Genomic DNA, 115,343 nt, shown 5'->3' with positions numbered 1-115,343 from the left:
CACGGCATCCCGGCGGCGGTCTACGAGGCCGAGCCCTCCCCCACCGCCCGCGCGCAGGGCGGGATGCTCGACATCCACGAGGAGGACGGGCAGCGCGCCCTCAAGGCCGCCGGACTGTTCGACGAGTTCCGCGGCCTCGTCCTCGATGGCCGCGAAGCGACACGCGTCCTCGACCGGGACGGCACCGTCCTGTTCGAACAGGCCGACGACGGTACGGGGGGCCGCCCCGAAGTGCAGCGCGGCGAGCTGCGGCAGCTGCTGCTCGACTCGCTCCCGGCCGGCACCGTCCGCTGGGGGCACAAGGTCAGCCGTACCCGCACCCTCGGCGACGGCCGCCATGAGGTCACGTTCGCCGACGGCACGACCCTCACCACGGGCCTGCTCGTCGGCGCGGACGGCGCGTGGTCCCGCGTACGGCCGCTGCTGTCCGACGCGACGCCCGCGTACGTCGGGATGTCCTTCGTCGAGACCTATCTGTTCGACAGCGACACCCGTCACCCGGCCGCCGCGAAGACGGTCGGCGGCGGGGCGCTGTACGCGCTCTCGCCGGGCAAGGCCATCGCCGCCCACCGGGAGCGCGGCGGCACCCTGCACACGTACCTGATGCTCGCCAAGCCGCAGGAGTGGTTCGCGGACATCGACTTCACCGACTCCGCCGAGGCCAGGGCGCGCGTCGCGCTGGAGTACGCCGGCTGGGCGCCGGAACTCACCGCGCTGATCACCGACGGCGAGACCACACCGGTGCTGCGCCCCCTCAACGCCCTTCCCGTAGACCACCGTTGGGATCGCGTACCGGGCGTCACCCTCATCGGCGACGCCGCCCACCTCGCCCTTCCGAACGGCGAAGGCGCCAACCTGGCCATGTACGACGGCGCCGAACTCGCCGAGGCCATCGCCGCCCACCCCGCCGACATCGAGACCGCCCTCACCACGTACGAGCAGGCCATGTTCCCGCGCAGCACCAAAGCCGCCGCAGACGGCAACGAACTCCACGAGATGCTCTACGGCGAGGACACACCCCACGGCCTGATCAACATGTTCACAGGCCAGGCGTGACCGCAACCGCGACCGCCCACCTAGCGACAATCCGGCCGCGCGGCACGGGTTCAGCCCTCCGCAGGAGTTCCAGGGCCGCCCCCTGGCTAACCTTCACGCATGCCCACCGACCTGACCCTCCTCCCCCGCGTCGCCTATCGCGGCCAGGAGGTCACCGCTCCCCGCCTACGTGCCCTTCTCGCGCTGCTCGCCGGCGATCTGCGTACCGGATGCAGTGCCGAGCGGCTGGTGGCGGGGCTGTGGCCGGAGGAGTTGCCGGAGCGGCCGGGGAAGGCGTTGCAGGTGCTGGTGTCGCGGGCGCGGGCGCAGCTGGAGGGTGATGTCATCGCCAGCACGCCTACCGGGTACCGGCTCGCCCTCGCCGAGGAACAGGTCGACAGTTCGGCTCTGTTGGTGCACGCCGGCGTGAGCGGGGAGCGTGCCCGGGCCGGTGATCACGCCGGTGCGCTGGCCGCCGCCGAGGCCGGGCTCGCGCTGTGGGAGGGGGTCAGCGGCGGCGGGGACGCTCCAGGTGACACCGGCGACCCCGTGGACGCGCTGCGCGCCGAGCGGGCCCCCGTACACGGCACCCTCGTCCGCGCGCGGGCGCTCGCGCTCGCCCGGCTGGGGCGGCACGCGGAGGCCGCCGGGCCGTTGGCCGTCGTCGCGGCCGGGCATCCGCGCGACGAGGAGGTGCTCGCCGAGCTGCTGCGCGCCGAGGCGGCGACAGCGGGCCCGTCCGCCGCGCTGACCCGGTACGAGGCGTACCGGAGGGGGTTGCGGGAGACGCTCGGGACGGATCCTGGCGCTCAACTCCAATCCGTACAGCAGGAGTTGCTGTCCGGGGAGGCGCCCGTGGTCCGGCACGGTGTGCCGCACGAGCCCAACCCGCTGCTCGGGCGGGAGGAAGACATCGGGGAGGTCGAGCGGCTGCTGCGCGCCTCCCGTGCCGTCACCGTCGTCGGCCCCGGCGGTCTCGGCAAGACCCGGCTCGCGCACGCCGTCAGCCGCCGCGCCGAGCAACGCGTCGTGTACTTCGTGCCGTTGGCCGGTGTCACCGCCGACGAGGACGTGGCCGCCGAGGTCGCCTCCGCGCTCGGCGCGGGCGAGAAGCGGCCCGGCGCCCTGGGCGGCCACGACCCGGTGTCCGGCATCCTCGGCGTGTTCGGCGCCGGGCCCGCCCTGCTGGTCCTGGACAACTGCGAACAGGTCGTCGCCGGTGCCGCCGCCCTCGTACGGGCGCTGGTGTCGTCCGCGAAGGACCTGCGGGTGCTCGCCACCAGCCGCTCCCCTCTCGGCCTCACGTCGGAGGCGGTGTACGCGCTGCCGGAACTCCAACTTGCCACGTCTGTTGAGCTGTTCACGCAGCGGGCGCGGGCCGCCCGGCCCGGGGTGGAGCTCCCGCCGGACGCGGTGGCCGGGCTGTGCCGCCACCTCGACGGGCTGCCGCTCGCCGTGGAACTGGCCGCCGCCCGGGTACGGGTGCTGTCGGTGCCGGAGATCGCCCGCCGCCTCGGCGACCGGTTCGCGCTGCTGCGCGGCGGGGCGCGGGACGTGCCCGAGCGGCACCGCACGCTGCACGCGGTCGTCGACTGGAGCTGGAACCTCCTGGAGGAGGAGGCGAGGGCCGCGCTGCGCACACTGTCCGTGTTCCCCGGCGGCTTCTCCGGCGAGGCGGCCGAGCAAGTCCTCGGCGAGGACGCGCTGTTCCTGCTGGAGCAGCTGGCCGACCAGTCGCTGCTCACCGTCGCAGACACGCCGGTCGGCGTACGGTTCCGCATGCTGGAGACCGTACGGGAGTTCAGCGCGGCCCGGCGTGCGGAGGCCGGCGAGGACGAGGTGGCCGTCGACCAACTCCTCCTCTGGGCGCGGGACTTCGGAGTCGCTTACCACGACTGGTACTTCGGCCCGGAGCCGCTGGCCGCCGGGGAGCGGATCAGGGCCGAGCAGGACAACCTCGTACTGGCCCTGCGGCACGCCCTGGCCCGTACGGACGGCCCAACCATCGCCGCCCTCACCGCCGTTCTGACCGCGCTGTGGTCCACCGGCTCCAACTACCTGCGCCTGGCCGCCCTCGCCGCGGACACCGGCCCACCGCTGTCGCACTATTACCCCGAGCCCGAGTACGTCGAAGTCGCCCGCGCCGCCGCCGTGTTGTGCACGGCGAGCCTGTTCATGGGCTACGGACCCGTCGCCGTACGGCAGTTGGTCACCCTGCGGCGGCTGCCGCCGGCCCCGCCGGACACGCTGGTGCGGGCCATCGCGGTGGTGCTGCGGGCGATGCCCGAGATTCAGCCCCCGGACTACGACGTACTGCGCGAGCTGTGCGACAGCGAGCAGCCGCTGCTCGCCGGTATCGCCGAGTGGGTCGCCACCTACGTCTGGGAGCACGAGCACGACATCGACCGCGCGCTCGCCTCGGCCCACCGGATCGTCACCGCGCTCGCGCCGGTCGACAACCCGTTCGTACAGGTCCTCGGCCATGCCCGGCTGAGCGAGCTGTGCCTGCAGACGGGCCAGGGCGAGACGGCGTACACGCATCTCAGGGCGGCGCTCGAGGCGCTGCCGCGGCTCGGCGACGAGCGGGACTCCATCGGGGTCCGCGGGGGTCTCGTCCTCGCCTGTCTCCAGCGGGGCGAGCCCGACGAGGCCGAGTACTGGCTGCGGCAGGCGGAGGCCGTGAACGCCTCGCAGAAGGACGACTCCGACAGTGCCGACCTCGGCGGACGCGCCGAGATCGCCCTTGCGCGCGGGCTGACGGAGGTCGGGCTCGGGCTGTGGCGCGGCGCCATGGAGGGGGTGACGGGCGCGGGCGCGATGTACGACGGCGATCCGTTCCTCGACCGGTGGGTGCTGCAGATCCAGTCGACGGCGGTGACGGCGCACGCGCACGCCGGCCGGCTCGAACTCGTCGCGGAGCCGGTCGCCCGACTGCGGCGGGGCCTGCGCACGCTGCTCTCCGGTCCGCCCAGGCCCATGGAGCTGGCGCTGCTCGGCACGGCACTGCACGCCCTGGGCATGGTGGGCCTGGCGGCAGCCGCAGGCAGCGTCGATGCCGGTGCCGTCGAACCCTCCGACGCCGCCCTGAACACGGGTGCCGTCGACGCCGTTCGGATGATCGCGTTGGCCGAGCGGCTGCGCGTGCTGCGCGACTACCAGCCGACGATGTCGGCGGACCGCGCGCGGCGGGCGGTCGAGGCCGCCGGGAACGCGGCCAGGGCGGCGTACGCCGACGCGGTGTCGGAGTACGCCGCCCTGGGGCGCGACGAGTTGCGGGAGGCGGCCCGCGCGGTCATGACCGTTTCCGTTACTTCGGGTCACGGTTGAACTGGGCCATGGACCAGCGGTAGCCGAGCAGGCTCAGGCCGACGCACCAGGCGATGGCGATCCAGCCGTTGTTGCCGATCTCGGTGCCGAGGAGCAGTCCACGCAGAGTCTCGATGGCCGGGGTGAAGGGCTGGTAGTCGGCGATGGGCTGGAACCAGCCCGGCATCGTGTCGGCCGGGATGAAGGCGCTGGAGATGAGCGGGAGCAGGATCAGCGGCATGGCCATGTTGCTGGCCGCCTCGGGGTTCGGGCTGGCCATGCCCATGCCGACCGCGATCCAGGTGAGCGCCAGGGAGAACAGTACGAGCAGTCCGAGCGCCGCCAGCCACTCCAGGGCGGTGGCGTCCGTGGACCGGAAGCCCATGGCCACGGCGACCGCGCCGACGAGGATCAGGCTGGCCATCACCTGGAGCACGCTGCCCACGACGTGCCCGATGAGCAGCGAGCCCCGGTAGATCGCCATCGTGCGGAAGCGGGCGATGAGCCCTTCGGTCATGTCCATGGATACGGAGATCGCGGCCCCGATCACGGTGGAGCCGATGGTCATCATCAGCAGGCCGGGGACGATGTAGGCGATGTAGTCGGAGCGGTCGGCGCCGCTGCCGCCGATGCCCGCGCTCATCACGTCACCGAAGATGTAGACGAAGAGCAGGAGCAGGATGATCGGCGTGAGCAGCAGGTTCAGCGTCATCGACGGGTAGCGGCGGGCGTGGAGCAGGTTGCGGCGCAGCATGGTGGACGAGTCGCGGACGGCGAGGGCGAGAGAGCTCATCGGACGTTCTCCTTGGTCTGGTTGGGCACGGTGGTGGCGCCGCCGGTGAGGGCGAAGAAGACGTCGTCGAGGTCGGGGGTGTGGACGGTGAGTTCGTCCGCCTCGACGCCTGCCGAGTCCAACCAGTCGAGGATGGAACGGAGTTCGCGCTGGCTGCCGTCGCTGGGGATCTGCAGGGCGAGTGCCTCGTCGTCGGGGGTGGCCTCGCGCAGGGCGGTCGCGGCCGACTGGTAGGCGGAGGGGTCGGTGAAGCGGAGCCGGACGTGTCCGCCGGGGACGATCCGCTTGAGCTCGTCGGCGGTGCCCTCGGCGGCGATCCTGCCGTCGTTCAACACCGCGATACGGTCGGCGAGTTCGTCGGCCTCTTCCAGGTACTGCGTGGTGAGGAAGACGGTCACGCCGTCGGCGACGAGCCCGCGGATGATGCCCCACATGTTGTGGCGGCTGCGCGGGTCGAGGCCGGTGGTGGGTTCGTCGAGGAAGATGATCCGCGGGTTGCCGACGAGGGTCATGGCGAGGTCGAGGCGGCGCTTCATGCCGCCGGAGTAGGTGGAGGCGGGCTTCTTCGCGGCGTCGGTGAGGTCGAAGCGCTCGAGGAGCTCGGCGGCCGTGCGTCGCCCCTCCGCTCGGGAGAGGTGGTGGAGGTCCGCCATGAGGAGCATGTTCTCCTCGCCGGTGATCAGACCGTCGACGGCGGAGAACTGTCCGGTGACACCGATCGAGGCCCGCACGGCCTGCGCGTCGGTGGCCAGGTCGTGACCGCCCACGCGCAGCTCGCCGGCGTCGGCGCCGATGAGGGTGGAGAGGATCTTGACGGCGGTGGTCTTCCCGGCACCGTTCGGCCCGAGGAGGGAGAACACGGTACCGGCCGGCACCGCCAGGTCGATCCCGTCGAGAACCGTCTTGTCCCCGTAGGCCTTCCGCAGCCCGTCGGCCGCGATGGCAAGTGGTGAGTGCGATGTCGTCGAGTTCATGCCACAGAGCGTGCGGCACCCCACATTCAGCGCGGTTTCACACCGGTTTCAGTGCCCTGGAACCGACGGATGCGGGCGCCCCGCAGGGGCAGCCCGTAGGGGCGCGGGGAACTGCGCGACAAGCCCCCACCGCCCCGCACCCACCACCACAACCCCCAACACCCCCGGGAACGGCGCGGAGCGGGCCTCACCCGTTCCGAGCCGTCCCCGTCCCCTTCTCCGCATCCAAGGCGTACACGCACCGATCCTTGCTGCACGCATACACCACGCCATCCTTGACCACCGGCGCCCCGGTGATCTCCCCACCCGTCGCCAGCTTCCATCTCAGGCGACCGTCGTCGGCCTTCAGCGTGTACAGGAGATGGTCCGTGGACCCGAAGTGAATGCGCCCCTCGGCCACCGCCGGCGCGCCCACGATGTCCCCGCCCGCCTGGAACCGCCATTTGGGGGTACCGGTGACCGCGTCGAGCGTGTAAAGACCCTTGCCGCTGCCGACGTGCACATGCCCGGCCGCGACCAGCACCGGCTCGATCGAGGCCCGCGACTCCGTCGCGATCCGCCATCTGTCGCGGCCGTCCGCCGCGTCGAGGGCGTACACCGTGCCGAGGTAGTCGGCGAGGTAGATCCCGCCGCCGGTGACCGCCGGGCCGGGCGCGAAGGTGGGCGGGGAGAGGAAGACCGCCGGGGCCTCGAAGTGCCAGCGGACATGGCCCCCGGCGACGTCGATCGCCAGGACGCGGGTGCCCGCCGAGACGTACACCTGGCCGTCGGGACCCGGCGTCAGCCGTACCGGGACGCCGCCGCAGGAGGTGGCGTCGCCGATCGGGTAGGACCAGCGCTCGTCACCCGTACGGGCGTCCAGGGCGCGCAGGCGGGCGTCCTGCCACAGGAAGACCGTGCCCTCGTGGACGTGGGGGCCGGCCTCCGGGGACTCGAAGTCGGTCTGGGCGCCGGTGTGCTCCCACAGCTTCTGGCCGGTGGCCGCGTCCCAGCCCTGGACGCCGCCGCCGCGCGTGCCGGTGACGACGATGCCCCGGTCGGCCTTCAGGGAGTACACCCAGGCGTCGGTGGACAGGCGCCACAGGTCGGTGCCCTCGCGGGCGTCGAGGGCGAAGAGGGTCGGGCCGTCGGAGGCGTGGATACGGCCGTCCGCGACCGCCATCGACCAGGCGACGTCCCTCGTCTTGAAGCGGCGGCGGCCCGTCATCACGTCCAGCGCGTGCACCTCGAAGGAGGTGACGTACACGAGGTCACCGGCGACGGCCGGTTTGCCCCAGACGTCGTTCGACATGCGGAAACGCCAGGGTCGCCAACCCGCCGGGGACTCCGGGGGCAGCGGCGGGGCGACCGGCAGGGGGTTCGGGTCGGCGCCGTTGACACCGGGCCGGGGCCGCGACCAGGAGGCCACGAGGCCGGCCTCGGGCGGCGGCGCCTGTACGGCGGCGGCGCGGGCGTCGGCGACGCGCGGACCGGGGCCGATGGGCACGGGCGCGCCGGCCAGCCGTACGGGGCCGGTGTCGGGCGCTCCGGTCGGCAGGGCGGACGGCATGGGGCCGGGCGGGAGACCGGGCACCCCCGACACCGGACCGCGGCCGAAGCCCGGCGCCGGGTCGTGGGACGGGGGCGGCGGGATCGCCGGCCGTCCGCCGCCACCTCCACCGCGTCCGCCGGACGACTGCGGCGCCGGACGGCCGCCCCGGCGCTGCTCGATGAGGGTCACCGCCCGCTCGGGCAGCCACGCGGACGCCGTACCGCTGTCGTCGGAGCCGGAGCCGAACAGATGGGGGGCCAGCTGCGCCTGGAGGTCGGCTGGGTTGGGGCGGTTGGTCGGCTCCATCTGCATACAGGATTCGATGAGCGGCCGGAGTTCGTCCGGGAGCCCTTCGAGGTCCGGGCCCTCCCGCAGGAGCATGAAGACCGTCTCCACCGGGTTCGCGCCGTGGAAGGGGGCGTGTCCGGTGGCGGCGAAGACCAGCATGGAGCCGAGCGAGAACACGTCGCTGGCGCCGGTGACGCTGCGCGAGTCCTTCGCCTGCTCGGGGGACATGTAGGCGGGCGTACCGACGGCGACGTTCGTCATCGTCAAACGCGTGTTCGAGACGCCGGACGCGATACCGAAGTCGATGACCCGGGGGCCGTCCTCGACCACCAGCACGTTGGACGGCTTGAGGTCGCGGTGGACGAGCCCCGCGCCGTGGATGGACTGCAGCGCCTCCGCGACCCCCGCCGCGAACCAGCGCACCGCCTGCGCCGGCATCGGCCCGCACTCGTTGACGATCTCCTCGAGGGAGGGCGCGGGCACATACGCGGTGGCCAGCCACGGTACGGCGGCACGCGGATCGGCGTCGACGACGGCGGCCGTGTAGAACCCGGAGACGGCCCGCGCCGCCTCGACCTCACGGGTGAAGCGGACCCGGAACAGCTGGTCCTCGGCGAGCTCCGTACGGACCGTCTTGATCGCCACGCGACGGCCCGAGGCCGAGCGCGCGAGATAGACCAGCCCCATGCCGCCGGCACCCAGCCGTCCCAGCACCTCGAACGGCCCGATCCGCCGCGGATCGTGCTGCGTCAGCTGATCCACCACTTGCCTGCCACCTCCCCGTACGAGCCGCGTCACCCACATATGTACGCGACCTCGTGCAGCGTCTCACCACCGCCACCGCGTTGGCGGCACGCACCCCGATTGTTCCTGGCCGGAGCACAGGTTGCGAACTCGGGTCCGGAACGGGGTGTCTCCCCATAACCCCGGGCAAACCACACCTCACGCCGGGCCTCTGACACCGGCGTACGCCTGCCCGCACCCGCTCCCAGCGGCTCATTTTCGGAGGAGTGCGAAGGACGCTCCCTGATTGTCCGTGACGACCGCCACATTCCCGTACGAAGTGTCGAAGGGCGGTACCTGGACACGGCCGCCGATCCGGTTCACCGTTCCGAGCGCCGTGTCCATGTCCGTCACGGCGAAATGGACCAGGAAATGCGGCGGCATCTCGGCCGGGAAAACCTCCTCGACGGCGGCCCGCCCGAAGTCGGGGACCGCGTCCGGGCCGAAGAGCGCCTCGTGGAAGAGGTTGCCGTAGAAGGCGTTGGCGACGGCCGTGTCCCGGGCGTACAGCTCGGCCCAGGCGAAGGTGCCGGGCACGTGACGGCGGCCGAATCCGGGATGCTCACCGGCCTGCCAGAGGCCGAACACGGCCCCCTCGGGGTCGGTGGCCAGCGCCATCGTGCCCAGTTCGCCGACCGGAACCGGCGCGGTGATCACCTGCCCCCCGGCCTCGTGGATCCGGGCGACGAGGGCATGGACGTGGGGCGTGGCGAAGTACACCGTCCAGACGGTGGGCATACGGCCGTCGGCCTTGTGGGCGAGAGAGGCGACGGGTTCGCCGTCGCACAGGGCCTGGGTCAGGCCGTCCTTCTCCTGGAAGGACCACCCGAAGAGCTCACCGTAGAAGCGCTTGCCCGCGTCGACGTCAGGCAGCTGGGCGTCCAGCCAGCACGGGACGCCCTCTGTGCGGGCGGATGCCCTGTTTTCGGCCATACCGTCAAGCTAACGGTCCTTCACGCATCCCGCAGAGCAGCCGCCCGATCCGGACACGCGACAAGCCACAGGCTCCCCTCACCGCCCTCCTGTACGCCTCTCACCTCCCCGTCTTCTCCCCCGCACCCCATTTGCAGTCGGCCGAATCGCGCTCCGATCACCCCTCGGTAAGCTGACGGCATGACAGGACAAGTGCGTACCGTCGACGGCCGCGTGGCCGGTCGGCGTGGGCAGGCGACCCGGCAGAAGCTCCTCGACTGCCTCAGCGAGATGCTCAGCTCCTCCCCTTACCGGGACGTCAAAGTCATCGATGTCGCCCGGAAGGCGGGGACTTCGCCCGCCACCTTCTACCAGTACTTCCCGGACGTCGAAGGCGCCGTCCTGGAGATCGCCGAGCAAATGGCCACCGAGGGCGCGGGGTTGACCCAGTTGCTCGCGGACCGGTCATGGGTCGGCAAGGCCGGCTGGCAGACCGCCCAGGAACTCGTCGACGGGTTCCTGGAGTTCTGGCGCAGGAACGACGCGATCCTCCGGGTCGTCGATCTGGGCGCCGCCGAGGGCGACAAGCGGTTCTACAAGATCCGCATGAAGATCCTCAACTCCGTGAACAACTCCCTTACGGACACGGTCACCGAGCTACAGGCCAAGGGCAAGGTCGACAAGGACGTCAACCCCGCCGCGATGGCCGGCTCCCTCGTCGCGATGCTCGCGGCGGTGGCCTCCCACCAGCGGGGCTTCCAGACCTGGGGCGTCAAACAGGCCGAACTGAAGCCGAACCTGGCCCTGTTGGTCCACCTGGGCGTGACCGGCAGGAAGCCGACGAAATAGCCCGAGCCCCTTTTATCCCAGGTCCGGTGGGCCCACCCAGGCCCAAGTCCTGTCACACAGGCGGTGGTTCACCAAGGTGAGCCACCGCCTGTCGCGCATCGGCGACCGGTTCGGCACGCGCTCATCGCCGTACGATCCGGAAGATCCGTATCTCCCGCTCGACCCGCGCCTGATACGTCGCGTACGGCGGCCAGAACGCGAGCAGTGCCTTCCAGGCGGCCTCCCGCTCCTCGCCCGCCAGCAGCCGGGCCCTGACCGGGATGTCCTCCCCTTTCCAGCTGACCTCGGCGTCCGGATGGGCGAGGAGGTTGGCGGTCCAGGCGGGATGGCCGGTACGCCCGAAGTTGGACCCGATGAGCAGCCAACTGCCCCCGCTCCCGCTGCCCTCGCTCCCGCTGCCCGCGCCCTCCGCCCCTTCCGCACCCTCCGGCATACAGGCGAGCGGAGTATGCCTCGGCTGCCCGCTCTTCGCCCCGCGCACCGTCAGTACGACCCCGGGCAGCAGTTGGGCGCTGAGCAGCACCTTTCCCCTGGTCAGCCGGTGTACGGCCCGGTCGAGCGCGGGCACGACGTGCGGGGCGATCCGCGCGAAGGCCGGGGCCGAGGACACCTTCTGGACCGCCTTCACGACTCTCGCCGCTGTCACGGGCATCAGACCGCCACCTCTCCGGTGTCGAAGAGCCGCGCGGCCTCGGCTGCGTGCGCACGAAGCCGGTGCACCGGCCCGAACAGCAGCTCGTCGCCGGCGGCGCGCTTGAAGTACAACTGCGCCTCGTGCTCCCAGGTGAAACCGATGCCACCGTGCAGCTGGATGCCCTCGGCGGCGGCGGTACGCAGGGACTCGAGGGCCTGGGCGAGAGCAAGCCCGCCAACTCGCTCCCCCTCGAGGCCGGTTGGTTGCCCGGAGGCCGCCCACGCCGCGTAGTAGGCGGCCGAACGGGCGGCCTGGACCTGGACGTACACATCGGCGAGCCGGTGCTTGACGGCCTGGAAGGAGCCGATCGCCCGCCCGAACTGCTCACGCCGCTGGGCGTGTTCGACGGTCAGCTCCAGTATCCGGTCGGCGGCCCCGACGGCCTCGGCGGCGAGCACGGCGGCGACGGCGTCTCCGGCGCGGACGAGGGCGCCGCCGACATCGGCCTCCTCGTCGCCCAGCAACTCGGCAGACACGTCCCGGAGTTCGAGCCGTGCCTGCGAGCGGGTGGCGTCCAGCGAGGTCTGCCGGGTGCGGACCAGGCCGGGGGCGTCGCCGGGGACGAGGAAGAGGAGGGTGCGCGAGCGGGCGTAGCCACCGGCGTGCGCGGCGACGAGCAGGAGCCCGGCGCTGTGTCCGTCGAGGACCTGCCCGACCTGCCCGTACAGCCGCCAGCCGTCCGCCCGTCGAGCCGCCTGCACACCGCCGGCCCGGCCTCCCCCGGCCCAGTCGCGGCGGGGTTCGCCGGTGAGGGAGAGGACGGTGGCCAGGTCGGTGCCGGGGACGGCGAGGGCGGCGGTCAGGGCGCCGGAGGCGATGCGCGGGAGGAGGTCGGCGCGCTGGGTGCCGGTGCCGAGGACGGTGACGAGAGGGGCGACCAGTACGGCGGTCGCGAGCAGCGGGGAGGGTGCCAGGGCCCGGCCCAACTCCTCTGCGGCAAGGGCGAGTTCGGTGGCCGACGTGTCGCCGACCCCGCCGTACGCCTCGGGCAGGGCGAGCCCCGGCAGGCCGAGGTCCGCGGCGAGGGCCGCCCAGAGCGCGGGGTCGTACCCGGCCGGGGTGTCGACGGCGGCCCGTACGTCACCGGGCGAGCACCGCTTGCGGAGCAGTTCGCGGAGGGTACGGCGGATGTGGTCCTGCTCGGGGGTGAAACGGGTGTCCATGGCCTGCCCCTCCTGGGCGTCCGCGGCGCCCGTCCAGCGGGATCTGACGGTTCGTCATATTAGGGCGGACGCACCCTGCCGCACAGGGCTCCAACTGATATACCGTCAGATTCATGGTGAGCCGGAAGGTCGCGATCGTCGGAGTGTCCCTGTCGGACTGCGGCCGGGTGGACGACGTCACCCCGTACGCGCTGCACGCGCAGGCCGCCCGGCGGGCGCTCGCGGACGCGGGGCTCGGCCGGGAGGTGGTGGACGGTTTCGCGTCCGCGGGTCTCGGCACGCTGGCCCCCGCCGAGGTGGCCGAATACCTGGGCCTGCGCCCCACCTGGGTCGACTCCACCTCGGTCGGTGGTTCGACCTGGGAGGTCATGGCCGCGCACGCGGCGGACGCGATAGCGGCGGGCCACGCCAACGCCGTACTCCTCGTCTACGGCTCCACGGCCCGCGCCGACGTCAAGGCGGGCCGTCGGACCGGGAACCTCTCCTTCGGCGCGCGCGGCCCCTTGCAGTTCGAGGTCCCGTACGGCCACACGCTCATCGCCAAGTACGCGATGGCCGCCCGCCGCCACATGCATCAATACGGCACGACGATCGAGCAGTTGGCGTCGGTGGCGGTCCAGGCGAGGGCGAACGCGGCACTGAACCCGGAGGCGATGTTCCGCACGCCGATCACCGTCGACGAGGTGCTCGACGGTCCGATGATCGCGGACCCCTTCACCAAGCTCCACTGCTGTCTGCGCTCCGACGGGGGCGCGGCGGTACTGCTGGCGGCCGAGGAGTACGTACGGGACTGCCGTACGCGCCCGGTGTGGATCCTCGGGACGGGCGAGCACGTCTCGCACGTGAGCATGTCGGAGTGGGCCGACTTCACGGTCTCCCCGGCGGCGGTGAGCGGACGGATCGCCTTCGAGCGGGCGGGAGTCCGGCCCGACGAGATCGACTTCGCGGAGATCTACGACGCGTTCACCTATATGACCCTGGTGACGCTGGAGGACCTCGGCTTCTGCGCGAAGGGCGAGGGCGGGGAGTTCGTGGACGCCGCGAAGGGCCGCCTGCAGGTGGCGGGCGGCGAGCTGCCGGTGAACACGGACGGGGGCGGGCTGTCCGCCCAACACCCGGGAATGCGGGGGCTGTTCCTGCTGGTGGAGGCGGTACGGCAGTTGCGCGGGGACGGGGGTGCGCGGCAGGTCCGTACGGCCGCGGGAGGGCTGCCGGAGCTGGCGGTGGCGTCGGGCACCGGGGGCTGGTTCTGCTCCTCCGGGACGGTGGTGCTGGGCCGGGGGTGAGCCGGCGCCCGTGGGAAGCCGTCAGCGGTTCATCTCATGAGCCGAAGCTGGTCCCGGGCTGTTCAGAAGGCGATCACGGGCCTGCGGGGACGATGCCGAGGTGTTGGGTCAGGAAGGACGAGAGCGCCTGCTGGAAGGCCCGCTTGCCGGGGCCGCTGCGCACGGCGTGGCCGTCGTTCGGCAGCACCAGTTCGTCCACCTCGCCGCCGACGGCACGCCGTAGCCGTACGAAGTCCTCGATGCCCGCCGCGTCGATGCGGGGGTCGTTCGCACCCCGGACGACGAGGGCCGGGCCGGTCATCGTGTCGACGCGGTGGAGCGGGGAACGTCGTCGGAGCTCGTCCCGGGACAGACGGGACCAGCCGATCTGCTTGTCCCACAGAGGGCGCATGCGCCGCCAGTACGGGGAGTCGGCCCAGGTGTCGGAGGCGAGGTCGACGAGGGGGTTCACGGCGACCGCACAACGGAAGCGGGGGTCCGTGAGGGCGAGGAGAGCGGCGTAACCGCCGTAGGAGCCTCCGTAGGCGGCGATGCGATCGGGGTCCCCGAGGCCTCGGGCGACCATGTCGTCCACCGCGTCGTAGAGGTCCTGCTGCATACGGCCGCCCCACTCGGCGTCACCGAGGTCGCGGAAGTGACGGCCGTAACCGCTGGAGCCGCGGTAGTTGAGGCGGAGGACCGCGATGCCTTCGGCGGCGAACCGACGGGCCTCGGGGTCGTGGCGCCACACGTCGTGGCTCCAGGGGCCGCCGTGGATACGGAGGAGCAGGGGAGGAGGGGTGAGGGCGTCCGGCGGCTGAACGGGGAACGTGAGGTACGCGGTGAGGGGGAGGCCGTCGGAGGCGGTGAGAGGAAGGTGTTCGGACCGGATGCCGCCGGTCCGCGCGGAGGTGGTCCGCGCGGAGGTGGGGTCCAGTGGGGTGTGCCGGGTCAGCGGGGTGGCTGTGGCGCGCCGGCGGTCGTAGACGTGGTGGCGGGGCGGGCGGTCGGGGTGGTGGAAGGCGAGCAGCCAGTGGCGGTCGGCGAGGTCGCGGCCGAGGAGTTCGAGGTCGCCGGTGTCGAGGGCGGCAGCGGTGTCCAGGTCGCGACGGTAGGCGGGATCGGCGCAGGTGTAGTGGCGGCGGGCAGCGTGGTGGAGGGTGGCCTGGGCGGTGCCGTCGGGGGCGAGCCATGCCGTGGCGACGTCGTACGGGGGCGCGGCGAGCAGGGTGCGCAGACGACCGTCGCCGGGGTGGACGGCGGCGACCCGGACCGCGTCGGCCCGGTACGCGGTGAGCAGCAGCACCTCGCCGGACGACGGGTGGACGCCGAGCAGTCGGGTGTCCGGCGCGTCCTCGAGAGGGAACGTGGTCAGCGGTCGCCAGTCGTGGCCGTCGTCCGTGGCGAGCAGGCTCAGGGTGCCGTCAGGGTGTCCCACCAGGCAGGCCCGACAGGCCAGTTCGCTGTCGAAGGCCCAGTCGCGGGTGCCGTCGGGGCAGACGGCGACGCGCCGTCCGGCGCCGTGCGGGTCCTCCGCTTCGTCCGGGCCGCCCAGTGGGACGTACCACGGGTGCAGCCCCCGCTCTCCACGCCGTCGAACGGCCGTGACCACACCGTGCGGGCGGGCCGGTGCGGTCCACAGGCCACGCACCTGCACGGTGCCGTCCGGGGAGAGCGGGCGCGGCGGGAGCGGCGTGCCGGAGAGACGGAGGCCGTGCAGTGTGAAGTGCTCGCGGCCGGAGGTCTCTGTGATCAGGAGCAGATGGGTGCCGTTGGGGGACCAGGCCAGGGAGTGGACGGCACCCGGCGGAACACCCAGGACGGGGCGGACAGTGCGGGTGGCCGTGTGCGTCACCGTCACCAGACCGTCCGCGTCGGCGTACGCCACCGACGTGCCGTCCGGGGACAGTACGGGGGCGCTCACGCGGCGGCCGCCAGGGCGCGACGGGCCGCGCGTTCGGTGAGAGCGGCCCGGACCAGCCAGTAGCCGGCCACGCCCGTGAACGCTCCGGTCAGTCCCCAGCCGGCGCGCACAGCCAGCCAGGCGAGCGGCAGTTGGACGGCCCAGGAGGCGACGGTGTTGGCCACCATGTCGGAGCGGGTGTCGCGCAGCGCGCGCAGGGCCGCCGTGTTGCTCACGGTCAGCGCGACCAGCGGCAGGCTCACCGCGACCAGCAGGGTGCCGCCCACGGCGGCGGAGACGACGGCCGGGTCGCCCGTGAACAGCCACAGCACGGGGCGGGCGGTGACGGCCAGGACGCAACCGGCGAGGGTGAGCGCCCCGGCGACCAGAATCCGGTTGGCACGCCAGGGGTCACGGATCGCCGCTGACCGAGGCACGCCTGCCGCCTCTTCGCCACCCGCCGCCCGGGACATCAGCACTCCCGCCGCGGCCGAGAAGGAGTTGGACAGCATGAAGATCAGCAGGACGAGCTGGAACACCACCCGGGAGGCGGCCAGGTCGGTGACCGACAGGAGGCCGATCGCGGCGAAGAAGGCGAAGGAGGCAAGGTAGTCGACGGTCATGGACACCATCGCGGGCCAGGCCAACTGCCAGGAGCCGCGTGCCTCGACCGGGTCCCAGCGGGTCGTACGCAGGGTGCCGAGCCAGTCCCACAGCCCGGCGCGGCGGAGCAGGACGAGCTGGAGGACGTTGGCGCAGAGGAGGGCGAGGGTGATGCCGAGGCCGTTTCCGGCGGCGCCCAGGCGGGGGAACGGGCCGATGCCGTAGGTCAGCAGCCAGCTCGCGAGCAGGTTGACGGGTACGGTGACGCAGTTGGTGAGGAGGGTGAGGCGGGTCCGCTTGGCGGACTGGAGGGTGATGGTGTTCAGCGCGGACAGTACGGCGAGGGGAAGGCTGAGGGCCCGCGCGCGCAGATAGGCGACACCCGCCGTGACGGCCACCGGGTCGTGGAGGGTGAGGGAAACCAGCGGCCGAGCGGTGAGGATCAGAGCGCAGGCCACGACCACGGCGGCGACTCCGACCGGCCGCAGGGCCGCGTGCAGGGCCCGTACGGCCGCGGCCCGGTCGCCGCCGCCGAGGTGGTGGGCACAGCTCACCTGATAGCCCGTCACCCCGGCCAGCAGTACGCCGAGGGCCAGCTCCACGACGACGATCGCCCCGGCGACACCGGCCAGCGCGGCCGAGTCGTAGTGACCGGTCAGCGCGAGGCTGATGACGTCACCGGCCCGCGCGACGGACGCGGCCAGCACGGCGGGCAGCGCCAGCTCCAGCAGGGGGCGGGCCTGCTCGCGTACCCAGGAGGAGCGGGGGGCGGTGGGCAGGGCGGTCATGTGACTCTCCGTCAGTCGCCGGAGCCGGAGCCCGGGCGCCCGGAGCCGCGGCGCGGATCGGGGCCCATGGTCAGGGTGTACACGGTGGCCTGGCGCACCGGGTCGAGGCAGAGCAGGTCCTGGATCAGGCCGTCCCGTACGGCCGGTGTGACCAGGGTGCCCAGGCCGTGCGTGTCGGCGAGCAGCAGCAGCTTCTGGGCCAGGTGCCCCGCCTCGATGTACAGGTTGCGCAGGGCGCGTTCGTGCCGGTAGCGGAACTGGTACTGCTCGAAGTCAGCCACCATGACCAGCGTCCAGGCGGCGGTGAGCGGCCAGGGCGAGCCGTAGAAGACGTCCCGCATCGCCGGCCGGTGGTCGCCCGGCCGGATCTCGATCAGCTGCGCGTCGGCGTCGGCCCCGGGCGCGTCGAGGGCTTCGAGGTCCAGCAGCCAGGCGGCCTGGTCCAGCCCCTCCACGTTGTACGTCAGGACGTAGAAGTCGAAGGCCGTGCCGAAGGAGCGCAGCAGGTCCCGCGGGTCCTCCTCGCCGCGCCGCCGCTGGTTCTCGGCGACCTTCGCCAGGCTGGTGCGCAGAATGTGGGAGAGGGCGCCGGCCGGGGTGGGGCGGGGCAGGTAGCTGCGTACCGAGCGGCGGGACAGCAGCGCCGCGCCGAGGGCCCGGTCGGTGTCGCCCGGGACCGGTTCCGGCAGCGGCACGCGACGGCCGCCGTCCGGGCGGATCCGGGGCGGGAGGGCGGCCGCACCGCCGTATTCGGTGAGCAGTCGTCGGCGGGCGGCCATGGCGTCGGGCCCGGAGTCGGAGTACGGCAGATCGCGCGAGACGAGGTGGTACTCGAGGGAGGGCCGCCACTTACGGCTGTGCCAGAACTCGACCAGCCGGCCATCGGGCTGGTCGGCGGCCGCGCAGTCGGTCATCCAGGATGCCAGGGCCCCGGCCTCGTCCGGTGGGGCTCCTTCGGCGACCGTACGGGCCAGGGTGCGCCGGTCGACGTAGGAGCGCCGTCTGCTCGCGAGCTCCTGGACATGCAGGCCGTCACGAGGGCTGAGCCCGCCGCCGATACGGAGGAGCGGGGGGATGGCGGGTTTGGCGGACTCGGCCGACTCGGCGGACTCGGCTGACTCGGCGGACGAAGGGGTGGGGGCGGCAGGCGTGGTGGTCACGACGCGGATTTCCTTTCGGGGTGGTGTCGGCCTCGGTGACGAGGGGGCGTCAGCCCAGGGCGACCGTGGCGATCACGCCCTCTTCCAGCCCGTCGATCCCGAGCATGGCCTCCACCCCTGACTCCAGGTCGCCGTACGCGGGGAACACGGGCACCCCGAAACCCTCGGCCAGCTGCGTGACGGTGGACGCGATGTGGCCGACGTCCATGTGGATGCTGCGGAAGGTGCGGGGCTCGCGGTAGCGCCACATGTTGCGGCGGAAGACCGAGGTCAGAACCAGCAGGCAGCGCACGTCGAACGCGGTCCGGGTGGTGCTGGCCCGGAAGACCTCGCGGAACCGGGGGGAGTCCGGATCGGGCGCGGGCACGGGCAGTTTGACGAGGGCGTGCAGACCGCCGTGCACGTGGTACCAGCCGGGTTCCACGCCGGCGACGTCGAGGACCGCGAGGTAGCCCTCGGTGGGGTGACGCCGGCCACCGGACGGGCTGGTGCGGGTGAGGTAGTCGGCGGACGCGCGGCTCTCGACCGTGTCCACGACCCCCAGCGCGAGGGCGGCGAGGGCCAGCAGTTCCTCTTTGCCGAGGGCATGCGTCCGGCCGACGTCCGTACCGACCGCCATGGGCGCCAATTCCGGGGTGAGCGGCGGCAGCGGTATCAGTTCGTCCGAAGCCTGCGGTTTAAAACGGTCGTCGTCCGGCATCTCGGACCGGTACCGGTGAATTCGCTCGCGGTCGACTCCGTAGCCCTTGCTGTAGTCGACCCCGGGGAAGTCGTGCGCGGCGACATGATATTCCGCCGCCATGCGCCAGCCTTTGCTTTCCCAGCGCCGGAAGGTCTCCGCAGCCCATTGATAACGAGAATCCGCACGGGATTCCTCGGTGATGATGAGACCGGTCTTCTCCATGGCCGAGACGACCGCTTCGGCGCGCTCGGGCGACAATCCGAGTTCGGCGGACGCCTCCTTGACCAACAGCGCCCGCTCCTGCGGCCGGCTCGCCAGTACGAGCACCGACGCCTCCATCGCACCCAGGCCGAAGGACCGTCTGTTCAGCAGGTCGTCGGCGATCCACCGGCCGGTCGCGCCAGGCCGGGGCATCAGCCGCATGAACTCACTCGCTTGCACAGACATGATCACCCCTGAAGGAAATTCCGGCGAATAAAGTGCGTCCGGGCGCCGGGGAAAGAATCCCCGGCGCCCGGCACGGGACCCTGATTAGTCGTACGCGGGGCCCTGGAGGAGCATCGGCTCGTACGACTCGATCTCCTCGACCTCGACCAGAGCGTCCTGCTCGACGGTGATGACGTTCTCCATTTTGGTTACCTCCTTCAATTGGAATAGTTCTGTATTTTGCAAACAGCCTACGAAAGGACGCACAAAAACCGCTCGCGGAACTTTTTACGCCCCCCGTCGGTGGCTGCCGACAGTTATGAGCTTGGCACGGGTGATCAGCTGTTTCCGGTGCGCGGACGCCTCGCCGGCTAAGCACAGGGAAAACTGACGCGAGCCGGTCCGGGTGTCAGAGGGCGCGGGTGAGGACGGCGGTGACCACGTCGGTGCGCGAGCGCAGGCCGGTCCGGGCGAACAGGCGCGACAGCCGCTGGGCGACGGCGTCCGCGTTGACCCGGAGAACGTCCGCGATCTGTTGGTTGGTGAATCCTTCGGCGATGAGGGTGGCCAGCAGGCGGTCGTTCTCGGCGGTGGTCTGCGCGCGGCCGGGGACGGGGAGCCGGGCCGCGCGCAGGGCGGTTCTGGTGTGGTGGCGCCAGAGGGTGGCGTCGGTGGTGCCGAACAGTTCGTACGCCTCGTGCAGCAGCGTGGCCGGGACGGCCTCCGCGGTGGCGGCCGTGAGCAGGGTGGTCGCCGTTTCAAAAGGCAGGCCGCGGGCGCGGGCGAGCCTCACCGCCTCGCGCAGGTTGTCGCGGGCGGTGTCGGGGGCGTCCGCCCGCAGGACACGGGCCGAGGCCAGCAGCCGCAGCAGCTGGGCCCGGTCGGTGCTCGTCCGGGTCGCGATCCGTGTCAGGTGGTCCAGGGCCGCCGTCGCCTCGCCGATGTGTCCCGCCCGGCTCGTCACCTCTGCCAGCAAGGCCCACAGCTCTTCCGTGCCGTGGACCTGCTCGTGCTTCCGCGCCGTGGCGAGCCCGCCGCGCAGCGTCCTCTCGGCCTCGTCCAAGTCGCCCAGGGTCATGCGCAGTTCGGCTTCCGCCGCGTCCAGGGCGCACTGCGGCGGGCCACCCGCGGGACCACGCATGTCCGCGACCAGCTGGAGGGCGGTGGCGAGGCGGCCCCGGGCGGCGAGGATGCCCGCCGTCCGCGCGGGGAGCAGAGAGCTGTCCAGTACCGGGGTGGACCGGAACTCGGCGTTGGCCAGCAGCCGACGGGCGACTTCCAGTGCCTGGTCCCACCGGCCCGCGCAGTGGTCGAAGAGGAACCGGGCGAGCGGCGGGAGCGTGTGCGCGGTCAGGCCCAGGGTCTCCAGCAGGGTGCCGGCCGCGCGAAGGTCGTAGGTGGTGAGCAGTGCGTCGAACCTGTCGCCCTCCGGCGAGTACACCTTGCACCGGGGAAACTCGGGGGCGTCAGGCATGGCCGGTTCGTGCCGGTGGGGTTCTGGCCGGCCCCTTGCCAGATCGGCCGTGGCCTTGAACCGGGCGGGCGCCGAGCGGGCGCCCGGGCCGGTGTTCCACACCGGCTCGGTCTCCTGGAGCAGTTCCGCCGCCTCCCGCCAACGCGAGAGATGCAACAGAGCCAGGGCCCGTCCGGTGACCTTGGCCAGGACGGGCACCGGCAGTCCGTCCCACCAGTAGGCGGTGGCGAGCCGTGACATCGTTGTCCAGTCACGCTGGTTGGCGGTGACCACCACGACCAGGCAGGCCGCCTCCTGCAGGTCGAGGTCGCTCAGCCCCGGGCCGGGATCGCGCAGCAGGGATTCCCCGGCGCCCCTCCCTGCGGAGTGGTCACAGGCCAGGTAGGCGGTCGCCCCGTACTGCTGGAGGACAAGATCACGGACATCGGCGCGCTCGGCCAGGTCACGGGCGACCCGCAGCCACCGCAAAGCTCTCCCGACGTCGGGGCCGGGCCTCATCCGATGGGCGACAGAGGTCAGTTCGGCCACCGCACGCTCCCGGTCCACCAGGCTGCCCGCGTCCGCGATCCGGTCCGCCCGGTAGGCCAGAGCGCCCGTCTCGTCAGGATGATCCGGCGTCGAGGGAAGCACGGATACCGCACGCTCCGAGTTCGCGTCCTCCCAGAGGACCTCCACCGCCATGGCGGACAGCCGGGCGCGGTCCACCGGGCTCAGCCGCTCCCGTACCGTGTGCGCGGTCAGCGGGAGACGGAACGGGCAACCCCGCACCGCGGCCGCTGCGGACAGCACCTCGCTGAAGCCCGCGTCGATGACGCCTGCCTCGGCCAGGCAGCGCACACCGTCGGACACGGCGTCGGTGGACAGGCCGGACCAGGCGGCGGCCAGGCGAAGGGCCGGCCGGCCGAGCGGTCCCAGGACACTCAGGGCGGCGGCCACCGCGCGCGCGGGCTCGCCGAGCCGGTCCACAACCCTGACGAACCGGTCGTCCCCGGGCAGCACCGGTATCACCGTTCGCGCGGGTACGAAGGCATGACCGTCGGCGACGCGGATCGCGCCCCGATCGGTCCAGCCAGTGAGCAGGGCCTCGATCGCCGCCGGGACGCCGCGCGTCAACTCGGCCACCCGCCCGGCCAGGTCGGAGTCCGCTTTCGCCCCCAACCGCCGCTCCACCAGCGTGGCGATGTCCCGCGCCTCCAGCGGACGCAGGACGACCGTGCGCGCCGCCTCGACACCGGTGGCCGCTTCCGCGCCGCCCGCGTAGGACACCACCAGCCCGATCCCTGGGACGTCGATACGGCCGAGTACGGCCAGGGAGTCGGGGTCGGCGTTCTGGGCATCGTCGACCAGGACGGTCATCGGTGCGCAGCGGGCGAGCGTCGCGCGCAGAAGTGTCTCCATGGCCGCGCGGTCACCCCGGTCGACGGCCGCCAGAGCCCGGGCGACCGGACCTGAGGCCGGCTGGTGTTCCGCGTGCGGCCGGCGTTTCTCCACCGCCATGACCAGTCGCAGCACCAGCAGCAGGGGCCGGTCGCTGTCGCCGTGCACGCAGTCCACCGCGTGCACGGGGGTTCCCTGTGCACGCAGCCGCTCACCGGTGGCGTGCAGGAACGCGCTGCGGCCGACGCCGGGTTCGCCGCGTAAGAGGACCGGTCGCGGAGCGCCGGGGACGCTCAGGAGGTCGAGGATCTGCTCCGACTCGCGCGCACGGCCGAGCAGACGGCGGTCGGTGCGGTCCATTCGGGCCGGTACACCCCAGCGGACCAGATCATCGGTTTCCGTCCACGCGACCACTGTGCGATCCATCCCTTGCTTCGGAGACTGGCGAAGGACGTCCGTCCACCGTGGGTACAGCCGTCCTCAACTACGCCCCGACACACCTGACTTCGTCTGAGCGCGGGACATTATGAGCGGCCGGGCCACCCCCACTCGAGCCGACCAGGGCGCTTTCGCCCGATCTGCCGGTAGCGGAATTTCTCACTCCAGGCAGAGGGAACGAAGAGGCGTCGGACGCTGTCCGGCGCGCGTCCTCCCGGTCACCTCCGTGGCCGGGACGGCAGGACAGCCGTACGGGAGCAGGCGCGGCGCACGGCGCCGGACGACGGTGCCGCGGTGGTGCGGCTCGGTTGGAAGGACAAAGACGCCGAGGAGGACGACGAGGAGGAGGACGAGGACACCGCCGACGCGATCGCCGTCGCCGGGTGCGGCCTGATGCTCACTGACCCCGACGGCTGTCTGCTCCCTCTGCCCACACGGCCCACCGGGCGCGGCTGCGGGGCGCGGCGCGGGCGGGCGGCGGCGCCGAGCTGTCCGCGTTCTCCCACGCGCTGCCTGCGGCGGCCGGCCGGATGCCGCTCGCGCTGGTCGCCGACGGCATCGAGCACATGCCAGAGAACAACGCCGACGCACTGGGCCTGTTCCTGAGGGTCCACGCCCGCACGGTGTGCACCGGCACACGGTCCCGGGCAGAACTCACCGCGGCCTGGCTCAGCGAGGCCGTGTCAGCACCCGGCGCCCCCAGCGGAGCGTTACGCGCAGGCCCCGCACAGCCCCCGATAAGTGACCTCCACCTGGCTCACCGTGAACCCGAAGCGCTCCTCCGCCGGGAGGTCCGCCATCGGGTCGCCCGTGGGGTGGACGTCCCTGATCGTGCCGCAGTTCGAGCAGACCAGGTGGTGGTGGGGGTGGTGCGCGTTCGGGTCGTAGCGCTTCGCCCGCCCGTCCGTGGCGACCTCTATGACCTCGCCGAGCGAGACCAGCTCACCCAGGGTGTTGTAGACCGTCGCCCGGGAGATCTCCGGGAGCCGCTGCGCCGCACGCGCGTGCACTTCGTCCGCCGTGTAGTGCACGTGTTCGCCGTCGAGGACCTCCGCAACGACACGCCGCTGGGAAGTCATCCGCCAGCCGCGTCCACGCAGTCGCTCCAGCAGGTCGCTCATGTTGTTCACCTATTCAGGTTCGGTGGAATACACGGATTTTACCAGTGGACGTCCGGGTTCCGATAGGATATGGAATTGTCACACTTCTTGACTTGGACCTTGTCCATTGTAGGATCGCTTACGGCGATGGCCAAGGGAGCCAAGGGACAGGAAGCGACTCCAGTGCGGCAGGAGACAGAAGAGACGTGACGGCGTGTGTGACCTCCTCCACAGGCCCGAGCGTCCCCCCACCCCCCAGTTCCTGAGAACGCAGTTTGTGAGCAGCACCGAGATCTGCCCGTCCGGAAGGATTCCCATGTCTGAGAACCACGACGCGATCGTCACCGACGCGAAAACCGAGGGCACGGGAGGCTGCCCGGTCGCGCACACGCGCGCCCCGCACCCGACCCAGGGCGGCGGCAACCGCCAGTGGTGGCCCGAGCAGCTGAACCTGAAGATCCTCGCGAAGAACCCCGCCGTCTCGAACCCGCTCGGCGAGGAGTTCGACTACGCCGCCGCGTTCCAGACCCTCGGCCTCCCTGCCGTCAAGCAGGACATCGCCGCGGTGCTGACCGACTCGCAGGACTGGTGGCCGGCCGACTTCGGGCACTACGGCCCGTTCATGATCCGCATGGCCTGGCACAGCGCCGGCACCTACCGCATCAGCGACGGCCGCGGTGGCGGCGGCGCCGGTCAGCAGCGCTTCGCCCCCCTGAACAGCTGGCCGGACAACGGCAACCTCGACAAGGCCCGCCGTCTGCTGTGGCCGGTCAAGAAGAAGTACGGCCAGAGCCTGTCCTGGGCCGACCTCATGATCCTCGCGGGCAACGTGGCCCTGGAGTCGATGGGCTTCGAGACCTTCGGCTTCGGCGGCGGCCGCGCCGACGTGTGGGAGCCCGACGAGGACGTGTACTGGGGTCCCGAGACCACCTGGCTCGACGACCAGCGCTACACCGGCGACCGTGACCTGGAGAGCCCCCTCGGCGCCGTCCAGATGGGTCTCATCTACGTCAACCCGGAGGGCCCCAACGGCAACCCGGACCCGATCGCCGCGGCCCGCGACATCCGTGAGACGTTCCGCCGCATGGCGATGAACGACGAGGAGACCGTCGCCCTCATCGCCGGTGGCCACACCTTCGGCAAGACCCACGGCGCCGGCCCGGCGGACGCGGTCGGCCCCGACCCCGAGGCCGCCCCGATCGAGCAGCAGGGCTTCGGCTGGAAGAGCACCTACGGCTCCGGCAAGGCCGGCGACGCGATCACCAGTGGCCTCGAGGTCACCTGGACCGCGACCCCGACCCAGTGGAGCAACGGGTTCTTCAAGAACCTGTTCGAGTACGAGTACGAGCTGACGCAGAGCCCGGCCGGCGCCAACCAGTGGGTCGCCAAGAACGCCGAGGCGATCATCCCCGACGCGCACGACCCGTCGAAGTCGAAGCTCCCGACGATGCTCACGACCGACCTGTCGCTGCGCTTCGACCCGGCGTACGCGGAGATCTCCCGTCGCTTCTACGAGCACCCGGACCAGTTCGCGGACGCCTTCGCCCGCGCCTGGTTCAAGCTGACCCACCGCGACCTCGGCCCGGTCGTCCGCTACCTCGGCCCCGAGGTCCCGACCGAGACGCTGCTGTGGCAGGACCCGCTCCCCGCGGTCACGCACGAGCTCGTCGACGCCGCCGACGTCTCCGCCCTCAAGGCGCAGATCCTCGCCTCCGGCCTCACGGTCTCCCAGCTGGTCTCCACCACCTGGGCGGCCACGTCGTCCTTCCGCAGCAGCGACAAGCGCGGCGGTGCCAACGGTGCCCGTATCCGCCTCCAGCCGCAGGCCGGCTGGGAGGTCAACAGCCCGGACGAGCTCGCCACGGTGCTGCGCACCCTGGAGGGCGTGCAGTCGTCCTTCAACGCCGCGCAGTCCGGCGGCAAGCAGATCTCGATCGCCGACGTGATCGTCCTCGCGGGCGCCACGGGCATCGAGAAGGCGGCCAAGGACGCCGGCTTCGACATCGAGGTCCCCTTCACGCCGGGCCGCGTGGACGCGACGCAGGAGCAGACGGACGTCGAGTCCTTCGCCGCCCTGGAGCCCACCGCCGACGGGTTCCGCAACTACCTCGGCAAGGGCAACCGCCTCCCCGCCGAGTACCTGCTGCTCGACAAGGCGAACCTGCTGGGCCTGAGCGCCCCCGAGCTGACCGTCCTCGTCGGCGGCCTGCGCGTACTCGGCGCCAACCACGGCGGCTCCACGCACGGCGTCTTCACCGACACCCCGGGCGTGCTGACGAACGACTTCTTCGTCAACCTGCTGGAGCTGGGTACGGAGTGGACGGCCACGTCCGAGGACCAGAACACCTTCGAGGGCCGCGACGCCTCGGGCCAGGTCAAGTGGACCGGCACCCGCGCCGACCTGGTCTTCGGCTCCAACTCCGAGCTGCGCGCGGTCGCGGAGGTCTACGCGAGCGACGACGCCAAGGAGAAGTTCGTCAAGGACTTCGTCAAGGCGTGGGTGAAGGTGTCGAACGCGGACCGCTTCGACCTCGTCTGATCCCCTGATCCACCTGATCGACCGCTCAACCCGGTAGTGACGTCCAGGCCGGCCCGTACGGGTCGGCCTGGACGTTTTTCCTGGGCCCGTCGTCACCGATACTCGTCCCCATGCCAACTTCTGCGCGACCGGAACCGGAATCGGACCCGGATCTCCACGATCTGCTGCGAACCCTGCGGGTGTGGTCCCCCGAGATCACCACTCTCCCCGGCTTCGACCCGGAGAAGGCACCGCCCACCCCCCTCCCCCTCTTCACCACCTGGTTCGCGGAGGCGGTGGCCGCCGGGCAGCCCGAGCCGCACACCATGTCCCTGGCCACCTCGGACGCGGACGGCCTGCCCGACGTACGCACCGTGATGCTGCACGGCGCGGACACCGACGGCTGGTCCTTCGCCTCCCACTCGGGAAGCGCCAAGGGCCGGCAACTGGCGGCACGCCCCTACGCGGCGCTCCACTTCTACTGGCCCGCCCTCGGGCGCCAGATCCGGCTCCGGGGCCCGGTCGAGTCCGCCCCCTCCCCCGAGGCACAGGCCGACCTGCACGCCCGCTCGACGGGAGCACTCGCCGCCGCGCTGACCGGCCGCCAGAGTGAAGTACTGGGCTCACTGGCCGAGTTGGAGCGCACCTCGCGGGAGGCCTGGGAACGGGCGCAGCGCGACCCGGCCGCCCCCGCCCCGACCTGGACCCTGTACCGACTGCGCCCCGACGAGGCCGAGTTCTTCCAGGGAGACGCCGAGCGCCGCCACGTACGGCTCAAGTACCGCCGTACGGAGGGGAGTTCGGGTGTCACTGGGGGTTGGCTCAGGGAGTTGCTGTGGCCGTAGGCGGGCCCGGTTACTGGTCCAGCTCCTGAACCGGGTCCGGGTCCTGGGCGATCCGCCCGTGCAGGTGGACGTCCCGGAACAGATCCTGGCGTTCCGCCTCGAACATCGCGCCCCGCAGGGTCCCCTCGTACCGGAATCCGCAGTGTTCGGCGACGCGGCAGGAAGCCTCGTGGCCGATGGCGTGGCCCAGTTCCAGGCGGTTGAGGCCGAGGCTGTCGAAGGCCCAGCGGGTGCCGAGGGCGAGCGCGCGGGTGGCGACGCGCTTGCCGCGCGCCTCGGGGAGGACCCAGTAGCCGATACGGGCGAGCCGGGTGAAGGGGTCGATGTCGTTGACGCCCAGGTGTCCGAGTATCGCGCCGGAAACGATGTCGGTGACACAGAAGGACACCCGGCTGCCGTCCGCCGCGGTCCCGGAGCGGGTGCCCAGGGAGTCACGGGCGCTGTCGAGATCGGTGACCGGCTTCATGGGGGTGTTCCAGCGCCTGAAGTCCGGGTCGGTCAGCCCGCGCAGCCACGCGTCGACGTCGGTGTCCAGGTCCGCGCGCCACTGCCGCAGCCGCAGTCCGTGACCGAGCAGCTCGGGAAACTCGGGGACGGGGTGAGTGAGGGAGCGCTCATGGATAGGGGCCATCAGCCCATTGAAACCCGTACGGCTGTACGACTCCCACCTCGGGGACGGAAAATCGGCACACCTTCCCGAAAAGCAACCTCCAGCCCCATCCCGACCCGCAACTCCCCCTCCGCACCACCCCCCACCACACTCCCCTCCACCCCGGTCACCACCTCGGTCATCATCCGGGGCCCCTCGTCGAGATCGACGACAGCGGCGACGTACGGTGTGCGCTCCCCGAAGGGCGGCAGGTCGTTGCGGTGGACGACGGACCAGGTGTAGAGCGTGGCCAGCCCACTGGCGGTCTCCCACACGACGTCCTCGCTCCAGCAGTACGGGCAGAACTCGCGGGGATAGTGGTGAGCCCGCCCACATGCCCCACAGCGCCGCAGAAGCAGCCGCCCGCCGGCCGCCGCGTCCCAGTACGGCCGCGTGAAAGCGTCCACCTCAGGTATGTCGAACCGGTCCCTGCCCGTGCTCATGTCCACGGCCCCTCTGCCGACTGCCCGAATCTGACGATGCGTCAGGTATCTTCGTCAGCCCAGTATGCCCTCACCGCACCCCCGCAACCAGGCCTCCTGCCCCACCGGCCCCACCCATCTCCCCCACGGCCGTGATCAATCCGCAACCAATTCCGGTCTTGGCCGAGACCCAACAGGTGAGGGCGTGAATACGCTCGGCACATGGCCGACTCACCGACACCGCCCCTGTCCTCCGCCGCCCCCGTGTACGTCATCGGCGGCGGGCCAGGCGGTCTCGCCGTCGCGTACGCGCTGCGGGCCCAGGGGGTTCGGGCCGTCGTGCTGGAGCGGGGCGAGGGGGTCGGGTCGTCCTGGCGGCGGCACTACGACCGGCTGCATCTGCACACCACCCGACGGCTGTCCTCGCTGCCGGGGCTGGCGATGCCGCGCTCGTTCGGGCGATGGGTGGCCCGGGACAACGTGGTGCGCTACCTCGAGAAGTACGCCGAGTACCACGAGCTCGAAGTCGTCACCGGCGTCGAGGTGTCCCGGGTCGAGCGGACCGCCGACGGCACCGGCTGGCTGCTGCACGCCACCGGTGGGCGCGAGCTGACCGGCAGCGCGGTCGTCGTCGCCACCGGCACCAACCACACACCCCGGATACCCGACTGGCCCGGACGCGACGCCTACCGCGGCGAGCTGCTGCACGCCGCCCAGTACCGCAACCCCGCGCCCTACGCCGGTCGTGACGTCCTCGTCGTCGGGATCGGCAACACCGGTGCCGAGATCGCCGTCGACCTGGTGGAGGGCGGGGCCTCGCGGGTGCGGCTGGCGGTCCGTACGACTCCGCACATCGTGCGGCGGTCCACGGCCGGCTGGGCGGCCCAGTTCACGGGCATCGCCGTACGACGGCTGCCGGTGCGCCTCGTCGACAAGCTCGCCGGGCCGGTCGCCAAGGTCAGCGTGCCCGACCTGTCCGCCCACGGGCTGCCCCGCCCCGACACCGGGCTGTACTCCCGGGTGACCGAAGGCTCCCTCCCCGTCCAGGACGTCGGCCTCATCGACGCCGTACGCGAGGGCCGCGTCGAGATCGTGGCCTCCGTCGAGAAGTTCGAGGACGGAAAGGTGGTCCTCGCCGACGGCGAGCACCTCGAGCCCGATGCGGTCATCGCCGCCACGGGATACCTCCGCGGCCTGGAAGGCCTCGTCGGGCACCTCGACGTACTCGACGCGCAAGGCAAGCCGGTCGTCCACGGCCCCCGCTCCCCGAAGAACGCACCGGGCCTCTTCTTCACCGGCTACACCAACCCCATCAGCGGCATGTTCCGCGAACTGGCGATCGACGCGGTACGCATCGCGAAGACGATCGCCCGACAGCAGTCCGCCACCCGGAAGTAAGAAGTTCCTCGCACAGCGGTTCCTGACGCAGTGTCAGTTCAGTAACCTGACACTGCGTCAGTTTATTGGCTGTCACACAGGATCGGGTGGACCGATGCTTGGATCAACCCACGGCACCCTCACCACCACCACCTCCCGCCGGGCCCGGGTCATCGCCTGCGGCGAGCAGCCCTCGCCGGTCGTGCACGGCAGGCCCGCCGACGTCGACGACCTCGACGTCAGTGGCCGGCCGCTGTACGCCGGCGTACCTGATCTCGACCGCTTCTTCCGGCCCGAGTCCCTCGCGGTGGTCGGTGCCTCGGACGCCGAGGGGCGGCCGAACACCGGTATCACCAGGCAGTTGCTGGCGTGGGCCGAGCGGGTCGGTGCCCGGCTGCACCCGGTGCACCCGACCCGCGAGGCCGTCTTCGGCCTCCCCTGCTCCCCTTCCGTCGCGGACCTGCCCGAGCCGGTCGATCTCGCCGTGCTGCTGGTCGCCGACCCCCTTCCCGTGGTCGAGCAACTCGCCGAGGCCAAGGTGAAGTTCGCCGTCGCCTTCGCCTCCGGGTTCGCGGAGACCGGCGACGCGGGCGCCGAGGCACAGGCCCGGCTGTCCGCCGCCGTCCGCCGCTCCGGCCTGCGGCTGCTCGGCCCGAACACCAACCTCAACGCCTTCGAGAACTTCCGCGAGGACCTCGACGGCCCGGCGATCGCCCTGATCACCCAGTCCGGCCACCAGGGCCGCCCCCTCTTCGCCCTCCAGGAACTCGGCATCCGCCTCTCCCACTGGGCCCCCACCGGCAACGAGGCCGATCTGGAGACCGCCGACTTCATCTCCTACTTCTCCGAGCGCCCCGAGGTGGGCGCCATCGCCTGCTACGTCGAGGGCCTCAAGGACGGCCGCTCCTTTCTCCTCGCGGCCGACCGCGCCGCCCGGCGCGGAGTACCCGTCGTCGCCGTCAAGGTGGGCCGCACCGAGACCGGCGCCCGCACGGCCGCCTCCCACACCGGCAAACTGACCGGCGCCGACAAGGTCGTGGACGCGGCGATGCGGCAGTACGGAGTGATCCGCGTCGACGGACTCGACCAACTCCAGGACACCTCAGCCCTGTTGGCGCGGGCCCGCCGTCCGCTCGCCGACGGGGTCGCCGTCTATTCGATCTCGGGCGGCACGGGCGCGCACTTCGCGGACCTGGCGACCGAGGCCGGACTGCACCTGCCGCAGCTGTCCGCCGGCAAGCAAGCCGAGCTGCATGAGTGGATACCCGACTACCTGAACGTGGCCAACCCGATCGACAGCGGCGGGCATCCGGTCGGCGACTGGCGCGGCCGGAAGATCATCGACTCGATCCTCGCCGACCCGGCCGTAGGCGTCCTGATCTGCCCCATCACCGGCCCCTTCCCCCCGATGAGCGACAAGCTCGCCCAGGACCTCGTGGACGCCGCCGAGCAGACGGACAAGCTGGTGTGCGTGATCTGGGGATCGCCGGTCGGCACGGAGTCCGCCTACCGCGAGACGCTGCTCGGGTCGTCCCGGGTGGCGACCTTCCGTACCTTCGCGAACTGCGTGACGGCGGTCCGGGCCCACCTCGACCACGCCCGCTTCACGGCGTCCTACCGCTCCCCCTTCGACGAGGCACCGCGCACCCCCTCGCCCAGTTTCCGCAAGGCGCGCGCGCTGATGCGGCCGGGCCAGGCGCTGAGCGAGCACGCCGCGAAGCTGCTGCTGCGCGCGTACGGAATCCGGGTGCCGCGCGAGCAGTTGGTGACCAGCGCGGCGGCGGCCGTCCGGGCGGCGGGGCTGGTGGGCTACCCGGTGGTGATGAAGGCGTCGGGCGGCCAGATCGCGCACAAGACGGAACTCGGGCTGGTGAAGATCGGGCTGACCTCGGCCAGCCAGGTCCGGGACGCCTATCGCGAACTGACCGACATCGCCCGCTACGAGGGCGTGGACCTGGACGGCGTACTCGTGTGCCAGATGGTCGAGCGGGGAGTCGAGATGGTCGTCGGCGTCACCCACGACGACCTGTTCGGGCCGACGGTGACGGTCGGGCTCGGCGGCGTCCTCGTGGAGGTGCTGCGGGACACCGCCGTACGCGTGCCGCCCTTCGGCGAGGACCAGGCGCGGGACATGCTGACCGAGCTGCGCGGGCGGGCCCTGCTCGACGGGGTCCGGGGGCGCCCCCCGGCCGACCTGGACGCGCTCGTCGAAGTCGTCCTGCGGGTGCAGCGCATGGCGCTGGAACTCGGGGACGAGCTGGCGGAGCTCGACATCAACCCGCTGATGGTGCTGCCCAGGGGGCAGGGGGCGGTGGCGCTGGACGCGCTGGCGGTGTGCGGCCCCGGCCCGGGCCCGGACACCGACCAGCCACTGAACTGACCGTCCTGGCCACCGTAGAAAACGGAGCGGTCCCCACATGACTTCCTCCCCCGAAGAGTCCCGTACGCCGGAAAAATCCGTTGAGTCATTGGTACTGCACGCCACTGACAATCACGTCTCGTGGATCACCCTCAACCGCCCCGAAGCACTCAACGCCATCACCCCTGACCAGCGAGAACGCCTGATCCAACTTTTTTCCGACGCCTCCGCGGACCCCGCCGTACGAGCCGTCGTCCTCACCGGAACGGGCCGCGGCTTCTGCACCGGCGCGGACCTGCGGGGCGGAGGGCAGAACACCGCCGGGGAACGGGTCGCCGGTGACGTGGCCCGGGTCATCCGGCTCGGCGCCCAGCGCCTGATCGGCGCCGTCCTCGACTGCGAGAAGCCGGTCGTCGCCGCCGTCAACGGCACGGCGGCCGGCCTCGGCGCCCATCTGGCCCTCGCCTGCGACCTGGTCCTGGCGGCGGAGTCGGCCCGGTTCATCGAGGTGTTCGTACGCCGGGCCCTGGTCCCCGACGGCGGCGGGGCCTACCTCCTCCCCCGGCTGATCGGCCCGCAGCGCGCGAAGGAGCTGATGTTCTTCGGCGACGCGCTGACCGCGCCGGACGCCGAACGCATGGGCCTGGCCAACCGGGTCGTACCGGACGCGGACCTCCACAAGACTGCCCGCGAATGGGCGGAACGCCTGGCCGCCGGCCCGACCCGCACCCTCGCCCTGACCAAGCAGCTGGTCAACGCCTCCCTCGACTCCGACCGCACCACCGCCTTCGCCGCCGAGGCCACCGCCCAGGAGATCAACATGACGACGGCGGACGCGAGGGAAGGGGTGGCGAGCTTCGTGGAGCGCAGAAACCCTCGTTACAGCGGGAGCTGACGACCCTCCAGGGCTTCACTTCTGACGAGCCGTCAGTTCCAATGGACACATGTTGGGACAAGCGGGAATGGCGGCGGCTGCCGTCCGTTATCTCAGGTCGGTCGGGTCGCCCACGACGGCGCCCGCGGTCATGGTCACGCCCCCCGTCGAAGCGCTGCCCCGGCCGGCCTTACGGGCGGTCGGCGAGGACGAGCGGGCCCCGGTCTCCCCGGCCGAATTCCGGCGCGTACTGGGCAACTTCGCAACCGGCGTCACCGTCATCACGGCACCGGCGGGCGAAGCCGGGACCGCCCCCGCCGGCTTCGCCTGCCAGTCCTTCTCCGCCCTCTCCCTCGAGCCACCCCTCGTCGTCTTCATGGTCGGCCGTACGTCGAGAACATGGCCGCTCATCGCCCGCGCGGGGGTGTTCTGCGTCAACGTACTGAGCGCGGGACAGGGCGAGTTGTGCCGGAGCTTCGCAAGGAGCGGGGCGGACAAGTTCGCGGGGGTCGCATACGACGAGTCCCCGGTCTCCGGCTCCCCACGCCTCGCGGGCGCCTCCGCCTGGGTCGACTGCACGATCCAGGCGGTGCACACGGGCGGTGACCACTTGATCGTCGTAGGGCGGGTGGACGCGTTGGGGGCGGGCGAAGACGAAGGCGCTCCGCTGCTGTTCCATCGCGGGCGGTTCACCCGCCCAGAGGGCGAACAGGACGCCGTCAGGCGGCCGCCAACCTCCACAACGACGTGACTTCGGCGGCGCGGGCCGCGTGCAGGGGGTCGGTGCGGTCCCTCGCCCGGGGATGACGTGGTCGGGCGCCGAGCCTGTCCACGACTCTCAGCCCTGCCGCCCCAACGGCGTCCAGCAAATCCTTCCTGGTCCGCAGCCCCAGATGTTCCGCCAGGTCGGACAGGACAAGCCAACCCTCACCGCCCGGCTCCAGGCGATCTGCCAGACCTGTCAGAAAGCCGTGCAGCATGCCGCCGTCCGCGTCGTAGACGCCCAACTCCAGGTCGGAGGCAGGCCGCGCGGGAATCCAGGGCGGGTTGCATACGACGAGCCCAGCGCGGCATTCCGGAGAGAACGCGGGATCGAGTCCACCGGCACAACCCGCCGGAAAGAGCGTGGGGCCGACGACACGAACACGGTCGCCGAGGCCCAGCCGAGCGAGGTTGTCGCGCGCGCAGGCGAGAGCACGTGGCCCGATGTCGGTCGCGACGACCCGCTCGACACCCCGGCCGGCCAGGACTGCGGCGAGCACCCCCGTCCCCGTCCCCAGATCGAAGGCGTTGAAGGCTGTGCGGAACGTGGGCAGGGGTGCCCGCGCGACCAGATCGACGTATTCGCCCCGCACCGGGGAGAACACCCCGTAGTGGGGATGGATGCGGGCGCCGAGGGCCGGTACCGCCACCCCCTTCTCCCGCCACTGCCGCGCCCCGAGGACGCCCAGCAGTTCCCGGAGGGGAACCGTCGAAGCGCCTCGCGGCGGACCGTACGCGTCCACGCAGGCCTGGCGTACGTCGGGTGCTCGGCGCAGCCCCAGCGAGTAGTCCTCTCCCAAACGGATCAGGAGCCGTCCGAGCACCCGGGCGCGGTGGGCCCGGGACCGGCGGTACGACCAGAACGTATCCGCCGGGGTGGGCCCTGTTCGCAGCGGTTTCCGATCGGCGCGGCGTCCCATCGCCGCCAGCAGCTGACGTCCGTTGTGGAAGTCGCCCTGCCACAGCAGGGCGGTGCCGTCACAGGCCAGCCGGTAGGCGGTGTCGGCACGCGTGCGGTCGTCAATGACGACGGTGTTCTCGGTCCGGCGATTCGTGGACACGATGCAGTACTCCTCGTGATCGAACGTGCGGGGGCACGAAGAGCGCTTCGACGAGGAGAGGAGCGGACAGCTGAGTTACCCAGGCGTACGGGTGAAAAGGCAGGCCGGTACGGCCGGTTACCGCTCCCGCGTCGAAGCGCGAGAGGAGACGTCACCAAGAACCGCACCGAGTACGCCGATTGCGCCGAGGGTCACGGGGAGCCTTTCCGGGCAGGTGAGTGGGGATTCAGGTTACCGGGATGGGCCTCGCCCCTCGGCGTGCCCGGCGACACCGACGGCCGGCCCGAAGCGGGGCAGCTCGGGTTCAGCTCCCGCTCGGGCCATTGGCCAGCGCGTCCATGAGGAGGCCGACGAGCCGGCTGGCCTGCTCTTTGGTGCCGTGCTGCACGGCATAGGCGATGCCGCCCATGAGGAGCAGGACATCGTCGGAGGTGACGTCGGTTCGCAGGCTGCCGTCTCGGGCGCCGGCCTCGAGGAGGGTGGCGACGGCGGCGGTAAGGAGTGCGCGGCTGTCGGCGTACGGGTCGACTCCGGAGGCGATGACCGCGTTGAGTGCTGCGGACATGCCGCTCTTGGCCGTGGCGTAGTTGACGAAGTGTTCCATCCACATCCGGGTGGCCTCGGCGGCCGGATGCCGGGCGAGGAGGTCTGGCGCCTTCTCGCAAACGCGGATGAGCTGGTGTCGGTAAGCGGCGTCGATGAGGGCTTCTCGAGTCGGGAAGTGCCGGTAGAGCGTGCCGACACCGACGCCCGCCTGCTTGGCGATGGCGGCCGGCGCGGTGTCCAGCCCCTGATCGGCGAAGGCCTGGGCCGCGACCTCCAGCAGACGCTCCCGATTGTGCAGCGCATCGCTCCTGGTCCGGCGGGGGGTGGCGGGCATGTGGGTTCCTCCGGCGCCTGGCTCCTGTTGCAATCCGGAATGCGTTCCGCTTAACTCCTAACCGGAATACATTCCGTTAGCACTCTACTTCAGGAGACTTCATGCCCACTCTCTCCGACAAGGCAGTACGTCACTGGTTCATCACCGGAGCCTCCGGCGGTCTGGGCCGCCACCTCACCGAGCATGCCCTCCAGCGCGGCGACCGCGTCACGGCCACGGTCCGCCGCCCCGCAGCCTTGCAAGACCTGCGCGAGACGTTCGGCGACCGGCTGACCGTGGAGACCCTCGACGTCACCCGGTCGACCGACATCGACAAGGTGATCGCCAAGACTCTCCGATCCGCACCGGTGGACATCGTCGTCAACAACGCCGGATACGCAGTCGTGGGCGCCGCCGAGGAGATGACCGTCGAGCAGATCCGCGACCAGATCGAGGTCCTCCTGCTCGCTCCGATGCTGATCACCCGGGCCTTCCTGCAGCCGATGCGCGAGCAGGGCGGAGGCCGGATCATCCAGATCTCCAGCATGGGCGGCCAGATCGGCACCCCCACGCACAGCTCCTATCACGCGGGCAAATGGGGACTGGAAGGCTTCACCGAGAGCGTCAGCCGCGAAGTCGCGGACTTCGACATTCATCTCACCCTGGTCGAGCCCGGCGCCACCCGCACCGGCTTCGCCTCGGCCCTGCGCTACACCACCGAATCGACCCCCTACCGCGACAACGCCGTGGGCCGGACGAGGCGCTACCTGGAGACCGCCGACGAGAGCGTCTTCACCGGCGACCCGGCCAAGCTCGCCGCCGCCATCCATGACACCACCCGCCACCCGAACCCGCCCCTGCGCCTGGCTCTCGGTTCCGACACCTACAACGCCGTCCACACCGCACTCACCGAACGTCTCACCGCACTCGAGACCCAGAAGGAACTCGCTGCATCCGTCGCCTTCGCTCACTGATCCGCCCACCGACACGCGGCGTCAGACACAGCGGCCATCCGCCTCTACGAGCGCCACGGCCGACTCGGAACCGGCCGGGCAACCCACCAGCCTGCGTCGTCCGACCGCACCGCCCGCCCGGCGCCCAGTTCTCAGGCCGCCGCCACCCTCGTCATCCCAACGACAGGCCGCCGCCTGCGGATGACCAGCGCCATCAGCGCCGCCGCCGCGCACAGCGCGCCCGACGCGTACCAGACCACGTCGTACGAGCCGAAGACGTCCCGGGCCAGGCCGCCGAGGAAGGCGACGAGGGCCGCGCCGACCTGGTGGGAGGCGAGGACCCAGCCGAAGACGATCGCGCTGTCGTCGCCGTAGTGCTCGCGGCACAGGGCGACGGTGGGCGGGACGGTGGCGACCCAGTCGAGGCCGTAGAAGACGATGAAGAAGACCATCGGCGGGTGGACGGACGGGCCCAGCAGCACGGGCAGGAAGAGGAGCGAGACGCCGCGCAGCGCGTAGTACACCGCCAGAAGGCGGCGCGGGTCGTAGCGGTCGGTGAACCAGCCGGAGCCGATCGTGCCGACCACGTCGAAGACGCCGATGACGGCGAGCAGTGAGGCGGCGGCCGTGATGGGCATGCCGTGGTCGTGGGCCGCGGGCACGAAGTGGGTCTGGATCAGGCCGTTGGTGGAGGCTCCGCAGATCGCGAAGGTGCCGGCGAGCAGCCAGAACGGGCCGGTGCGCACCGCCGAGAGCAGCACCTGGACCGTGCGGCGCGCCGCACCCTGCACGGGGGCCGGCTTCGGTACGAACTCCGCGGCCCCGTACGGCTTCAGACCCACGTCGGCCGGGTGGTCGCGCAGCAGCAGCCAGACGAAGGGGACGACCGTCAGGGCGGCCAGGGAAACCGTCACGGCCGCGGGGCGCCAGTCGTACGTCTCGATGATCCACGACAGCAGCGGCAGGAAGATCAGCTGGCCGGAGGCGGACGCGGCGGTCAGGATGCCCGTCACCAGACCCCGCCGCTCGGTGAACCAGCGGTTGGTGACGGTCGCCGCGAAGGCGAGCGCCATCGAGCCGGTGCCCAGCCCGACCAACAGGCCCCAGCACAGCATCAGTTGCCAGGCGGCCGTCATCCACACGGTCAGGCCGGAGCCGAGCGCGATGATCCCGAGGGCGACCGCGACGACCCGCCGGATACCGAAGCGGTCCATCAGCGCGGCGGCGAAGGGTGCCGTCAGCCCGTAGAGCGCGAGGTTGACGGAGACGGCGGCGCCGATCGTGCCCCGCGACCAGTCGAACTCGTCGTGGAGAGGGTCGATGAGCAGCCCGGGCAGCGAACGGAAGGCTGCGGCACCGATGATCGTCACAAAGGTGACAGCGGCGACGAACCAGGCCCGGTGGATACGCGGGCGCGGGGCCGGGCCGGGCTTGCGGAGATCGTCGGGGGAATCGGCGGCATCGGCGGCCTGTCTTGAAGTCGTCGTCACGCCGTCAAGCGTCCGACCTGCGCACTCCACGGACGAGTGGCCCGAAGGACAGTATTCACTAGGATCGGGCCATGGGCCACGGTCAGATTGCCCCACCGCTCCCGCGCGACGACCGGGTCTGTCCAGAGTCCGAGTCTGTGATCCAGCGCCCTTCGGCGGAGTCGTGCACGTACGTCGGCCTCCCCCTGGTCCCGCTCGTGCGGAACGGCTTCCCGCCGTCCGTGATCCGCACCGTCCCCGTACGGCCCCCGGCGCTCCACTCCAGCTCCAGGTACCAGCGGCAGTCGCAGCCCGCCGTCCGCGCGGAGACCAGCAGCTCCTCGGGGTCGGAGGAGGTGACCTTGTACGGGAAGGAGACGGCCGGGATCTTCCGGACCTCGGCGCCGGAGGCGTCAAGGCCGTCGACGGGCCTCGCGAGCGGGCGCGGCCGGTCGAGGTCCACGGCGAAGTGGCGCGGGGTGACGGCGCCGCCACAGCCGTTGTCCATCCGGTACGCGTTCCACGGCAGCGGCGCGGCGCGGTCGACCACGCGCACGTGCAGGGCGTGGAGGACGACGGCGTCGGACGGCGACCGGCCCTGGACCGTGATCCGCACCAGCGCCTCCCCGCCGTGCACGGCACCGTGCGTCCCGGCCCACGCCCCGGAGTCGGCCGCGACCGGCGGCGAGGCGACCGCGCGGGGGGCCCGGTCCACGAGGTAGGTGTGCCCGCAGCCGCCCTCCCAGAGCTGGGAACCGATGCTCCAGGTGAAGGGGAGGGGGGCCGCGGTCCGCCCCGGAGCGGTGGAAGCCGGAGCGGGGGCGGATGCCGTACGGGTGGGGTGGCCGAGCAGTGCGGCGGCGAGGGCGAGCACGACGAGGGCGACGGCGGCGGCGACGAGGAGGGGAGCGGGGGCGCCACGACGGGGGCGGGCACGGGGCGCCTCCGGCGCGGACGGATCCGCGGCGGACGGTTCCGGCGCGGACGGTTCCGGCGTGGACGGATCCGGCGCAGACGGATCCGGCGCAGACGGATCCGGCCCGGACGGTTCCGGCGCAGACGGTTCCGGCGCAGACGGTTCCGGCGCCGACGGATCCGGCGCAGACGGTTCCGGCGCAGACGGTTCCGGCGCCGACGGATCCGGCGCAGACGGTTCCGGCGCGGACGGTTCCGGCGCGGACGGTTCCGGCGCAGACGGTTCCGGCGCAGACGGATCCGGGTTCGATTCCGGCTCGGCCGACACGGCCGGCACAGGTGTGGGCGCGGGCGAGGTCGCTCGGCGGCGGGCGCGGTCCGCCTCCGTCCAGGCCGCCTCCAGGGCCCGCCGTTCCTCCTCGTCCGCCCCGCACAGCAGGGCGAGGCGGTCGACCACGGCGAACTCCTCCGGGACGGTCGCGCCCGAGCAGTAGCGGTGGAGGGTGGACGCGCTGACGCTCAGCCGCCGGCCCAGCGCCTCGTAACTTCTCCCGTCCCGCGCCTTCAGCGCGCGCACGAGCCCCGCGAACTCCTCCACGGCGGCGTCCTTCGGCATTCCATCCCCCTCGCCCCTGCGTCCCATCCTCACGTCCTTGCACGTCAACGGGGGTGGAATGGTTCCGGGACGGCTGGTGGGCGCGTGATCGTTGCAGTCGGCGGGCGCCGGCCCCACGCTGGTTGAGCACTGACCGAACGAACGACCCGACGGGGGATCCACCACCATGAACAAGCTCCGCACCGCACTCGCCACCGCAGCCGCTGCCGCACTGGGCCTCGCGGCCCTCGCCACAGCCCCGGCGCAGGCGCAGGCCGCTGCCCAGCCCGCCTTCCTCGCCGCCTCCCAGATGCCGCCGTCGTCGACGCCGTGGACCGCCACCCAGGTCTTCACCGGCGTCCCGGAGAACGGCGGCGTTCTCTGCGCCCCGTACAAGATCCCGGCGCAGAACACCCGCTACCGCGAGTTCAGCACCGAGCTCGACACCAACGGCGTCCAGGTCACCACCGTCGCCCGTACCGAGGCCGACGCCGTGAAGCTGGTCGACACCCTCCGCGGGGCCCTCGCCGGCTGCGGCCCCCGGCTGGAGCAGCAGAACCCGGGCCTGCAGGCCGTCAGCGCCTCCCACGGCAAGCTCGCCGTCGAGGAGGGCGCCTGGGTCTACAGCCTGGACACCGCCGACCCGCAGATCGGCATCTCCGACATCCACCTGTTCTCCGTCGGCCGCGACGGCCGCACCGTCACCCTCGTCCGCTGGGGCCAGATGGGCGACCTCAAGGACGCCCCGCTGACCGCCTTCCGCACCACGACGAAGACCGCCGTCAACAAGCTCCACTGACCCGGGGGGCTCCCCCGAGGGCTAACGAGAACTCGGCGACCAACCGATGACTTGACGGATCAGCCCCATTAGGTCTCTTTTGTGTGCCTGGAGGCTGCTCGTGACACTGATCGAGATCGACCCTCAGGACCTCCTGACGGCCGCTCAGGCCGCAGCGCTCATGGGCGTCACCGCCTGTGCCGTACGCCTGTGGGCGAGCAAGGGCCTCATGGCCCATGTGGACCTCGGCGACAAGGGCCCGAAGCTCTACCGCATCCAGGACGTCACCAAGGCCGAGTTGGCCTCCAGCCGCCGCGCGGCCCAGAGCCGCTTCCAGAACGCTGCCTGACTTTAAAAGCGACACGGCCGTCTGACGCCCGCCAGCGCCGGACGGCCGGCTCGCTCAGCTCTCGTCCTCGGCCCCACTGGCTGTGCCCTACCCGAGGGCGAACATCAACAATGCTTGGAGCGAGGCCACTGGACTCGCCGATCCTTCTGACCTGCGGAATCCCTCGCCTGTAGCCGGACGCATCACGCCGACCGGCAACAATCGGCAACCAACCGGCGATCGGCCACCACAGCTGGCCCGAAGGGCAGCATTCGCTAGGATCAGGCCATGCCTGTCCCGTCCTCGACCGACTTCCGCCCCCACCGCGTCGTCGTGCTCGCCCTCGACGGCCTGCTGCCCTTCGAGTTGGGCATCCCGCACCGTATCTTCGGCCGGCCCCGGGATGCCCTGCGCCGGCCGCTGTACGACGTCGTGACCTGCTCGATCCGGCCGCCGGGTCCCGTCGAGACCGACGCCGACTTCTCCATCCAGGTCGCCCACGGGCCGGAGGCCCTGGCCACCGCCGACACGGTGATCGTCCCGGCTTCGTACGAGCTCGGGCCGGTCTTCGAGCTCGGGGTGCTGACCGACGAGCTGGCCGCCGCCCTCGCCCACATCCGGCCCGGCACCCGGCTCGCCGCCATCTGCACCGGCGGGTACGTCCTCGCCGCCGCCGGCTTTCTGGACGGCCGCCCGGCGGCCACGCACTGGGCCGACGCCGAGCACTTCCAGCGGATCTTCCCGCAGGTGAAGGTCGACGCGGACGTTCTCTTCATCGACGACGGCGACGTCCTGACCTCTGCGGGCGTCGCGGCCGGGCTCGACCTGTGCCTGCACATGGTCCGCCGCGACCACGGCGCCGCCGTCGCCAACGAGGTGGCCCGCCGTACGGTCGTACCGCCGCACCGGGACGGCGGGCAGGCGCAGTACATCCAACGCCCGCTCCCCGAAACCCAGTTGGCGACCACGACCACCGCCCGCGCCTGGGCACTCGGCCACCTTCACGAGCCACTCCAGCTGCGCGACCTGGCGGAGCAGGAGTCCATGTCGGTACGTACGTTCACGCGCCGGTTCCGTGAGGAGGTCGGCGTCAGCCCGGGCCAGTGGCTCACCCAGCAGCGCGTGGAACGGGCCCGGCACCTGCTGGAGTCCACCGACCTGTCCGTCGACCAGGTGGCCCGCGACGCCGGCTTCGGCACGGCCCAGTCGATGCGGCAGCACCTACAGGCGGTGCTCGGGGTCACACCGACCGCGTATCGCCGTACCTTCCGGGCCGGGGCCGTCGAGGCGGCCGGGAGCGGGACCGGCAGGATCGCCGGCTGAGACACCTGGGACACCTGAGGCGGCAGGACCAACAAGACCGGCAGGACCGGCCGTTACGACGGTGTCGGCGCCCCGCGCCGAACCGTCCCCCGTGCGGGTCTCGCCCCACCACCCGACGCCCGTCAGCACCAGCGTCAGGGCCACGCCGGCCAGGACCGCGGTCGACGGTGCGGTCACCTGGAGCAGGGCGCCCGCGAGGGAGCCGGCCGCCGCGTAACCGGCCCCGGCAGCCGCGTACATGACCGAGTAACCCGCGGCCAGGGCACCGGGCGGCAGCGCCTCACGCAGGGACAGGTTGCGGGTGACCAGCGCTCCCGACTGGAGCATGCCGCTCACGGCCAGCGCGGCGGCGATCCCGGCCATCCCCGGTATCAGCGCGGCGCCGGTCACGCAGACGGACATCCCGACGATCAGGACCACGCTGCGGGTGCGCAGCCGCCCCGGCCAGGCTCTCAGCCCGTAGAGGAAGGCACCCAGGCCGGCGCCGACCGCCATTCCCGCCAGGATCGGGCCGGACCAGCCGACACCGATCCCGCGCTGTTCGAGCAGCGCGGGCAGCACGAGTTCGGCCAGACCGAGCAGGGTGAGGCTGGCGGCACCGGTGACGTACACCGGCCAGGCGCCGACCAGCAGACCGAGCAGTGACGGCCCCGCCCCCTCCTGCCCCTGACCCTTCCCTTGGCCCTTTCCTTGGCCCTTCCCGCGTCCCTGCCCCTCTCCTCGCGCGTCGGCCGTCCCCCAGTCGGCCGGAAGCAGCCACAGGCCCACGAGCGACGACGCCATGAGTAGGGCGGCGAGGAGCAGGGGGAGGCGCGGGGCCAGTCCCAGCGCGAGGCTCGTCACGGCGGCCGGGGAGACGGCCCACACACCCGACATCAGCATCGACTCGGCGGACATCGCCTGCGCCACGGCCCGCGCCGGAACCAGGTCGGTGAGCAGCGCGCGCAACCCACCGGCGCTGGCAGCCGGAGCACCGCCCGCCACGAACGCGAACCCCGCGAGAACCCCGGGATGCGCACCCGGGAAAACCCCGAGCGCCACGAAACCCGCAGCCCCCACGACGAGCCCCGCGGCCAGTTGCGGACGGGCCCGTTCGGGACGTAGCCGCAGACCGAGAGCCGGAGCGCCGACGATCTCCCCGAGTACGTACGCGGCGGCGAGAGCCGCGCCCAGGGCATAGCCGCCCGGCCGTTCCCGCACCAGGAACACCAGGGCCAGCGGGGCCATGGCGACCGGCATACGGGCACCGACGGAGGTGCAGGACCAGATCAGGACCTGCTTCGTGGCGACGTCGCGATAGCTCATGGGCCGAAGGTAGAGGCCGGGACCGACAATGCCCCAGGGGATTTCCAGCACCTGTGGACAACTCCTGGCATGCCCAACTCAGACACACCGGACTCCCAGCTCCCCGCTCCCAGGCCTCAGCTCTCAGAAAGTCAGCACCCCTCGCGCGACCCGCCCCGCCTCCGCGTCCCCCATCGCCTTCTCGAAGTCCTCGACCCGGTACGTCTGTGTCACCAACTCGTCGAGCAGCAGCCGTCCTTCGCGGTACAGCTCGGCGTACAGCGCGATGTCCCGCTGCGGCCGCGAGGAGCCGTAGCGGCAGCCGAGGATCGACTTGTCCAGGTACATCGAAGAGACGAGGAAGGACGCCTCGGCGGTCGCCGGTGGTACGCCGAGCAGGATCGCCTGACCGTGCCGGTCGAGCAGGTCGACGGCCTGACGTACGAGTTCGACGCGCCCCACGCACTCGAAGACATGGTCCGCGCCCGTCGGGAGGAGGTCCCGCACGCCCTCCGTCGAGGTCAGGAAGTGGGTCGCGCCGAACCGTCGCGCGACCGTCTCCTTCGCCGGGTTCGCGTCCACGGCGACGATCCGCAGGGCGCCCGCGATCCGCGCACCCTGAAGGACGTTCAGCCCGACCCCGCCCGTACCGATCACCACGACGGTGTCGCCCCGGTCGACCCGGGCCCGGTTGAGCACGGCGCCCACCCCGGTCAGGACCCCGCACCCGATGAGCGCGGCGGAGGACAGGGAGATGTCCGCGGGTATCCGCACCGCCTGTACGGCCTTCACCACCGTCCGCTCCGCGAACGCCGAGTTGGACGCGAACTGGAACACCGGCCGCCCGCCCCGGGTGAACGGCCGTCCCGGCCGCCCGATGGCCTGCCGACACATGGTCGGGCGCCCCCGGTCGCACTCCGCGCACGCACCGCAGTTGGCGAGCGTCGACAGCGCCACGTGATCCCCGGGCGCGACATGGGTGACACCGGCCCCGACCGCCTCCACCACCCCCGCGCCCTCGTGCCCGAGCACCACGGGAACGGGGAAGGGGATGGTCCCGTCCACGACGGAGAGATCGCTGTGGCACAACCCCGCCGCCGAGATCGCGACGAGCACCTCCCCCGCGCCCGGATCCCGTACCTCCAGATCGTCGACGACCTCGATCTGCTTTCCGTCGAAGAGCACACCTCGCATCACGCAGCCCCTTGTCAGCTGTCAGCCCTTGGGTTCTCTCGGCAGTCCGAGCACGCGCTCGGCGATGATCGTTCGCTGGATCTGGTCGGAGCCGCCGTAGATCGTGTCGGCCCGGGAGAACATGAACAGGTGCTGTGCGGCGTCGAGTTCGTACGGTGTCGCCTCGGACCACGGAACCGGCCCCACGGCCGCCCCCGCCCCACGCACCGACACGGCCAGCTCACCGAGCCGCTGATGCCAGCCACCCCAGAGCAGCTTGGCCACGCTCGGGGCGCCGAAGTCACCCGAACTCCCCAACGTACGCAGGGCGTTCCACCGCATCACCCGCAACTCGGCCCACTGCCGCACGAGTCGCTCCCGCAGGACGGGATCCCCCACAGCCGCCCCGCTGTCGACGGCGGCCCGCACGACCCGCTCCAACTCCCCGGCGAAACCGATCTGTTGAGCCAGGGTCGACACCCCCCGCTCGAACCCGAGGAGGCTCATCGCGACGTTCCAGCCGTTACCCTCACCTCCGACGAGGTGTTCCGCGCGCGCGTGTGCCCCGTCGAAGAAGACCTCGTTGAACTCGCTGGTCCCGGTCATCTGCCGGATGGGCCGGACCTCGATCCGCCCCGGCTGGTCCATGGGAACGAGCAGAAAACTGAGCCCCCGGTGCCGGACCGAGCCCGCTTCCGTGCGGGCCAGCACGAAGCACCAGTCGGCCTCATGGGCGAGGGACGTCCAGATCTTCTGCCCGGTGATCCGGTACGAGCCGTCGGCGGCCCGCTCCGCTCGCGTACTCACCCCGGCGAGGTCGGACCCCGCCCCTGGCTCGCTGTACCCCTGGCACCAGAGTTCCTCACCGGCGGCGATGGGCGGCAGAAACCGCGCCCGCTGCTCCTCGGTACCGTGCGCGAGCAGCGTCGGAGCGAGCAGGTTCTCTCCGATGTGCCCGGACCGCGCCGGCGCCCCCGACCGCGCGTACTCCTCGGCCCACACAACCTGCTGCGTAAGACCGGCAACCCGATTCCCGTACCCACCCTCCCCCCAGGAAAGCCCGATCCACCCCCCTTTACCAAGCATCCGCTCCCAGGCACGCCGCTCAAGCCCCCCCTCGACATGCCCACAAAGCCAAGCCCGAACTTCCACCCGAAACTCGTCATCCCCGCCACCGAACGCAAAGTCCACAGCCCTCTCCTCTCAACGCAGGACACGACCGACTCCCCAGGGGCGCGGGGAACTGCGCGACCAGCCACGGACGGCCCGCAGCCTCAAAAGCAACCAGCACCCCCACCCACCCAGGGGCGCGGGGAACTGCGCGACAAGCCACACCCAGCCCGCACGAGGCCAAACAACCAGCACACCCACCCACCCAGGGGCGCGGGGAACTGCGCGACAAGCCACACCCAGCCCGCACGAGGCCAAACAACCAGCACACCCACCCACCCAGGGGCGCGGGGAACTGCGCGACAAGCCACAACGCACCCACACCCGCCAAACCACCCCGGCCCCCGACCTACTGGGCGTTCGGCCGCCCCCCACCCCGCGCCGCCTCCTCCATCCGCTCCACCTGCGAAAGCATCGGCATCGGATCCACCCCCACAGTCCCCGGCAAAAACTCCGCGATCCCCTCCACCGTCCACCCGCCGGAGGCATACGCCGCCCGCAACTCCCTCGGCTGCGCCCACACCGCGATCTTCGGCCCCGCCACCGTGTACACCTGCCCGGTGATCCCCTGCTCCTTCGCACGGTCGGACAGCAGATACACGACCAGCGCCGCCACATCCTCCGGCTCCCCGATCTCCGCCAACTCCATCGGCACGTTCGCCGACATCCGCGTACGGGCGACCGGCGCCACCGCGTTCGCAGTCACCCCGTACTTGTGCAGCCCCAGCGCCGCGCTCCGTACGAGCGAGATGATCCCGCCCTTCGCCGCGCTGTAGTTGGCCTGCGACACCGACCCCTGGTGGTTGCCGCTGGTGAACCCGATGAGCGTCCCCGACCGCTGCTGCCGCATCACCGCCGAGGCCGCCCTGAACAGCGTGAAGGTGCCCTTGAGGTGGGTCGCCACGACGGGGTCCCACTCCTCCTCGGACATGTTGAACAGCATTCGCTCGCGCAGGATCCCGGCGACGCACACAACACCGTCGAGGCGCCCGTACGACGACAGGGCCGTGTCGACGATGCGCCGGCCGCCGGCCATGGTGGACACGTCGTCGGCCACGGCGACCGCGTCCCCACCCGCCGCCACGATCTCCTTGACGACGCCCTCGGCGATCTCGCTCGTCGGTGAGGCGCCGTCGATGGAGACGCCGTAGTCGTTGACGACGACGCGGGCGCCCTCGGCCGCCGCGCCCAGCGCCACCGCCCGGCCGATGCCCCGCCCCGCGCCCGTCACGGCGATCACCTTGCCTGCCAAGAAGTTCCCCATGTCCGGCCCCTTCCCGCGGTTTCTGACGGACCGTTAGATTTTATGACCCGTCAGATATGCGGAGGCAAGCCCCGGGAGGGGACCGGTCTCCAGGAAGGACCGGACTCATGCCGCTGCCGGCCGAGTTCCACGCCATCGCCAAACGCGTGAACAACTGGGGGCGTTGGGGGGAGGCCGACGAACTCGGCACCCTCAACCTCATCACCGACGCCGTCGTACGCGACGCCGCCGCGACCGTCCGTACGGGGCAACGAGTCCCCCTCGCCCTCCCGTTGCAGCAGGACGGCGTCCAGACCGGGGCGATTCCGGGCCGGCTGAACCCCGTACACGCCATGGTCCAGATCAACCAGGAGCTGTTCGGACCGCCGGGCGGCGGAACCGTGGCGACGAGCGACGACATCGTGACCCTGGGACTCCAGTGCGCGACCCACTGGGACGCCCTCGCCCACGCCTCCCACTCCGGGAAGCTCTACAACGGGCGCCCGGCGGACACCATCACGGCCCACTCCGGCGCCGAGTTCGCCGGCGTCGACAAGGCACGGCATGTCGTCTCGCGCGGGGTGCTCCTCGACGTGGCCCGCGCCCGGGGTGTCGACCGGCTCGACGGGGGGCACGCGGTGACCCCGGAGGACCTGGAGGCGGCCGAGGAACTGGCGGGCACGCGCGTGCGTGCCGGTGACATCGTGCTCGTACGGACGGGCCAGATCCAGGTGTATCTGGCCGGTGACAAGCACGGGTACACGTATCCCTCGCCCGGGCTGTCGATCCGTACGCCGGAGTGGTTCCACGCGCGGGATGTCGCGGCGGTCGCGAACGACACGCTGACCTTTGAGATTTTCCCGCCGGAGTCGGAGGATCTCTGGATGCCCGTACACGCGCTCGACCTGGTGGAGATGGGGATGCCCCAGGGACAGAACTGGAATCTCGAAAAGTTGTCCACAGTCTGTGGACAAGATCACCGGTATGAGTTCCTGCTGTCGGCGACACCCGAACCGTTCACGGGTGCCACCGGCAGTCCGGTGGCACCCGTGGCGATCTTCTGACTCGTAACGGCCGGCCGGCGGCGCGCCATTGCCCACCCCAAGTACGGCATCGCGCGCCGCCACCCGCCTTCGGCGTTCCCACCCCCGCCTCCCTTGGCCCCGAGGAGGCTTACGCCGAATCACGACTCGCACTCGTCGAGGGCCCCCGTCACCGAACCCTCGCCGTCCCCTCCGGCGAATCGCGCTGCACACCAGCGTGTTCACACGGTCACGTCACGTCAACACCCGTTCGGCGATTCACCCCTTACGCACCTTTTGCGACGACCGCGCACAGGGGCACACCCCGGCGCACCGCACCGCGACCGCCCGAAGACCCCCGGCGTTTCTGCAACCGTGCCCCGCCACGCGCCGCGCGGGGCACCACCGAGGAACGCGGCACCGCCAGGACGTGCCGTCAGACGGCTTCGTACGCCGCCATGCCCCCGTACGCGGAGGCGGTGGAGGTGGAGGTGGAGGCGGTGGAGGTGGCAGTGGACGGGCCGGTGGCAGTGGCAGTGGCGGTAGATGTGGCCGCGGCGGTCGACGTGGGGGCGCCCGTGGCGGTGACCGCGGCGCCGTCGGCGCCATCACCCCCGTCCCCGCAGGACGTTGCGGCCGGGCAGCGGTCCAGTTCGCACCAGATGCGCTTGCCGACCCCTTCCGGGTTCCACCCCCAGCGGTCGGCGAGCCCGTCGACCAGCTCGAGCCCGCGCCCGTTGGTGTCGTCACCCTCGGCGTGCCGGGGCGCGGGCGGCCGGGCGCTCAGGTCGGCGACCTCCAGCCGGACGACCCCGCCGGCCACCACCCGGGCGCGGGACGGTCCACCGGACTGCGCGCCGAACACCTTGCGGAACGACAGCCGCAGCACGGCCGGACAGCCGGTGTGCACCACCGCGTTGGTGACGAGTTCGGAGACGAGGAGGATCAGCGTCTCGGCCAGGGGATCGTCGTCCGCGACCCCCGACCCGGCGAGCCACGACCGCGCCCATCTCCGGGCCCGCCCCACCTCAGCAGGGTCGGGCCGGATCTCCAGCTGCACTTGAAGCACCTGCACCGCTCACACCATCCGAACCGGCGGACACATCGCCTCGCGCCGCACGAGGGCCACGATCGTAGCCATTTTCTGCATGCCCAGAACAACGGTTGGGCCATCGGCCAGATCAGGGATCACGGAACGTGCATCCCTTACGCGAAAGCATGGTTGACGTACAGTCACGCCAACAAGCGCTTCAGGCATATTCCAACGCGAAGGAGTACGCCTGAGGCATACTGTGCGACGCTCGCCGCGAGTAGTCGAACAGGCGGGCGCAGAACCGCGACCCGCCCCGCGAGCGGCGCGCACTGCCGAATCCGGGGCCGCCTCAGGGGCAACACCGGGATGGCTCGACCTCGGAACCACTCGCATTCCACAGAAGGTACCGGAGCGAACACGCGACTCCGGGCCGTGACAAGTCACGCGTAGGACACAACCCGATATCAACGCTGAGTAATCTCAAATTGGCTGGATCACATTTCCATCGCGCCACAATCGTCGACATTATTCGGCCATTCCCGGCTCCGACCCTTGTCACCCCCTTATCGCTCCCTTGTCACCGCGCCTCGGCCAGTAACTCGGCGGCGAGCAATTCCTCACACTCCGTCACCGAACCGGGCCGCCGGGCCCGCACCCAGGCCCGCTTCAGATACAGATGGACGTCCGACTCCCAGGTGAATCCCATCCCGCCGTACACCTGAAGGCAGTCCCGCGCCCCGCGCACGGCGGCCTCGTCGGCGAGCAGCCGGGCCGCCGCGACGTCCGCCGGATCGACGGTGACGGCGGCCGCGTACACCGCCGCGCGGGCCACCTCGACCCGCACCAGGATCCCGGCGCACAGATGCTGCACCGCCTGAAAGGCCCCGATGGGCCGCCCGAACTGCTCACGGGTGCGCGCATGTTGCACGGCCAGCTCACACACGCGCCCGGCGGTACCGAGCTGCTCGGCGGCGGTGAGCAGAGAGGTCAGGAGTGCATCCGTACGGCCGCTGTCGGAGTCCGGAGCGGCCGCGGTCCCGTCGGCCGCGACGTCGGCCACCCGGTGCAGTGGCGTGAGCGGATCCACCGACCGCATCGGCACCGCCGTCCCGGCCCCCCCCCGTACGACATCCGCCGCCGCCAGCCACTCCACCACCCCCTCCCCGTCCACGACGGTCACCACCGCCTCCCCCGTCGCCGCCCCCGGCACCTCGCCCGCCGCGAGGTGGGTGGCGATCAGCGGTCCCGGCAGCAGTACGCGCCCCGCCTCCTCGAACGCCAACACCGCCTCGGGCAGCCCGAGTCCGACCCCGCCCGCCTCCTCCGGCAGCCGCAGCGAGAAGAACCCGGCGTCCCCCAGCTCCCGCCACAGCCCCCGGTCCAGCTCGGGGCCCTCGGCGACCTCCCGCAACCGCTCGCGCCCGAACCGCGCCGCCAGCAGCTCCCGTACGCCCTGCCTCAACGCCCGCTGATCCTCGGTGAGTTGGAAACGCATGGGCGAGTGTCACCGTCCTTTCGGCAGCCCGAGAACGCGTTCGGCCACGATGTTGTGCTGGATCTGGGAGGTGCCGGCGGCGATGGTGTACGACAGCGAGGACAACCGGTCGAGCACCCAGGGCTGTTCGAGGTCCAGGGCCGCGCCACCCGCCCCCAGGACCTCCGCCGCCGCCTCGTACAGCTCCTGGCGGGCGTGCGAGTACCGCAGCTTGAAGACGGACCCGCCGACCCCGGGAACCCCCTTGGCCGTCTCGCCCGCCTCGCTCACGTTCCACTGGGTCAGCCGCCAGAGCGCCCGGAACTCGGCGTTCAGCCGCCCGAGTCGGCGGCGCAGTACGGGGTCGTCCCACCGCCCGTTCTCCCGTGCCGCCAGGGCGAGTTCGCCCAGTACGCGCCGACAGGCCACCACCTCACCCACGAACGCCGTACCGCGCTCGAAGGACAGCGTCACCATCGTCACGCGCCAGCCGTCGTTCTCCTCGCCGACCCGGTTGGCGACGGGCACCCTGACCTCGTCGAGGAAGACCTCGGCGAACTCGTTGGACCCGGCGAGCGTGCGCAGCGGCCGTACGGTGATGCCCGGCGCGTCCATGGGCATGGCCAGCCAGGTGATCCCGCGGTGCTTGGGGGCGTCGGGGTCGGTTCGCACCAACAGCTCGCACCAGTCGGCGACTTCGGCGTGCGAGGTCCAGATCTTGGAGCCGCTGACCACGTACTCGTCACCGTCGCGCCACGCGCGCGTGCGCAGCGCCGCGAGGTCCGAACCGGCGTCCGGCTCACTGAACCCCTGGCACCACACCTCCTCGCCGCGCAGTACGGGCGGCAGCCAGCGCGCCCGCTGTTCGTCGGTCCCCTCGGCGGCGATGGTCGGCCCGGCGTGCAGCAGCCCGACGAAGTTGGCGCCCACATAGGGCGCGCCGGCCTTCTCCGTCTCCTCCAGGAAGATCATCCGTACGGCGGGGTCGGCGCCCCAGTGGACGTCGCCGTACCCGGCGTCGTACAGCGCCCGCTGCCAGCCGAGGTCGTAAGCGCGCCGCCCGGGCCAGTCGTCGGGCGAGGGCGCGGCCGGCAGCGAGGGGAGCGTCTTCGCCAGCCACTCCCTCAACCCGGCCCGGAATTCCGCCTCTTGGGGCGTGTCGGCGAGGTCCACTAACGGTCCCGGTCCAGGTCGAGGCCGAGCATGCGGATGGCGTTGCCGCGCATCAGCTTGTAGACGGTCTCGTCGTCGAGGCCCTTCACATGCTCGAGGGCGACCTCCTTGGTGTGCGGGAAGGTCGAGTCGACGTGCGGGTAGTCGGTCTCGAAGGTGGCGTTGTCCCGGCCGACGACATCCAGCGAGGCGACCCCGTGCTTGTCGCGGAAGAAGCAGCAGAAGATCTGCCGGTAGTAGTACGTGGACGGGGGTTCGGGGATCAGATCCCGCACCCCGCCCCACGCGCGGTGCTCCTCCCACACGTCGTCGGCGCGTTCCAGGGCGTACGGGATCCAGCCCATCTGCCCTTCGCTGTAGGCGAGTTTGAGCGCCGGAAACTTCACCAGCACGCCGCTGAACAGGAAGTCCATCATCGACGCCATCGCGTTGTTGAAGCTCAGCGAGGCCTGTACGGCGGGCGGGGCGTCCGGGGAGGCGGCGGGCATCTGGCTGCTGCTGCCGATGTGCATGTTGACGACCGTGCCGGTCTCCTGGCACACCGCGAAGAACGGGTCCCAGTAGCCGGAGTGGATCGACGGCAGTCCGAGGTAGGTCGGGATCTCCGAGAACGTCACCGCCCGCACCCCGCGTTCGGCGTTGCGCCGGATCTCCGCGACCGCCAACTCGACGTCCCACAAGGGGATCAGGCACAGCGGGATGAGTCGGCCGCCGCTGTCGCCGCACCACTCCTCCACCATCCAGTCGTTGTAGGCGCGCACGCACGCCAGCGCGACCTCCTTGTCCTGCGCCTCGGCGAAGGTCTGCCCGCAGAACCGCGGAAAGGTCGGGAAGCAGAGGGAGCCCTCGACATGGTTGAGGTCCATGTCCGCGAGCCGGGCCTTCGGGTCCCAGCAACCGCGCCGCATCTGCTCGCGCGTGATGCCGTCGAGGGTCATCTCGTCCCGGGAGAACCCGACGGCGGCGATGATCCGCTTGTACGGGAACTGCAGGTCCTCGTACTGCCACCAGTCGGTGACCGGGCCCTCGGGGTCGGTCGTGATCCGGTATTTGCCGCCCACGTAGGCGAGTTCGCCGATTCCGGCGGTGAAGGGCTTGGGTCCCCTGTCCCGGTACTTGGCCGGCAGCCAGGTCTCGAAGAGGTGCGCGGGTTCGATCACGTGGTCGTCGACGCTAATGATGCGGGGCAGTTCGGTCATGGGGTCCCCTCCGCCTGGCCGGGTGATGGGTGTTGGGTGACGGGTGCCGGGTGACGGGTGCCGGGTGACAGGTGGTGATTGATCATCTGACGGTCCGTCAGTTATAGCCCCCTAGAAGGTTAGACCCGCGCCTATGGACCGACAAGGCATCAAGGCCTACGCTCCCCGCACGATCTGACTGTCCGTCAGGCCATTTCTTCTTCGCATCCTTCCGGTCAACCGGCCTCAGGGGGCAACGTGAACGCCGTCGACACCGCACACGCCCTGGGCTCGGCCCGTACCCTCTGGGAACTGGTCGCCCGCCGCGCCGAACTCACCCCCGACCGGCCCGTCTTCCTCCAGGACGACCGCTCGCTCACCTTCGGCGAACTCCGCACCCGTGCCGAGCGGGTGGCGGCCGGCCTGTACGGCATGGGCGTACGCCCCGGCACGGTCGTCGCCTGGCAGCTGCCCACCCGTATCGAGACCGCTCTGCTGTCCTTCGCACTGGCCCGGCTCGGCGCCGTGCAGTCGCCGGTCATCCCCTTCTACCGGGACCGCGAAGTCGGCTTCGCGCTACGGGAGTCGAAGGCGGAGTTCTTCGCCGTGCCTGGGGTGTGGCGCGGCTTCGACCACACGGAGATGGCACGGCGGCTCGGTGCGAAGGGGATCTTCCCGGCGTACGACAGCGACGAACTCCCGGACGACGACCCGTCGTTGCTGCCGCCCCCGCCCGCCGACGGCACCTCCGTCCGCTGGATCTACTGGACCTCCGGCACGACCTCCGACCCCAAGGGCGTGCTCCACACGGACCGTTCGCTCATCGCGGGCGGTTCGTGCCTCGCCCACGCCCTGCGCCTCAGCGAGTCCGACGTGGGCTCGATGGCCTTCCCGTACGCCCATATCGCGGGCCCCGACTACACGGTGATGCTCCTGCTCTACGGCTTCCCTGCCGTCATGTTCGAGCAGTTCGCGCTGCCGGACGCGCTGGAGGGGTACCGCAAGCACGGGGTCACGGTGGCGGGCGGGTCGACGGCCTTCTACTCCATGTTCCTCGCCGAGCAGCGCAAACAGCCGGGCGTTCCGGTGATCCCCACCCTGCGGCTGCTCGCGGGCGGCGGGGCCCCGAAGCCGCCGGAGGTCTACCACTCCGTCGTACGCGAGATGGGCGTGCAGCTCACGCACGGGTACGGGATGACCGAGGTGCCGATGATCACCATGGGGGCCCCGGACGACACCGTCGACAACCTGGCGACGACGGAGGGGCGGCCACCGGAGGGGATGGAGATACGGGTGGTGGACGGTGAGGTACGGCTGAAGGGGGAGGCCGTCTGCCAGGGCTATCTGGACCCCGCGCAGACCGCCGAGGCCTTCGACGAGGACGGGTTCCTGCGCACCGGGGACCTCGGATTCGTCACCGGGAGCGGGCACTTGGTGCTCACCGGGCGGCTCAAGGACGTCATCATCCGCAAGGGCGAGAACATCTCGGCGAAGGAGATCGAGGACCTGCTGCACACGTACCCGGGGGTGGGAGAGGTGGCGGTGGTGGGACTGCCGGACGCGGAACGCGGGGAGTTGGTCTGCGCGGTGGTGGAACCGGCGCCGGACGGAGGCGAGTTGACCCTGCCCGCGCTGACCTCGTACCTGCGGGCGGAAGGGCTGTCCGTGCACAAGCTGCCGGAGCGGCTGGAGCTGGTGGACGCCCTTCCGCGCAACGACGCCCTGCGGAAGGTGCTCAAGTACAAGCTGCGCGAGCGCTACTCGGAGCCGGTGCCTGTGCCCGTGCCCTCGTCGGAGTCTGACACGTCGAAGTAGCGGGCGAACGCGTCGACGATCTCCGTCTCGCCCACCCGGCCGTCGGCGTCGGTGTCGAGCGTCGCGGCGGCCATGGCGGCGATGTCCTCGGGCACGCCGAGCGCCTTCAGTACGCGCTCGGTGTCAGCGAGGGTCGCCGTGCCGTCGTCGTCCTGGTCCGCGACGGCGAGGGCCGCGTGCAGGAAGGGGCGGGCGATCTCGGCGAACCGGCCGGGGTTGTCGTGCAGCCGCTTCACGGCGCCGTTGACGAACTCGTCGCGGGTGATCCGCTGGTCACCGTCCCGGTCCGCTATCCCGGCCATGCCCTGCCAGAAGGCCTCGGCGCCGCCGTAGAGGGCCTGGCCCTTGTCGGACCGGGCGGGAGTGCCGAACTCGGCGAGCAGCGCCTTGGCCGCCACGTTGAAGTCCTCCCGGTCGATGTAGCCGTTGCCGTCCTGGTCGAAGGTGGCGAACCGGGCGGCGATCTTCCGCCCGTACTCGGAGCTGACCATGTCTGTCGGGCCCGCCTTACGTCTGTGTCAGGGTCTTTCTGGCAGGGAGCGTACGACGTGCGGAGGCCGATGGGGACGGGAAAACGACGCCTGTGCCAAGACTGGGGGAATTCCACGACGACCGCGTCACGAAGTACGTCACCACGCGCATGACGAACCGCGTCACTCGGGCTTCACGCGGGCGTGGCGGCCTGGAGCGGTGCCGCCGACTCGTCGGCCGCCGTGGTGAGGTCCGCGTAGACGTCGAAGAGACGGCGGACTCCCAGGGCGTTGAGGACCCGGTTGACGTGGTGGGCGTGGGCGCTGTCCGCGGCGCCCTGCGCGGGCAGGATCAGGCGCAGACTGCCCTGGCAGGAGCGCATCAGCCGGCGGGTGGCGATGAGGACGCCGACACCGCTGGAGTCGCAGAACACGACCTCGGACAGATCGAGGACGACACGATGGCGCCCCTCGGCCACCGCACTGTGGACCCGTTGTCGCAACTCCGGTGAGGTGACCAGGTCCATCTCTCCGGACACCTGGATCACGATCCAACCGCCGCGCTCGCCGTCGGTCACCTTGAACGCCACCATCACGCCTCTCGTCCGACTCGCCCGACTCGTCCAACACAAACGGAAGCCCGACCTACGCTTCCTGTTGACGCGGCTGCCCAACAGCCGTGTCACCAAACACCGCACATCGACTCGGCCGAGAGTGCAAGAGACTTGCAAGCGGTTTACAGGGGGCTTGTTTCGGTCACTCACGATCGTATTCGATCGAAAGCAACGCAGAAGAGGTCACAATCAGTCACTCTTCGTCGGTTCTCTACCATCTTTGGCGCCTGGAAGGGCGCACAATGCCGCAAAGCGGAGTGGGCTGTCGGAGGGGCCGACTACATTCGAGGAGAAGGTGGGCGACCGCCGGACCTGGACAGCGGTACAGGGGGTGAGGGAGCAGCATGGCGAAGCAGGACACACCGCCCCGCTGGGACCGCAAGATGCAGCAGCGGCTCGCGCGCGGGGAGGCAGCCGCGCTCGGCGAGCTGTACGACCGCTTCGCCTCACTCGTGCACGGCCTCGCCCACCGTGTCCTGGGCGACGAGCAGGCGGCCGACCGCATCACCCGCGAGGTCTTCGCCCACGTCTGGCAGCACCCCGACACCTATGAGCCCAAAGAGGGCCCGCTGCGTTCCTGGCTGGCCACTCTGACCCACCGCCTGGCGGTCCAGCGCCTGCGCCAGACGGAGACGGCAGCGCTGGCCAACAACGACCCCGACAGCACCAGTACCAGTACCGACGAGGCCTCGGGTTCCTCTACGGCCTCCACGGCCTCCACGAGTTCCACGGGCTCCCTGGAGGAACTGGAACGCCGGGTCCGCCGCGCCTCGGTCGCCGCCCGGGCGGACTACATCGTCACGTCGATGCCGGCCCCGCTGCGCGCGGCCCTGGAACTGGCGTACTTCCAACGACGTGACTACCGCCAGACCGCCGCCGACCTGGGCGTCACGGAGGCGGAGGCCCGCCGCCGCCTGCGCCTCGGCCTCCAACTCCTGTCCACGGCCCACGACACGGGCACACCGGGGGCACCCCCCGAATACGGGGGCGCGGTATGAGCGGCGCGGGCCAGGAGGACGGGGCCTGGGAGGGGTACGAGGAGCACGAGGGGCATGGCCCCCGGCACCCCGGAGACGACGCGGGCGACGATGCCGGCGGCGGCAAGGGACCGGGAGGCCCGGAAGGCAAACCCGAACCCGGCCCCGGCGACGGCCCACCTCGCATACCGATGCCGCGCTCCTCGGTCGAGGACACGGGCCACGCCCTCCCCGACGCGGCCCCCGTACCGGTCGTCGCCCCTCTCGCCCCTCTCGTCCTGGAACATGACGTGCTGAGGTCGCTGCTCGGGGCGTGGGCGCTGGCCGCGTGCGCGCCGGAGGAGACGCTGGCCGTCGAGGAGCATCTCGGGGAGTGCGGAGCGTGCGCGGACGAGGCGCGGCGCCTGCGCGAGGCGGTGGAGCTGCTCCAGCGGCCGGAACCCCTGGACCTGGACCCGACCCTGCGCACCCGCGTCCTGCAGGGCTGCCTGGACCGGCGTCCGCCGCGCATCCCGGTACCGGAGTGGGCGGCCCCGTACGACGCGGAGACGGCCCGACTCGACGCCCTGCTCCAGGACTTCGGGGACGCCGAGTGGCACGCGCCCGTGCGGCTGCGCTGGTTCGAGGCCGACGAGCAGACGTCCAGGCGTACGACGGTCGCCGGTGTCATCGCGCATCTGCTGAGCGTGGACGGCCTGGTCGCGGTCGCGCTGGGCCTCGACGACCCGCTCACCGGCGAGCACAAGACGCCGGTCGCGCCGACACCGGCGGGCCGTACGGAGGCGTACTGGCGAGCCTCGTACTTCCCGCCGACCCGCTCCGTGAGGGTGCCGTGGCGGGAGCAGAGCCACGACATCGTACGGACGGTGGCCTTCGCGGGCGGAGGCTCGGGAAAGCTGCCCGTACCGTACGGCGACTTCCAACTGCCGTTGAACGAGGCGATGTTGGACCGCGCCTTCGAGTGCTGGGTGCACGCCGGTGACATCGCGGAGGCGGTCGACTACCCCTACGACCCGCCCGCACCGCGCCACCTCCACGGCATGATCGACCTCGCGGCCCGCATGCTCCCCCAGGCCCTGGCCGCCCGCCGCCGGGCAGGCCTGGCCTCCCCGAGCCGGACGACCCGCCACCTGGTCCCGGCCGGCGAACCGGGCCGCAGCCTCCGCCTGGAGATCGAGGGCTGCGGCGGCGGCGAATGGCTGATCCCCCTGGACTCCCCGGCCGCCCTGCCCTCGGCGGCCCACGAGGTGGCCCATGTCGCCCTGGACGGCACGGAGTTCTGCCAACTCGCGGCAGGCCACGTACCCCCGGAGGAAGCGGCGGCAGGCCAGGACGGCGACCGGGAGGCCATCAGGGATGTGCTGTTCGCGGCGGCTTCACTGAGCCGGATGTAGGGACGGACACGGCGGGGCATAGTCCAGCCGAGGGAAGTGGTGGGACCACTGGGCCCGGGTGATGGTGGTGTCGACGGGGTCGCACGCGGCGGTCAGGACTCGGGTGAGGTCCGTGTACCAGACCTGGACGCTGCGGTGGGCGGTCACGGTGAGGATCGTGCCGTCGGACGCGAGGTGGCGGACCTCCTTGACCGAGCCGCCGGGGTTGGTGAGGACGGCCAGTGGGGCGGGGTGCCTGCGGTCGGTCACGTCCCAGGTGTTCACCGTGCCGTCCACGCCGACCGTCACCGCCGTACGGCCGTGTGGAGCGAAAGCCACTCCGGCGACGATGTCGGCGTGCCTCCCCAGTTCGCCCAGGTCACGGTGGTGGGGAAGGGCGCCGATGTCCCACAGTTTCGCCGTGCGGTCGTCGCTTCCGCTCAGCAGCGTCCGGCCGTCGGGGCTGTAGGCGAGGGCGTCGACGAAGTTCTGGTGTCCCTCGAGGACGGCGAGGGTGGCGTGGGCCCGGTGGGTCATGTCCCAGATGCGGACGGTGCGGTCGTCGGAGCCGGAGGCCAGGGTCGTTCCGTCGGCGCTGAAGGCCACGGGTTTCACGTTGCCCCGGTGCCCGGTCAGCGTGTCGAGGCTGCGTGGGCGTGCCGGGTCCCTGATGTCCCAGAGGCGGACGGTGTCGTCGTAACTGCTGGTGGCGGCCATTCGGCCGTCCCCGCGCACGGCGACGGCGTAGACGGCCTCCGTGTGCCCGGTGGGCCGCTTCGACAACAGCCTCGGCCGCATCGGGTCGGACACGTCCCACAGCCGGAGCGTGTGGTCGCCGCCCGCTCCGATCAGGGTGTCGCCGTGTGGGGTGAACTCGATGAAGTTCAGGCCGGCTCCGTCGCCGTCGATGGTGCCGAGCCGGCGGGGCCGCCGTGGGTCCGCCATGTCCCAAAGGACGGTGTACGGGCCGTCGGCCATGGCGAGCGTGCGGCCGTCGACTGTCACGGCCGGTGTGTGCCCGGCCGGTGTGCGCCCGATCAGCCGCGGGCCCGCCGACGCGACGGAGAGGGTGCTGAGCAGGGCGTCCCGGGTGCGTTTCTGCGGGGCGTGGCGGTAGGCGGCCAGCGCGATCTGGGCGGCCAGTGACGGATCGTGCGGGCTCAGCCGTACGGACTCGTCGGCGGCACGCAGGACCACGGCCTCGTTGCGCTGCCGGGTGATGGTGTCCTGCGCGCGAACGGCGAAGCCGACGGCGGCCACCGCGCACACAAGGAGCACGGCCAGGGCGGCGACCATGCGGCGCAGCCTGCTCAGTCGGCGGCGGTCGCGCCGTTGCTGCTCGAGCGCCGCCGACTCGCAGGCGTCGAGGAAGGCCCTTTCCCGGGCGGTCAGTTCCTCGGGCGGAAGATCCTTCGCGGCGGCGAGGCGCACTCCGCGGTACAGGGTGTCGGGGTCGTGGTCCAGGGACTCCCAGAGGGTGGTGGCCTCGGTGAGCGCGCGGTGCAGACGCTCCTGTTCGCGGTCCTCGTCCAGCCAGCCGCCGAGCCGGGGCCAGCAGCGGATCAGTACCTCGTGGGCGATCTCCACGTGGTCGCCGTCGGCGGTCAGCAGCCTGGCCCGGGTGGCCTGTTCGAGGACGAATTCGGTGTCGGGGCCGCCGTCGAGTTCCTGACGCGGCACCCGGCGTTTGGTGTCCTCGGTGCCCTCGCCCAGTGCGACGAGCCGCAGGAACAGCCGCCGGGCGGCCCGCTGCCGGCTGTCGCTCAGGGCGTTGTGGAACTCCTCGGCGGTCTGGGTGAGCGCGCCCTCGAAGCCGCCCGCCGCGCGGTGGCCGGCCAGCGTGAGGGCGTTGCCCCGGCGGCGCTTCCAGGTCTCCAGCAGGGCGTGCGAGAGCAGGGGGAGCGCGCCTGGCCTGCCATGGGCGTCCGCCATGAGGGTGGTCAGCAGGGCGTTCTCGACGGTGAGCCGGGAGCGGGCGGCGGGCTGCACGATCGCCGACCTCAACTCCTCGGCGGTCATCGGGCCGACGGGATGGTGGGCGTGGGGCAGTGCCTCGACGAGGCCGGGCAGCCGCGTGCAGTGCGTGTAGAAGTCGGAGCGTACGGCGATGGCGATGCGCGTGCGGCTGTCGGGTGCGAGTGCCGCGTGCAGGAGCGCGGCGACGAACCGCTCCCGTTCCCGCGCGTCGCGGCAGACGGTGAACACCTCTTCGAACTGGTCCACGACGACGAGCAGTTCGTCCGCCGCGTCGCCCCGCTCCTGTCGCTCGGCGAGGATCTGCCGCACCAGCCGGTGGAAGGCGTGCGGATCGGCCGTGAGCGCGGCGTGGACCTGGTCGTGAGAGGTATGGGCGCGGGCCGCCAGTCGTACGGCGCATTCCTCGAGCGGATGCGGGCCGGGGGTGAGGACGAGGGGGGAGGCACCGGGAAAGGCGGGAAGCACACCCGCGCGCAATACCGACGACTTACCGGATCCCGACGCCCCGAACAGGACCAGCAACCGCTTTTCCTTCAAATGTTCGACGAGGGTACTGGTGAGTTTCTCGCGGCCGAAGAAAACACCGGCGTCGTCCTTTCCGAACGCGGCCAGACCCACATAGGGCGGCTTGGCACCGTTCGTTTCCCTTCCGCCGGTCTCGGTCGACGTGGTCGTGTCGCCGCCGCACGCGTCTGCCGTCCGTCGCCAGATCAGCTTCCACTCCCGCTCGTCACCGCCGCAGGCACGGACATAGGCGAGGGTGACGGCCAGGCTGGGCAGCTGGCGTCCAGCCGCGGCCGAGGACAGCGTCGCGATCGAGTAGTGGGCGTCGCGGGCGAGGTCCCGGTAGGTGGGACGGCCCGCCTGGTCCCGCAGTTTCCGTAAACGCGCCGCGAATTCGGACAGCGGACCGCCGTCCGGGTCCAGCGGACGTTCTCCCCGTGGCACGCGCGCGCCCTTTCCCCCGGTCACTCGGATTGTTCGGCATGCGTTTGTTCGGCATCGGCCGACCGGACTTGAACAACAGATTAGCGGCTACAAACGGTGCATCGGGTCCCGCTCCGAGGACCGGACAACGAACGGAAAAACGAACGAAAAGAGGAATCCCGTGAACAAGCGAATCCTGGCCACGGCCGTCCTGATCACCGGGCTCACGCTGGCCGCCGGCCCCCTCGCACAGACCGGGCAGGCCGCGGAGGCCACCCTCGCAGCGTCGCAGGCGGTGCGGCAGGACCTCGTCTGCGTCGTCAACGACGACGGGGTCAACCTGCGCGGCGGCCCCGGCACCAACTTCCCCGTCCTGGGCAAGGTGAACAGGGGGCAGCAGTTCGTCTACCGCGACAGTGACGGCCGCTGGGTCATGGGCGACGTGGTGGGCGGCCCCACCGGCGTCTGGATCTACGACTCGTACCTGGACTGCTGACGTAGGGTCCCCGTCAGCACAGACGGGTCCCGTCGGCACAGCGAGGTGCCGTCACCCGACACCGGTGTGACGGCACCCCGCCCCGCCCCGCCCACGGCTGTGATGCGTACGAAGACGCGTACGCAATCGGCGCCCGCCGCACCGATGAGTTCGCCGGCGTCGGCAGGTCTACCCCCCGACCGAGACAGCCGGCCAGCCCACTCACCGGGAGCAAGCCATGGGCCTCATTCACATCGAGATGTTCACCTCGCTCGACCTCGTCGGGCAGGCGCCCGGCGGGCCCGAGGAGGACCCGGCGGGGTTTCCGTTCGGCGGGTGGCAGGTGCCCCTGCTGGACGAGTTCACCGGGGAGCAGATCCTCGCCGCGTACAAGGGCACGGACGCCCTGCTGCTCGGCCGGCGGACGTACGACCTCTTCGCCGACTACTGGCCGCACCAGAGCGGCGAGGACAACGAGATCGCCGCTCTCTTCAACAGCGTCCCGAAGTACGTGGCGTCCCGCGGTACGCCCGACCTCTCCTGGGCCGGGTCCACGCACCTCGGCCCTGATCTGGCCGCCGCTGTGCGCGAGATCCGTGACCGGCACGAGAACGTGAAGGTCGTCGGCAGCCTGGACCTGGTCCAGACGCTCCTGCGCGAGAAGCTGTTCGACCGCCTCGACCTCCTGGTGCACCCGATCGTCCTCGGCGTCGGAAAGAAGCTGTTCGACGGCGGCGAGGTCCCCACGAACCTGACACTCGTCGACCCCCCGGCAGCCGGCCCCAAGGGCACCGTGTACCTGCGCTACGGGCTCGCCGACGGCATTCCGGCTACCGGTGACATGAGCGCGCCCGATCGCGGCATCGGGCACGAGGCCTGAAGCGCCCCGGGAAGACCACCCGCCGCCCCACCCAGGCGCCCACGCCCCCAGCGTCGGTCCCAGCCCCTAAGCGAACACGACCGTCCGGCGCCCGTTCAGCAGGATTCGCCTCTCCGCGTGCCACTTCACCGCCCGTGCCAGTGCCTGGCACTCCACGTCGCGGCCGATGGCCACCAGCTGGTCCGGGGTCACGTCGTGGGCGACGCGCTCGACCTCCTGCTCGATGATCGGGCCCTCGTCGAGGTCTGCCGTGACGTAGTGGGCCGTGGCCCCGATCAGCTTCACGCCCCGGGCGTGCGCCTGGTGGTACGGCTTCGCGCCCTTGAAGCTCGGGAGGAAGGAGTGGTGGATGTTGATGATCCGCCCGCTGAGCGCCTTGCACAGGTCGTCGGACAGCACCTGCATGTAGCGGGCCAGAACGACCAGTTCCACGTTCTTCTCGCGCACCAGCTCCAGCAGCTGCGCCTCCGCCTGTGCCTTCGTGTCCTTCGTCACCGGGATGTGGACGAAGGGGACGTCGTACGAGTCGACCAGCTCGGCGAAGTCGGTGTGGTTGGAGACGACCGCCGCGATGTCCACGGGCAACGCGCCGATACGGGCGCGGAAGAGGAGGTCGTTGAGGCAGTGGCCGAACTTGCTGACCATCAGGACGACCCGCATACGGTCCTCGGCCCGGTGGATCTGCCAGTCCATGTGGAAGGCGTCACCGATCGCCGCGAAGCTCGCCCGCAGTTTCTCCACCGTCACGGGCGACTCGCCCGAGAAGTGGACGCGCATGAAGAACAGTCCCGTGTCCCGGTCGCCGAACTGCTGGCTGTCCTCGATGTTGCAGCCGGTCATGAAGAGATAGCTCGACACGGCGTGCACGATGCCCTGCTTGTCGGGGCAGGAGAGGGTGAGGACGTACTGCTCGGCGGGGGCCGCGCCGGTGTCGACGGCCTGGCTGGACTGCTCGTTCATGCCGGACAGGGTCCCATATCCGCCCCGGGCGGCCGACTCCCGTCCGCCAACCGGAACGGGCCGACCGGAACGGGCCGACCGGCAGGGCCACCCGGACCGGGCCATCCGGGATTGGCCGACCGGACCGGGCCCCCCGGGATTGGCCGACCGGACCGGGCCCCCCGGACTGGGCCGACCGGAATGGACCACCCGGAACGGGCCGGCCATGGCGGGCCACCCGGAACGGGCCGGCCACGGCGGGCCACCCTGGCCCGGCCTACGCCGAGCGCGTCAGTATCCGCAGGACTTCCAGCGTGCGCGGCGGGACGTCCGGTTCCTCCCCGTCGCTCGACGCGAGGCGCACGTGTGCGTCCCGGGCCGCCCGGACCGCCTCCGGCCAGCCCGCGTGGTCGAGGTACGCCGAGACGGGGGCGTCCGGGCCGACCTGGTGCATGATCCGCAGGACGCGGAGCACGGCGGTGTCGACGAGGGCGGCTTCCTGGGAGTCCCGGAAGATCGTGCCGACGTACTTCTCGGCGGACCAGCTGTCCAGCCAGGTGTCCTCGACCAGGCGGTACACGGCGTCGGTGACGTCCCCGTACCCGTCGACGCCGGCCAGCCAGACGTCCCGCTGGAACGCCGGGTCGGAGAGCATGTGCAGCGCGGAGCGCACATTGCTGCGCCAGCGCCACCACGGCATGTCGTTGAGTGGCATGCCGCCCATGGTGGAGGAGCGACGGCCGCGACGGGAAGAGTCTTCCGAACCTTGCACGGTCATCGATCGTACGTTCCCCTCGAAAACGAGACCCACACCCCCCGTAATTCACCTCACCGCCACCGGCTGTCGACCGACAGTCACACGTGGGTTGGCTGTGTGACGGAATCGTGCGTGCCCATGACCGGCAGGCGACGCATCCGCAGCACCTTCCGCAACAACCTCCCCGGAGCCCGGGGTGTCCGGCGTGTCCGGGCCGCCGGCGCGCTCGCCGTGTGCGCGGCGCTCGCCGCCGGCTGCGGGGTCGTCCCCGGCACCTCGGACGGTACGGGAAGCGACATCACCGTCATGACCTGGGCGCCGGAGAACACCGACGCGACCAACAAGCCCGGCATGCCGGCCATGGCCCAGGCGTACGCCCGCTGGATCAACGCGACCGGCGGTCTGAACGGGCGCAAGCTCAAGGTCCTGACCTGCAACGACCACAACGAGCGGGTGGCAGCGGCGAAGTGCGCCCGCCGCGCCGCGGACGAGGACGTCGTCGCGGTCGTCGGCTCCTACAGCCAGTTCGGCGACGACTTCCTGGGCCCGCTGGCCTCCGCCGGAATCCCGTACATCGGCGGCTACGGCGTCACCAACGACGAGTTCACCAACCCGATGTCCTACCCGGTCAACGGCGGCTCGCCCGCCCTCCTCGCCGGCCTCGGCAAGGAACTCGCCGAGGTCTGCGGCCCCGTCGCCCTGGTCCGCCCCGACTCCATCGCCGGCGACCAGCTGCCCCAGCTCCTCGACTCCGGCCTGCGGGCGGGCGGGCACGATCCGGCGCTCGACCAGCTGGCCGCCGAGAACGCCACCGAGTACGGCACGCAGACCAAGGTCGCGCTGGAACACACGACGGACCCGGAGTCCCGGCGCAAGGGGTGCGTGGTGCCGGCGCTCGGGGACCGCACCAACACCTTCATGGACTCCTTCCGGCGCGACCGCCAGGACTACCCGGCCGTACGCACCGCCGCCATGCTCGGCAGCGTCGACCAGACGGTGATCAACGCGAACGGCGGCAGGTCGGGCCCGTACGAGGACTCGTACATCACCGGCTGGTACCCAGCCGCCGGTGACGTCCGCTGGGCACAGATGAAGAAGGTCATCAGCGAAGAGGCCTTCGGCGACAACCGCATCGACCCGCAGGACGCGGGTGTGCAGACCACCTGGATCGCGTACACCGTCCTGAAGGCGGTCGTGGAGTCGCTGGAAGGCGGCGAAGTCTCCTCGATCACCGTCCGGCGGGCCCTCGACGACGGCCTGCGAGTCACCACCGGGGGCCTCACCCCGACGCTGCGCTGGCGCCTGGAGGACCTGCTCGCCGTGGCGGGCTTCCCGCGCCTGGTCAACGCGCGGGTGACCCTCCAGGTCGTCCGCGAGGGCCGGCTCGTCGCAGCCCGCAGGGGCTTCGTCAACACGTCGAAGCTGCTGGAGAGCGTCGAGGACTGAGCAGGCCGGGAGAGTTCGACGAGCCGAGCGGTCAGAGCTGGGTGGACTGGCGCTCCGTCAGGCCGTACGGCTGGGCGATCGCGTTCCACAGCTCGGCCGCCTTCGCCTTCTGGGCGGTGGCGATGCCGCTCTGCTGGTTGCCCTTCTGCGTCTGGCCGGTCGTACGGGCCTGGCCCTTCTTGCAGCCGTTCTTGCCCGCCACCTGGTCCGCCCAGGCCGCGTAGTGGTCGTCGGCCGACTGGGACGCGTGCCAGGCCTTGGTGAGGGCATCGGTCAGCTGGTCGTGCTCGGGGAGCTTGTCGACGTCCAGTGCGGAGAGCCGGGTGACCAGCTCACCGCGCTGCTGGGCCGCGCCACGCAGGTCGGAGGCGGCCTGGCCGAGATTCCGGCAGGCCTTGACGTCCGCCACGGCCTTGATCACCGCGTCGCGGCTGTTGTTGCTGTCGGCGAGCAGCTTGTCCAGTTCGACGGCCTGCGCCTTCGCCGGGTCGGCGGCCGGGGCCTTGGACTCCTCCGGCGCGCCCGAGGTCGCCGCGACCGTCTTGTTGCCCGCCTCGGTGTCGCTGTCGCCGCCCCCGCCGCTCAGCAGGGCGCCGGCGCCGATCCCGAGCACGATGATCCCGATCCCGAGGGCCGCGATGACGGGCACGCGCGAACGCTTGCCACCCCTCCCGTCGTCCCCGTCGTACCGGTCGTCCATGTCGTGGGTCTGACCCGGGAAGCCGTACGAGGGCTGCTGGGCGCCGTACGGAGCCTGCTGGCCGTAGGACGGAGCGGGGGCGGACTGCTGCTGGTACTGGTGCGGCTGCTGGGGCTGCTGGGGCTGGATGCGGGGCAGCTGCTGGGTGGAGCCGGCCGGGGCGTCGGAGCCGGGGCCGGTGCGGAAGAGGTTGTCGAAGTCGGAGGGCGGCTGCCGGCCGTCGGCGCCGCCGGCGGGTATGCCGTACGACCCTCCGGGCACCGGCGGGATGTACTGGGTGGCGTCGGCGTCGGACCCCGCGGGGGCCGCCTGCGGCACCCGGCCCAGGTACGTGGTCGCCTCGGCCTGCGCCTCGGGCGGCAGCGCGCCGGGGCCCACGGGCGGCAGGAACTGCGTCGCCGCCTCGTTGACGTGCGGCGCGGCGGGACCGGGCGCGGGGGCGTGCGCGGCGACCGGCGGGAGGTACTGCGTGGCCGGGTCGCCCACCGGGCCCGCGTTGCCGGGAACCGGCGGGATGAACTGCGTCGCCGCCTCGTTGACATGCGGCGCGTAGTACTGGTTGGCCGGGTCCGCGACCGGGCCTGCGCTGCCGGGAACCGGGGGGATGTACTGGGTCGCGCCCTCGTCGGCGGGCGGCAGCGGGGCGCCGGGGGCGGCGGCGTACGGGACGGCCGCGCCGCCCTCGGGGGGCAGCGGGGCGCCGCCGCCGTACTGCCGGCCGTACGGCTGCTGGTACTGCGGCATGGGCGCACCTCCGGCCGCGGGCGGCAGCGGCGCGGACCCGGCGCCGTAACCGGGCTGCTGGGACCAACCCCCGGACACACGCGGGTCGTTGTCCCACGCCGGTGCCGACGGGGCCTGCTGCTCGGGCTGTTGCTGCGCCTGGGGCTGGGGGGCGGAGTACGGGTTGGTGTGAGGGTTGGACTGTGGGTGGAACTGGCCCTCGGGGCCCCACTGTTGCTGGTGCTGCTGCTGGTGCTGCTGGGCGTCGGGCGGCGTCGGCCAGCCCTCGGCCGACTGAGCCTGGCCGGGGTGCCCGCCCTGGTGCTGAGCCCCGTCGGCGTCCGGGCCCCACGGCTGTCCCCAGGTCTGGCCGCCGGCCGGGTTCGGGGCCGGGGGCGGAGGCGCGGCCGGGGTGGGGGCCGGTCTGCCGCCGCTGCTCCCCGTCATACCCGGCAGCAGCGGTTCGCCACCGTCGGAGGGCAGCACGATGCCTTCGCGCGCCACGCGCGGCGAGGGCTCCTCGCCCTGTCCACTCTGCGTCACCGGGACTCCTACTAATGGGGGACCTTCGGAATCTTCGGTTAACGCTACCGGGTTCCCGGAATCCGTTTTGCCGCAGCACAGGGCCGGACCGCTCCCCCACCAGCCCCTCAGCGTCCCGGTGTGTCTCCCGTCACGCCGCCGCCCGCAGGTCGAGGCGCGCCCCGAACTCCCTGACCACCGCTTCCTCGCGGTACGGCTCCAGGCGCGCGTGGAGGTCGTCCAGGTACTCGGCGCCCCGGTTGGAGCGCAGGGTGCCCAGGAGTTCCACCGCGCGCAGACCCGTGTGGCAGGCCTCCTCCACCTCGCGCTGCTGGACCTGTGCCGTGGCCAGCAGCACCAGCCCGATGGCCCGGCGCCGCGCCCGTGTCTCCGGGTGCCCGTCCAGCGACTCCTGGGCGCATCGCGCCGCCGCCTCGGCCTGGCCGAGGTCCCGGTGGCAGTGCGCCAACTCGTCGGCCAGGTAGGCCCCGTCGAAGTGCGCGATCCACGCCGGGTCGTCCCCCGACTCCGGATCGGCCGCGTCCAGCGCGTCGATCGCGCGCCCCGACGCCAGCTGGGCCGCCCGCGCGTCCCCCATCAACGCGTGGCCCCGGGCCTCCGCCGCGTAGAACATCGCCTCCGCGCGCGGGGTGACCCTGCCACGCGCCCCCTCCTGCGCGGCCCTCGCCAGCTGGGCGATCTCCCGCGGGTTCCCGAGCTGCGCGGCGAGGTGGCTCATGGAGGCGGCGAGTACGTACCCTCCATACCCCCGGTCCCCCGCCGCCTGGGCGAGCCGGAGCGCCTGGATGTAGTAGCGCTGGGCGAGACCGGGCTGGCCGGTGTCGACGGCCATGTACCCGGCGAGTTCGGTCAGCCGTGCGACGGCGGCGAACAGATCACGCCCGACCGCCTCCCGGTACGAGCCCGCCAGCAGACCGGAGACGACGCTGTTGAGGTAGTGCACGATGACCGGACGCACATGGCCGCTGCCGAACTGGTGGTCCAGGTCGGTCAGCGCCTGTGTCATCGCGCGCACCGCCGCCACGTCCGACGGCCCCACGCGCGGCCCCGCCTGGCGCGCCACCTGGGAGTCGGGGGACGAGATCAACCAGTCGCGGCTGGGCTCCACGAGCGCGGACGCGGCGACGGACGAACCGGACAGGAAGTCCCGCCGGCCCACGTCGCTGCGCCACAGCTCACACACCTGCTCGATGGCGCCGAGGACGGTCGGGGAGAACTGGAGCCCGACGCCCGAGGCGAGGTTCTTGCCGTTGGCCATGCCGATCTCGTCGATCGTGACCGTACGGCCGAGTTTGCGGCCGAGGGCCTCGGCGATGATCGCGGGCGCCCGGCCCCGGGGCTGCTGTCCGCGCAGCCAGCGGGCCACGGACGTCTTGTCGTACCGCAGATCGTGGCCGTGCTCCGCGCCGCACATGTTGACCCGGCGGGCCAGCCCGGCGTTCGAGCAGCCCGCTTCCTGGATGAGCGCCTGCAGCCGTTCGTTCGGCTGCCGCGCGACGAGAGGCCTTGCGGCCATGGCGTACCCCCTGTGGCTGCGGTGGCGTGCCCACGCACCGAGTTGACGTGTCTTCCGTGCCCGGAGCCCCTTCCGTACGCGGCCCGTGAAGCGGACGAGTACGGCGAAAAGATCCGGCCTCGAAGATCAATGCCCCGCAGCCATGCCGACAATGCGAAGCATGTGAGGATTGCCGGGGTAAAGGCGGATCCCCGGCCCTCCCCTGCCTACCCAGCCCCGTCCGGGATCCTCCTGCGCGCCCCCGCACATGCATCCATGCGCCCCAGATGCGGAATCGATGCTCCTCCCCCGCGCATGTGACATGCGTAACTCATGAATCCCACTAGAGTTGTCCTCATCGTGGAAGAGACCATCGCGGGCCCTGATGCTGCCCAAATCCCCAAGCAACGCGGCGAATCCCTCTTGGAAACCGCCGTCCGGTACGCCGAAGAGCGCCACTGGGACGTGTTTCCCGGTACGTGGCTGGAAGCAGTCGACGGGGTGCAGCGCTGCTCCTGCGGCGACACCGCGTGCGCCCTGCCCGGCGCACACCCGTCGCGGCCCGACTGGGCGACGCAGGCCACAGGCAGTGCGACCGTCGCGCGCCGGCTGTGGACCGAGCAGCCGACGGCGTCGATCCTGCTGCCGACCGGGCATACGTTCGATGCGATTGACGTGCCTGAGACCGCGGGGTTTCTCGCGCTGGCGCGCATGGAGCGGATGGAACTGACACTGGGGCCGGTGACGTTGACGCCGGATCGGCGGATGCGGTTCTTTGTGCTGCCGGGGGCTTCGGCGAAGGTGCCGGATCTTGTGCGCAAGTTGGGGTGGTCGCCGGCGTCGCTGGATCTGGTGGCGTTGGGGGAGGGGGCGTATGTGGCTGCGCCGCCTACTCGGTATGGGTCTCGGGGGGCTGTGCAGTGGGCCTGCCGGCCTACGCCTGCGAATCGGTGGTTGCCGGATGCGGAGGAGTTGATCTCGCCGCTTGCGTATGCGTGCGGCAGGGATCGCTAGTTCGCCTAATGGGGTGCCTGGTTTCGGTTGAGTGGCGGGTGCGGGGGCGTTGTGGCTTGTCGCGCAGTTCCCCGCGCCCCTAAAAGCGTCCTGTTGCCGCCGATCGGATGTAGCCCCGCGTCAACTGAAAAGCGTTCCGTTGCCGCCAATCGGATGCAGCCGCGCGTCAACTGAAAAGCCTGCCGTTGCTGCCGATCGGATGCAGCCCCGCGTCTCTGAAGACAATCAGGTCCAGCCCCGTGTCCATGGACAGCCTGACGCTTAGGGTCGGGGCATGGTTGATGGGGTTGCCGTGTGTGTGCGGGGGCTTTGGAAGCGGTTTGGGGAGCAGGTTGCTGTTGCCGGGATCGATCTGGAGTTGCCCGCGGGGAAGTTCGTCGGGCTTGTCGGGCCCAACGGGGCCGGAAAGACTACCACTCTGTCGATGGTGACCGGGCTGCTGCGGCCCGACCAGGGCACCGTCGAGGTCGTGGGGCACGACGTGTGGCGGGACCCGGTCGAGGTCAAGGCGCGGATCGGGGTGCTGCCCGAAGGGCTTCGGCTCTTCGAGCGGCTGTCCGGGCGTGAACTCCTCGCCTACTCGGGGCGGTTGCGCGGACTGCCCGGCGCCGAGGTCGACAAGCGGGCCGCCCAGCTGCTCGACGTCCTCGATCTGGCCGGCGCGCAGCACAAGCTCGTCGTCGACTACTCGACCGGCATGCGCAAGAAGATCGGCCTCGCCGCCGCCCTCCTCCACAATCCCGAAGTCCTCTTCCTCGACGAGCCGTTCGAGGGCGTGGACCCGGTGTCGGCGCAGATCATCCGGGGTGTGCTGGAGCGGTACACCGCCTCCGGCGCCACCGTCGTCTTCTCCTCGCACGTCATGGAGCTGGTCGAGTCGCTGTGCGACTGGGTCGCGGTGATGGCGGCGGGACGTATCCGGGCGCACGGCCCGCTGGCCGAGGTGCGCGGCGAGGCCTCCTCGCTGCAGCAGGCGTTCCTCGAACTCGTCGGCGCGAGCGGGCGCGACCACGGGTCCGACCTGGACTGGCTGGGCGGCGGCGCCCGATGAGGGCAGCGGCAAAGGGCGCCGGCCCTTCGATCACTCCCGTCGTCGTGCGGCTGAAGTTGTCGTTGCTCACCAACGGGCTGCGGCAGTCGGCTGGGCGGCGGGCCGTGTACATCTCCTCCCTTGTCGTCGTGGTGCTGCTCGCCGCGCTCCAGTTCCTCGGGCTGGTCGCTCTGCGGGGCAACTCGCACGCCGCGTCCGTCGCCGTCCTGCTCCTCGCGGTGATGGCGTTGGGCTGGGCGGTCATGCCGCTGTTCTTTCCCAGCGGGGACGAGACTCTCGACCCGACCCGGCTGGTGATGCTCCCGTTGCGGCCCCGGCCGCTGGTCAGGGCGCTGCTCGTGGCCTCGCTCGTCGGTATAGGGCCGCTGTTCACGCTGTCCCTGCTCGTCGGGTCGGTGATCGCCGTGGCGCGGGGTGCGGCGGCGTTCGTCGTGGCGCTCGTGGCTGTCCCGCTCGCGCTGCTGGTGTGCGTGGCGCTCGCGCGGGCCGTCGCCGCGGCCAACGTGCGGCTGCTCAGCAGTCGCAAGGGCCGCGATCTCGCCCTACTCAGCGGGCTGGTCATCGCGGTCGGGGCGCAGCTCGTCAACTTCGGTGTGCAGCGGCTCGGTTCGGCCGGGCTCGGTCAACTCGACCCGGTCGCCGAGGTGTTGGCGTGGGTGCCGCCCGCCTCCGCGATCGGGGCGGTGGACGCGGTGAGCGACGGGTCGTACGGGGTCGCCGTCGCTCAACTCGCGCTCAGCGCGGGCACGTTGGTGCTGGCGGTGCGAGTCTGGTCGCGGACGCTCACTCGGCTGATGACTGCTCCCGACGGGTCCACTCTTCAGGCCGCCGAGCCTTCCGTGGCCCGGGAGCGGGGCGTCGGCGGGCTCGCGGGGCTGCTGCCGGGCGGGCGTACCGGGACCGTGATGGAACGGAGTCTGCGGTATGCGTGGCGCGACCCCAAGACCAAGGCCGCGTGGGTGACTTCGCTGGCGATCGGGCTGATCGTGCCGGTGTTCAACGCGATGCAGGGCACCGGTTCGATCTACATCGCCTGCTTCGCGGCCGGGATGCTCGGCATCCAGATGTACAACCAGTTCGGCCAGGACACCTCCGCCTTCTGGATGGTCGCGATGACGATCTCGTCCACTCGGGACGCGTACGTCGAACTGCGCGGCCGGGCGCTGGCGTTGGCGCTGATCTGCCTGCCGTACGCCACCCTCGTGGTCGTCGTCACCACCGCGCTGCTCGGTGAGTGGGCGAAGCTGCCGGAGGCGCTCGGGCTGTCGCTCGCGCTGCTGGGGGCGATGCTGGCGTCCGGGGCCTGGGCGTCGGCGAGGTTCCCGTACTCGATCCCGCAGGAGGGGTACAAGAACGTGGCCCCCGGGCAGTCCGGGCTGGCGACGGTCGCGATTCTCGGCGGCATGGTCGGGGCCGCCCTGCTGTGCGCCCCGGTCATCGCCCTCACCGTCTGGCTGAACGTCTCCTCGGGCGGCGACCGGTGGGGCTGGCTGCTGCTGCCCGTGGGCGCCGCATACGGGGTCCTGCTGACCGTGCTGGGACTGCGCCTCGCCGCCCCGCGCACGGCACGTCGGCTGCCGGAGATCCTCGCGGCGGTCAGCAAGGGCTGAACGGCCGTCGACCGCCCGTACATCAACTCCTTTTTGGGTCGAACTTGCCTACGGCATAGGGTGTTTGGCTCTTGATTCGCGGGGAGGAGGGGGTGACGGAAGCTTTTCAGGGGGGAGCCCGCGCATGGCCAGATGGTTCGGCAGATCCAGGTCCAGGAGCTACGACAAGGCCGGCGCCGCCGCCGAGTCCGAGAACCTCGAACCCCTCGGCGTCTCCGACGACCTGCGGCTGGCGTACGGCCGCACCGGCGACCCGAAGCTGCTGCGCGGCTCGCTGCAGGCCGCCGAACTCGCCCTGCAGGTCTACCCGGTGGACGATGTCCGGCACGCCGCCGCACTGTCCTCACTGTGCATGCTGCACCGGCTGAGCTGGGAACGGGACCGGGGAGCGCCCGACCTGATCAAGGCCGTCGACTACGGGCGCCAGGCCGTCGACAAGTCCCCGCCCGGCGACTCGGAACTCCCCCGGCACATGTCGTCACTGGCCACCGCCCTCCAGGAGGTCTACGACAGCACGCAGGACGAGGAGTCGATAGACGAGGCCATCGCCCTGTACCGGGGCTGTCTGGAGCTCATGCCGGCGGGCGGCGGCTCGCTGGGCGAGCAGCGCGCCGGGCAGGAGTCCAACCTCGCCAACTCCCTTCTCCGCAAGGGCGGGAAGAGCGGCGACAGCAACCTCCTCAACGAGGCCGCCGAGCACGCCCGGGCCGCACTGCGTGACACCCCGGCGGACCACCCGATGCACGGGGTGCGGCTGGTCAACCTCGGCGGTGTGCTCTTCGGGCTCGTCAAGAACGGCGAGCTGAGACACCTCGTCGAGGCGGAGGAGTCGTACGCGCGCGGCTTGCGTGAACTCCCCGCCCGCCACCCCGCGCGGCCCGGGGTGGAACAGACGGTCGCGATGCTCAGGGGTCTGCGCGGGCAGTTGGGGATCTGACCGCGATGCCGGAGCGACCGGTCGCCGAACTGACCCTGTTCGTCGAGGACTTCGCCGGCCCCGACCGCTGGCGGTGGGTGCTGGTGGCGCCGGACGGCGAGGTCGTCACCCGGCACGAGGTCCGCCTGGACCCGGCCGGCCCCCAGTACGAGGCCTTCCTCGATCTGCCCGGTTATCTGCGCCGGCACGCCGCCCCGGACGTACGGGCCGTGCGGGAGCGGGAGATCGTCCGGGAGGTGGGCGCCTGGATCGGCGCGGAGGTCCTCGGGCCCGTGGCGCCCGCCCTGCTCGCGTGGGCCCCTGCGGTGGTACGGGTCGTCGTACCGGCGGACGTGCCCGCGGCTCGGCGCCTGATGTTCGTGCCTCTGGAGCTGGCCCATGCGCGGGGGCTGCCTCTCGCCGTCCAGGACGTCACCCTGGTGACGCAGCTCGGGGCGGGCGGAGCGCCCCCGGGAGGCGGTCGGGAAGGGCGTGAGGGCGGCGGGCCGGTGCGGGTGCTGGCGCTGTTCAGTCTGCCCGAGGGCAGCCGGGCGCTGAACCTGCGGCGCGAACGGCTGGCGCTGACCCGGCTGTTCACGGACGCGGCCCATGCCGGGCGCGCGGTGGAGCTGCACACGCTGCAGTACGGGGTGACGCGGGAGCGGCTGCGTACCGTGCTGGCGCGGCCGGCCGGCTGGGACCTCGTCCATGTGTCGGGGCACGGCGCCCCCGGTGAACTGCTCCTGGAGACCGACGCCGGGCGCCCCGACCGGATCCGCGGGCCCGAACTCGTCGATCTCCTCGGTACGGCCCATGGGGTCGGTCTTGTCACCCTGTCGGCGTGCTGGTCGGCGGCGGCCGGGGCCGCGTCGCGAGCCGAGGAGGTCGCCGGGGAGGCGGTCGTCGGGGCCGTCGCCGGGGACCTCGTCGAGCGGCTGGGGTGCGCGGTGCTGGCCATGCGGTACCCGGTGGAGGACGGGTTCGCCACCGCCCTCGCCGAGCGGCTGTACCGGCAACTGGTCGTCGAGGGACGGGCGTTGCCGCGGGCCCTGGCGGAGGTGCTGGGCGAGTTGTCGCAGGAGGACGCCGGGGCGGGTTCCGCTCTCCGGGCGGGGACCCCGGCGTTGTTCGGTGCGCGGGCGGTGGGGCTGAGGATGGGCGCGCCGGTGCGTGAGGTGGTCGGTGAGGCGGTGGGTGAGGCGCCGCCCGCCGAGACGGGTTTGTCCGCCCAACTCCCGCCCGTACCGGAGCACTTCGTCGGCCGCGTCGCCCTTCTGGCCCGCGCGAGCGCCGTACTGGCTCCCCGCAGCGGGCTGTGCGGGATGCTGCTGCAAGGGATGCCGGGCGCCGGAAAGACGGCGTGCGCACGGGAGTTGGTGGCGACGCACGCCCATGCCTTCGACCGGGTCGTCTGGTTCACGGCACCCCAGGAGCAGGAACAGGAACGTGGGCGACCGCACCGGGGGCCGCAGTACGCGGACGGAGCGCTCGCCGCCTTCGCGTTGACCCTGGAACAGGCGGTGCCCGGGCTGCGCTGCCTGCATCTGCTGGACGGCGACCCGAGCGGGTCCGACCGGTCGGCGGCGGAGTTCGCCGGTGCCGTCTCCTCGTGGCTGGAGCGGGAGCGGGCGCTGCTGGTCATCGACGGCATCGACGTACTGCTGACCCCCGACAGGGCCTGGCGGGAGCGGAGTTGGGGCGAGCTGGTCGGTGCGCTCGCCACGCACGGCGGGGCTGGGCGGCTGATCCTGTGCGGACGGGTACGGCCGGCCGGGCTGGGGGCGGGCGTACGGACCGAGCCGGTCGATCTGCTGAACCCGGACGAGGCCATGCTGCTCGCCCGCGAACTCCCCCATCTGGCCCGGCTGATCGACGGCCGCCTCCCCGGCACGACCCCCGCCGCCGCCCGCAAGCTCGCCACCGGGCTTCTCCAACTCGCCCAGGGTCACCCGAAGTTGCTGGAGCTGGCCGACGCCCAGGCCGCCGATCCGGAGCGCCTGACCCGGCTGCTGGCCGCCGGGAACCGGGCCTCGACGGCAACCGGGGGCGGGAGCGGCGAAGACGACAAGGACGGCGGCGACGCCGAGCTGCTTCGCGTACTGCGCGCCTGGTCCGACGGTGTCGCCGCCGAACTCGCCCCCGTGGACCGGGACTTGTTCCACTTCCTGTGCTGCCTCGAGGAGACCGACCGCACCCGTCCCGCCGTGGACCACAACTGGCCCGACCTGCGCGCCCGGCTCGGTCACCCGGACACACCGGTGGAGCCGGCGCTGCGCACACTCGTCGCCCAGGGCCTGCTCACCCCGCGGCCGGGACAGTCGTACGAGATCCAGGCCGCCGTCGCCGCCGAGGGGCGGGCGCGGGCCGGTGAGCGGGTCCGGGAAATGGTCGACACCCGGCTGTCGGGATACTGGCTGCGGGTGTTCGAGCTGTCGTGGTCCCGCGAGGGCACCGATGCCGAGGGCGCCCAGCTGGCCGGGCGGCTCCTCACGCACGCCGCGCTGGCCGCCGCGCCCTATCTGATCCGGCTGCGGCAGGAGTCGTCCGCCGCGACGCTGCTGGAAGCCGTACTGCGCCGGGACATCTCGGCCCCGACCAGGGCCCGCGTACTGCCCCTGCTGCGCCGGATCGCGGCCCGCGCCGCGTCCGCCCCGGACAGCGGAGTCGCGGCGCCGACGAGCGCCCTGGCCCGGGTGATCAACGAGACCGACCCGGCCCTCGCCGAACGCCAGGAGCGCCACAACCTCGACTCCGCGCTCGCCCGCGGCGACCACGCCACCGCCGCCTCCGCGACCAGCGGCCTGGTCGACATCTGCGTACGCACCGGACGCCTCACCGAGGCGCTCGCCTTCGCCGAACAGGGCGCCGACCACGCGCGACGGGCCGGCCTCGGCACCTGGACGACGCTCCTGTACGAGGTCCAGCGGCTGCACGTCCTGTCCCAGACCGCCCGGGCCGGCGAAGTACTCGCCGAGGCCGACGCCCTGCGCCTGCGGATGCGTGACGTGCCCCGGGAACGCGGGCCGCGCGAGGGCGTCGACTGGTGGCAGGTCTGGGAGGAGCTGTGCGACACCGGGCAGCGCGCCGCGATCGAGGCCCACGAGTGGCAGCGCGCGCTGGAGTACGCCGACGACCTGGGCAGCTCCAAACGGGCGCGCGGCGCGCCGGTCACCGACTTCGCGCAGGCCCGGCTGCCCGCGTACATGCCGTTGCTGCGTCTGGGCCGGATCCAGGACGCGCTGCGGCTGCTGGAGGAGTGCCGGGAGGTGTTCGAGGACGCCGGGGACTTCGCTTACCTGGGTGAGGTGTTCGGGGCGCTCGCCAATGTGGCGGACGTGCGCGGGCACGGCGAGGTGGCGATCGCCCGGGAGCGGGACAGTCTGCGGTACGCGTACCGCGCGGGGCTTCCGGCGTTCGTCGCGGTCGGTCACGCCAACCTGGGCACCTACCTCCACACGTACGCGCGGGACGCGGCGGGCGCGGTCGCCCACCATCTGACGGGCGCGCTGCTCGCCACACTCACCGGGGGTGGCCGGACGATGGACGCCGCGCTGTCCCTCGCGGGCGACCTTCAGGAGTTCGGGGCCACGGCAGATGCTCAACTGCCCGGGACTGTCGAGGAGTTGTGTACGCGGGTGGCCGAGGTGCCCGGCGTGGCCCTGGACCGGCTGCTGGCCGGCCTGGACCCCGGGCTCGCACGCAGCCGGGAGGCGCTCGCCGAACTGGTCAGGGAGGCGCGAACGAGCGCGGCGGAGCAGAGAGCGGCGGCGGACCGGCTCGCCCCCGTACAGGCGGCGGCGTGGGGCATCACCTGGGAGCCGGTGCTGGCGGCGCTGGTGGCCGCCGAGCGGCGCAACACGGCGGCGAAGGTGAAGCTGCGCCAGCATCTCGCCCATGTCGCCACGGTGGACCCGATGTTCGGCCCGCTGGCCGACGTACTGGGCCGTATCCAGGCCGGTGAGCGCGGCCCGGGTGTTCTCGCCGGGCTGACGCCCCTCGACGCCGGGGTGGCCGTGCGGGCGCTCGAAGCCCTCGCCGGCCGGGGCACCGTGGCCGTCGAGCTGTGGACGGTGATGTACCTCGGCATCGCCCTCGGCAGCTTCATCGCCGACGCCCTCGACCCGACCGGGGAGCACGAGGTGACCCGGGAGAACCTGGACGGGTTCGCCGCCGACCCCGCCCTCGCGCCGATGGCGCCGGTCCTGGAGCGGATCCTCGCCGGCGAACGCGACCCCGGGCTCGGCAGCGCGCTGGAGCAGCCGACCCACCGTGCCGTCGTCGCCGCGCTGCTGCGCCACCTCGGCGACGCGGAGACGGGGCTCCGTTGACCTGCCGGCGGAGGCTGCCGGTAGTCGGCCGCCGACTGGGATACTGCGCGTATGGCGGACGCCCCGAAGATCAACGACGTACGGCTCGGCGACAACGGTGTGCTGGAGTTCTACGACGGCACGGCGTGGATCCTGTACCCCGATGTGCCCGACGACGACGGGCCGCCCCAGGCACTGACCAAGGACTCCGCGACCACCACGACCACCACGTCCACGACGGAAGACCGGCCGCAGTGACCACCGAACCGCCGCCGTCGTCGCCGTCCGAACCCGGCGTCGTCACCCCCTTCGACGCCCTGCCCTCGCCTCTGGACGCCGTGCCCGAGCTGCGGGCCGCCGCGCGGTGGATGATCGCCGCGTTCGGTGCCGTCGGGGCCGCGCTGGTCGGCGGTGGGCCGCTGGTGGCCGTCGGGAAGGTGCACGGCACGGGCGAGGCGCTGGTCGCCGGTGGTGCGCTGGCCGTCGCGCTCGCCGGGGTCTGCCTCGCCGTCTGGCAGGTCAGCCGGGTGCTCGTACCGCCGATCACCACCACCGCCACCCTCAACTCCCCGGCGGCGCGCGGCCTGCGCGAGCTGATCGACGCCTCCCCGGCCGACTTCTTCGGCTCCGCCGCCACCGGCGTCGACGACCTGCTGCGCCACCGCACGGTCGCCGCGAACATCCACCGCGCACTCGCCGCCGAGACCGACCCGCGCCGCCGCGAACTGCTACGGGGTCACCTGGACCGCGCGAAGACCAACATCGCCCGCACCGACCCCTTCGTACGCTGGCTGCTGGCCATGGCCCACGTCTGGCAGATTCGAACAACCTTCCACGAGGCCCGCCGCTGGTGCGTACTGGCGGTAACCCTGGTAGCGACAGGCGCGATCACTTTCCTGACAGTGACAGGAAACGGCTTTTAGGAGCTTTGGGGGGGTTGGGAGCGCGGGGAACTGCGCGACAAGCCCCCACCGACCGGCAGCCAAGGACCGGCCCCTCGACGCCGCACTATCGAGCCAGCACCCCGTCCAGAAACGGCTCCACAGCCCCCCGCCAAGCCGCAGGCTGGTCATAGTGAACGAGATGACCGGCGTCAGCCACCTCCGCGTACTCCCCCCGAGGCAGCACCCGAACCATCTCCATCGCCTCCGCCCGCCCCAGCTCCCCGTCCAGCCCACGCACGACAAGCGCAGGGCACTGAACCTGCGTCAGCTCCTCCCAGTGCGCGTCGTACACCCACGTCTCCCGGGACTTGAGCATCTGCTCCGGTTCGAAGACGGGCCGCCAGCCGTCCGGGGACTCCTGCATCACCTCGGCGTAGAACTCACCGCGCGCCGGGTTGGGCCGCTCCACCCAGGGATCGTCCTCGCCGAACCACTTGCGCACGTCGGCCAGGGTGGCGAAGGGGGCGGGCCAGGCCTTGAACCAGTCCTCCCACTCGCGCTGGGAGGCCGCGCCGAGCGCGGAGGCCCGCATGTCACAGATGATCAGGGCGTGCACCAGGTCGGGGCGTTTCGCCGCGAGCTGCCAGGCCGTCAGGGCGCCCATGGCGTGGCCGATGAGGACGACCGGGCCGAGGTCCAGCTGTTCGATCGCCGCCTCGGCGTCCTCGACGTACGCCTCGCGGGTGTAGATGCCGTCGGCCGGACGGTCGCTCTGGCCGTGGCCCCGCTGGTCGAGTGCGACGGCCCGGTGCCGCTCACCCAGCCACCGGGCGGCGGACGCCCAGTGCGAGGCACGGCCCATGAGCCCGTGCAGTAACAGCACGCCGGGGGCCCGGTCGGGTGCTCCTACCGGGGCCTGGCCCTCGCCCGTCTTGGGAGGGTCGGCGAACTCCCAGGCGGCAAGTCGTACGCCGCCCGCTCCGGTCACATCGATACGCCGCGCCACAGGTCCTGGCACCCCCCTAGCCATCGAAGTTTCCTGTCGAAGGTTTCTGTCGAAGTTTCCTCGCCGGAGTCCAGATTATCGAATGGACATTCGAGAATGCGGTATCCGGCCGCAACACCCCTCGTTCGAGTGACACCGCTCAGGGAATGATCCGCGTGGCCGAGGGGAGACCTTCTGCGGGAGGCGGACCGCTCGGGGAAAACGGTCCGAAGGGGATGACCCTGGGAGCTCGGGGCTCCGGGTCAGCACAGGGGAGGACAGGCCCCGGCGCCACTTGGCGCCGGGGCCCTCTTCACGTCTGCGGCACATCCTCACGCTCCCCCTCCCCGCCGGGCGACGCCTCCGCCGCACCCGGCCAAGAGCCCCTCACGTCAGATGCCTCTCGCGACAGCGTGGCATGCGCGGCGGCCGAGCGCTGCGATTCGGCGCACTGAATCTTGGATTGCCACCCCGGAACGGCACGAACCCCGAAACGGGCTCCGGGACGGGGCAACTCCCCCCTCGGTCACAGGTTTTGACGGTTCAGGATCAGGGTCAGCGCTTGGCCACGAACACATGCGAGGCGACATCCGCCTCCAGCTCGGCCGCCTCGCCGCCGCTGCCGACCAGCACCCCGCCGGCCGCCTCCGTCACGCTCACCACCGAACCGGGCTGCACACCCGCGCGACGCAGCGTGTACATGAGCTGCGCGTCCGTCTGGATGGGCTCGCCGATGCGGCGTACGACGACGGTCTTGCCGTCGGTTCCGGGGTCGAGGTCGGCCAGCGAGACCATGCCCTCGTCCAGGAACGGGTCCGCGCCGTCCTTCTCGCCCAGCTCCTCCAGGCCCGGGATCGGGTTGCCGTACGGCGACTCGGTGGGGTGGCGCAGGAGTTCGAGGACCCGGCGCTCCACCGCCTCGCTCATCACGTGCTCCCAGCGACACGCCTCCGCGTGGACCTGCTCCCACTCCAGGCCGATCACATCGACGAGCAGACACTCCGCGAGGCGGTGCTTGCGCATGACGCGGGTGGCGAGGCGACGGCCCTCGTCCGTGAGTTCCAGGTGCCGGTCGGTGGCGACCGCCACCAGACCGTCGCGCTCCATCCGGGCCACGGTCTGGCTGACCGTCGGACCGCTCTGGTCCAGCCGCTCGGCGATCCGGGCGCGCATGGGGACCACACCTTCCTCCTCCAGCTCGAGGATGGTGCGGAGATACATCTCCGTCGTATCGATCAGTCCGGACATTCGTGCCCCTTGATGAGATGTGCCGGAGGCTCGACGGCTCCGGCGCGTGCGCTGGCCCTGGCTTCAATTCTGACGCATACCACTGACAACCGTGCCGCCGCGTTGCGACCACACGGTTACGGATCCCCGCGGCCGGGTACACAGCACGTTTCATCGAGGGTACGGCGAGGGCCGCGGTAACGGCTCGCGGCGCTGTTGACAGGGCAGTGGTCCAGACCTCACCGTGATCGGCGACACGGACGGATGCGCCGATCTCCCGAAGGGCTTAGCAATGAGCGACAGCGAGTTGGCCGGGCAGTTCCTCGACGCCGCGATCGGGCTGCTGCAGCGCGTGCGCGACGAGGAGGCGGAGGCCGTGAGGGCCGCCGGCACGCTCATCGCCGACACCGTGGCCGCCGGGGGCCGGCTGTTCGCCTTCGGCGCCGGGCACTCCTCGCTCGCCGCGCAGGACGTCGTCTACCGCGCGGGCGGCCTCGCTCTGATGAACCTGCTGACCGTCCCCGGCGTCGTCGGCGTCGATGTCATGCCGGCCACCCTGGGCTCCGCCCTCGAGCGCGTCGAGGGCCTGGCGACGGCCGTCCTGGACACGTCACCGCTGCGCGCGGGGGACGTACTCGTGGTCGTCTCCCTGTCCGGCCGCAACGCCCTCCCGGTGGAAATGGCGCTGCACGCGCGTGCCCTGGGCGTGAAGGTCATCGGCGTGACCTCGGTGGCGTACACGACGGAGACGACGCCCCGGAATCCCTCGGGCACGTTCCTCAGGGACCACTGCGACGTCGTACTGGACTCGAAGATCGCCCCCGGGGACGCCGTACTCACCCTCGACACCGTCCCGGCGCCCTTCGCCCCCGCCTCCACGGTCGTCACGTCGGCGCTGCTCCAGTCCGTCATGGCGACGGCGGCGGGCATCCTGGCGGAACGGGGCATCGAGCCCCCGCTGCTGCGCTCGGGCAACGTGGACGGCGGCCATGAGTGGAACGCGCGCATCATGAAGCAGTACGGCGACCGGATCTTCTACGAGCGCTGAGCCCCTCCCCCGTCGGGCGCGGCCAGGTCCAGGGCCGTCGCGATCCGGGCGGCCACGTCCTCGGCGTACATGGCGTCCGATCGCTCGAACTGGCTTCGGCCGGCACCGCGCAGAAACGTTACGACACCCAGGGTGCGGCCCCGGCTGCGCAGCACCGCGCACAGGGCGTGGACCGACTCCGGCGGCCACTGGCGCTGCACGGCCCACGCGCGTGCCTGCTCGACGGCGTACGACCCGGCGCTGGCCCGTACGGATCCGGACCGCTCCACGCACTGCACGGCAGGGTGGCCGTCGCCGTACCTCACCGGCAGTCCGGCCTGGCCGGCGAGGACGCTGGGCCCGGGCGCCCCGGAGGGCGTCGCGGCGGCGCGGACCAGGCGTACCGGCCCGTCACCGCCGTTCGCCGTGCCGTCGGCCGCCGTACCGCCGATGACGGCGATCCGGTCGATGAGCGCGTGGTCGGCGAAGCCGGCGAGGGCGAAGTCCAGGTGCGTGGTCGCGGCCTCGGCGGCGTCCTCGCACTCGGCGGCGGCACGCGCGGCACGGTGCAGCTGGTTGGTGCGGAACCGCAGCTGGGCGGCTTCCTGTTCGATCTGCTTGTTCTCGGTGATGTCCTGGAACAGCCACCCCACGCCGAGCGGCACTGGTTCCTCGGTGAGCGGCGAGGCCAGCCGCAGGAAGCCGCTGCGCCAGCAGCGCCGCTTGTCGCCCTCGGGCGTCCGTACGCTCACCCACATCTCGGCGGGCGCGGGCGGCGCGCCCTCGGCGAGTACGTGCGTCAGCGCGCTCTCCAGCTCCTCGACGCCCTGCGCGAGCAGCTCACCGAGGGGCCGTCCGAGTACGGCGGTACGCCCGATGCCGAACGAGCGTGCGGCGTGCGCGTTGACGACGGCGGGCCGCAGATCGGCGTCGACGAGCACGACACCCCAGCTCGCGTCCTCGAACAGAGCCTCGCTCAGGGCGATCGACCGCTCGAGGTCTATCTGCGCGTGCACCTCGCTGAAGGCGCAGTACAGCCCGGCGGGCTTGCCGTCGGGCCCGCGCACGGCGGCCGACTGCGTCCGTACGAGCACGCGCCCGCCGTCCTTGGTCAGCAGCGCGAACTCGTGCACCTGGCGGCCCGGGGCGTGCATCGCGGAGAGCAGCCGCCCCTCGATCTCCTCGGCGTCGGCGCTGCGCACCGCCCACCCGGCGAACCCGTGCCGTCCGACGGCCTCGGTGGCACTCCAGCCGAGGATCCGCTCGGCCTCCCGGTTCCAGTGGGTGACCACGCCGTCCGCGTCGAAGGCGCACAGGGCGGCATCCATGCCGTCGAGAAGGGCTGCGAGCAGGTCGAACCCACCGCCGTCCGAACCTTCCGGGCCGTCCCTCTCTGGCTCGTCCGGCCCCAGCTCGTCGGTGGTCCCACTACGCCGGGAAGCACTCACCTGGACCCCCTGCAGGCTGCGTCCGCGTACTGCGCGACGGTTCGCTCACTCACCATCATTCAACTCGAACGTGACGCAGCACACATCGAGTTCCCCCAAGTTCGAAGGAAATCGTTGTACGGCGGAAATCCGCCGTACTCCGGGAACAAGCCCCTTCTGCCCTGCACCCCGCCGGACCAAACCGACCATCCGGAATGCGAGAAGCCTCGGCACGGAACGTCCGGGGCCTTCATGATCCCGCGCCCGTGCCCCCGCCCGCCAGCCGGAGGTCGATCCAAAGGTCGCTCTCGCCGTCCAGCACATACCGCTCGACCTCGACGAACCCGTGTTTGAGCGCGAAGGAGAGCCCGTCGTCGTTGGCGGCCAGGACGACGGTCTCGATCCGGTCGGCTCCCAGCTCCCGGGCGAGCGTGAGCCCGCGCGCGTAGATCTCCGCCCCGAACCCGCGCCGCCGGAAACCGGGCAGCACGCGCGCGATGACGGTGGCCACGGCCGTTCCACCGTCCCCGGCGGGCGGTCGAACGGTGGAGCACCCCACGAGGGTGTCGCCGAGATAGGCGACTTCCAGCCGGTTGCGGACACTACGCGCGCGTACCGCGTCCAGGGACATGGCGGCAGGCGGAACGATCAGGTTGTGGACGAGCCGCCAGTCCTCGAGGGCGGCCTCGTCGATGTCGCTCACGGGCACGATACGAAGATCAGACACGGCGCCAGGAAATAGCACTCGGCAGGACATCGTCAACGGAGTAGTACCGTGCCGATCATGGCGGACTGGGACATACGACCGGCGACGACAGCGGACATGGAGCCGCTGGCCGAGATACGAGCCGCGGCGATGCGGGCGGATCTGGAACGACTCGGGCGCTACGACGAACACCGCGTCCGCCAGCGCTTCCGGGACGCGTTCGACCCGGCCCACACCTGGGTGATCGAGGTGGGCGGCGAGTTCGCGGGCTGCGTGGCTCTGCGCCCCGCCGAGGACGCCCACTGGATCGAACACTTCTACCTGGACCAGCGCCACCAGGGCGTCGGCGTCGGCGCGGGCGTACTGAGCGCCCTGCTGGCACGATGCGACGCCGAGGGCACCCTCGTCCGCCTGGACGTGCTCCAGGGCAGCCCGGCACGCCGGCTGTACGAGCGGCACGGGTTCCGGGTGGAGAGCGAGGACGCGGTGGACGTGTTCATGGTGCGCGAGTGCCGTGAGGGGTGACGGGGGCCGCCTCGGCGGGATCGGGCGCGAGGACGCGGTGCGGATCGTGGAGGAGGAACTGGACCGCGAGTACCGGAAGTCGTCGGGGCCGGGCGTGGATCCGGTGACGCGCGTGGTGGTCGCGCGTGTCGAGGCGCACGAGTTGGTGTGGCTGGTCTTCTGCCAGTCCGAGGAGTTCGTACGCACCGGGGACCACCGCTTGATGTTGATCGGCAACGGCCCCTACCTCGTCGACCGTGTCGACGGAGGGCTGCATGTGATCGGGGCCGCCTCCATGGCGGACGGGGAGTGGGAGACCGACTACCGGGTGCGCGTCCGGGGCCTGGCCGTCCGCACCGCCGTGGACGACCTGCACGACGAGATACGCGAACTCGCCGCCGCGCAGGGGCGGATACGTGCGGTACGGGGCCTGCGGCAGAGGCTGCCCGTCCTGTCTCCGGCCCAGGCCCTCCAGTACGTGCACGGACTCCTGGACGACGACCTGCCGGCCCACCTCGTGGCCGTCGCCGTCGAGCGACTCGGCGTACCGGTCGACCCGGTGCTCGCCGTACGGACGATCCGCCCGGGAGGGTCGGTCAGTCGATGACCGCGGTGGCCTCGATCTCGACCAGGTGTTCGGGGATGTCCAGTGCCGCGACGCCGATCATCGTCACCGGCGGCGCCGAGGTCACGCCCAGTTTCTCGGTCGCCCGGGAGATGCCCTCCAGGAGCAGGGGCATCTTGTCGGGCGTCCAGTCGACGACGTAGACGGTCAGCTTCGCCACGTCGTCGAAGGTCGCGCCGGCCTCCGTAAGTGCGGTGCCGACGTTGAGATAGGCCCGCTCGGCCTGCGCCGCGAGGTCGCCTTCGCCGACGGTGACGCCGTCGGCGTCCCAGGCGACCTGCCCGGCGAGGAAGACCAGCTTCGAGCCGGTGGCTACGGACACCTGCCGGTAGACGTCGATCTTGGGCAGTCCTTCGGGGTTCAGCAGGGTGATGGCCATGGTGGGTCCGCCTGTTCGTGGGTCTCTGTTGGTTACTGGGAAACCGTAGGAGAGTGGCGGCTGACGTGGAAGAACGCACTTTTCGGTGACTCGGGAACCAGATGGTGACCATGCAGCTCACGGGCTCACCCGACGAAAAAAACCTGGGTCGCGCGGACTCGCATGGCGGATAGGCTCGATCACCTGCACGAGAACGAGACGATCACTTACCGAAGCCCTGGTTCGGGGCACCGAGGAGTCGTGAATGCATCCCCCGAACCCGCGGTATGCCGCGCGGCTCGCCACTTACGGGACTGTGGCCACGCACTTGTCCTTGCTGAGCGACCGTCGGCTCGGCGAGGTCGTGGCCGCCGCCGAGCCGCTCGGGTCCGGCATCGGCGGCAGATCGGCGGAGCTGGACATCGACGGCACGCGGGTGTTCGTCAAGCGGATCCCGCTGACGGAGACCGAGTTGCGGCCGGAGAACGCGCGGTCGACGGCGAACCTGTTCGGGCTGCCGATGTTCTACCAGTACGGAGTGGGGTCAGCCGGTTTCGGGGCCTGGCGGGAGCTGGCCGTGCATGCCATGACCACCAACTGGGTCCTCGGGAACGAATACGAGGGCTTTCCGCTGATGTACCACTGGCGCATCCTGCCCGACTCCCCTCCCGAAGGGTTCGCCGACGCTTTCGGGGGTATCGACGGGGCGGTCGCGCACTGGGAGGGTTCAGCGGCCGTACGCGAACGCCTCGAGGCAATCGGCCGGTCTTCGTCCAGCCTCGTGCTCTTCCTGGAACATGTGCCACAGACGCTCGCCGACTGGCTGAACGACTACCGGACGCCCGCACCGGAGGGCGGGGAGGATTCGCCGTACCCATGGGTGGAGGAGGCCCTCGCACGCGGGAGCGCCTTCATGAGCTCGCGCGGACTGGTCCACTTCGACGCCCACTTCGCCAATGTCCTGACCGACGGACAGCTGCTCTACTTCGCGGACTTCGGACTCGCCCTGAGTTCCCACTTCGAACTGTCGGCGGCCGAGGCGGAGTTCCTCTCCGACCACCTCGTCTATGACCGCCACTACACGGCGAGCCATCTGCTCCACCACCACCTGCCCGACGGCCTGCTCGGCGGCATGGAACACGAGGCGTTCCTGCGCGAGTGGATCAACGGCCACCAGCCCGCCGGCGTCCCGCGCGAGATCGCCGCGATCATCGACCGGCATGCGCGAGCCGCCGCGATCATGGGCGAGTTCACCCGCCGTCTGCTCAACGAGAGCAAGCTGACGCCGTTCCCGGCTGCTGAGATCGGGCGGGCCTGGGGGACTGCGGCGGCGGCGCCCCGCTGAGAGGCGTTGCCGCCAGCCGCGCCCAACCGCACCCCGCCGCCCAGTTCACTCGGGGGTTCGTACGGGCGACGGGGCTCGAGCACATGCCCGGCTCCGAGTCAGCCGAGTGGAACGCTCGCGAACGTCTCCCACTCGTACATCTTGTGATCCCGGTTGATCACGATCAGTTCCACCGCGGAGACACGTGATCCAGCGGGCGTGATGTCAAGCCCGGCAAGTGCTCGGGCGATCGGTTCAGCGGGGCCTTCACTGTTGCTGTAGGCGACAGACACATGCGGTGTGAAGCCTTCGGCTTTCTCGGGGACATCGCCGAGGACGTCACCGATCGCGTCCCGAATCGCGTCCCGCACGGTGCGGACCGGAGCATCAGGGTTGACGTGCAGAAGGACCGCCTCCGGATCGAGTACGGCCGGCCCGATCCGGAGGTCGAAGGCGGGGACGGCTGCCAGTCGATCCCGAGCCAGGTCGGCGATGGCCTGCACGTCTCTTTCCTTCGCCTCCCCCACGAAGCCGATGCCCTGCATGGTCAGGTGCAGCCATCGGTCGGGGATGGGGGTCAGGACGTCTCCGAGCGGAGCAAGGGCCGACCGGTACTCGGCGGCAAGCCGGTGCACATCCGCCTCGCCCTCGAAGGTGAGGTGCCAGGTGTAGAAGCGGCGGCCCACACTCCAACCGGGCCGCCACCACCAGTGGTTCCGCATGGTCTCGGTTCGAGAGGTCATGCCGGAGATGAAATCAGGAGGCACCTTCTCCTGACGAGAGCGCAAGGTGGCGCGGAGCGGAGTCCAGGCAGAACTCTTCGATGGCTGCGCGCAGACCCACGGATGCCGTGCCGCTCGCGTGCGGGCCACCGGCATCGACGGGCAACTCGCCCAGACGCCGGGTGACGGGCGCGAGTCGGTGGTCGGGTGGGAGCGCGAGCACCGGCGCGAGCGCTTCGAAGGCGCCCTCTGCTTCGCCGGCGCTCAGGTGCGCTGCGGCCTTGCTGATGTGGATCTGTGCCTCGGTGCCGTAAGCACGTACGGGCTGTGCGGCAAGGAGAGTGATGGCACTGTCCGCCGCGCGGAGGGCGTCAGCCGGGCGCCCGACACGGAGGTGGACCGCTGCGGCGTAGTTCTCCTGGCGTGCGGGTCGGCAAGCGAAGATGCCCCCGATGTCGTCTTCGCCGGTCACGGATCCGCGGGCGTCGGCGGCGCGACTCAGTGCTTCCAGAGCCTCGTTCTCAGCTCCGAGTTGTGACCAGGCATCGGCCTCCTGACAGGCGAGCAGCACGGCGACCGTGCCCGAGGAGCGGTACGCCATCCCGCGCCGGGCGTAGGTGATGGCGTCCCGTAGGCGCCCGTCCCAGAACGCGACTTTGGAGCGGGTGGACAGCACCCAGGCGCGGAGGTCGTTGTGCCCGGCCAGTTCGGCACAGAGCCACGCCGTACGGCCTTGCGTGTCAGCGTCTCTGAGCTGCCCGAGGTCGGACGACATCCATGCGAGCAGTCCACACAGGTAGCCGGCCGCCGCGTAGAGGTCGGCGGACTGGCGCGGGTATTGGTGGCCTTCGAGGAGAGCGAAGACGCGGTCCCGCAGGGCCCGCGTGCGCGCGAGGAGAGGCAGCGGGTCGGAGGTGAGGTAGTCGGAAGCCAGCGCCCGGGTGTCGGCCATGAGCTGTTCCAGCGCCAAGTCCCCGACGTTGGATGCCTCTGCCCATTGCGCCCAGGCCGCGGACTCGTCTGCGGCAAGGCGCACCAGGTCGCTGCCGCTCGACTCCGTCTGCTGACTTGATGCTCGCAGTGCTGGAGGGGGCGCCTCGGGGGAAGGGACCGGGCCGCTCAGCAGGCGCAGGTCGCCTTCGGGCAGGGCCCGCCGGTCGTCCAGGTCAAGCAGGTTCTCCACGCTGCAGGCGAAGGCGTCAGCCATGGCAAGGAAGACGGCGGGGGTCGGTCGACGGGCAGACGGTCCCGGCCACTTCTCCCATTTGGCGACGAGCGATGCGTCGGCAGCCACGGCCTCGCCGGGACGGCGGCTGCTGACCTGAGTAACGCGGTCCGCCGCCTCCTGCAGGGTCCACCCCTGGGCGTGCCTCCACGCCTCACGAGGGCGCATGCGAAAGCGGATGCGCATCTCGATGGCGATGTCCGCGACCGTGCATCCGGCGCCGGTCATGTCGTGGCGGAGGGCGTCCCGGTCAGCCTTGGAACCGAGCTTGGGACGAGCGGTCATGGGCGGACTCCCCTGCGCGACGTTGTGAACTCACGGTATCCGTGCAGTCACCCAGAGGATGTCGGTGCGGGGAGAATTCGCCGGGCGTGCAGCCCAACGCACTGCCCAAGAAGAGGCGTTGCCGCAGGTCAAGGCTGTGCTGTCGGTCCAGGAAAGTTGGACATGGCCGCCCGTGACGGTGCCCCCTGCTTTTGGAACGGTAGTGGGACGAGAAACGGCAATACGGGGCAACGGCTCCGATGAAGCCCCGGCGACCGCTGACACGGTCCCGAGGCGTGGCCGACTGCGAAGGAGTCGACGTGAACCTTGTACCACGATTGCTCGAACGGGTGAGAACACTCCTGTTCCGGCTGCCTGAATCCAGCCACCACGCGCTTGGTTCGGACCGGCAGGAGGACTCGAACATGATCGTGCGCGATCCGTCGCCGGAGATGTGGGGTGCCATCCTCGTCCACGCCCGACGGCGCAGGGCCCAGCGCAAAGGGTTTATGTCGACATCTGCTCGTTGCCTCGAACAGGGCACTACTTCTCCGATGCGCGCGTACGCCTTTCCACCACACGGGCCGGCGTACGCGCTGACTGTGTCGGCCCAGGAGGCCCGTTGCAGGTGACTGCGTACAAGCCGAACCTCGGCGACACCGTCGAGGACACCGGCACCAGGAAGGTCGGCAAGGTCATGGGCTACGAGGGGCCGTACGTCCAACTGCGGCCGATCGGCGGTGGCCGGGAATGGGACGCACGGCCGGACGACCTCCGGCCCGTCACCGAGGCGCAGGCCCTGCGCACCGCCGTCGCGATGGCCAACGCCCGCTCACGGGGAGAGTGGCTGTGACCGCGAACGCCTCGCTCCCCGTCGACATCGAGATCATGCGCGCCAGCGCGGGCCGCCTGCTAGCGCCCGACGCCACAGTGCCCTCCGCGCAGGAACTGGAGACACTCATGCTCATGCTGAAGGGACACCTGGCGCTCGTCATCCCCGAAGTGGAGCGGGCCGCCGCAGGACCGGACGACGACTACGACCTCGCCCGTGTGTGCGCCTGGACGGCCGTCACCGAGAGCCGCAGGAAGCTGCGCATCGAGCCGCGCCCCAGCCTGAGTTCACACATCGCATACGCGCGCCGTCTGTCCCGTTCCCTGAAGGCCCTGTGCGACCACTACGAGACTCTGAACGCCCCTCCGGAGGAGGCCTGCCTCGACGGCAGCGGCACCCCTGCCCCAAGGTCTCGAAAAAGCGGTTGAACGACGGTCGTGCCCGTATCTAGTGTGTGAGCACACTGAAGGGAGGTGATCGGGTACATGAGTGAAACCCGGACGCGTGAGGTGGCTGCGGGCTAGCGGCTCGCCACCACGTTCAATGCGGTGCCGGACCAGCGTGGGCTACTGACACGCAAGCCGGCCGAATCCAACGCAGTCACCCGACCCGCGAGCTCGCCGGTGAGTCCGGCCGGCCCCTCCTCCAGAGGGCCCGAGCTCGCGGGTCGCCTGCGTTCAAGGACTCCGCACGCAGGATGAACGCACCGCTACCAGAGCACCTCCCCGTTCTCGTCCTGGAAAGTTCCTGTCGGGCCGTCCGCGTCGAGAGTTGCCATTCGTACGACGACCCTGGCACTCACCTCTGGCGCCCTTCCGATTCCGAACGCCGCAGTCAGGTCGGTCGCCGTGGTGCCGGGCTCCACCGCGTTGAATCTGATGCGCGGCTGGGACTTGGCGTACTGGACCGTGAGCATGGTGGCCGCGGACTTCGAGGCGGAGTAGAGCGCCAACGGCAGGCCGAACTCCGGCCGGTCCGGGTTGGTCACCGCCCAGAACGATCCGGCACTGCTCGAAACGGTGACCACGTTCGGGTTCGAGGATTTATGCAGGAGGGGAAGTGCCGCCTCCGTGACGCGCACGATTCCCACCGCATTGGTGTCGAAGGCCCGGAGGGCCGTGGGGCCGTCGATGACTCCGTCCCCGAGGATGCCCGCGTTGTGCACCAGGACGTCGAGTCGGCCTTCGGCCGAGTCGATCGTCGCCAGCGCGTTGCTCACCGACGCGTCGTCGGTCACGTCGAGCCGCACGAATCGTGCGCCAAGCGCTGCCGCCGCCTTCTCGCCTCGCTCGACGTCACGCGCGCCGACGTAGACGACGTGACCCAACGCGAGGAGCTGTTTGGCTGTCTCGAAACCGATGCCTTTGTTGGCCCCGGTGATCAGTGTGACTGTCACTTCGCATCCTCGCGGATTGGGTGGCCGGTCAGTTGCCGGAGAAGTTCGCCGGCGTCGTGCAGGGCGGTCATGTGCACGAACCGTCCGTTGCGGACCTGGTAGATGGCGTACTCGGCAATCTCGAACGAGGCGCCGGTGGGAGCCACACCGAGCCATTCCTTCAGCGGAGTACCGGTGTTGACCAGACGGGCCGCCAAGCGGTCGCCGTCGAAGAGCATTTCCTTGAGTTCCCAGCTGAGGTCCGGAACCGCGTCCACGGCATGCTTCTGGACCGAGATGAGGTCGTCCCTGGTGGCCGGCTCGCCGTTCAAAGTAGTCCGGTCGTCGATGAACTCGTCCATGCCGTCGAACTTGTGGGCGTTGAGCGCCTCGACGTAGCGCAGGTAGAAGGCGCGCAGATCGCTGCCGCTGTCGCTGTCGCTGTCGCCGTCGGACATGCGGTGATCCATGAGGGGTCCCGCCTCTCAGATCTGGTTGAGGCCGCCGTCGACGTACAGGCTCGAACCGGTGATGAAGCTGCTCTGCTCGGAGGCGAGGAAGGCCACTGCGGCGGCGATCTCCTCCGGGCGTCCGAGTCGTCCCAGTGGCACAGCCGTTGCCAGTCGCTGCTTGAACTGCTCCGGGTCGGGGGTGAGCCCCACCAGGGCAGGGGTCAGGATCGGGCCCGGGGTGACGGTGTTGACCCGGATGCCGCGTCCCTTGAGTTCGTTGGCCCAGGTCCGGGAGAAGGATCGGGTGGCGGCCTTGGTCGCGGCGTACACGCCGAATGCCTCGTCGCCGGAGTCCACGCTGGTGGAGCCGTTGAGGATGATCGTGGCGCCGTCGTTGAGCAGTGGCAGCGCCTTCTGGACGGTGAACAGTGTGCCGCGGACGTTGATGCCGAAGATGGTGTCGAAGTGTTCCTCGGTGATCTCCCCGAGCGGTCCGAGCGCGGCGATGGAGGCGTTCGCGAACAGAACGTCCAGGCCCTGCCCCCGGCTGCGGATCTCCTCGTAGAGCCGGTCCAGGTCGGCCAGGTTCGAGATGTCGCCGGTGACCGCGGTGGCCGACGAGCCGATCACATCAAGGGCCGCTTCGAGTTCGGCCTTGCGTCGGCCGGTGATGAACACATGTGCGCCCTCGGCCGCCAGCCTCACCGCGCTGGCCAGGCCTATACCGGTACTGCCTCCGGTGACGAGAGCCGTCTTTCCCTCAAGTAATCCCACGTGAACAGCCTCCCTCGATTTCCGCAACGATCGCTGCAGAAGTCGAACATAGCACTTCTGTATCGATCACTGCAGAAGACGTAGACTGTGGGCGTGGAGAAGAAACAGAGCGGCGCTATCGGCCGACCGCGAGGATTCGACGCCGACCAAGCTCTCGAGCGCGCCATGCTGGTCTTCTGGGAGCACGGCTACGAGGGGGCCAGCCTCGCCAACCTCACGGACGCGATGGGCATCTCCACCACCAGCATGTACGCGGCCTTCGGCAACAAGGAGACGCTGTTCCGCAAGGCCCTGGAGCGCTATACCGAAGGCCCGAGCGCATATCTGCCCCGGGCTCTGGACGAGCCGACCGCCCTCGGTGTCGCCACCGCGATCCTGGCCGGCACCGTGCGCACCACCACCCGCCCGGCCAGTCCCCAAGGGTGTATGGGCGTCCAGGGCGCCCTGACCGTCAGCGACTCCGGGCAGGAGATCCGCGGCCTCCTCATCGACTGGCGCGACAACGCGTGCTCCCGCCTCCGGGAGCGGTTCCAGCGGGCCGTCGACGAGGGTGACCTGCCCGCGGACGCCGATCCGGGGCTACTGGCCCGCTACGTCACCACGTTCGCGTTCGGCATGTCCGTACAGGCCGCGAGCGGTGTCTGCCGCGACGAACTCCAGAAGCTGGCCGACGCCGCCCTGCGCAACTGGCCACCCTCCTGAGACGAACTCCGGGTCGGCTCCAGCCCTTCAGGGTCAGCCCTTCAGGGTCAGGCCTTCAGGGTGCGCTTCACGAGTTCGAACGCCGGGAGCATCGCCTCGTGTTCGCCGTCGTCCAGGCCTCCGAGGTGTACGACGGCCGGGCCGCGTGGTGTCGTGACCGCGAGGGCGCGTTCCGTTTTCGCCGTGTCGTCGAACTGGCTCTGATACGCGTACGTCACCTCTACGCCCGCGAGGGGGCCCGCCTGGAATGTGCTGTACCGCGCCTTGCTCGTGTTCTTGTCCGCGGTCACGAAGGCTTCCAGTACGGCGCGTGCGTCGGCGGTGCCCGGGCCTGCGGTCCACACGCGGAGGAAGCCGATGTGGCCGGCCGGCTTGGCGTCCACCTCGCACACGAGGCCTACCGGGCCCTGATACGGAGGGTCGGTCACGGCTTCCGCCGTCCAGTCCTTGGCGATGTCGAAGGTGACGGGGAGCTTGCAGGCCGAGTCGGCGGCTCCGATGTTGCCGCCGCTCTCGGCGGTGGCCTCGCGCGCTGTCGCGGAGGCGGTCACTGGCGCGGGCTGCTTCGCGCCCTCGTTCGCCGCCTCCGAGCAGCCCGTCAGTGCCGTGAGCGCCGTCAGCGACGCCGCCAGCAGCGCCGCCTTGGCCGATCCGTGCCGTCTGTTTCCCGCCCCGACCAGCATGTGCTGTGCCTCCCCTGTTCGAGCGGGACACGTTATCGGAGCGGGCAGCAGGTCGGCGTACCCGGGCCGTACCCGGTCAGGGCCGGTCGGAGGGCTCAGTGGGCGATGCCCTCGTAACCCTCGATCTCACGCGGGTTGCGGGTGCCCGGGCCGACATAGCGGGCCGACGGGCGTACGAGCCTGCCGGTGCGCTTCTGTTCGAGGATGTGCGCCGACCAGCCGGCCGTGCGGGCGCACGTGAACATGGACGTGAACATATGGGCCGGGACCTCCGCGAAGTCCAGGACGATCGCCGCCCAGAACTCGACGTTCGTCGCCAGGACCCGGTCCGGACGGCGGGCGTGCAGCTCCGCGAGGGCGGCCTTCTCCAGCGCCTCGGCGACCTCGAAGCGCGGAGCGCCCAGGTCACGGGCCGTACGGCGCAGCACGCGCGCGCGTGGGTCCTCGGCGCGGTAGACGCGGTGGCCGAAGCCCATCAGGCGCTCGCCCTTGTCCAGGGCCTGCTTGACGTAGGCGTCCGCGTCGCCCGTGCGTTCGATCTCCTCGATCATGCCGAGGACGCGGGAGGGCGCGCCTCCGTGGAGAGGGCCGGACATCGCCCCTACGGCCCCCGACAGCGCCGCCGCCACGTCCGCGCCCGTCGACGCGATCACCCGCGCGGTGAACGTGGACGCGTTCATGCCGTGCTCGGCCGCGCTCGTCCAGTACGCGTCCACCGCGGCCACGTGCTTCGGGTCCGGTTCGCCGCGCCAGCGGATCATGAAGCGTTCGACGACGGACTGCGCCTTGTCGATCTCGCGCTGCGGAACCATGGCGTTGCCCTGCCCGCGCGCCGACTGGGCGACGTACGACAGGGCCATGACGGCGGCGCGGGCGAGGTCGTCGCGGGCCGTCTGCTCGTCGATGTCGAGCAGCGGACGCAGGCCCCAGACCGGCGCCAGCATGGCGAGGGCCGACTGGACGTCCACCCGGATGTCGCCCGAGTGGACCGGGATCGGGAACGGCTCGGCCGGCGGCAGGCCGGGGTTGAAGGCGCCGTCGACGAGCAGGCCCCAGACGTTGCCGAAGGAGACGTGGCCGACCAGGTCCTCGATGTCGACGCCCCGGTACCGGAGTGCGCCGCCCTCCTTGTCCGGTTCGGCGATCTCCGTCTCGAACGCGACTACTCCCTCAAGTCCGGGTACGAAGTCGGACATCAGGCGGCTCCTCTTGATGTGTGCGACAGGGGTACGGCCGTCCGGCCGCCAGTGCGCGAAATCCGTGTCCCGTCCGGTCCGGCCGGTCTGTTTCGTTGCGGTTCAGGTCGGTTCGGTTCCACGGCCATTCCCATCTGGCTCGCGGTCCGAAACGGTCACCTGGGTGATGCCCCGTTCGATCGGTCGTTCAACCGGACGACAACAGCACGATATCCCCGAGTGCCACCTTTGGGGAGCCCTTGCGGCACTCAGTGCCACTCAGTGACGTCGCCGATACGGCAAGATGACCGTGTGACCGACCGCCGCCCCACCTTCCCCCTCGACCCCGCCGCCATGCGCAAGCAGTACCGCGCCGACGGCCTGACCGAGGGCGAGCTGGCCGACGGCCCCATGGAGCAGTTCGCGCGCTGGTTCCGGCAGGCCGCCACGGACGCCGGGCTCATCGAACCCAACGCCATGGTCCTCTCCACCGCCGACGCCGACGGGCGGCCCTCCTCCCGTACCGTGCTGCTGAAGCAGTTCGACGAGCAGGGCTTCGTCTTCTTCACCAACTACGGCTCCCGCAAGGGGAGCGACCTGGCCGCCAATCCGTACGTCTCGCTGCTGTTCCCGTGGCTGCCGCTGGCCCGCCAGGTCGTCGTCTCGGGCGTCGCGCGCCGTACGGGACGCGACGAGACGGCCGCCTACTTCCGTACCCGGCCGCACGGCTCCCAGCTCGGCGCGTGGGCCAGCGAGCAGTCCTCGGTGATCCTTTCCCGGGACGAACTCGACGCCTCCTACGCCGAGTTGGCCGCCCGCTATCCGGAGGGCGAGCAGGTGCCGGTGCCGCCGAACTGGGGCGGGTTCCGGGTGGCCCCGGAGACGGTCGAGTTCTGGCAGGGGCGCGAGAACCGGCTGCACGACCGGCTGCGGTACGTGGCGGAGGCGGACGGGAGCTGGCGGGTGGAGCGGCTCAGCCCCTGAACACGGGGCGAATGGACCGGGTGGGTGCTCAGTCCAGTGACTTGTCCAGCAGGGCCGCCCACTGTGCCACCACCCGGTCCCTCCGGCCCGCGTCGTCCGTGAGCAGGTTCGCCAGTCCCAGACCCCGGGACATGTCCAGGAGGCCCTGGACCGTCTCCCGTACGCCCGGACGCGACTCGTCCGCGCCCAGCAGCTCTACGGCTATCCGGTGGGTCTCGCGGCCCACGTGGGCCTCCAACTCGGTTACGCGCGGCCGGAGTTGCTCCTCGTTGGAGGCGGCCACCCAGAGGTGGAGGGCGGCGCGGAAGAGGGGGCCCGTGTAGAGGTCCACCAGGGCGGCGACCACCGCGCGGCGGTCGCCGGCGCCCTCGGGGAAGAGGGCGCGCAGGGCGGTCGAGCGTTCCTCGGCGACGTACTCGACGGCGGCCGTGAACAGGTCCTCGCGGGTACGGAAGTGATGCTGGGCGGCGCCCCGGGAGACACCGGCGCGCTCGGCGACGACGGAGACCGTGGAGCCCGCCCAGCCGTGCTCGGCCAGACAGGCCACGGCGGCCTCCAGCAGACGCCGGCGGGTGGCACGGCTGCGGTCCTGCTTGGGTTCGCGTCGCTTGGTCTCCCGCCCGTCGGGTTCGCGTCGCGTGGGTTCCCGCATGGGCTCGCGTGTCACAACTTCCATGACGGGTCCCGTCGTTCGAGGAAGGACGTCATGCCCTCGCGGGCCTCGGCGGAGGCGAACAGTCGTGCCGACAGGGCCGTCAGCTCGGCGGTGTCCCGGTCGAAGACCTCCAGCACCTTGGCCGTGAGCAGCCGTTTCGTCTCCGCCAGGGCGCCCGGCGCCGCGCTGCGCAGCCCGTCGAGGACCGGCTCCAGGGCCGCGTCCACGTCGTCGGCGGCCTCGGTGAGCAGGCCGGTACGGACGGCCTCCGCGGCGTCGAAACGGTCACCGGTGAGGTAGTGGCCGGCGGCGGCGCGCGGGTCGAGGCGGGGCAGCAGCGGCATGGAGATGACCGCGGGCGCCAGTCCGATCCGCACCTCCGTGAACGCGAACGACGTCTCCGGGCCGCCGATCGCGAGGTCGCACGCGCCCAGGAGGCCGAGGCCGCCCGCCCGGACGTGCCCTGTGACCCGGGCGACGACCGGTTTCGGCAGCTCGATGAGCTGCCGGAACAGGGCGACGAGGGCCGCCGGGTCGGGCGGCTGCTTCAGGTCGGCGCCCGCGCAGAACGTGTTCCCGGTGTGGGTGAGGACGACCGCGCGTACGTCCGGGTCCTTGCCGCAGTCCGTGAGCGCGTCGGCCAGGTCCCGCACGAGGTGCGCGGACAGGGCGTTGCGGGTCTCGGGCGCGTCCAGGGTCAGTGTGGCGATGCCACGCGCGCGCGTGGCGGTCACTGTCCGTGTCACGGCATCTCCCAACTGGTGTTCTGCCTCAACCTGCGTTCTCCCTCAACCTGCGGCGCAGGATCTTGCCCGAGGCGGCCCTCGGTACGTCGTCGACGAAGGTGACGTGCCGGACCCGCTTGTACGGGGCGACGCGCTCGGCGACGTACATCATGACCTCTCCCTCGGAGAGGTCGGAGCCGTCGGAATGGCCGGACGCGGACGGCTGGCGGACGACGAAGGCGTGCGGGACCTCGTTGTTGTCCTCGTTGTAGACGCCGATGACGGCGGCGTCGGCGATCCGGGGGTGGGTCAGGAGGAGGGCCTCGAGTTCGGCGGGGGCCACCTGGAAGCCCTTGTACTTGATGAGTTCCTTGACGCGGTCCACGACGAACAGCCAGCCGTCGGCGTCGACATGGCCGACGTCCCCGGTGTGCAGCCAGCCGTCCGCGTCGATCATCGCGGCCGTCGCCTCGGGGTTCCCCAGGTAGCCCTTCATCACCTGGGGGCCGCGGATGACGATCTCGCCGGCCTCGCCGACGGCGGCGTCCCGGTCGGGGTCGTCGAGGGACAGGACGCGCATCTCGGTGCTCGGGATGAGCCTGCCGACCGTGCCGGGCGGGGCGGTGCTCATGTCGTCCAGGGGGACGGCGTGCGTGCCAGGCGACAGTTCCGTCATGCCGTACGCCTGAGCGACCGGCGGCAGGCCGAGGCGCGCGGAGCAGGCGGCGGCGAGGGTCGCGTCCAGCGGGGCGGCGGAGCTGAGGACGTACTGGAGGGACGACAGGTCGTACTGCTCGACGGCCGGGTGCTTGGCGAGGGCCAGGACGATCGGCGGGGCCACGAACAGGCCGGTGATCCGGTGCTTCTCGATGGCGGCGAGGAAGGTGTCGAGGTCGAAGCGGGGCAGGACGACCACGGTGGCGCCATGCCCCAGGGACAGGTTCATGAGAGCGGTCAAACCGTAGATGTGAAAAAACGGCAATACCGCCAGGATGCGGTCACCGGGGCCCATACGCAGGACGGGCGCGAGCTGGGCGAGGTTGGTGGCGATGGAGCGGTGCGTGAGCATGACGCCCTTGGGGATGCCGGTCGTCCCGGAGGAGTACGGGAGTACCGCCACGTCCTCGGCCGGGTCGATGTCGATCTCCGGTTCGGGCGCGGTCGAGCCGATCATGTCGATGAGTGAGCGGTGCCCGGGCGCACTGTCGCAGACGAAGATCTCCTTCACCCCGCCCGCGAGTTCGGCCGCCGCGCGAGCCGTCTCCAGAAGCGGTGAGACGGTGACGATCCAACGGGCGGCGGAGTCGCGCAGCTGTTTGGCGAACTCCTCGGCGGTGGCGAGCGGATGCACGGTCGTGACGGAGGCACCCGCGCGCGTGGCCGCGTAGAAGGCGGTCGGGAAGGCGATCGTGTTCGGGCTGTGCAGAGCGAGGACATCACCCTTGCGCACACCGGCTTCGGCGAGTCCGGCCGCTATCCGCCGGTGAAAGGTGTCCAGTTGGGCGTAGGTGAGGGTGGTGCCGTCGACGCCGTCGACGAGGGCGGGCTGGTCGCCGAACTCGGCGGCCCTGCCCAACACGGCTTCGTGGATGGGGAGTTCTACGGGTTCGACGTCTGCGTACTCGCTGCGGAACATGGTTTCTCCTCGCGCAAAACCGTGCCGGTCGGGCTGTGCCGTTCAGTACGACTTGGGCAGGCCCAGGGTCTGATGGGAGACGTAGTTGAGAATCATCTCCCGGCTCACCGGGGCGATACGAGCCACCCTGGCGACGGTTATCAGGGAGGCGAGGCCGAACTCCCGCGTGAGGCCGTTGCCGCCGAGGGTGTGCACGGCCTGGTCGACGGCCTTCACACAGGCCTCCCCCGCCGCGTACTTGGCCATGTTGGCCGCCTCGCCCGCGCCTACGTCGTCACCGGCGTCGTAGAGGGCGGCGGCCTTCTGCGTCATCAGGCGGGCGAGTTCGAGGTCGATGTGCGCCTGGGCGAGGGGGTGTGCGACGGCCTGGTGGGCGCCGATGGGCGCGTTCCAGACGGTGCGCTCCTTCGCGTACCGGACGGCCGTGGCGAGCGCGTACCGTCCGATGCCGATGGCGAACGCGGCCGTCATGATGCGTTCCGGGTTGAGCCCGGCGAAGAGCTGGAGCAGACCGGCGTCCTCGTCGCCGACGAGCGCCTCGGCGGGCAGCCGTACGTCGTCGAGGGTCAGCTCGAACTGTTTCTCCGGGGACTCGATGTCCATGTCGATCCGGCGCCGCGAGAAGCCTTCGGCGTCGCGGGGGACGATGAACAGGCAGGGCTTGAGGTTGCCGGTACGGGAGTCCTCCGTACGACCGACGATGAGGACCGCGTCCGCGATGTCGACGCCCGAGATGAAGACCTTGCGGCCGGTGAGGAGCCAGTCGCCGGTGTCCGGGTCGCGGCGGGCGGTGGTGGTGATGCGGTGGCTGTTGGAGCCGGCGTCGGGTTCGGTGATGCCGAAGGCCATGGTGCGGGTGCCGTCGGCGATTCCGGGGAGCCACTCCTGTTTCTGGGCGTCCGTGCCGAAGCGGGCGATGACGGTGCCGCAGATCGCCGGGGAGACGATGAGCATGAGGAGGGGGCAGCCTGCGGCGCCGAGCTCTTCCAGGACGATGCTGAGTTCGGCTATGCCGCCTCCGCCGCCGCCGTAGGTTTCCGGGATGTTGGCGCCGAGGTAGCCGAGTTTGGCGGCGTCTGCCCAGAGTTCGTCTGTGTGGCGGTTTTCCGCGGTGACCTTCGTCATGTATTCGCGGCCGTAGTGGGTGCCGAGGGTGGCTACTGCGGTGCGGAGGGCGTTGTGTTCCTCGGATTCGAATGTTGGGGGCATGAGGGTCCTAAGGGGGAGGGGGGTTCGGTTGTGTGGTGACTACGGGTGCGTTGGGGCTTGTCGCGCAGTTCCCCGCGCCCCTATCGGGCGCGGCTTCGCCGGCGCCCGTTACACAACCACCGCCAGTAGGGTGCCCACCTCCACCTGCTGGCCCGCGACGGCGTGCAGGGCTGTGAGTGTGCCTGTCGTTGGGGCTGCGATTTTGTGTTCCATCTTCATTGCCTCCAGCCATAGGAGGGGCTCTCCCGCCCGTACGGGGGATCCTGTGGTCAGGCCCTCCGCCAGTCTCAGCACCGTGCCCGGCATGGGGGCCAGCAACGAGCCCGGGGCGTGTTGGGTGGTCGGGGCCGGGAAGCGGGGCAGGGCGGTGAGGGTCGTGTTGTTGACGTGGATCCGGTCGCCGTAGCGCGTCACCTCGAACTTCCTTCGTACACCGGCCACTTCGAGTACGACGAGACGCGCGTCGGCGTGCACGACCTTGACCCCGTCCGCCGTCAGGCCCTCGCGCGCGTGGCGGTAGGTCGCCTCGTGTTCCTCGCCGTCCGTCGTCGCGTACCGCTTGACCTGCGGTTGTGCGGGCAGGTTGCGCCAGCCGCCGAAGCGGGAGCGGCCGTGGGCGTCGGCGAGGGCGGCGGCCAGGGGGGCGTGGGGGTCGGGGGTCGGGGTGGTGAGTTCCGGGAGGTGGCGGTCGTAGAAGGCCGTGGTCATACGGGCCGTCGTGAACTCCTCGTGGCGCAGGGAGCGGACCAGGAGGTCGCGGTTGGTGGTCGGGCCGTGGATCGTCGCGCGTTCCAGGGCGCCCGCCAGTTTGCGGATCGCCTCCGCGCGCGTGGGGGCGTGTGCGACGACCTTGGCGAGCATCGGGTCGTAGTGGACGGGGATCGTGTCGCCGTCGGCGTACCCGGTGTCCAGGCGGATGTCCGACGCGGACGGGACCGCCAGTCGGTGCAGGGTGCCGGTCTGCGGGGTCCAGTCCCGCGCCGGGTCCTCGGCGTACAGGCGGGCCTCTATCGCGTGGCCACGCGCGCGTGGGGCGCCGTTTTCGAGAGCCCCGTGAGTTTCCAGAGCGCTGCCCTCCGCGACTCGAATCTGTAGGGCCACGAGGTCGATGCCGAAGACCGCCTCCGTGACCGGGTGTTCCACCTGGAGGCGGGTGTTCATCTCCAGGAAGTGGGCCCGGCCGTCCTCCCCCACCAGGAACTCGACCGTGCCGGCGCCCGTGTAGTCGACGGCTCGGGCCGCCCGTACCGCCAGTTCGTGCAGTTCCGCGGTGAGCGTCTCGGGGATTCCGGGGGCCGGGGACTCCTCGATGACCTTCTGGTGGCGGCGCTGGAGGGAGCAGTCGCGGGTGCCGAGCGGCCACACCGTGCCGTGGGTGTCGGCCAGGATCTGCACCTCGATGTGCCGGCCGCCCTCGACGTACGGCTCGACGAAGACCTCACCGTCGCCGAAGGCGCTGTGGGCCTCGGCGCGGGCGGCCTCCAACTCACCGTCCAGGTCGGACAGTTGACGTACGACGCGCATGCCGCGTCCGCCACCGCCCGCCGCCGCCTTGACCAGTACCGGGAGGTCGGCCTCGGTGACGTCGGTCAGCGGCTTGAGCCCCATCAGCTGCTTGGCGCGCGTCTTGGACGCCATCGCCTCGATCGCGGCCGGTGGAGGGCCGATCCACACGAGCCCCGCGTCGATGACGGCCCGTGCGAAGTCGGCGTTCTCGGACAGGAAGCCGTACCCGGGGTGCACGGCGTCGGCGCCGGCCGCCAGCGCGGCCCGCACGATCAGGTCGCCGCGCAGATACGTGTCCACGGAGGCGGTCCCCGGCAGCCGTACCGCCGCGTCGGCCACGCGCGCGTGGAGGGCGTTCTCGTCGGCGTCCGAGTGCACGGCGACCGTCCGGATGCCCAGCTCACGGCAGGTGCGGAAGATCCGGCAGGCGATCTCGCCCCGGTTGGCGACGAGTACGGAGGTGATCACTGATGATTCCCCAGGCACGGTTGGTTTTCCTTACATTCGGAAGACGCCGAAGCCGCCGCGGGCGCCCTCGTAGGGGGCGGTGTGGATCGCGGAGAGGCACAGGCCGAGGACGGTCCGGGTGTCGCGCGGGTCGATGACTCCGTCGTCGTACAGCCGCCCGGAGAGGAACATGGGGAGCGATTCGGATTCGATCTGCTGCTCGACCATCGCGCGGAGGGCGGCGTCCGCGTCCTCGTCGTACGGCTGGCCCTTCGCCGTCGCGGACTGCCGGGCCACGATCGAGAGCACGCCCGCGAGCTGCTGCGGGCCCATCACCGCCGACTTGGCGCTGGGCCAGGCGAAGAGGAAGCGGGGGTCGTAGGCGCGCCCGCACATGCCGTAGTGCCCGGCGCCGTACGAGGCCCCCATGAGGACGGAGAGGTGCGGGACGCGGGAGTTGGAGACCGCGTTGATCATCATCGCGCCGTGCTTGATGATGCCGCCCTGCTCGTACTCCTTGCCGACCATGTAGCCGGTGGTGTTGTGGAGGAAGAGGAGCGGGATGTCACGCTGGTTGGCGAGCTGGATGAACTGGGCGGCCTTCTGCGACTCCTCGCTGAACAGGACGCCCTGGGCGTTGGCGAGGATGCCGACCGGATAGCCGTGCAGGGCGGTCCAGCCGGTGACGAGGCTGGTTCCGTAGAGGGGCTTGAACTCGTCGAAGTCGGAGGCGTCGACGATGCGGGCGACGACCTCGCGGGGGTCGAAGGGGGTCCGCAGGTCGCCGGGGACGATGCCGAGGAGTTCCTCCGGGTCGTACTTGGGCGGCTGGACCGAGGTGGGGGCCGGATCGGCGTACGCCTTGCGGTGGCCCAGGCGGGCGACAACCCGGCGGGCCTGGCGCAGGGCGTCGTGCTCGTCGAGGGCGAAGTAGTCGGCGAGGCCCGACACGCGCGCGTGCATCTCGGCGCCGCCCAGCGACTCGTCGTCGCTCTCCTCACCGGTGGCCATCTTCACGAGGGGCGGCCCGCCGAGGAACACCTTGGCGCGCTCCTTGACCATGATCACGTGATCGGACATGCCGGGGATGTACGCCCCACCGGCCGTGGAGTTGCCGAACACCACGGCCACCGTGGGGATTCCGGCGGCGGAGAGCCTGGTGAGGTCGCGGAAGACGGCTCCCCCGGGGATGAAGATCTCTTTCTGCGACGGCAGATCCGCGCCGCCGGACTCGACGAGGCTGATGAGGGGCAGCCGGTTGGCGAGCGCGATGTCGTTGGCGCGCAGGGCCTTCTTGAGGCTCCAGGGATTGCTGGCGCCGCCCCGCACGGTCGGGTCGTTGGCGGTGATCAGACATTCCACGCCCTCGACGACCCCGATTCCGGTGACGAGAGCGGCCCCGACCGCGTACTCGCTCCCCCAGGCCGCGAGCGGCGACAGCTCCAGGAAGGGGGTGTCGGGGTCGAGGAGCAGCTCGATGCGTTCACGGGCGAGGAGCTTGCCGCGGGCGTGGTGGCGGGCGATGTACTTCTCGCCGCCGCCCGCGAGGGCCTTGGCGTGTTCGGCGTCGAGGGCGGCGAGTTTGCCGAGCATGGACTCGCGGTTCGCCAACTGGTCCGCGCCGGCGGGGTCGAGGGCCGAGGTCAGGACCGTCACAGCAGTGCCTCCGGGATGTCTACGTGCCGGGAGCGCAGCCATTCGCCGAGCGCCTTGGCCTGTGGATCGAAGCGGTGCTGCGCGGCCACGCCCTCACCGAGGATGCCCTCGACGGTGAAGTTGAGGGCGCGGAGCTGCGGAAGGGTGTGGCGTACGACGTTCAACTCGGCTGTCTCCGGGAGCAGTTCGCGGAAGAGGGTGGTGGTGAGGGTGTGCGCGAGCCAGCGCCAGGCCTCGTCCGTGCGCACCCAGACACCGACGTTGGCGTTGCCGCCCTTGTCCCCGCTGCGGGCACCGGCGACGAGGCCGAGGGGGGCGCGGCGGGTCGGGCCGGCCGGCGGTGGCGGCGGTTCTGGCAGGGGTGGCTTCGGCAGGTCCTCCAGTACGAGGGTGTCCTGCGGCGGGGGTACGGGGATCCGGCGTCCGTCGTCGAGGACGGCCACGTGGGACACGGTGTCCTGGGGGACGTACTCCGCCTCGAACACCCCGTAGGGGGCGCCCTTGCCGGGCGGCGCCAGGACATGGAACCCGGGGTAACTGGCGAGGGCGAGTTCGACGGCGGCGCCGCTGAGGGCGCGGCCCACGGCGTGCTGGTCGGGGTCTCGGACGACGAGCCGGAGCAGGGCGCTGGCGGTCTCCTCGGTGGGCGCGTCGGGGCGGTCGGTGCGGGCGAGGGTCCAACTGACGTCGGCGGGGCGGGACTTGGCCGAGTCAAGGGCGGATTCCAGCTGGTCCCGCACCAGCGCGGCCTTCGCCTCGATGTCGAGCCCGGTGAGGACGAAGGTGACCTCGTTGCGGAAACCGCCGAGCCGGTTGAGGCCCACTTTGAAAGTGGGCGGCGGCGCTTCCCCGCGTACGCCGTGGATATGTACCCGGTCGGGGCCCTCCTGGGTGAGGCGGACGGTGTCGAGGCGGGCGGTGACGTCGGGGCCCGCGTACCGGGCGCCCTGTGTCTCGTAGAGGAGTTGGGCGGTGATCGTGCCGAGGTCGACGATGCCGCCGGTGCCGGGGTGCTTGGTGATGACGCTCGTGCCGTCGGCGTGGATCTCGGCGAGCGGGAAACCCGGGTGGCGGAGAACGCGGGGGTCCTCGCGGACGTGCTCGGCGAAGAAGGCGTAGTTGCCGCCGGTGGCCTGCGTACCGCACTCCAGCACATGCCCGGCGACGACAGCGCCCGCGAGCCGGTCGTGGTCCCCCGGCCCCCAGCCGAAGTGGGCGGCGGCCGGTCCGGCGACGAGCGCGGCGTCGGTGACCCGGCCGGTGACGACGATCTCCGCGCCCTCGCGCAGACAGGCGGCTATGCCGAAGGCGCCCAAGTAGGCGTGTGCGGCAAGGTGGTTGGGGTGGCCGGCGGTGAGGTCGTCGCCCTCGACGTGGGCGACCCTGACCGGGATCCCGAGCCGCTCGGCGAGCTTCCTGACGTTCACCGCGAGGCCCGCCGGGTTGAGGCCACCGGCGTTGACGACGATCCGCACCCCGCGCTCCTGGGCGAGCCCGAGGCACTCCTCCAACTGCCGCAGGAAGGTACGGGCGTACCCGGCCGACGGGTCCCCCGGGTCCTTGAGGCGTTCGCGGCCGAGGATGAGCATGGTCAGCTCGGCTAGGTAGTCGCCGGTGAGGACGTCGAGTTCGCCGCCGGTGAGCATCTCGCGCATGGCGTCGAAACGGTCGCCGTAGAAGCCGGAGGCGTTGCCGACGCGGAGGGGGGCCGGATGCCTCCGGGGGGCTGTCACGGCTGCGCTCCGCCGGGTGCCCGCCCCTTGCCCGGCGGGCCCGCGAAGGCCTGGGCGATGTCGAGCCACTGGTCGGCGTCGTCACCTTCGGCGTGCAGGGCGAGGTCGGCGCGGTGGGCGCGCTGGGTGACGAGGAGGCAGAAGTCGAGGGCGGGGCCGGTGACACGGCCGACCGCCTGCTTCGGGTCATCGGGACCGTACGTCCACAACTCCCCATCAGGTGCGACGAGTTCCACGCGGAACTCGTCGAACGGCGGGTTCAACCCGTGCACGCCGAACGCGAAGTCGCGGGTACGGACGCCGAGTCGGACGATGTGCCGGAGGCGGGCGGTGGGAGCGATCCGGGGCACGCCGAGCGCGTCGGCCACGTCCAGACCGTGGGCCCAGGTCTCCATCAGCCGGGCGGTCGCCATGGACGCGGCGGACATCGGCGGGCCGTACCAGGGGAACCGTGACCCGGCGGGTGCCGTGCGCAGGGCGTCCGCCAGGGCCTCGCGCCCGGCCCGCCAGTCCGCGAGCAACCTCGCGGGCTGCTTCCCCGCCCACTCCTCGGCACCGTTGTCCACGAAGTCCCCCGGCGCGAGCAGCGCGTTCTCCACCTCACGGTCGAAGGCGGCCCGGTCGGTCACGGCCAGCACGGAGGAGTGGTCGGTCCAGGCGAGGTGCGCGATCTGGTGGGCGACGGTCCAGCCGGGGGCGGGGGTGTCGAGGGCCCACTGCTCGGTGCTCAACTCGGCCACCAGATGGTCGAGTTGGGCGCTCTCCTGACGCAGGTCGTCGATGACGTTCCGCGTATCGGCCGAGGGTTCGGACACGAGGCGCTTCCTTCTTCTCGTTCTTCTCGTTCTTCTCGTTCTCGAAGGATGGCAGTGCCGCCAGAAACAAGCAAGCGTGCTTGCATTGACGGGTCAAATATTGACGGGTCAAATTCGGATGCGTCGCGATCGCAATCCGCAGTACGGTCCTCCGGTGACTTTCCCAGACGACCATCACCTTGACGGCGAAGACGGCAACGATGACGGCGACGACGGCTACTTCGGGGAACCCGTGGCCGCGGAGTACGACGACCCGTCCTCCGAGATGTTCACGCCGGCCGCGATCGAACCGGCGGTGGATTTCCTGGCCGGGCTTGCGGGCAAGGGGCGGGCCCTCGAACTCGGCGTCGGGACGGGACGTATCGCGTTGCCGTTGGCGCGGCGCGGGGTCGAGGTGCACGGGATCGACATGTCCCGGGCGATGGTGGCCCGGATGCGCGCCAAGGAGGGCGGGGACGCGATCGGGGTGACGATCGGGGACTTCTCGTCGACGCGGGCCGAGTCGACCGACAGGGACTTCTCGGTCGCCTATCTCGTCTTCAACACGATCATGAACCTGACCTCACAGGACGCCCAGATCGATTGCTTTCGCAATGTCGCGGCGCATCTGGCACCCGGCGGGGCCTTCGTGATCGAGGTCGGGATTCCCGAGCTGCGGAGGCTGCCTCCCGGCCAGAGCGTCGTGCCGTACCACACGAGCCCGACGCGCTGGGCCTTCGACGTGTACGACACCGCCACCCAGTCGACCAGCTCGAACTACGTCGAGGTGGTGGACGGGCGCGGGTCGTACCGGTCCATTCCGTTCCGGTACGTATGGCCGTCCGAGCTGGATCTGATGGCCCGGCTGGCGGGGATGCGGTTGCGCGAGCGGTGGGCGGGGTGGGGGCGGGAGCCGTTCACGAGCGAGAGCACGAAGCATGTGTCGGTGTGGGAGAAGCCGTCCGTCTGACCGAGCCGTTGGGCGCGGCTCGGCTGTCCGGGTCCCCGCTGATCGCCGAACCCCGCGCGGCCGGCGGCTACTTGTGTCGGCGGCGCCGGGGAGCCTCGGCGAATACGGTCGCCGGGATCCCCAACTCCGTCAGTCGGTACCGCAGTTCGTCCTCCTGCCGCCGGGTGACCGACAGCCACAGCGAGGTGCCCGAGTCGTTGGCGCTGAAGACGGGTCGCCCTCCTTGTCGCGCCTCGGCGTGGATCGTGTGCGGCGCCAGGTCCAGCAGCACGCCGAACTGTTCGTCGTCGCTGACGTCGATGTCGATGGCCATCCCGGGGTCGTCGCGGCGTGAGCGTCTGCCGTCCGCGGGTGCCTCCTTCCCCAGGGTCAGCAGGCGCTCGTACGACGGCAGCGTCTCCGGCGGCCAGGCGTCGTCGCTGTAGGCGTCCACGTGGGCCGTGTCGATGCCGGAGCGCAGCACCCGCAGGGCCTCGCGGTGGACGTGGGCGAGGTGTGCGTGGGTCAGGCCCTCCTGGAGCACGAGTTCACGCCCCCGACCGTCATCCGAGGTGCCCTCCGCCACGATGCCTCACCCTTCGTCGACCGACCTGGACAGCGCGTCGGCGATCATACGGGTGGCGAAGTCGGGGTCCTCGGTGATGCGGTTGATGTGTTCCGCGAGCAGGAACGCGGTGGCCTCCAGGGGAGTCATCTCCTCCTCGGTCCAGTCTCCGTACTGCTTGCGCCACAGGTTGGGGCTCAGCCCCGTGCCCGCCGCGATGACCATGCCCGCCATGGTCGGGATCACCTCGGGGCTGACGCTCTTGGGCATCATCCGCATCGTGGCGACGAGGGTGGGGACCACGTACTCGATGACGTCCTTCTCGTGGTCCTCGTGAGCCTTCCGCAGCCACGTCATGAACATGTAGATCAGCGTGCAGGCGCCGTCCAGCAGGTCCTTGGCCCCTTTGGGGCCCAGCGACGCGGCGAACTGGTCGATCAGCTTGCGGTGTTCGGGGTCGACGCCGGCCTTGCCGTCGTGAACGCTCTTGAGCTGGGAGTCGATCACCATGAGTGCCGCACCCACATCGCCGACGGGAGCGTACTGGGGATCGCAGGGCGATGACACAGGAGTCCTCCTCGGGCGGCTGCGATGCGCAGCGCGGCATGTACGTACAGTAAAGGCCCGAGGGCGGCCCGCACCGGCGGTTTGTCGCCTTTACGGCGACAGGCGGTCACTCCCGTTCTCAGGTGGCCGATTCCCGATCACGGTTGCCGATCACGATTGCCGGCTACCGCAGATGCGAGGAGCCGTGAGCGAACAGGGCGACGCCGGCGCGAGGCGCGCTCAGGCCTCCAACTCCAGTGGCTTCCGGGGCGCTCGAGTCAGCTCAGGCGCCTCCTCGACACCGGCGGCCGGCATCTTCTTCCCGCTCACCTGGGTCCGTACCGCGCCCATGCTCGCCACGATGACCAGGGTGATCGCGAGGGCCTCGGGGGCGGAGAGGGCCTGGTCGAGGATCAGGAAGCCTGCGGTCGCGGCGACCGCGGGCTCCAGGCTCATCAGGACCGCGAAGGTGGAGGCGGGCAGGCGTCGCAGGGCGAGCAGTTCCAGTGTGTACGGCAGGACGGAGGAGAGTACGCCCACCGCCGCGCCCAGGGCCACGGTGGTCGGGTCGAGCAGCTTCTCGCCGGACTCGAGGACGCCCAGCGGCAGGAACACCACCGCGGCGACCGCCATGGCGAGCGCCAGCCCGTCGGCCTGCGGGAACCGGCGTCCCGTACGGGAACTCAGGACGATGTACAGCGCCCACATGGCACCGGCGCCGAGGGCGAAGGCGACCCCTACGGGATCGAGGCTGTTGAAGCCGCCTCCGCCGAGCAGGAAGACCCCGGCGAGGGCGAGTAGGGCCCAGGCGAGATTGAGGGCGCGGCGGGAGGCGATGACGGACAGTACGAGCGGCCCGAGCACCTCGAGGGTGACGGCGGGGCCGAGCGGGATGCGGCCGATGGCCTGGTAGAACAGCCCGTTCATGGCGGCCATGGTCACCCCGAAGAGGAGGACCACTCCCCAGTCGCCCCGGGAGTACCCGCGCACCTTGGGCCGGCACACCACCAGCATGATGACGGCGGCGGCGACCAGCCGGAGCGTGACGATCCCGAAGGCCCCGGCCCTCGGCAACAGGGTCACGGCAAGGGCCCCGCCGAACTGCACGGATATCCCGCCGGACAGCACGAGCCCCACGGCCCCGAGGGTCCCCCACCCCTTGCGCGCCCCTCGATGCCGCCCCCGAGAGCCCCCGGAGGGAGGAACAACCACAGCAGGCAGATTGGCGGAGGGCAGCACGGCGTCACCGGCCCCGGCCGGCACAACTGGTCCGGCCACGACGGCCCACGAGGGCAGACGCTCAGCACTGGGCATCTTCACAGGGCCTTCCCAGGATTTCCGCGCGATCTTCGTACAACGCGATGGACTCTCTCGTCCAGAGTAATGGACCAGAACGAACATGCGAACCGACGCATACCTGCGGGCGCAGGGCACTACTTCACACGTCGGTCCCCTGCGCGCAGAAAGAAGTACACGCCGAGGAGCACAAGCACCATGCTCGGCGGCAGCAGTACCGAGTCCCAGAGCAGCCGATGGGTCGAGGGAAGACCGGAAAGCGACCCGATGCCGATTCCGGCGCTCAGGAGCAGCAGGGGCAGTGCCGTTCGCTGCGGGCGGTTCTTCCAGGGGCCGACTCGCGCGAGGGCGAGCGCATTGATGACCATGCCGGCCGCGGCGACAACGAAAAGGGAGACGCGGTCGGCGTCGAGTCCATGCTCACTGAGTCCGACGGGCGGCCGCACGTGCCCTCACCGTCCCCTGTTGCGTGCGCATGTGCGGGGGAACGAGGAAGCGGGGGCGGTTGAACCAGATGATCGACAGCGTCAGGCCCACGCCGGTCAGCAGGGCGACCAGCAGCGTGCCCAGCAGACCCGCCTCCCACGTGGTGAGGGAGGCGGGGGTGAGCAGGACCGTGGCCATCAACAGGGCCGCCACCCAGTGGAAGGCGCCAACCGTGCCGAAGGCCCGCTCGATGCCCTTCTTGAAGTCGTCCGGGTACGGCACGAAACGCATCCGGTAGGCGTACGAGCGCCCCTCCCGCCAGCTCCGCCCGGCGAACCGGAGGAACGTGGTGCCCACCACCCCGCAGAGGGCGATGACGAGCCAGTACACGACGGTCATCACAGTCTCACCAGCCCAGACGGTCGAAGAGTTTACCGATGCCCTTGTTGGCGAGGTCGTCGACCACGTAGGCCGTACCGGCGCCGATCAATGCCCCGGCCACGACACCTACCGGTCCCGCCCAGACGCCCAGCTCCGCACCCGCCGCACTGCCGGCCATGATGCCTCCCAGTGTGCCTCCGGCCGTACCCGCGAGGACGTTCACGCCGGAGTCCGTCACTCCCACGGTCGCCGCCCTGTAGGGGTCGTGCGATTGGTTGTACTCACCGTAGGCCGAGATTCCGCCGCCGAGCACCGACAGTCCGTACCCGCCGTTCTTGACGTACTTGCCGGCCTCGGACAGTCCCTTGCTCTTGGTGAGAGTGCTCGCCGCCAGCCGGTCCGCGGCCTCCTGGCTCATGTTCTTCATCAGGCCGGAGTCGGGCGGCGGCTGGGAGGCCGCTCGGTACACCTTGTTCAGGAAGGGGCCCTGGGACAGCCCTCGGGCGGCCGGTGTGAGCGAGGTCGCCACACCGGCCCCGATGTCGGTGAGGTTGGCGGCGGTACAACCCGGTCCGTTGCAGTACGGCGAGATGAAGAACGGTATGCCGTTCTGGGCCGCCGGCGCGGTCAGACTGGAGCTGTGGCTCCCGCAGGGGTCGATCAGGACGTAGTCGCAGCCGTTCCCGGGCGACACGGCGGGCGCGGGCGCGAAGGGTCCGTAGGAGGTGCTGCCGACGCCGCCGTTGTGGTTGATGGTCGACCCGCCGCCTCCGCCACCACCACCACCGCCACCACCGGAGCCGCTCCCGCCGCCGGAGCCACCGCCCCCGCCACCCCCGCCGCCGGCGTGGCCGTCCGTCTCGGCGATGCACCGCTCCACCTCGGCGGTGGACCCGTTGCAGCCGGTGTCCGGGTCGTAGAGCCGCTTGCCGGTGGGGTCGCTGTTGGTGACCGGGTTGTCCCCGGCGTAGGTGTAGCCGTTGAGCTCCTGCGGGCTGGTGGCTTCGAACAACGGGTCGAGGCTGACGAAGCGCCCGATCACCGGGTCGTACTGACGTGCGCCGACGACGGTGAGTCCGGTGGCCGTGTCGGCCGGCTTGTCGAGGAAACCCCGGTTGTCGACCCAAGGGGCCGCTTGCGTCCCGCGCGGAGCGCCGTACGGGGTGAACTGCCGCCAGGAGGGGCTCTGGAAGGCGGAGTCGATGTACAGCCCGTTCGTGCCGTGCTGATCGGCGAACTCATAGCCGTAGGCGGTGGCGGTACGAACGGCGGTACCGCCACCGGGGAGCTGGTAGTAGCGGGTGCCGGAAACGGTACCGGCGCCCGTGTCCAGGGTGAGCTGCTCGCCGGGGAGATAGAGGGTGGTGGTCCCCGGGTCCTGCTCCAGCAGCAGACTGCCGTCCCCGTTGTAGACGAAGTGACTGTCACCCTTTGTGCCGCCGGTGATGCCCGTGAGCTGCTGGTTGTCGTTCCAGGCGAGCGTCTGGGTGCCGGTGGTGGCCGTGCTGCGGGTGGTCATGTCGCCGTCCGCGTCGTAGACGTACGACGTCGAGCCGGTGTTCGTGCCGTTCGTGCCGGTGGAGGTGACGGTGTGCGGCTGGCCGACGCCGTTGCCGTCGTAGGCGTAACCGGTCGTGGTGTCGGCGCCGCCCGAGGTGGAGTGGTCCGTCTCGCTCTGCCGGTTGCCCAGGGCGTCCAGGCTCCAGCTGGTCCAGTAGGCGTCGGCCGCGTCCAGTTTGTCGCCGACGGTCGCGCTCGATCCGGGGACCGGGGTGGCGGCGCAGGAGTCGGTGGCGGTCCAGGCCTGGGAGAGCCGGTCGAGGGCGTCGAACTGGAAGCACTGGGTCTCGGCGGTGCTGCCGGAGGCCAGCCGGGTGTCGGTCTGCTGGGTGATGTTGCCGGAGAGGTCGTAGGTGTAGTGCGTGTCATCGACGGAGGAGGGGCTGCCGACGGTCCTGGTCACCAGTTGGTCGGTGAGTTTGCCGGTGTGCTGGTCGAAGGTGTCGGTGACGGCCGCTGTGCTGCTGCCGGTACCGAGGGTCTCCTGGGTGGTCCGGCTGTAGGCGTCGTACGAGGTGGAGGCCGCGTAGGTGTTCAGGCCACCGATGGCGTTCGGCAGGTCGAGGGCGCTGGTGTAGCCGCGCGAGACGGTCTCCGCGCCCAGGCCGCCGGCCGCCTGGAAGGTGCTCTTGGCCGGGAGTCCGGCGGTGGTGCTGTAGGTGTTGGAGAAGCTGTAGGTGCCGGCCAGCGCGCCGGTGGTGGTGGAGGCGGGGACGGTGACGGTCTGGCCCAGTGACTCGCCGAACACGTTGAAGCCCTTTGACTGGGTGACGTAGGCCTGCCCGTTCGCGTACGCGGTCTGCGTGGTGAGCCGGCCGACCGGGTCCTTCATGCCGCTGACCGCGTTGTCGGAGTTGTCGTACACCCAGGAGGCGAGTTCGTTCCCGGACGCGCCGGCGGACTGGTGGGTGGTGTCGGAGTCGAACTCGCCGGTCTTGCGGCCGAGTGCGTCGTAGGAGTAGCTGATCGTGGCGTTGCGGGCGTCAGTGGTCTGCAGGAGGTTGCCGGTCGCGTCGTAGACGAGGTGCGTGGTGCCCGCGTCCGGATCCTGCTTGACGGTGATCCGGTCGAGCAGGTCGTAGGTGTTCGTCCAGGTGGAGCCGCCGGCCGTGGTGGTGTCCTGGTTGCCGTGTCCGTCGTAGCCGTAGACGGTGGCCTGGGTGGTGCCGCCGGAGAGGTAGGAGAAGCCGGTGAAGGGGTCGGCCGCCGGGTGCAGGGTGGGCGGGGCGGTGTACTCGTCGAGTTCGCTGGTGCGGCCCAGGGGGTCGGTGACGGTGGACTTCGTGACGCCGCCGGCCGGGGCGAGGACCGTGGTGCGGTCGCCGTTGTAGACGGTCCGGGTGGCGGAGACCAGCTGGTTGTCCTTCTCCGACTGGTCCAGGACCGTGCGGCCGAGGCCGTCGTAGGTGAAGTAGTCCTGGTTCGGCACTTCGTCCTTGAGGTCGGCCGCCGAGACGATGGTGGTGTTCGGGCCGGTGGCCGAGTCCCACCAGCCGTTGTAGGTGGCGTACTTCCAGCCGCGGGTGTCGTAGAAGGTGTCGGTGACCAGCCGTCCGCCCTGCGGTGTGGCGGTCTGGGTCTGGCGGGTGCGCAGCAGGGCGTCGTAGAGGGTGGTGGAGGCGATGTAGCCGGAGGCGTCGTTCAGCTTCTCGGTGGTCACCGCGGTGGCACCGGTGTTGGAGACGGTGTAGGCGTAGGTGTCGTTGGCGGGCAGCGTGGTGGCCCGCGAGTAGTTCCACACGCCGGTGGTGCGGCCCAGGGTGTCGTACTGGACGGTGGTGACCACACCGTTGGCGTCCGTCTGGGTCAGGGTCAGGCCGCGGGCCGGGTCGAGCGTGGTGCCGGAGGTCTGGCCGAGCGGGTTGGTGGTGGTGGTCGCCGTGGTCAGCCCGACCGCGTTGTCGGTGTAGACGGTGCCGGTCTTGTTGCCGGCGTCGTCGTAGGCGCTGGTGGCGCGGCCGTGGCTGTCGTAGACGGTGGCGGCGGTGGTCTGCCACTGGAAGGCGCCGCCGCTGTGGTCGGCCGCCTTCTGTACGACGGAGACGTCGCCCCGGGTGGGCGCGGCGGTCTGCGGGAAGGCGGGGTCGGTCGGCTGGGGCCAGGTCTGGGCCATCGTCGGGTTGTCGTAGAACGTGCGGGTCGCCGAGACCACCTGTGCCGGGCGGCTCACCGACGCCGGAGCCGTGAGGGAGTTGAGTGATGCGGGGACGCTGGGGGTGCTGCCCTCGGTGAAGCCGCCGCAGGCCACTGAGTCGGTCTCGCTGCCGGCCGTCAGGCCCACCAGGTTCTTGGCCGTGTTCGCCGGGGCGTACGTGGTGGTGGTGCAGCGGTCGTAGGCGGCCTGGGCGGGGACGGTGTGCGTGTAGACCGTCGTCGCGAGGCCGAAGTCGTCGTCCCCGGTGCCGGTGTCGTACGTGGTGTCGGTCTCGCTGGTCCGCCAGTTGGTGCCGCCGCCGTCCGTGACCGCCTGCCGGGTCCAGGTCTCGGCCGGCTCGACCATGTCGGCGACCAGGTCGGGCAGGCCGGTGCGGGTCCGGGTCGCCGTTGCCGCGGAGATCCAGTACGAGGTGATCGTGGAATGGTCGACCGGGCCGCCGTCGCCCAGGTGGGACGTGGTCTCCAGGGTCTCGCCCTGGAGCTGGTCGGCGTCGTCGTGGTGGCCGCCCTGCGAGTCGGTCAGGGTGACCGCGGTCGTGTCGTGGTCGTCCGACATGCCCTGGTAGTAGGTCGTCTCGTCCAGGGTCTGCGGGTCGTTCACACCGTCACCGGTGCGGGTCTGCACGTCCTGGAAGCCGCGGAACTGCCCGTAGGTGCGGTATTTGGCCTTCACCAGCTCGTTGTCGTCGTAGTGCCAGGCCGGGTGCGTGTAGTGGTACGAGGTCGCGGTGGTCGGGGCCCCGCCGGTCGGGTCGGACTGGGTGACCTTCTCCACGTCGTACTTGTTGAACCAGTCCAGGATCGGCGCGCTGTAGCCCTGCGGGGTCCAGTTCACCGGGTAGCAGGACGAGGTGTTCGCGGACGGGGTGATCGTGACCGGCGCGGAGCAGGGGGCGGTCCGGCCGTACTGCACGCCGATCACCGAACCGGTCTCGGTGGTGACGGTGGCGACCCGCCACCGGTACAGCGGCGGCAGTCCGTCGGTCACGGTGTCGACCCGGTTCTGCAGGTCCACCATGCCGAACTGCACGGGCGGCAGGGACTTGGCGGTGGTGGAGCCGCCGCCGGTGTCCTGGCCGGTGTGGGTGATCGAGGACAGCCACAGCGTGGCGCCGCCGTCACCGGTGACCGGCATGGTCTCGGCGAGCGCCCAGGAGTCGACGTTCGCGAAGGCCGAGGTGGCGTACTGCTGCGTGGCTATGGTGGTGAGCCGGACGGTGGAGAAGAACGACGGCGCATGGCTGGCGCAGGTCGCTCCGGAGGCGCACACCAGGTCGTAGGGGACGTCGGGCCAGTTGGCCTTGGTCGAGGAGCCGAGCGGGTCGCACGTGCCGGAGACGCAGCGGTCGCCGGTGGTGAACTGCACCCGGTCCGCCGGGGTGCCGTAGGCGTTGGGGTCGGTGAACCCGTAGTCGATGTGGTCGAGGTGGGAGTCGCGGACGTAGGACACGTTGTGC

97 protein-coding genes (2 of these 97 cut by a window edge) are annotated in these 115,343 nt (G+C 71.2%); 37 read left to right on the top strand and 60 right to left on the bottom strand.

What is annotated here, in order from left to right; genetic code table 11:
- Both ABZ855_RS14140 and ABZ855_RS14135 read left to right on the top strand, forming a co-directional pair.
- A protein-coding gene (locus ABZ855_RS14140; protein WP_360806100.1) for an NAD(P)/FAD-dependent oxidoreductase crosses the window boundary here: on the top strand, positions 1–1,056 show its 3' portion. Its footprint begins 93 nt before the window's first position; the window shows 1,056 of its 1,149 coding nt (coding positions 94–1,149); its start codon lies off the left edge, out of view; the stop codon is at positions 1,054–1,056.
- 99 nt (positions 1,057–1,155) lie between these two features.
- Positions 1,156–4,362 (top strand): BTAD domain-containing putative transcriptional regulator, encoded by a 3,207-nt coding sequence (locus ABZ855_RS14135; protein WP_360806097.1) that lies wholly within the window; start codon positions 1,156–1,158, stop codon positions 4,360–4,362.
- Here ABZ855_RS14135 and ABZ855_RS14130 read toward each other — a convergent pair.
- From ABZ855_RS14130 to ABZ855_RS14115, 4 genes are all read right to left on the bottom strand, one after another.
- The gene (locus ABZ855_RS14130; RefSeq protein WP_360806094.1) at positions 4,343–5,134 is read right to left on the bottom strand and encodes an ABC transporter permease; all 792 of its coding nucleotides are present in this window, start codon (positions 5,132–5,134) and stop codon (positions 4,343–4,345) included. The genes ABZ855_RS14135 and ABZ855_RS14130 overlap by 20 nt on opposite strands.
- On the bottom strand, positions 5,131–6,108 hold the full coding sequence (locus ABZ855_RS14125; RefSeq protein WP_360806091.1) for an ATP-binding cassette domain-containing protein: 978 nt from the start codon (positions 6,106–6,108) through the stop codon (positions 5,131–5,133). Before ABZ855_RS14125 ends, ABZ855_RS14130 begins: the two co-directional genes overlap by 4 nt.
- Before the next feature lie 187 nt (positions 6,109–6,295).
- Positions 6,296–8,692 carry a serine/threonine-protein kinase gene (locus ABZ855_RS14120; RefSeq protein ID WP_360806088.1) on the bottom strand — a complete coding sequence of 799 codons (2,397 nt, stop codon included), beginning with the start codon at positions 8,690–8,692 and terminating at the stop codon, positions 6,296–6,298.
- Between the two features lie 231 nt (positions 8,693–8,923).
- Entirely contained in the window at positions 8,924–9,643 is a 720-nt protein-coding gene (locus tag ABZ855_RS14115) for a VOC family protein (RefSeq protein ID WP_360806085.1), read from the bottom strand.
- A gap of 180 nt (positions 9,644–9,823) precedes the next feature.
- Here ABZ855_RS14115 and ABZ855_RS14110 point away from each other — a divergent pair, with 180 nt between their 5' ends.
- Positions 9,824–10,471 (top strand): TetR family transcriptional regulator, encoded by a 648-nt coding sequence (locus ABZ855_RS14110; RefSeq protein WP_360806082.1) that lies wholly within the window; start codon positions 9,824–9,826, stop codon positions 10,469–10,471.
- 121 nt (positions 10,472–10,592) lie between these two features.
- Here ABZ855_RS14110 and ABZ855_RS14105 read toward each other — a convergent pair whose 3' ends face one another.
- Positions 10,593–11,123 (bottom strand): nitroreductase family deazaflavin-dependent oxidoreductase, encoded by a 531-nt coding sequence (locus tag ABZ855_RS14105; protein WP_360806079.1) that lies wholly within the window; start codon positions 11,121–11,123, stop codon positions 10,593–10,595.
- Positions 11,123–12,328: an acyl-CoA dehydrogenase family protein gene (locus ABZ855_RS14100; protein ID WP_360806076.1), complete on the bottom strand. Its 1,206-nt coding sequence runs from the start codon at positions 12,326–12,328 to the stop codon at positions 11,123–11,125. Before ABZ855_RS14100 ends, ABZ855_RS14105 begins: the two co-directional genes overlap by 1 nt.
- A gap of 113 nt (positions 12,329–12,441) precedes the next feature.
- Here ABZ855_RS14100 and ABZ855_RS14095 point away from each other — a divergent pair, with 113 nt between their 5' ends.
- Entirely contained in the window at positions 12,442–13,614 is a 1,173-nt protein-coding gene (locus ABZ855_RS14095; protein WP_360806073.1) for an acetyl-CoA acetyltransferase, read from the top strand.
- A gap of 73 nt (positions 13,615–13,687) precedes the next feature.
- Here the strand turns inward: ABZ855_RS14095 and ABZ855_RS14090 are convergent, their stop codons facing one another.
- From ABZ855_RS14090 to ABZ855_RS14060, 7 genes are all read right to left on the bottom strand, one after another.
- Positions 13,688–15,517, bottom strand: a complete 1,830-nt coding sequence (locus ABZ855_RS14090) for an alpha/beta fold hydrolase (RefSeq protein WP_360806070.1) — start codon at positions 15,515–15,517, stop codon at positions 13,688–13,690.
- Complete coding sequence (locus tag ABZ855_RS14085; RefSeq protein WP_360806067.1) at positions 15,514–16,887, bottom strand: MATE family efflux transporter; 1,374 nt, start codon at positions 16,885–16,887, stop codon at positions 15,514–15,516. Before ABZ855_RS14085 ends, ABZ855_RS14090 begins: the two co-directional genes overlap by 4 nt.
- An 11-nt stretch (positions 16,888–16,898) precedes the next feature.
- Positions 16,899–18,047 (bottom strand): SagB/ThcOx family dehydrogenase, encoded by a 1,149-nt coding sequence (locus ABZ855_RS14080; RefSeq protein WP_360806064.1) that lies wholly within the window; start codon positions 18,045–18,047, stop codon positions 16,899–16,901.
- A 49-nt stretch (positions 18,048–18,096) separates the two neighbouring features.
- Positions 18,097–19,176 (bottom strand): hypothetical protein, encoded by a 1,080-nt coding sequence (locus ABZ855_RS14075; RefSeq protein ID WP_360806061.1) that lies wholly within the window; start codon positions 19,174–19,176, stop codon positions 18,097–18,099.
- Positions 19,177–19,564: 388 nt separating this feature from the next.
- Positions 19,565–22,366, bottom strand: a complete 2,802-nt coding sequence (locus tag ABZ855_RS14070; protein ID WP_360806058.1) for an AAA family ATPase — start codon at positions 22,364–22,366, stop codon at positions 19,565–19,567.
- Between the two features lie 296 nt (positions 22,367–22,662).
- On the bottom strand, positions 22,663–23,058 hold the full coding sequence (locus ABZ855_RS14065) for a hypothetical protein (RefSeq protein ID WP_360806055.1): 396 nt from the start codon (positions 23,056–23,058) through the stop codon (positions 22,663–22,665).
- A gap of 96 nt (positions 23,059–23,154) precedes the next feature.
- Complete coding sequence (locus ABZ855_RS14060) at positions 23,155–23,565, bottom strand: transcriptional repressor (RefSeq protein ID WP_360806052.1); 411 nt, start codon at positions 23,563–23,565, stop codon at positions 23,155–23,157.
- A gap of 295 nt (positions 23,566–23,860) precedes the next feature.
- Here ABZ855_RS14060 and katG point away from each other — a divergent pair, with 295 nt between their 5' ends.
- Together katG and ABZ855_RS14050 are read left to right on the top strand one after the other, a co-directional pair.
- The gene (katG, locus tag ABZ855_RS14055; protein WP_360806049.1) at positions 23,861–26,083 is read left to right on the top strand and encodes a catalase/peroxidase HPI; all 2,223 of its coding nucleotides are present in this window, start codon (positions 23,861–23,863) and stop codon (positions 26,081–26,083) included.
- A 110-nt stretch (positions 26,084–26,193) separates the two neighbouring features.
- Positions 26,194–26,907 (top strand): pyridoxal 5'-phosphate synthase, encoded by a 714-nt coding sequence (locus ABZ855_RS14050; protein ID WP_360806046.1) that lies wholly within the window; start codon positions 26,194–26,196, stop codon positions 26,905–26,907.
- Between the two features lie 10 nt (positions 26,908–26,917).
- On the opposite strand, the gene ABZ855_RS14045 is transcribed toward ABZ855_RS14050, so the two are convergent.
- Together ABZ855_RS14045 and ABZ855_RS14040 are read right to left on the bottom strand one after the other, a co-directional pair.
- Positions 26,918–27,538 (bottom strand): GNAT family protein, encoded by a 621-nt coding sequence (locus tag ABZ855_RS14045; RefSeq protein ID WP_360806043.1) that lies wholly within the window; start codon positions 27,536–27,538, stop codon positions 26,918–26,920.
- The gene (locus ABZ855_RS14040) at positions 27,538–27,999 is read right to left on the bottom strand and encodes an OB-fold domain-containing protein (RefSeq protein WP_360806040.1); all 462 of its coding nucleotides are present in this window, start codon (positions 27,997–27,999) and stop codon (positions 27,538–27,540) included. Before ABZ855_RS14040 ends, ABZ855_RS14045 begins: the two co-directional genes overlap by 1 nt.
- A gap of 201 nt (positions 28,000–28,200) precedes the next feature.
- Here ABZ855_RS14040 and ABZ855_RS14035 point away from each other — a divergent pair, with 201 nt between their 5' ends.
- From ABZ855_RS14035 to ABZ855_RS14020, 4 genes are all read left to right on the top strand, one after another.
- Positions 28,201–29,376, top strand: coding sequence for an NAD(P)/FAD-dependent oxidoreductase (locus ABZ855_RS14035; protein WP_360806037.1), 1,176 nt, complete (start codon positions 28,201–28,203; stop codon positions 29,374–29,376).
- A 94-nt stretch (positions 29,377–29,470) separates the two neighbouring features.
- Positions 29,471–31,735 (top strand): acetate--CoA ligase family protein, encoded by a 2,265-nt coding sequence (locus tag ABZ855_RS14030; protein ID WP_360806034.1) that lies wholly within the window; start codon positions 29,471–29,473, stop codon positions 31,733–31,735.
- A gap of 37 nt (positions 31,736–31,772) precedes the next feature.
- A complete protein-coding gene (locus ABZ855_RS14025; protein ID WP_360806031.1) occupies positions 31,773–32,609 on the top strand; it encodes an enoyl-CoA hydratase-related protein in 837 nt (278 codons plus the stop codon).
- Between the two features lie 49 nt (positions 32,610–32,658).
- Positions 32,659–33,339: a flavin reductase family protein gene (locus ABZ855_RS14020; RefSeq protein WP_360806028.1), complete on the top strand. Its 681-nt coding sequence runs from the start codon at positions 32,659–32,661 to the stop codon at positions 33,337–33,339.
- Here the strand turns inward: ABZ855_RS14020 and ABZ855_RS14015 are convergent.
- Positions 33,308–34,411 (bottom strand): class I SAM-dependent methyltransferase, encoded by a 1,104-nt coding sequence (locus tag ABZ855_RS14015; protein ID WP_360806025.1) that lies wholly within the window; start codon positions 34,409–34,411, stop codon positions 33,308–33,310. The two genes, ABZ855_RS14020 and ABZ855_RS14015, sit on opposite strands and share 32 nt — an antisense overlap.
- Positions 34,412–34,715: 304 nt before the next feature.
- The gene (locus tag ABZ855_RS14010) at positions 34,716–35,291 is read right to left on the bottom strand and encodes a TetR/AcrR family transcriptional regulator (RefSeq protein ID WP_360806022.1); all 576 of its coding nucleotides are present in this window, start codon (positions 35,289–35,291) and stop codon (positions 34,716–34,718) included.
- A 101-nt stretch (positions 35,292–35,392) separates the two neighbouring features.
- Here ABZ855_RS14010 and ABZ855_RS14005 point away from each other — a divergent pair, with 101 nt between their 5' ends.
- Positions 35,393–36,244: an SDR family oxidoreductase gene (locus ABZ855_RS14005; protein ID WP_360806019.1), complete on the top strand. Its 852-nt coding sequence runs from the start codon at positions 35,393–35,395 to the stop codon at positions 36,242–36,244.
- A 131-nt stretch (positions 36,245–36,375) separates the two neighbouring features.
- Here the strand turns inward: ABZ855_RS14005 and ABZ855_RS14000 are convergent, their stop codons facing one another.
- Both ABZ855_RS14000 and ABZ855_RS13995 read right to left on the bottom strand, forming a co-directional pair.
- Positions 36,376–37,713 (bottom strand): MFS transporter, encoded by a 1,338-nt coding sequence (locus ABZ855_RS14000; RefSeq protein WP_360806016.1) that lies wholly within the window; start codon positions 37,711–37,713, stop codon positions 36,376–36,378.
- An 82-nt stretch (positions 37,714–37,795) separates the two neighbouring features.
- A complete protein-coding gene (locus ABZ855_RS13995; protein ID WP_360806013.1) occupies positions 37,796–39,223 on the bottom strand; it encodes a helix-turn-helix domain-containing protein in 1,428 nt (475 codons plus the stop codon).
- A 166-nt stretch (positions 39,224–39,389) separates the two neighbouring features.
- Between ABZ855_RS13995 and ABZ855_RS13990 the strand changes: the two genes are divergently transcribed.
- The 3 genes from ABZ855_RS13990 to ABZ855_RS13980 all read left to right on the top strand — a co-directional run bounded on the left by ABZ855_RS13990 (position 39,390) and on the right by ABZ855_RS13980 (position 41,631).
- Positions 39,390–40,001, top strand: a complete 612-nt coding sequence (locus ABZ855_RS13990; protein WP_360806010.1) for a hypothetical protein — start codon at positions 39,390–39,392, stop codon at positions 39,999–40,001.
- 100 nt (positions 40,002–40,101) lie between these two features.
- On the top strand, positions 40,102–40,329 hold the full coding sequence (locus tag ABZ855_RS13985; protein WP_360806007.1) for a hypothetical protein: 228 nt from the start codon (positions 40,102–40,104) through the stop codon (positions 40,327–40,329).
- 267 nt (positions 40,330–40,596) lie between these two features.
- A complete protein-coding gene (locus ABZ855_RS13980) occupies positions 40,597–41,631 on the top strand; it encodes a helix-turn-helix domain-containing protein (RefSeq protein ID WP_360806004.1) in 1,035 nt (344 codons plus the stop codon).
- Here the strand turns inward: ABZ855_RS13980 and ABZ855_RS13975 are convergent.
- The 4 genes from ABZ855_RS13975 to ABZ855_RS13960 form a co-directional block, all read right to left on the bottom strand.
- Positions 41,530–42,936 carry an MFS transporter gene (locus ABZ855_RS13975; RefSeq protein WP_360806001.1) on the bottom strand — a complete coding sequence of 469 codons (1,407 nt, stop codon included), beginning with the start codon at positions 42,934–42,936 and terminating at the stop codon, positions 41,530–41,532. The two genes, ABZ855_RS13980 and ABZ855_RS13975, sit on opposite strands and share 102 nt — an antisense overlap.
- 123 nt (positions 42,937–43,059) lie before the next feature.
- Positions 43,060–44,109, bottom strand: coding sequence for a Zn-dependent alcohol dehydrogenase (locus tag ABZ855_RS13970; protein WP_360805998.1), 1,050 nt, complete (start codon positions 44,107–44,109; stop codon positions 43,060–43,062).
- A gap of 21 nt (positions 44,110–44,130) precedes the next feature.
- Positions 44,131–45,279: an acyl-CoA dehydrogenase family protein gene (locus tag ABZ855_RS13965; RefSeq protein WP_360805995.1), complete on the bottom strand. Its 1,149-nt coding sequence runs from the start codon at positions 45,277–45,279 to the stop codon at positions 44,131–44,133.
- Positions 45,280–45,607: 328 nt separating this feature from the next.
- Positions 45,608–46,522 carry an SDR family oxidoreductase gene (locus tag ABZ855_RS13960; RefSeq protein ID WP_360805992.1) on the bottom strand — a complete coding sequence of 305 codons (915 nt, stop codon included), beginning with the start codon at positions 46,520–46,522 and terminating at the stop codon, positions 45,608–45,610.
- Between the two features lie 107 nt (positions 46,523–46,629).
- Between ABZ855_RS13960 and ABZ855_RS13955 the strand changes: the two genes are divergently transcribed.
- Positions 46,630–47,565, top strand: coding sequence for a cyclase family protein (locus ABZ855_RS13955; protein WP_360805989.1), 936 nt, complete (start codon positions 46,630–46,632; stop codon positions 47,563–47,565).
- Between the two features lie 394 nt (positions 47,566–47,959).
- Here the strand turns inward: ABZ855_RS13955 and ABZ855_RS13950 are convergent, their stop codons facing one another.
- From ABZ855_RS13950 to ABZ855_RS13935, 4 genes are all read right to left on the bottom strand, one after another.
- Positions 47,960–48,598 carry an ATP-binding protein gene (locus ABZ855_RS13950; protein WP_360805986.1) on the bottom strand — a complete coding sequence of 213 codons (639 nt, stop codon included), beginning with the start codon at positions 48,596–48,598 and terminating at the stop codon, positions 47,960–47,962.
- 535 nt (positions 48,599–49,133) lie between these two features.
- Complete coding sequence (locus ABZ855_RS13945; protein ID WP_360805983.1) at positions 49,134–50,051, bottom strand: acyl-CoA dehydrogenase family protein; 918 nt, start codon at positions 50,049–50,051, stop codon at positions 49,134–49,136.
- Between the two features lie 9 nt (positions 50,052–50,060).
- On the bottom strand, positions 50,061–51,203 hold the full coding sequence (locus ABZ855_RS13940) for an acyl-CoA dehydrogenase (protein ID WP_360805980.1): 1,143 nt from the start codon (positions 51,201–51,203) through the stop codon (positions 50,061–50,063).
- Entirely contained in the window at positions 51,203–52,402 is a 1,200-nt protein-coding gene (locus tag ABZ855_RS13935) for an amidohydrolase family protein (RefSeq protein ID WP_360805977.1), read from the bottom strand. Before ABZ855_RS13935 ends, ABZ855_RS13940 begins: the two co-directional genes overlap by 1 nt.
- A 237-nt stretch (positions 52,403–52,639) precedes the next feature.
- On the opposite strand from ABZ855_RS13935, the gene ABZ855_RS13930 reads away from it, so the two are divergent.
- Positions 52,640–54,196, top strand: a complete 1,557-nt coding sequence (locus ABZ855_RS13930) for an AMP-binding protein (RefSeq protein ID WP_360805974.1) — start codon at positions 52,640–52,642, stop codon at positions 54,194–54,196.
- Here ABZ855_RS13930 and ABZ855_RS13925 read toward each other — a convergent pair.
- The gene (locus ABZ855_RS13925) at positions 54,139–54,687 is read right to left on the bottom strand and encodes an EF-hand domain-containing protein (RefSeq protein WP_360805971.1); all 549 of its coding nucleotides are present in this window, start codon (positions 54,685–54,687) and stop codon (positions 54,139–54,141) included. The genes ABZ855_RS13930 and ABZ855_RS13925 overlap by 58 nt on opposite strands.
- 173 nt (positions 54,688–54,860) lie before the next feature.
- Positions 54,861–55,262 carry an STAS domain-containing protein gene (locus ABZ855_RS13920; RefSeq protein ID WP_319208903.1) on the bottom strand — a complete coding sequence of 134 codons (402 nt, stop codon included), beginning with the start codon at positions 55,260–55,262 and terminating at the stop codon, positions 54,861–54,863.
- Positions 55,263–55,624: 362 nt separating this feature from the next.
- Here ABZ855_RS13920 and ABZ855_RS13915 point away from each other — a divergent pair, with 362 nt between their 5' ends.
- Together ABZ855_RS13915 and ABZ855_RS13910 are read left to right on the top strand one after the other, a co-directional pair.
- The gene (locus ABZ855_RS13915; protein WP_360805968.1) at positions 55,625–56,278 is read left to right on the top strand and encodes a sigma-70 family RNA polymerase sigma factor; all 654 of its coding nucleotides are present in this window, start codon (positions 55,625–55,627) and stop codon (positions 56,276–56,278) included.
- The gene (locus tag ABZ855_RS13910; RefSeq protein WP_360805965.1) at positions 56,275–57,651 is read left to right on the top strand and encodes a zf-HC2 domain-containing protein; all 1,377 of its coding nucleotides are present in this window, start codon (positions 56,275–56,277) and stop codon (positions 57,649–57,651) included. The genes ABZ855_RS13915 and ABZ855_RS13910 overlap by 4 nt, the downstream gene beginning before the upstream one ends.
- Here ABZ855_RS13910 and ABZ855_RS13905 read toward each other — a convergent pair.
- Positions 57,634–60,555, bottom strand: coding sequence for a helix-turn-helix domain-containing protein (locus tag ABZ855_RS13905; protein WP_360805962.1), 2,922 nt, complete (start codon positions 60,553–60,555; stop codon positions 57,634–57,636). The genes ABZ855_RS13910 and ABZ855_RS13905 overlap by 18 nt on opposite strands.
- A gap of 160 nt (positions 60,556–60,715) precedes the next feature.
- On the opposite strand from ABZ855_RS13905, the gene ABZ855_RS13900 reads away from it, so the two are divergent.
- Both ABZ855_RS13900 and ABZ855_RS13895 read left to right on the top strand, forming a co-directional pair.
- Positions 60,716–61,030, top strand: coding sequence for an SH3 domain-containing protein (locus ABZ855_RS13900; RefSeq protein ID WP_360805959.1), 315 nt, complete (start codon positions 60,716–60,718; stop codon positions 61,028–61,030).
- A gap of 217 nt (positions 61,031–61,247) precedes the next feature.
- Positions 61,248–61,889, top strand: coding sequence for a dihydrofolate reductase family protein (locus tag ABZ855_RS13895; RefSeq protein WP_360805956.1), 642 nt, complete (start codon positions 61,248–61,250; stop codon positions 61,887–61,889).
- A 66-nt stretch (positions 61,890–61,955) separates the two neighbouring features.
- Here the strand turns inward: ABZ855_RS13895 and purU are convergent, their stop codons facing one another.
- Both purU and ABZ855_RS13885 read right to left on the bottom strand, forming a co-directional pair.
- The gene (gene purU / locus ABZ855_RS13890; RefSeq protein WP_360805953.1) at positions 61,956–62,849 is read right to left on the bottom strand and encodes a formyltetrahydrofolate deformylase; all 894 of its coding nucleotides are present in this window, start codon (positions 62,847–62,849) and stop codon (positions 61,956–61,958) included.
- 256 nt (positions 62,850–63,105) lie between these two features.
- A complete protein-coding gene (locus tag ABZ855_RS13885; protein WP_360805950.1) occupies positions 63,106–63,606 on the bottom strand; it encodes a hypothetical protein in 501 nt (166 codons plus the stop codon).
- 117 nt (positions 63,607–63,723) lie between these two features.
- On the opposite strand from ABZ855_RS13885, the gene ABZ855_RS13880 reads away from it, so the two are divergent.
- Positions 63,724–65,031, top strand: a complete 1,308-nt coding sequence (locus ABZ855_RS13880) for an ABC transporter substrate-binding protein (RefSeq protein WP_360805947.1) — start codon at positions 63,724–63,726, stop codon at positions 65,029–65,031.
- Between the two features lie 31 nt (positions 65,032–65,062).
- Here the strand turns inward: ABZ855_RS13880 and ABZ855_RS13875 are convergent, their stop codons facing one another.
- Entirely contained in the window at positions 65,063–66,997 is a 1,935-nt protein-coding gene (locus ABZ855_RS13875) for a hypothetical protein (RefSeq protein ID WP_360805944.1), read from the bottom strand.
- Between the two features lie 130 nt (positions 66,998–67,127).
- Positions 67,128–68,513, bottom strand: a complete 1,386-nt coding sequence (locus ABZ855_RS13870) for a transcriptional regulator (RefSeq protein WP_360805941.1) — start codon at positions 68,511–68,513, stop codon at positions 67,128–67,130.
- A 339-nt stretch (positions 68,514–68,852) separates the two neighbouring features.
- On the opposite strand from ABZ855_RS13870, the gene ABZ855_RS13865 reads away from it, so the two are divergent.
- The 7 genes from ABZ855_RS13865 to ABZ855_RS13835 all read left to right on the top strand — a co-directional run bounded on the left by ABZ855_RS13865 (position 68,853) and on the right by ABZ855_RS13835 (position 78,313).
- Positions 68,853–69,506 (top strand): bifunctional DNA primase/polymerase, encoded by a 654-nt coding sequence (locus tag ABZ855_RS13865; protein WP_360805938.1) that lies wholly within the window; start codon positions 68,853–68,855, stop codon positions 69,504–69,506.
- A gap of 274 nt (positions 69,507–69,780) precedes the next feature.
- Complete coding sequence (locus ABZ855_RS13860; protein WP_360805935.1) at positions 69,781–70,557, top strand: ABC transporter ATP-binding protein; 777 nt, start codon at positions 69,781–69,783, stop codon at positions 70,555–70,557.
- Positions 70,554–72,167 (top strand): transporter, encoded by a 1,614-nt coding sequence (locus ABZ855_RS13855; protein WP_360805933.1) that lies wholly within the window; start codon positions 70,554–70,556, stop codon positions 72,165–72,167. The genes ABZ855_RS13860 and ABZ855_RS13855 overlap by 4 nt, the downstream gene beginning before the upstream one ends.
- Positions 72,168–72,291: 124 nt before the next feature.
- The gene (locus ABZ855_RS13850; protein WP_360805930.1) at positions 72,292–73,104 is read left to right on the top strand and encodes a hypothetical protein; all 813 of its coding nucleotides are present in this window, start codon (positions 72,292–72,294) and stop codon (positions 73,102–73,104) included.
- Between the two features lie 5 nt (positions 73,105–73,109).
- A complete protein-coding gene (locus ABZ855_RS13845; protein WP_360805927.1) occupies positions 73,110–77,411 on the top strand; it encodes a CHAT domain-containing protein in 4,302 nt (1,433 codons plus the stop codon).
- A 51-nt stretch (positions 77,412–77,462) separates the two neighbouring features.
- Positions 77,463–77,648 (top strand): hypothetical protein, encoded by a 186-nt coding sequence (locus tag ABZ855_RS13840; RefSeq protein WP_360805924.1) that lies wholly within the window; start codon positions 77,463–77,465, stop codon positions 77,646–77,648.
- Positions 77,645–78,313: a hypothetical protein gene (locus ABZ855_RS13835; protein ID WP_360805921.1), complete on the top strand. Its 669-nt coding sequence runs from the start codon at positions 77,645–77,647 to the stop codon at positions 78,311–78,313. Before ABZ855_RS13840 ends, ABZ855_RS13835 begins: the two co-directional genes overlap by 4 nt.
- 85 nt (positions 78,314–78,398) lie before the next feature.
- Here the strand turns inward: ABZ855_RS13835 and ABZ855_RS13830 are convergent, their stop codons facing one another.
- Together ABZ855_RS13830 and ABZ855_RS13825 are read right to left on the bottom strand one after the other, a co-directional pair.
- A complete protein-coding gene (locus ABZ855_RS13830; protein WP_360805918.1) occupies positions 78,399–79,280 on the bottom strand; it encodes an alpha/beta hydrolase in 882 nt (293 codons plus the stop codon).
- Positions 79,281–79,814: 534 nt separating this feature from the next.
- Entirely contained in the window at positions 79,815–80,507 is a 693-nt protein-coding gene (locus ABZ855_RS13825) for a metal-dependent transcriptional regulator (RefSeq protein ID WP_319208867.1), read from the bottom strand.
- A gap of 271 nt (positions 80,508–80,778) precedes the next feature.
- Here ABZ855_RS13825 and ABZ855_RS13820 point away from each other — a divergent pair, with 271 nt between their 5' ends.
- Positions 80,779–81,534, top strand: coding sequence for an SIS domain-containing protein (locus tag ABZ855_RS13820; protein WP_360805914.1), 756 nt, complete (start codon positions 80,779–80,781; stop codon positions 81,532–81,534).
- Here ABZ855_RS13820 and ABZ855_RS13815 read toward each other — a convergent pair.
- Together ABZ855_RS13815 and ABZ855_RS13810 are read right to left on the bottom strand one after the other, a co-directional pair.
- Positions 81,522–82,961: a PAS domain-containing protein gene (locus ABZ855_RS13815; RefSeq protein ID WP_360805912.1), complete on the bottom strand. Its 1,440-nt coding sequence runs from the start codon at positions 82,959–82,961 to the stop codon at positions 81,522–81,524. The genes ABZ855_RS13820 and ABZ855_RS13815 overlap by 13 nt on opposite strands.
- A gap of 229 nt (positions 82,962–83,190) precedes the next feature.
- Positions 83,191–83,667, bottom strand: a complete 477-nt coding sequence (locus ABZ855_RS13810; protein WP_360805909.1) for a GNAT family N-acetyltransferase — start codon at positions 83,665–83,667, stop codon at positions 83,191–83,193.
- Positions 83,668–83,724: 57 nt separating this feature from the next.
- Here ABZ855_RS13810 and ABZ855_RS13805 point away from each other — a divergent pair, with 57 nt between their 5' ends.
- Positions 83,725–84,171: a GNAT family N-acetyltransferase gene (locus ABZ855_RS13805; RefSeq protein ID WP_360805906.1), complete on the top strand. Its 447-nt coding sequence runs from the start codon at positions 83,725–83,727 to the stop codon at positions 84,169–84,171.
- Positions 84,161–84,757 carry a YrhB domain-containing protein gene (locus ABZ855_RS13800; RefSeq protein ID WP_360805903.1) on the top strand — a complete coding sequence of 199 codons (597 nt, stop codon included), beginning with the start codon at positions 84,161–84,163 and terminating at the stop codon, positions 84,755–84,757. Before ABZ855_RS13805 ends, ABZ855_RS13800 begins: the two co-directional genes overlap by 11 nt.
- Here the strand turns inward: ABZ855_RS13800 and ABZ855_RS13795 are convergent.
- Positions 84,747–85,154 carry a RidA family protein gene (locus tag ABZ855_RS13795; protein WP_360805900.1) on the bottom strand — a complete coding sequence of 136 codons (408 nt, stop codon included), beginning with the start codon at positions 85,152–85,154 and terminating at the stop codon, positions 84,747–84,749. The genes ABZ855_RS13800 and ABZ855_RS13795 overlap by 11 nt on opposite strands.
- Positions 85,155–85,398: 244 nt before the next feature.
- Here ABZ855_RS13795 and ABZ855_RS13790 point away from each other — a divergent pair, with 244 nt between their 5' ends.
- Entirely contained in the window at positions 85,399–86,478 is a 1,080-nt protein-coding gene (locus ABZ855_RS13790; protein ID WP_360805897.1) for a protein kinase family protein, read from the top strand.
- Positions 86,479–86,576: 98 nt separating this feature from the next.
- Here the strand turns inward: ABZ855_RS13790 and ABZ855_RS13785 are convergent, their stop codons facing one another.
- Both ABZ855_RS13785 and ABZ855_RS13780 read right to left on the bottom strand, forming a co-directional pair.
- The gene (locus ABZ855_RS13785; protein WP_360805894.1) at positions 86,577–87,200 is read right to left on the bottom strand and encodes a 2'-5' RNA ligase family protein; all 624 of its coding nucleotides are present in this window, start codon (positions 87,198–87,200) and stop codon (positions 86,577–86,579) included.
- Positions 87,201–87,213: 13 nt separating this feature from the next.
- On the bottom strand, positions 87,214–88,689 hold the full coding sequence (locus ABZ855_RS13780; protein ID WP_360805891.1) for an XRE family transcriptional regulator: 1,476 nt from the start codon (positions 88,687–88,689) through the stop codon (positions 87,214–87,216).
- Positions 88,690–89,290: 601 nt separating this feature from the next.
- Between ABZ855_RS13780 and ABZ855_RS13775 the strand changes: the two genes are divergently transcribed.
- Both ABZ855_RS13775 and ABZ855_RS13770 read left to right on the top strand, forming a co-directional pair.
- On the top strand, positions 89,291–89,521 hold the full coding sequence (locus ABZ855_RS13775; protein WP_360805888.1) for a hypothetical protein: 231 nt from the start codon (positions 89,291–89,293) through the stop codon (positions 89,519–89,521).
- A complete protein-coding gene (locus tag ABZ855_RS13770; protein ID WP_360805885.1) occupies positions 89,518–89,928 on the top strand; it encodes a DUF6415 family natural product biosynthesis protein in 411 nt (136 codons plus the stop codon). Before ABZ855_RS13775 ends, ABZ855_RS13770 begins: the two co-directional genes overlap by 4 nt.
- A 281-nt stretch (positions 89,929–90,209) precedes the next feature.
- Here the strand turns inward: ABZ855_RS13770 and ABZ855_RS13765 are convergent, their stop codons facing one another.
- Genes ABZ855_RS13765 through ABZ855_RS13755 form a run of 3 tightly spaced genes read right to left on the bottom strand, consistent with a single transcriptional unit; the run spans position 90,210 to position 92,101 of the window.
- Positions 90,210–90,896, bottom strand: coding sequence for an SDR family NAD(P)-dependent oxidoreductase (locus ABZ855_RS13765; protein ID WP_360805882.1), 687 nt, complete (start codon positions 90,894–90,896; stop codon positions 90,210–90,212).
- Entirely contained in the window at positions 90,893–91,333 is a 441-nt protein-coding gene (locus ABZ855_RS13760) for an ester cyclase (protein ID WP_360805879.1), read from the bottom strand. The genes ABZ855_RS13765 and ABZ855_RS13760 overlap by 4 nt, the downstream gene beginning before the upstream one ends.
- A 27-nt stretch (positions 91,334–91,360) precedes the next feature.
- Positions 91,361–92,101 (bottom strand): SDR family oxidoreductase, encoded by a 741-nt coding sequence (locus tag ABZ855_RS13755; protein WP_360805876.1) that lies wholly within the window; start codon positions 92,099–92,101, stop codon positions 91,361–91,363.
- Between the two features lie 93 nt (positions 92,102–92,194).
- Here ABZ855_RS13755 and ABZ855_RS13750 point away from each other — a divergent pair, with 93 nt between their 5' ends.
- A complete protein-coding gene (locus ABZ855_RS13750; RefSeq protein WP_360805873.1) occupies positions 92,195–92,803 on the top strand; it encodes a TetR/AcrR family transcriptional regulator in 609 nt (202 codons plus the stop codon).
- 47 nt (positions 92,804–92,850) lie between these two features.
- Here ABZ855_RS13750 and ABZ855_RS13745 read toward each other — a convergent pair whose 3' ends face one another.
- On the bottom strand, positions 92,851–93,486 hold the full coding sequence (locus ABZ855_RS13745) for a lipoprotein (protein WP_360805870.1): 636 nt from the start codon (positions 93,484–93,486) through the stop codon (positions 92,851–92,853).
- A 95-nt stretch (positions 93,487–93,581) separates the two neighbouring features.
- Positions 93,582–94,682 (bottom strand): citrate synthase 2, encoded by a 1,101-nt coding sequence (locus tag ABZ855_RS13740; protein WP_360805867.1) that lies wholly within the window; start codon positions 94,680–94,682, stop codon positions 93,582–93,584.
- 291 nt (positions 94,683–94,973) lie between these two features.
- On the opposite strand from ABZ855_RS13740, the gene pdxH reads away from it, so the two are divergent.
- Positions 94,974–95,645: a pyridoxamine 5'-phosphate oxidase gene (pdxH, locus tag ABZ855_RS13735; RefSeq protein ID WP_360805864.1), complete on the top strand. Its 672-nt coding sequence runs from the start codon at positions 94,974–94,976 to the stop codon at positions 95,643–95,645.
- Between the two features lie 28 nt (positions 95,646–95,673).
- Here pdxH and ABZ855_RS13730 read toward each other — a convergent pair whose 3' ends face one another.
- The 8 genes from ABZ855_RS13730 to ABZ855_RS13695 all read right to left on the bottom strand — a co-directional run bounded on the left by ABZ855_RS13730 (position 95,674) and on the right by ABZ855_RS13695 (position 106,027).
- Complete coding sequence (locus ABZ855_RS13730; RefSeq protein WP_360806283.1) at positions 95,674–96,297, bottom strand: TetR/AcrR family transcriptional regulator; 624 nt, start codon at positions 96,295–96,297, stop codon at positions 95,674–95,676.
- A gap of 11 nt (positions 96,298–96,308) precedes the next feature.
- Positions 96,309–97,046 (bottom strand): enoyl-CoA hydratase family protein, encoded by a 738-nt coding sequence (locus ABZ855_RS13725; RefSeq protein ID WP_360805861.1) that lies wholly within the window; start codon positions 97,044–97,046, stop codon positions 96,309–96,311.
- A gap of 25 nt (positions 97,047–97,071) precedes the next feature.
- Complete coding sequence (locus tag ABZ855_RS13720) at positions 97,072–98,661, bottom strand: 4-coumarate--CoA ligase family protein (protein ID WP_360805858.1); 1,590 nt, start codon at positions 98,659–98,661, stop codon at positions 97,072–97,074.
- Positions 98,662–98,703: 42 nt separating this feature from the next.
- Positions 98,704–99,870 carry an acyl-CoA dehydrogenase family protein gene (locus ABZ855_RS13715; RefSeq protein WP_360805855.1) on the bottom strand — a complete coding sequence of 389 codons (1,167 nt, stop codon included), beginning with the start codon at positions 99,868–99,870 and terminating at the stop codon, positions 98,704–98,706.
- A gap of 108 nt (positions 99,871–99,978) precedes the next feature.
- Positions 99,979–101,844 (bottom strand): biotin carboxylase N-terminal domain-containing protein, encoded by a 1,866-nt coding sequence (locus ABZ855_RS13710; protein ID WP_360805852.1) that lies wholly within the window; start codon positions 101,842–101,844, stop codon positions 99,979–99,981.
- Between the two features lie 30 nt (positions 101,845–101,874).
- A complete protein-coding gene (locus tag ABZ855_RS13705; RefSeq protein WP_360805849.1) occupies positions 101,875–103,479 on the bottom strand; it encodes a carboxyl transferase domain-containing protein in 1,605 nt (534 codons plus the stop codon).
- Complete coding sequence (locus ABZ855_RS13700; protein WP_360805846.1) at positions 103,476–105,212, bottom strand: acyclic terpene utilization AtuA family protein; 1,737 nt, start codon at positions 105,210–105,212, stop codon at positions 103,476–103,478. Before ABZ855_RS13700 ends, ABZ855_RS13705 begins: the two co-directional genes overlap by 4 nt.
- Complete coding sequence (locus ABZ855_RS13695; RefSeq protein WP_360805843.1) at positions 105,209–106,027, bottom strand: TIGR03084 family metal-binding protein; 819 nt, start codon at positions 106,025–106,027, stop codon at positions 105,209–105,211. The genes ABZ855_RS13700 and ABZ855_RS13695 overlap by 4 nt, the downstream gene beginning before the upstream one ends.
- A 154-nt stretch (positions 106,028–106,181) precedes the next feature.
- On the opposite strand from ABZ855_RS13695, the gene ABZ855_RS13690 reads away from it, so the two are divergent.
- Positions 106,182–106,976 carry a class I SAM-dependent methyltransferase gene (locus tag ABZ855_RS13690; protein ID WP_360805840.1) on the top strand — a complete coding sequence of 265 codons (795 nt, stop codon included), beginning with the start codon at positions 106,182–106,184 and terminating at the stop codon, positions 106,974–106,976.
- A gap of 67 nt (positions 106,977–107,043) precedes the next feature.
- On the opposite strand, the gene ABZ855_RS13685 is transcribed toward ABZ855_RS13690, so the two are convergent.
- The 6 genes from ABZ855_RS13685 to ABZ855_RS13660 all read right to left on the bottom strand — a co-directional run.
- Positions 107,044–107,541, bottom strand: a complete 498-nt coding sequence (locus ABZ855_RS13685; RefSeq protein ID WP_360805837.1) for a hypothetical protein — start codon at positions 107,539–107,541, stop codon at positions 107,044–107,046.
- Positions 107,542–107,547: 6 nt separating this feature from the next.
- Positions 107,548–108,087: a hypothetical protein gene (locus ABZ855_RS13680; RefSeq protein ID WP_360805834.1), complete on the bottom strand. Its 540-nt coding sequence runs from the start codon at positions 108,085–108,087 to the stop codon at positions 107,548–107,550.
- Positions 108,088–108,306: 219 nt separating this feature from the next.
- Positions 108,307–109,380 carry an EamA family transporter gene (locus tag ABZ855_RS13675; protein WP_360805831.1) on the bottom strand — a complete coding sequence of 358 codons (1,074 nt, stop codon included), beginning with the start codon at positions 109,378–109,380 and terminating at the stop codon, positions 108,307–108,309.
- 119 nt (positions 109,381–109,499) lie between these two features.
- Positions 109,500–109,808 (bottom strand): hypothetical protein, encoded by a 309-nt coding sequence (locus ABZ855_RS13670; protein WP_360805828.1) that lies wholly within the window; start codon positions 109,806–109,808, stop codon positions 109,500–109,502.
- Positions 109,783–110,187 (bottom strand): hypothetical protein, encoded by a 405-nt coding sequence (locus ABZ855_RS13665; RefSeq protein ID WP_360805825.1) that lies wholly within the window; start codon positions 110,185–110,187, stop codon positions 109,783–109,785. Before ABZ855_RS13665 ends, ABZ855_RS13670 begins: the two co-directional genes overlap by 26 nt.
- A 7-nt stretch (positions 110,188–110,194) precedes the next feature.
- Positions 110,195–115,343: the 3' portion of an RHS repeat-associated core domain-containing protein gene (locus ABZ855_RS13660; protein ID WP_360805822.1), read on the bottom strand. It continues 1,526 nt past the right edge of the window; 5,149 of the gene's 6,675 nt are visible here — the last part of the coding sequence; the start codon falls outside the window, past its right edge — the gene reads right to left on this strand; it ends in the stop codon at positions 110,195–110,197.

This window comes from Streptomyces sp. NPDC047042, assembly GCF_040644035.1.
Lineage (GTDB): Bacteria > Actinomycetota > Actinomycetes > Streptomycetales > Streptomycetaceae > Streptomyces.
This window is presented reverse-complemented; position numbering and strand designations above follow the sequence as displayed.

Coding starts and splice junctions, on each gene's coding strand:
- ABZ855_RS14075 (WP_360806061.1), bottom strand. CDS start 19,176: ATGTCTGTGCAAGCGAGTGAGTTCATGCGGCTGATGCCCCGGCCTGGC.
- ABZ855_RS13915 (WP_360805968.1), top strand. CDS start 55,625: ATGGCGAAGCAGGACACACCGCCCCGCTGGGACCGCAAGATGCAGCAG.
- ABZ855_RS14100 (WP_360806076.1), bottom strand. CDS start 12,328: ATGGACACCCGTTTCACCCCCGAGCAGGACCACATCCGCCGTACCCTC.
- ABZ855_RS13885 (WP_360805950.1), bottom strand. CDS start 63,606: ATGACCGTGCAAGGTTCGGAAGACTCTTCCCGTCGCGGCCGTCGCTCC.
- ABZ855_RS13995 (WP_360806013.1), bottom strand. CDS start 39,223: ATGCCGAAGGACGCCGCCGTGGAGGAGTTCGCGGGGCTCGTGCGCGCG.
- ABZ855_RS14035 (WP_360806037.1), top strand. CDS start 28,201: ATGGCCGACTCACCGACACCGCCCCTGTCCTCCGCCGCCCCCGTGTAC.
- ABZ855_RS13745 (WP_360805870.1), bottom strand. CDS start 93,486: ATGCTGGTCGGGGCGGGAAACAGACGGCACGGATCGGCCAAGGCGGCG.
- ABZ855_RS14025 (WP_360806031.1), top strand. CDS start 31,773: ATGACTTCCTCCCCCGAAGAGTCCCGTACGCCGGAAAAATCCGTTGAG.
- ABZ855_RS13895 (WP_360805956.1), top strand. CDS start 61,248: ATGGGCCTCATTCACATCGAGATGTTCACCTCGCTCGACCTCGTCGGG.
- ABZ855_RS13935 (WP_360805977.1), bottom strand. CDS start 52,402: ATGACCGAACTGCCCCGCATCATTAGCGTCGACGACCACGTGATCGAA.
- ABZ855_RS14045 (WP_360806043.1), bottom strand. CDS start 27,538: ATGGCCCCTATCCATGAGCGCTCCCTCACTCACCCCGTCCCCGAGTTT.
- ABZ855_RS13970 (WP_360805998.1), bottom strand. CDS start 44,109: ATGCGAGGTGTGCTCTTCGACGGAAAGCAGATCGAGGTCGTCGACGAT.
- ABZ855_RS14010 (WP_360806022.1), bottom strand. CDS start 35,291: ATGCCCGCCACCCCCCGCCGGACCAGGAGCGATGCGCTGCACAATCGG.
- ABZ855_RS14095 (WP_360806073.1), top strand. CDS start 12,442: ATGGTGAGCCGGAAGGTCGCGATCGTCGGAGTGTCCCTGTCGGACTGC.
- ABZ855_RS13805 (WP_360805906.1), top strand. CDS start 83,725: ATGGCGGACTGGGACATACGACCGGCGACGACAGCGGACATGGAGCCG.
- ABZ855_RS14135 (WP_360806097.1), top strand. CDS start 1,156: ATGCCCACCGACCTGACCCTCCTCCCCCGCGTCGCCTATCGCGGCCAG.
- ABZ855_RS13780 (WP_360805891.1), bottom strand. CDS start 88,689: ATGACCGCTCGTCCCAAGCTCGGTTCCAAGGCTGACCGGGACGCCCTC.
- ABZ855_RS13975 (WP_360806001.1), bottom strand. CDS start 42,936: ATGAGCTATCGCGACGTCGCCACGAAGCAGGTCCTGATCTGGTCCTGC.
- ABZ855_RS13980 (WP_360806004.1), top strand. CDS start 40,597: ATGCCTGTCCCGTCCTCGACCGACTTCCGCCCCCACCGCGTCGTCGTG.
- ABZ855_RS13760 (WP_360805879.1), bottom strand. CDS start 91,333: ATGTCCGACGGCGACAGCGACAGCGACAGCGGCAGCGATCTGCGCGCC.
- ABZ855_RS13665 (WP_360805825.1), bottom strand. CDS start 110,187: ATGACCGTCGTGTACTGGCTCGTCATCGCCCTCTGCGGGGTGGTGGGC.
- ABZ855_RS13840 (WP_360805924.1), top strand. CDS start 77,463: ATGGCGGACGCCCCGAAGATCAACGACGTACGGCTCGGCGACAACGGT.
- ABZ855_RS13880 (WP_360805947.1), top strand. CDS start 63,724: ATGACCGGCAGGCGACGCATCCGCAGCACCTTCCGCAACAACCTCCCC.
- ABZ855_RS13855 (WP_360805933.1), top strand. CDS start 70,554: ATGAGGGCAGCGGCAAAGGGCGCCGGCCCTTCGATCACTCCCGTCGTC.
- ABZ855_RS13785 (WP_360805894.1), bottom strand. CDS start 87,200: ATGACCTCTCGAACCGAGACCATGCGGAACCACTGGTGGTGGCGGCCC.
- katG (WP_360806049.1), top strand. CDS start 23,861: ATGTCTGAGAACCACGACGCGATCGTCACCGACGCGAAAACCGAGGGC.
- ABZ855_RS13945 (WP_360805983.1), bottom strand. CDS start 50,051: ATGCGTTTCCAACTCACCGAGGATCAGCGGGCGTTGAGGCAGGGCGTA.
- ABZ855_RS13845 (WP_360805927.1), top strand. CDS start 73,110: ATGCCGGAGCGACCGGTCGCCGAACTGACCCTGTTCGTCGAGGACTTC.
- ABZ855_RS13675 (WP_360805831.1), bottom strand. CDS start 109,380: ATGCCCAGTGCTGAGCGTCTGCCCTCGTGGGCCGTCGTGGCCGGACCA.
- ABZ855_RS14125 (WP_360806091.1), bottom strand. CDS start 6,108: ATGAACTCGACGACATCGCACTCACCACTTGCCATCGCGGCCGACGGG.
- ABZ855_RS14040 (WP_360806040.1), bottom strand. CDS start 27,999: ATGAGCACGGGCAGGGACCGGTTCGACATACCTGAGGTGGACGCTTTC.
- ABZ855_RS13910 (WP_360805965.1), top strand. CDS start 56,275: ATGAGCGGCGCGGGCCAGGAGGACGGGGCCTGGGAGGGGTACGAGGAG.
- ABZ855_RS14085 (WP_360806067.1), bottom strand. CDS start 16,887: ATGACCGCCCTGCCCACCGCCCCCCGCTCCTCCTGGGTACGCGAGCAG.
- ABZ855_RS13850 (WP_360805930.1), top strand. CDS start 72,292: ATGGCCAGATGGTTCGGCAGATCCAGGTCCAGGAGCTACGACAAGGCC.
- ABZ855_RS14070 (WP_360806058.1), bottom strand. CDS start 22,366: ATGGACCGCACCGACCGCCGTCTGCTCGGCCGTGCGCGCGAGTCGGAG.
- ABZ855_RS13740 (WP_360805867.1), bottom strand. CDS start 94,682: ATGTCCGACTTCGTACCCGGACTTGAGGGAGTAGTCGCGTTCGAGACG.
- ABZ855_RS13730 (WP_360806283.1), bottom strand. CDS start 96,297: ATGCGGGAACCCACGCGACGCGAACCCGACGGGCGGGAGACCAAGCGA.
- ABZ855_RS13720 (WP_360805858.1), bottom strand. CDS start 98,661: ATGTTCCGCAGCGAGTACGCAGACGTCGAACCCGTAGAACTCCCCATC.
- ABZ855_RS14050 (WP_360806046.1), top strand. CDS start 26,194: ATGCCAACTTCTGCGCGACCGGAACCGGAATCGGACCCGGATCTCCAC.
- ABZ855_RS13790 (WP_360805897.1), top strand. CDS start 85,399: ATGCATCCCCCGAACCCGCGGTATGCCGCGCGGCTCGCCACTTACGGG.
- ABZ855_RS14030 (WP_360806034.1), top strand. CDS start 29,471: ATGCTTGGATCAACCCACGGCACCCTCACCACCACCACCTCCCGCCGG.
- ABZ855_RS14105 (WP_360806079.1), bottom strand. CDS start 11,123: ATGCCCGTGACAGCGGCGAGAGTCGTGAAGGCGGTCCAGAAGGTGTCC.
- ABZ855_RS13870 (WP_360805941.1), bottom strand. CDS start 68,513: ATGGCCGCAAGGCCTCTCGTCGCGCGGCAGCCGAACGAACGGCTGCAG.
- ABZ855_RS13825 (WP_319208867.1), bottom strand. CDS start 80,507: ATGTCCGGACTGATCGATACGACGGAGATGTATCTCCGCACCATCCTC.
- ABZ855_RS13860 (WP_360805935.1), top strand. CDS start 69,781: ATGGTTGATGGGGTTGCCGTGTGTGTGCGGGGGCTTTGGAAGCGGTTT.
- ABZ855_RS14020 (WP_360806028.1), top strand. CDS start 32,659: ATGTTGGGACAAGCGGGAATGGCGGCGGCTGCCGTCCGTTATCTCAGG.
- ABZ855_RS13990 (WP_360806010.1), top strand. CDS start 39,390: ATGAACAAGCTCCGCACCGCACTCGCCACCGCAGCCGCTGCCGCACTG.
- ABZ855_RS14130 (WP_360806094.1), bottom strand. CDS start 5,134: ATGAGCTCTCTCGCCCTCGCCGTCCGCGACTCGTCCACCATGCTGCGC.
- ABZ855_RS13715 (WP_360805855.1), bottom strand. CDS start 99,870: ATGCCCCCAACATTCGAATCCGAGGAACACAACGCCCTCCGCACCGCA.
- ABZ855_RS14115 (WP_360806085.1), bottom strand. CDS start 9,643: ATGGCCGAAAACAGGGCATCCGCCCGCACAGAGGGCGTCCCGTGCTGG.
- ABZ855_RS13925 (WP_360805971.1), bottom strand. CDS start 54,687: ATGGTCAGCTCCGAGTACGGGCGGAAGATCGCCGCCCGGTTCGCCACC.
- ABZ855_RS13960 (WP_360805992.1), bottom strand. CDS start 46,522: ATGGGGAACTTCTTGGCAGGCAAGGTGATCGCCGTGACGGGCGCGGGG.
- purU (WP_360805953.1), bottom strand. CDS start 62,849: ATGAACGAGCAGTCCAGCCAGGCCGTCGACACCGGCGCGGCCCCCGCC.
- ABZ855_RS14060 (WP_360806052.1), bottom strand. CDS start 23,565: ATGAGCGACCTGCTGGAGCGACTGCGTGGACGCGGCTGGCGGATGACT.
- ABZ855_RS13955 (WP_360805989.1), top strand. CDS start 46,630: ATGCCGCTGCCGGCCGAGTTCCACGCCATCGCCAAACGCGTGAACAAC.
- ABZ855_RS13795 (WP_360805900.1), bottom strand. CDS start 85,154: ATGGCCATCACCCTGCTGAACCCCGAAGGACTGCCCAAGATCGACGTC.
- ABZ855_RS14005 (WP_360806019.1), top strand. CDS start 35,393: ATGCCCACTCTCTCCGACAAGGCAGTACGTCACTGGTTCATCACCGGA.
- ABZ855_RS14110 (WP_360806082.1), top strand. CDS start 9,824: ATGACAGGACAAGTGCGTACCGTCGACGGCCGCGTGGCCGGTCGGCGT.
- ABZ855_RS13820 (WP_360805914.1), top strand. CDS start 80,779: ATGAGCGACAGCGAGTTGGCCGGGCAGTTCCTCGACGCCGCGATCGGG.